The following is a 115,343-nucleotide window of genomic DNA, read 5'->3' as shown; positions in this document are numbered from 1 at the left end:
TCCCTGAATCTTTTTGCCTACTAAAGATTTAATATCATCAGCGAAAGCTGAGGCGGAAAGGACGAATACTGCACCAGCAAGGAAGCCAGCAATATACTTTTTCATTTCGAATCTCCCTTATACCATTTTCCACCAATATAACACAGCTTCCGCAGTAAGATATCCAAATTGCTCCAAATCGTATCATCTATCTTCAAGCGCTTCGATTCTATCAAAGGCTTCTCTCAATTCATCGCCAAGCGTCCGCCCAGGATTGTCAGCATACAACACATCCCAAGAAGAAAACCTCATTTGCGGAGCAAATACATGGATAGTACTCCCAGCTTGTAGCCCTAGAGAGTTTGCTCCTTCTAATATGGGATAGCCTAGGAGGTTATGAAGCCTACCACGATATGTGCCTGTAACCGTAAACGCAACCGCTGGAGAACCTCCATAATTCGGTTCAATTGCGATATGGTTGTTCGCGTTCTGGTATGCCCCGAACACATTCCCCGTAGCGCTCATCTCGCAGCGCGGGTACGCATTACGCCGGGTAGCGATGTAGGAGCCATAGATCTCAATCGATTCGATCAAACCAGCAACGATATGCCCCAGGTTTGCGCTGATCGCGGAGAGCTCACCGACATCGATCTTGTCTGCAACTACTGCACCCGCTTGGATTTTCTCTGTCGTGATTGACCCAGCTTGCAGCTTCTCAGTTGTGATTGCTTCGGCCTTGATGTTACGGGCTTCGATACCATCGACTCGGATATTGTCGAAGGCTACGTTACCGTTCAAGATAAACTCCAGTTCCTTGGCCATCTTGGCTACGGTGTTGGCTAGGTCCTTAATATAGGCTGCCATCACAGAAAGATCTTTCGTATTGGGTGGTGCAGCTATTCGTGGTGCATCACTCCATTGAGACATACATAACACCTCCGTCAAGTAGGAATTTATTTCCTCCTGTCGAATACCGGAGTACAGAAAGGAGGGTGAGATAATATGGAAGGTAGTCGTATAATAGCCGTTAGGGTAGCCTACCCAGGTACCGCAGAACAACACATTACCGATTTCAAAATGGAAACTGGTAATGAAATTAACAAACCAGGAATGGTTCTTTACGTCCAGATGAATCCAAATACATACTATACGTATGAAGCTGGTAAGAAAGCATTCCTTGAAGTAGCTCGGACCCAAGACGGGGTTCCCTACGTAAGAACCAATCCTGATAGTACCATCGCTAATAATTTGCTAAACCTGCCTAGGTTCTAATCAAAGTAGCCGTATGGTAAATATCGTTTCTCAATGATGACATGGTCTACATCTGCCATGTCATCAGCGCCCTGATTTTGCGATGGGTGGAAGTACCATAAAAACTGGATTGCTTCATCTTCAGTCAAATGTGGACTTCCACCCATCGTAATCTGGCGCCCATCCTTCATATGATACACACGATAGAATCGGTGCGGCATTTGCGGCATAGCATCGTATACCTCTTTCATTTTATCCAGGTACACCGGATCGTCTTTGGTTTTAACTTCCATCCTTAATCCCTCCTAATATAACGGCAGCTGACGTGTCTGCCGCGTAAATTCATGTAATCGTACATATCCGGTACCGCTGAATCGAACACGGATCCAGTTCTCCCTCGCGAATTGTCGCACCGGAATGATGATCCTTTGTACTTCCGTTTTGGATGACCCAACGATGTTTTGTACCAGCGTCCAATCCTCGTCACCAGATACCGAGCGTGACAAATGGATCTGCATGATCCCTCTTAACTCCACAACCACCCACAGCTTGTACCAGCGCATCTTCTTGGAGATAGAACCATTGTTAAACGGCTTTGTTGTAGCAGACCAAGTAATAGGAGTCCCGTTATCTTCTGTGCCTGTTAGCTGGAGCACCTGTCCGGATGAGTCCCCTATATAGAGCTGGCTATTCATTTCAGCAAACTGCACAGCATTAATACCGCGCCATTCACACCAGGACTCGATGCCAGAGCGCGGATCGTAAACTAACATTTGATCCGAATGTATATTAAAGAACAACTTCCGGCCGTCTGTTCCTGCAACTGGGTCGATCCCGATGTCGTTCAGTCGCTTTCCAATACGGTCGCTAAACGACTTGGTTGGTAACGTTCCGCCACCGTATTCATATATTCCAGTTGGATGGATGAAGCGCATGAATCCTTCTTGTGTCATGGCACTCTTGTTATTGGAAAGTCCCATGTCCTCCGTAATCAGCCGGGTGTTGAAGTCTGCAGGCATGCCGCCATATAGCTCATGTAAACTACCTGGCATGCCGATCGTTAGCTTGGTCAGACTACCAGACAGCATATTGATGTCCTCACCTCGTGTAGACTCCATCTGTCTGCGGTAGCTATCCTGCTGATTGCCGACAAACTGATTCCAGTTCTCTGGTTGATCCAGTGCAGAAGCCCATAGCTCATTGCCTACGGCGCACCACAGGCGATTCTGGTACGTGGTGATGTATTTACCGTTCGAAGGTGCACCGCTCAATAACGACACATTAGAACCGTTATACTTCCGCATCGAATCTATTCCGTTAGATCCAATGAGGTTTACTCCGCCTAGATTTCCGTCGAAGTTGGTAAACGTCCATTCAGCCGTTGTGTTCAATCCGCTTACCAGCGTTGTCCAAACCGTTCCATTCAAACGTCGCCATGTCCCATCATTGAACACCGCATGAAGCTCACGCCCTCTCCAGACGCCCATGCCGAGTACCTTCGACCCGTACGACCCAAGTACTCTATACCCTGGACGCATGGATATGGCCGGATAATCATCAAGAGTCATATTCTTCATCTCGGTAAAAAAAGTATCATCTATAGAAAATGCGTCGAACGTATTTAAGCCACGAAACTCCCGAATCGGGATTGGAGACATAACCCCGTCTAGTGGCTGGTTTTGTGACGCCTTATATTGGATTGGTTTCATTATGATGCACCTGCCTGATAGTTCTGCGCTGCCACATTCCAAGCAGCCTTATACTGGTTCTCATAGTTTGACGCCTTAACACTATCATCCTGACTGTTGGCCAACATCGACGCCAGAGCGGGGATAAACGTCCAGTGGTATTCCTCCGGAGCGTCAGGCGAAACCGCCAGAGCCGAAGCCGTAAACGTTGTTGTGGCCATTCTCCGGTACCGCAGGAAACCTTTCAGATTCCCGTATGGTGCAGGGAATAGGGAAAGCGTCTTGGCTGTATCATCATAAGCATAGGCGTTCTGAGCTGGCGTGATAGCGTCACGATCTAGGCTCTTGTACGGGAACATGCCGATCATCACAAGGTCAATATTTTTCTGTCTTACATCCGCCGCCAGAACGTAATCCTCTTGACCAACAACACAATCAAATTTGAGGATCCTCGGGATTTTCACGACGTTGAAGAAGTCCTGGTTCAGTGCATTCAGCCACAACACCTTATCGGCAATCGGCACCTCGTTCGGCACAAGCATGTCTGCTTCGGAAATAATTTCAGATAGATTCATGCAAAATCAATCCCCGTGATTGTTTTATATTCCTCAGGAGTGATCTCACCAAACTTATTCGACTCCGTAACCACTGCACCTTTCAACTGTTCAGCCGTAATCCATTTCCATTGAAACGCCAATTTCCAGAATGTCATGCCGAATCAACTCCTTTAAGGTTGATAATTTCGAGTTTTGCTGCAGCTAGTTCTGCACCAAGACTACTAATCATTTGCTGTTGTTGCATGCCCTGAATTTTCAACTGAGCCAGTTCCGCACCAAGAAGTTCTGTTTCGGATGGTCTCGCTGTCCCTTTGACGATCAGACCTCCGTCCGGTGTTGCCTCGATCTCCCTCTGTTCGATCACAGCCCCTAACGGGAGCGGGTTAGTTACCTGTTCCTCGTATACTGGCGCTTTGATTACTTTTCCTTCATCATCGTATTCCCCTGGTTCAATCTCAATCTTCTTAACCATATAGTCCCATGGACCAATGTTGATGACGTCACCGTTCAATACCACTACTTCTTTTATCATTTCGCCACCCACCCCGTATTTCCAGTACCAGATTGTTTCACATATAACGTTGTACTGGCTCCTCCGTCTGATCGCAAATAGATTGTCCCGACCGGAGATGATACAATTCCTTCGGGACTTCCTGTGCCATACTTAATTTTATCTGACGCTGCTTTAACCGCCGCTATACTAGCAACGGCTCCTCCTGTTAAGTAAACGAGTAAATCTTCATTCTGATATGACAACAAAAATGCCGACGCGGATTGGTTAGTCACATCTAATCTGGATTGATGGGCTTGTATGATTGTTCGCGCTGCATTTTCGTCTCTTACTCGCCCTCCTGATCCCAGGAAAACCCCGCCAGCAGACAACGTCAAAGGTCCTGTTAATGTTCCGCCTGCTAGCGGTAAACTTGAGGATTTTGCGTTGGCTTCTGCCGTATTCGCCTTATTTGTTGCGTCAGATGCAGCAGTCGTAATCGCTGAGTCAACTTCAAGCTTACGTGCTACATCATCTGACGCTACCGGAGCCGCTGACTTAAAGCGGGCGCTGGCATCTCGTTTCACAATAGTGTTAGCTGTAGCTGCTGATGTTGGAGTGCCTAACTGTCCGTCGGTGTAATTCTTAGCGGCCAACTCTGCTGCGTCTGCCTTGGCCTGTGCTCCTGTCTTGCTCTCCCCATCCTGACGGACAAATTTGGCATCCGTACCGCTCATTAGGCCGCTGGCTCCGCCTGTCACCGCATCAGGGATAACGTCTGATCCACCAGTAACGTGGGATGATGCATGAGCGCCAGGAGTGGCGGTCCCTGTGGATGTTACTATCACCCGTTTAGTGGACGGATCAGTTGTAACGGTGATCCCGGTACCGCCTGTCAGTTGTAACGTATCAGTCTTGCTGGACGCTTCCACGTCATTCACCTTGCTAAATGCATTCTGGTTGACCTCAGCTGCGGCCTGGATCCCGTTCAGCTTCTGCTTATCTGTTGGTGACATCAGACCTTTGACGGTCGTAGTCGCTTCAGTAGGCTCCGCTTTTCCGCTCCACCCTGCCTTCTCTGCATCAGAAACAAATCGGTTTTCAGTATCCTGGGCAATGATTGCCGGTGGATGCGTTGCAGGGTGAACATATTTATTCGCCTCTGCCTCCACACCGTTTAGCTTGGTCTTGTCCTCAGCAGACATGAACCCTGGCGTGGTTGGTGTAGCGTTCGGATGCGTGTGAACGCCAGGAGCCTTGCTGTTCCAATTGGTTTTATCAGCTGGCGTAACGTGAATCGTCGTATCCTCGATGTGGGCATTAAAATTCACATTCTGTTCATCGGTATAATCCTTGGACTCTTTCAGTGCTTCATCGGCCTTCACCTGTGCACCCTGGGGCGTCTCCCATTGTGGGGGTTGTCCACCTGCAATATCGGTGCTGGTATCTCTCCACGGGGTTCTGCTCATGCTTTACCACCTTTCATCTACGGCATATCGTTCATAGCCATTGGAAGCTGACTGATACTCTGTATATAGCTGCATGTACTTGTTGTTGTACTCGTCCGCCTCATTACCGTTCGTGATCTCTCGTAGCACTCCGTAAACCAGGAGCATGTCGTAATCTGGATCAAATCCGGTATCTTTGTCCATGTCTTCCAGTCTTAGCGGGTAAAGGACAGGAACATGGAACACTTTAATGCCATAAGCCACATCTGCACCCGGCGTCGGTACAATCCCGATCTGGCCTGCCTGAAAATAATGGTAGGGCTGAATCGATGCGTTGTGGAACTGCCGTAGCGGCAGCCGGACATACACATCGTCACGCAACATGGTCACCTCGGTCACGGCACTCTGGGGGCATGGCAATGTGTATGCCGGCTGATCTTTAACCAGGTCAATCGCCGTGCAAACCGTTTCGGATTGCTGCTGAGCTGAACCTAGGTTACGCAACAGGCGATCCCGCACCTGTGTAATCTTGCGCAGGATCGATGCCGGTGACAGCGTATGCGGCGACTTCTCGATAATCTCTTCTACTACATCGCTCACCTTCATGTCTGAACCCCCTATGAAATGACGCCAGCGGTGCGAAGCTTGGCCAGTAGTGCATTGAAATCAGCAACAAGGCCAGCAACGTCGGTCGCTGTACTGTTAGCCTGCGCTGCTGCCTTCGTCCCGGTCAGCTTGGCATCCAGCGCAGTCTGCAGACCCGTAATGGCCGCCACAGCGTGTGCGTGGTTCCCTGCTGCTGCAGTTGTGCCTGTCGTGCCAATTGCCAGATTAGACGTTCCTGCTCCAATCGCTGTTCGTGCTGCAGCTGCATCTGTCGCCTTCAGAACAGATTTACCTGTGCTGGAGGCATCCGTGATATTGTCCGAGGTAATTGGTCCTGATCCACCGCCACTTCCGCCCAGATCAATAGGCGTACCGGTTTCATCTACAAATACAACGTAATCAGCTTCCCGCTTTTCGGGAAGTCTTGGTGCTTCGGCTGCGGGAATTACCTTCTGGTAGTTCGGCTGCCGTGTGTGATTGATTGGCATCATTAATCCCTCCAATTAGTTTTTCAATTAACCTGTTCATCTGCAAATCCTGTCCACTTGAACGGAATCGTCTACTTCTGGCAGTCTGTCTCCCCCGAACCCGACGACTGACCGAGGATCGCTCCAGTAGTTTATTAGTTCGCTTCTGCTCCGCATGAATTGCATTCAGTGCCTGTAGCTCGTCACGATACATGGTACACCTCCAAAATAGAAAAAGAGGGGCCGAAGCACCCTCTAGTCTTGTACGTTATGGCCATAGATGAACGAATAGTTCGTGAAGCCGTAAGCCCAGCGGCCGATGGCTTTAAACTTGGAAGCCTCAGTATCGAAATCTGTAAGCGTACCATTCTCAATCTTCCGTCTCCACTGCCAGATGTTGAACTGCTTCAGGCGAGCTGAGTCAGCTGCGTACCAGTTCTTCCGTTTTTTCGGATCGATGAACGGATTGACAATGACCTTGATTGTGCCCTGGTACATGTTCACGTCAAAGTGATTGCTGCCTGGCTCATACTTCGGCAGATCAGAGTCCGGCAAGCCAGCGATTTTAAATGCAGGGCGTGCGTTGTACGGGGAAACGATCAACGTATCCGGAATTACGGCCAACGTATCCCCCCGGTCATCAACCCATTCCTGCATGGCCACCGCTGTATCATCCCAAGAGTCAATGGTCAAAGCGCTGTTGCCCAGGTTCGATTGCACATCCGTGCTATTTGTTGGGCTGTAAGGGTGATCTGCAGCGAACAAAGCCTTGCCATCAGGTCCTACATACTTGTCCATACGGCCACGCCAGTTCGGCCCCATGGTATCGAACCCATTATTCAGGAACTCGACCGCCTGCAGCTGCTGTGTTTTGTACACGGATCCAGACAACGATTTAATCCTACGTGCAATCTCCGACAGCTTCAGATCATCAATGAAATCGCGATCGATAATACGACCATCCGAGAACTTCCGGTTTCTCAGGATTTTCTCCCAAAGCGCTTCAATGTCCTCATACTTCACCTGGTTGTTCGAGTGGCCCCACTCTTCCATCGTGCCCTCGCTACCGATACCTGCGTAAGACTCCATTGCCTTGTTGGATGTCGTTACGTTATAGAGCAGTGGAATAAAATCCTTTTTACCTTTCATCTCCAATGCGTAGAGCTCCTTGTAAATCGGCTCTAATACTTTTGGATCCCAGCTTAATGCAGTTTGCATAGTATAATCCCCTCTCTAATCTTTCTAATTAGGACAGTTGGCGGCTCTTCACTTTGAACCGAGCTGTCTTTTTATTGGTGTTAATTTCAAATACGGCAAGAGGTCCACCTGTTACCGTAGCGGCATTGGCAGACAGGCCATCAGCAGCCAGAGCAACAGCATTTGCCCCTGTGACGAAACCAGCTGCAGCTGTGCCCGTGTAGGGCCCCTCATACCAATCGCCCTCACGAGCCAGGATGAATTCCGTCTCCTGATCGGTACCTGATTTAACGTTGGATGTGAGGAAGCCAGCAATGGGATCTGTGGCTCCTGCCTTGGTCACTCTACCTGCAACAATCTTGATCGCTTCGCCGGCAAGACCTGCCTCTCCATCCGTCATCAACTGGGACGTGATCCGTGTCGGATCCTTACCATAGTCGTTGTATACGTACTTAAATCCTTGTGCCATCGTGCACAACCTCCCTATTTTTCAAAGTTTTTAGCGTACTTCTCTGCCGTCTTAGGATCCAGGCCGAACGCAGCAAACGCAGAACGTAGCTCCTGCGGTGCCTGGGGCTCCAGACTGCCTGGTGGGTTGGTCTCCACCTGTGATCGCTTGTTCAGGCGCTGATTCTTGATGAAGGTCTGCTCAGCCTGCTTCCTGGTCTGCGCGGAAAGCTTATCCCGGTGAACCAACTCATACGCGTCAACGGGGTCATAGCCTCGCTGAATGCGTGCCTGCATGTCCTGCGTGAGCCAAGGAGCTGAGGTACCATCATCAGAGACCTCTTTAGCCAAATCCGGATACTTCCGGAAGAAAGACTCCCACGCCTCCACTTGCTGTTGTTGCTCGGCTTGTTGCTGACGATTCGTTTGGGATTGCTCGGATTGCTGAATCAGCTCCTGGGCCCGCTGCAGAAGTGGGTGCTGCTTCAAATATTGATCCAGTACATCCGGATCAATACCGGCACTCACTGCATCTTCTCGCAGGCTCTGCTGCAGGCCGTCGAAGTCTTCCTTCCGCTTCTGAACCGCAGCCTGTTCGATCTGATCCAGGTTATCCAGTAACTCGGCATGATCCTTATACCCCTGCTGTTGTGCAAGGCGATCCAGGGCAGACTCATACTGTTGATTACGCCCCTTGATCTTGTCGTAATTCATGCCCTTCTCCACATAGCCCCGAACCTCTTCATCCGGAACCAGTGTCTCCTGGCCGTTGTACTTCACCTGAAGCCCTTTAATATCTGCAGGGTTAGCTGGATCTATGGCAGGATCCTCGTCTCCTGAATCGATATCTGGGTCTTCATCCTGATCCTCGTGCTCATCTTCGGAACCCTCGGTACTCGGATAATCAATACCGAACGCCTTGTAATATGCGCGGATCTCTTCCTCACTTTGACGCTCTTGCTCTTGTCCCTCTTCGCTTTGGCTGGCGCTTGAGTTGATATTCATTACTTGCATCCTCCTAATCCGCTATGGCTGGCGGCATGATAAATAGGCCAAAGGACTACTCACCCTCGGCCTGGTTGCTGCGGCTGCATTAGCTGGCTGGCTACCTTCGCCGCATCCAAATTCATCTTCTGTTGCTTGAGTCCCTGTTCAAAATCGCGGTCACGCTGTTCACGCTGAGCCTGCTCTCCGGTTACTTGCTGGAGTGACTGCTGCATGGTCTGGTTCTCCTGGCTGAGCTGCTGCACCTGAGCTTGCGCCTCCTGTGCCTGCTGCTGAGCCTGTACCAGCTGTTGCTGCATCCCTGACGCTTCTTCGATCCGGCGCTTGATCACGTCCATGGGCTCCATGCGTCCCGTCTGAATAACGAAACGGACAGCCTCAGCATCCACCATCGGAAGCTGTGTCACCGGATCCCGCAGGTTCATCAAGTTGAATACGAGCTGCAGCCAGTATTCCCGATCCTGGGGCTTATCAACGCTGATATTCACCAGGATGTCAAACTCAGGAACAAACTCCTCATCCACCGGAATCGCCTCTGGCTGCTCTTCTCCGGTCTCCGGATCGATCAGGGTATTTCCGGTCTCATATTGTGTTGGAACGCGAGAAATGACGGCATTCCGGCTGATAGAGACGTTACGGCCAGTGACCCGTGCAATCCGTTCCGTCGTGTAGAACTGAGCGATCAGCTCCACATACTGAGCAAACACCTCTTCCAGCGCTTCCTGGATCATGTCGGATGCGGTATTGAGGCGGGTACCTGCTGCAGCCATGAGAGCCTTTGCCTGCTCACCACTCGTTACCTTACTGTTCGCTTGGCCATTGGAACTGTCAAACTGGCCGGGGATCTTCTGCAACATCTCGTCATAATAGTTTAAGCCGTTGTACACGGTTGCCGGAACATTGACGCCCTGCAGCTCCTTCACGTCGTTTAAACGGCCAGGTGCTACGGGAAGCATAGCTGCCGGCTGCCCTCGTTGTTCCTGCCAGGTACGTGGCTTCGTAATGGCCCCCTCTTCATAGGCAATAGCGGGACCTCCCATCTTGGCCGACGTCTCGATGGCAATCTCAGCAAACTTATTCTTCATGATTTGCGGCTTGATCATGTCTCTGGCAAACCCTTTACCCCAGACTGAGCCTTCCTCCGGATAGAGCGTACGAGCTACAAACGGGTACTGCCCATGGTCATACACATATGACTTATGCTCCAGCATGACGCCTGACGTGGAGACGTAGATACAATGAACGCCATCCATATCGCCTTTAGCCTTCGCCAGCAGCTCAGATGGATCGTTGCCAAGGGTCAGAGCCTCCTCCGCCAGATCGTTGAACAGCTCCTTGTCCTCCGGTGTCATGCTCTTCGGCAATCCGCGGTACCAGTATTCAATCAGTCCAGACGTCTTGTCAGTGCGGTGGTTATGGCTTTCTGTTGTATCGTCCCATAGGTCGATATCTGATGAACCATTATCCGGCTGCACCTTTGTGCCCTGCTTTTTCCAGCGCTTACGAAAATACTCCAGCGGCTGCCGGGTGTGGATGATGATCGCAGACATCTCCTGCAGGAATATGAAATCATCAATGCGAGGATCCGGGAAAAAGGTAGCCAGATTCACAGGCAGGATATCATTACGGCCCGTGTACTTGTTCGAACCTCGGCCACCTTCCACCGTTGGGTCAAAGATCGTCTTGTAGATCAGCGGACCATGAATGACCATCCGGCGCACAGCACGCATATGTTTATGCCGGAATTTGATTTTACGCAGCTCATAGGGCATGAAGTCGTTCAGATCCCTTGCCTTAGTCTCGTCACCTGGCTCTGGAGCGCTGAAATCCGGGTAGGGCATCCACCCTGCCAACTTGCCGACAATGGACTCTAATTGGCTGAACACGATGTTATCTACGGAATCCGGTCTGCGCTTGGAGGCAGCCTCTGATCGTAAGCCGTGCCAGTGATCCCCCATGTAGAAACGCTGTTCCTTACTCCAGTGCTCCTCCACCGGTTGCCGGGCTGCCTTAAACGCTTGGTAATCCTCATTCACCACATCCCATATCCGCTGCTGTTCTGGCGTATTGGGATTCGTGGAGTCGGCGGTGTCTTCTCCGCTGAAGACCCCTTTTACCTTGTCGAGTATACTCATTCCTTATCACCATCCATCGGGTCGTCATACCAGCTCAATCGTTCAGGCGGATTATCATCTGGAGGCCGTCTAGGCTGAATACGCGTAGACAAGTACTCACTGTGATTACGGACCACTAGTCGATTCGTCAGATCCTTGATGGCTTTGTCCTGTTCGCGCAGCTGCAGCACCAAGAAGCCGATCACCACAACATTAATAACGGCGAATACAATTTCCATTTTTTTTCACTCCTGTCTGCATAATCACTGTATAAAATCGCTACTGGATCAAAATGTTAAATCCCACAACCATGCGGGTTTAAGGCGTGTTGCATAAACGATGCATAAACGTTTTGTACTGAACACCCTATAGCCCCTTATGTACCAAGGGTTTAGGGTTCCAGACTATTGCACAAAAGCCCGGGTTTTGAACACAAGTACTGCATAAATATTGCATACGGAATTACCAAAAGCCTTCAACCTCTGGCTGATCGTCATCCTCATCATCGTCGAAGTCCTCCCGCTTGCCTGGCAGCGACTCCGGATTAGCTCCCCACGGTTTCTCTCCCTTGGCTGCTGTCGGCTGACTCATGACCCAATAGCGCAACGCATCTGGAATATGATCAAGCGCATGAGCTGCCACATCCTCCACCTTGTGGGGATCATGCATCATGGCCGGAATGGCTTCTATGGCTTTTACGCACGTACTGAATATCTTCAGCTTGGATGCCTTGTAGAAATTGCCGGTTACCCAATCCACTTCATCCGTCACATGCAGCCACTCACGAAGCCGCTTCCAGCCATTAACGCGTTCCTTCTTGGCTTGGATCAGTGGAACATCCTTCTGCGCGAAGATCTCGGCAGGCGTGATATTCTCCGTCTTGGACTTGTTCCAGAATGAGGTATCGGCCACGTTGTACTCGTACCGCTCTCTTACAGGACTGTTCAGCCTGGTAATCTCCACCTGCTCACTGGTTAATAGCTTGGTCTGAGCCAGCTCTCGATATAGGTATCCGGTACCGTCCGGCGCCAATGCGATCCAGAGACAAACGAACGGATCGGTGTAACCCTCATCCAGAGCCCGGTACTTCTTCCATTCCCGTGGGATCTCAAACGGTTCGACCACATGCACCGCACGGCTGAACTCACCAAAGTACTGGCCAGCGAAGACGTCCCAATCCCCTTCAAGCAGCTGCTTACGTTCAATGTCGGGCAGGGCTAATAAACGCGCCAAATATCCCGGATCCGATTGGACCAGAGCTTGGTTGTCATGAACGTTTGCAGGAATGAAGATGCGGCTACGTATGATAGGCTGTCCAGCTTGAGGGGTTCCCTCAGGCCAGTATAGCGTGTTTCCCTCGTCATCCGTTTCCGTGACCTGATACACCACCTCTGCAGGACCCAATGAAACAAACCGCTTCTTAACCCATGTATGACCAACGCCACCAGGGTTAGTGGTACTCTTTACGCTGCGAGGATAGGGTTTGCTGCCCCGTAGCCGCGAGAACATGTATGTGTACCACTTCTCTTCAAATTGCGTTAGCTCCTCCCAGCGAATTACGTCATACTCCGCACCCTGGTAGTTCGTATAGTTGGAGTCATTGTCCCAATAGGCCAGCTCAATAACGGAGCCGTTGACAAACGTCCATTCATACTTGGATTGGTTGTACTTCCCAAGATCCTTCGGAAACACCTGCAGCGTCCTGGCAATGATGGAACGCTTCAGATCGGGGAAGGTTCGACGGAATATGATCTGGCGGCTGCCTGCATACTGCATCGCGTATTTCAAGGCATCCCAGATCGTCGCCTCCGACTTACCACCACCAGCAGCTCCACCGTATAGGATCTCGTCTGCTTCGGTCTGGTGGTAGACCTGCTGACGGGGTTGCGGCTTGTAAGGGATGATGACTTTACTCATCTTTGGTCATCCCCGCATCAAAGATCACCTGCAGAGCCCCGCCATCCTGGCCAGTGAGTTCCACCTTATCCTTGAACATACCGAGGTGCCGTGCGACGTTCTCCAGCGCCTTCGCCTGATCATGCATCACAATTTCAAGCCCTGCCTTCGTCTGCTTAATGCCTGAGTACAACAGCTTAGCGCTGCCCTGAAGCTTACGGGTGTCCTCAATGTGCAGATCCGGGCGACCCTCGCCGCGGCACTGAGGACAGTCTGGATGCGGATCAGCCAGGCGATCAAAGCCATAACCTCCGACCTCGCTTGGCAGAATCTCTTGAACCGGCTTGTCCAACTCTTCTGCTTTAGCCTCAGCGTCGTTAATCGCATCCTCTACCGCCTGGGCATATTCAGCCTCATCGATCCATTGATACTGGTGGCCGATCCCATGGCAGTGCCGGCAAGCCAAACGCCTCAAATGAATGAGCTCGTTCGGATCCGCAGTAGCCAAATCCCACCAGCGCCTTAGCACCATATCGGCTGTGACCTCAACCTTGGCCGCTCTCTTGTCCATGGCTTTCTGAATCGCTGCCTGAACCTTAACATTACTTAACAATCTACTGGCTTGCTGTTCAGCCGTTTTGGGGCTATATCCTGCTCTGATCGCTGCCTGTGTGGCATTGAGGTCAATCAGGTATTCTTTTACAAAGTGTTGTTGCTTGGCCGTCAATGCCATCGCGATCAGCTCCTTTATGTATTTTAGGCACCACATTGGGTGCCGTTGTATCTAATCCTGATTAATCAATATCGTTGCTGGACCTGTTCGGTCGTGCCGGATCTGTCCGATAACGATTGAATAATCTTTGTGTGGTGGTACCTTGAAAACCTCTACTCCTGTGCGCTTCTCAAACTCTTGGGACAAGTTCTTTGTTGTGAAAGAAGCCAAGCTCGACACACCTTCTGCATACGTCAATGCGTCAGTTGTGTGGACATTTCCCATAGAACCGCTCTCATACTTCACCTGGTTAGGCAAACTATCACCGATATAAACCTTATGACCTTTAAGGGGATCATTCCACAGCGGAACCGATGGCACCTCAACATAATCCACATACTTCACTTGGATCCATGGAATAAATGTCTGCTTGCCATACTGATTTGAGATTACGATCCCGAACTCGTCCACCGTGTGCAGCTGCCGGTTCTCAGCCGCGTTACCGTCTTTGGTGAACACAGTAACCTTGCTGCCAATGTGGTCCACAATGTTTGCATGTGCCATTAAACAAATACCTCCCAGTCTTCTGCAAGACAGTCATTGACTGATGGTACCCAAGTGCTTACGGATCCATCAACGTTCTTGATGGCGAGATACGGGTTATAGGACACCCTCTCACCTATGGTTTTTGCAGCATCCGTACGTGCAGGATAGACACCGGCAGGTACAAGGTACACAAACATTCCTTTACCGTTCCAGCCTGATCGGGAAACTCGCTTTCCTGATTTTAGCGCCGTTAGCGCTTGGCCAAAATCCATGACTACTCGTTTCGTGCAACTGTTTTAGCTGCTTGCTCTTTCTGGAACGGCATCCAATCCCCTTGACCGCCTTCACTACCCTGCTTCACGTTCGTGTTGAAGAACATGCCTGTTGGGTTCAGTACGCACAAATGCACCGTATTTTCGTCCACCACACCTGTCACGACCGCAGCCCGATCCTCGGGTTTAAACTCTCCGTTAGGGGTGCCATAACTCTTGTAATACACGATTCTGCCAACTGTTGGTTGCATAAAATCGACCTCCTGAATAGTTTTGTGGAACGCAAAAAAGAGCCCTCCGCAATGGAGAGCCCTGTTATAGACATACGTATAGTGGGTCTTATTACTACACGATTTACTACAAGATTACTACAAAGGCTACGAAATATTGACACGCAATTTATCTTTGGCCCGTGTAACATACTGGTAAACCGTGCTTGATGCTAGATTTAGTTTAGACGAAATCTCTTGACACGTCAACCCATGCGCGACATAAAGCAGAAAACATGTTCGCTCTCTGTCAGAAAGCAACAGCAGTGCATCTACGATACGCAGCTTCTCTTCACTACTCATTTCCTGTCCTGCAAGCTTGATCAACATTTCCCGCTGCCGATACACGTCGGTAATCTCAGCTCCACGGCGGCTACCTGGCCGTCTGCCGCGCTTTAACCACGTAAGGGCGTACCGCATGTCGGACAGAATTTCAGAGACTGTATCAGCCTCCTCAGCCTCCTGAGGATCGTCCAGATCCAAACTCTTCCGGTACTTGTGCAAGGCTCGGGAATCTGTTGCATATTGACTGATCAGTGTCTCAATCCACGTTGCTTTGGTTGTGGTTGTCATAGGCTATTCCCCCGATGCAGACAGTCGGTTCAGAATCCACCGCGCACGGGTCAGATCCTGAATGGCTGAATCCAAACGCTGAACCTCGCTGTCTGGGACCGCATTGACAGGCTCCTGGTGACTTATCTGCTCCTGCAGCTCCTTCAGCTCCTCGATACGATCCATCAAGCGGTTATTCTCTTGAATCAAATCGTCTCGCTCTTTGATCAACTCCATGTTCTTCTCAGTCCGATTTTCGATTTGCTCTCTCCATTGTCGGTCAGATTCATCTTGCTTATCTCGTAGCCGTTCAACCTCAGCCCAAGCTTTCGTCGCTTCGTTCTGCGCTGACACCATTCTTTGGTCAAGTCGTTGATTCTCTGTCGTCAGCCGCTCGATCTCCTTCTCAGCCTTGTCCAGCAGCTCCGCTTTCGGATCCGCTGCAGGTGACACATCCTTCTCCCGCAAAAGCTTCTCCTGTCTTGGCTTCCGCGCTTCCGTCCACTTGCTGATGTGGTTATAGATCGTTGCCTCAGAAACGCCTTGTTCCTCTGCAATTCGTCCGATCGTCTTTCCAGATGCACGTTCAGCGTTGAACTGTTTTTCAGTCAGGTCAAATTTGGCTTTGGCCATATCGTTATCCCCCTTGGTTCTGGTTTTTATCTCAACAGGCTTCTTGAAAGCCTTATCTCGCTTTGTCGCTGGGTACTTCCTCCGGATCTCTTCCAGTTCTTCAGGTGTCAGCTGCGTGGTGGTGACTGGTGATGGCGGAGATCCTTTCAACTCGTTTTCCCTCCGCTTTATGCCATAATGCCAGTTGCTCAAAGGGCTCACCCTCTCTATTTGATCCGCTCAATCCGGGCTTTCAGTGCATCCAAAAGCTTGTCCTGTGTGGCAGCCTTACCTTCCAAAGCTTTCATCACGTCTTCGTCAGCTCCACCTTGCACCACCAGGTGATGCAGGATAACCTTCTGCTTCTGGCCCTGCCTATGCAAACGGCCGTTAGCTTGCTGGTAAAGCTCAAGGCTCCAGTTCAGGCCAAACCACACGACATGGTTACCGCCATCCTGCAAATTAAGTCCATAGGCGGCACTGGCGGGATGGGCAAGCAGGATATCCACCTTGCCGGCATTCCAATCCAGTTGGTCCTGCGGCGTCTTCAGCTCACGGATCCGTAAGGACGTTTTCTCCAAAGCCTTCTTGATCCGGGTCAGGTCATGCTGGAAGCTGTAGAACACCAAAGCCGATTTACCGTTAAGCTGCTCTACCAGCTCCATGAAGGCTTCCACCTTGTTATCGTGGATCTCGAAGACCTGCCGGTTCTCATCGTACAAGGCTCCGTTACACAGCTGCAGCAACTTGCCTGATAGCGCCGCTGCGCTGGTGACGGATATCTCCGTTCCGTCCTCGATCTCCAGAAGCAACTGCTTCTCCAGCTGGTTATATTGCTTCTGGGCTTTCGCATCCAGGACAACAGGAATGACGTTCATGATACTATCAGGCAGCTCCAGATAATCCTCCGCCTTCATGCTGATACATAGATCGGCAATCTGTCGCTGTATCACATCATCCGCACCAGGCTTTGCCGTGTAGCCGTGGCCGTTATAGTTCTTCTCGAAATACTTAACGCGGTACCCGGTGATGTTCTTCTCCAGACGCTTGCCCTGATCCAGTAGGTTCACCTGGGCCCACAGGTCAAGCAGCCCGTTAGGTGCCGGGGTGCCGGTTAGGCCAACAATCCGTTTAATATGGGGCCGTACCCATGTCAGCACCTTGAAACGCTGCGCCTTGTGATTCTTGAAGCTGGACAGCTCGTCCAGCACCACCATGTCAAACGGCCAGGCATTCCGGTAATACTCCACGAGCCATGCCACATTATCCCGGTTAATTACCCATACGTCTCCTGGCGTGTTCAACGCCTTGATCCGCTGCTGTGCGGTACCCAAAACGGTGATGATCCGCATATGCTTCAGGTGCTGCCACTTGGCTGCCTCGTTTCCCCAGGTAGCCTCTGCCACCTTCTTCGGGGCAATGACTAAGGTCCGGCTGACCGCGAATCGGTTGTACTTCAGGTCGTTAACGGCGGTCAAGGTGATCACGGTTTTCCCTAGACCCAGATCCAGAAACAGGCCAAGGGCATCATCTGTCAAAAGCCGGTTAATGCAATACCGCTGATAATCATGCGGGACAAACTTCTTCCGTTCGACGCTCAAAGCTCCTGCAGCCACGCATCCACCTGCTCTCTGCTGTCGATCACTCGCACCTCATGACCCAATGCCTGCATTCGTTTATGCTGAACCAGCTGCAGCTTGGTGGGTTTCTTACCGGGTGCCTTCAGTTCCACGAATACAGTTCGGCCTTCAGGAAGCAGTACCATCCTGTCAGGCACACCTGAGTTACCAGGCGATACGAATTTATAGGCGATACCGCCAAGGGCTTTTATCTTTTCTCGCAAATATGATTCGATTTGGCTCTCTTTCACTTGACATCCCTCCTCAGGGTGTGTTACGCATGCACTCACTACGCACGCGGGACTTTTTTATAATTAGGCGTATTAGGCGGTATATGATTTCTATAATCTCTCTAATCTCTTTACTATTTACCTTTAACTATTTAAGTGTCCAAAGTGTCCAATAAAGTAATAATATATTGATATATAGCGGTTTTTTTCTTGGACACTTACTTGGACACTCGCTTGGACACTTCAAAATCTGTCCAAAATGAAAGTTGGACACTTGGCAGACTGTCCAAGATGGTTTGTCCAATCTGTCCAAGTCATTTTTTCCGGAAACCTCGCTGCCAGTTGTATGGGCCGAACCAACCTTTGTACTCTTCCCAACCTGGGATGCAAGACAATATACCGTTAATTTCTCGTGTATCTGATTGTTTAATATACTTGATGTCCGAATTGAAGCATTCGCACCAAATCTCAGCGGCACATATCCGGTCCCGGGGGCCTCCCTCGCCTTCCTGGGGCTTCCCAAACTCACCGGACCAGTACATTCGTCTTGTCGGTAAATCACGCTTCTGCCAATCAGCAGGTACATCTCGACTCACGAATGCTTGTATGATGCCTTCCTTTGCGCTACTCTCCCTGTGGGCCTCCTGGCGCTCTTTGGCCATATCCTCGACTTCACCTGAAAGATACAGAGGCTCACTCAGCTGCCACCGTACAAAAGCTTCCGCATATATCTGATCGACTTCACCCTTCAGATCCTGAAACACACTCTTTGATGGCTTCACGATGCCAACATCGATTGGCCAAAACCGCCGATTGCCTGTACGGTCCCGTAGGAACTCGCTATCATTGGTGGTCCCGAAGAACACGCAGCGCCGTGGATAAGGCATTGTACGCTTGCCATAAGCTTCACGATAGATATCCTCCGTCCGACTCAAAAACTGCTTAACGGCGTTGCTCTCTGACTTACTCATCCCCGTCAGCTCCCCCACCTCATTGAGCCAAACACCCTGGATCAGCTCCATGGCGTCCTTGCCCTCAAAGGTGGTCAAGCTGTCTGAATACCAGTCCTTGCCCATGTACCGCAGAAATGTCGATTTACCAAGCCCCTGGGGCCCCGCCAGAATCGGCATATAGTCCCATTTGACGCCGGGCTCCATCGCTCTGGCCACGGCAGCCGTGAAGGACTTCCGGGACACCGCCCGGGTATACAGGCTGTCCTCTGCGCCCAGGTAATCGGTGAACAGCGTATCCAGTCTCGGCACACCGTCCCACGTCAGCCCCTCCAGGTACCGCCGCACATCGTTGAACCGCTTCTTATGCGTGATCAGGGTTAAGGCGTTGTTGATCTTGGCATCTACCGCGATGCCGTACACCTTTTCGATATAATGGTAGATCCCTGCATCATCCGAACTGGCCCATGGCCGCCGTTCTTCTCTGGCATCCCACGGAAGCGACCCAAGTACCAGACCTCGATTAGCAAATTCATCAAACGCGATCTTATCCTTTAGAGCCGGGTCATACTCCAGTACGATCAGCACATTATCTACTGTCTTCAGGTATACCCCGTTACTGTTGAACTCCAGCCGCCGCATCCAGTCCATATCCTCTGGCTCTGCCGGCAACACAGGAGAATCAGCAAATGCCGCTGTAGCCTTCTGGTGTCGTTCTTGCATTAACAGACCAGCAACTGGCTCCTGGCGCATAGCGAAGTCCATCATGGCTGTATAAGACGGGAGCTTGTTTGTAGGTGTCCCAGGCTTCGCTTCATCGTCTTGATCGCCGAACTTGTGAAGCCGCACCAGGTCAAAACTGTTTACCAGCCGTCCACCTGTCGGATCCGTAGCATGATGGGAGAATAGAAACTGACCATCGTCATAAACGATCGCACCGCCTGTGGTTGAACCGCCTACGTACGTAAGTCTGCCGCTGCCATCATCCGTGTTCAGATAGACACCAGGTAAGAATGCCTCAATGGCTGCCGGCACGTCGTAGACCTTACAGAACGCCCCGACCATGCCTTGCTTCTCGGTAGGATCTCCTTGCTTTGCTGCCATCCGGACGTGAGTCTGTCCGGTACCAGGCACTTGTGGCCACGAAGCCACATTGCGCCAATCCGGATACATGCCCAGTAGGCCGTCTACGGAGAGGAAAGGCTTGTCTCCAAAGGTGAATACATACTGACTGTCCACGCTGCAGCTTGGCCAGTACATGAGCCTTGAAGCTTCGAACGTGGTCGGGTCGCACAGCCCAATGCCGATGATCTCCCCGAGCTTCCGGGCAATCGGTTCATACTCATCCGCTGTGGCCATCCGATCCAGCGGCGCCACGACCCGAAGCCTAGGCCGGTTCTCTTCATGTTTCCGTGTACTATAAACGGCATAGCCGCAGCCCAAGGCTTCCAGACGGCGAAGGATATCCATCGTCCCGCCTGCTGGGATATTATCAAGATCAAGCGTAACCAGATCACGGCCAATGACCGCGTTGGCTTTCCGGCGACCGCCTGACAGACTGCCACCGACAAAGCCGCCAACGTCCTTCAGGTCATCCTGTTTGCTCTTAGGCAGCTGCAAGTATTCCGCCAGCGTCTCCGCACCCCGTACAGCAGTCCGTAAACGCTCGACGATCTCCGACCAATAGGCCGTTTGCGTCTGCCAGTTTGTGCTGTGTCTGGTCCCGGCGCTTGATATAGTTAGTTGTCTGTCAAATTGCATGACGCCTGCCTCCTGGTTTTAATCAATCTCTATAACAGGTAAATCCGTTAGTGCATACTGCTGCCAAGGTGGTATCTCGTAAAGCTCAAGCTCACCGTGATTGCGGCTATTGGATGGGTCTTCATGGTGTATCATCAGTACACCGCCAGGTTCAATTCGGATATCCACACGGCGATGCTTCAGTGAACGGATCAATCTGCGGAACAGTTGATAATCAATGACCATAGAACGCTCTTTGTCCTCAATGACCGCTGGATAGCCCTTGATCGGAGAAAGAGCGTCAAACTGCCGGAGCAGTTCTTTCTTTCGACGCATCTGAGCTGGAGCAGTGCATGCTCTGATCTGCGCTCCCAGCAAGATTCGTTTCTTGGATATCGTGGTATTTGCCCGTTTCTTCACTTCGGCAATTTGCTTCTTTTCCTGAGCGGTTAAGGCTCTCATGCCTGATCACCTTCCTGACTCTGAGGCTTATTGTCATTCAGCCACTGGTATATCACTTTCAACGCCGCACTGGCTCGATCTGGCGTCCTGCCCATGCTCAAAATGTCAGTCACTTGCACAAGCAGCCTCATGACTTTGGTACAGCGCTCAGATTCCTGTTTGAGCTCCAATTCGAGACGATTAGCTTCCTCCTTATGCTTGTGTAGAGCTGCACAGGCTGCGTCATACGCATCTGGTGTTGGATACTTCCGAAAAGCTTCTTTACGCCACTTCTCTTTTTCTGACACTGTGTGATCCAGCAAGGCAAGTACGTCATCTATGATTTCATCACCACTGGTCTCGATTGTGAGAATAGATGCATGATGCGACACACTGAGACCTTCATCGTCTACGAGCAGGGTATATCCGTTGAGTAATTTGTATCTTCGTTCACTCATGTCTGATCACCGTCCTCTTCCTCATACCAGGTGAATTCATCGTTAACCTGCTCCCACACCCAATCTACATATGCAATCCGGATATCCTCCTCTGTTGCGACATCATCAAACTCAATGACTTCCGTTTGAGCTCTATGTCCTATCCCTTTATTGCGGCTAAATACGATTCGTTTCACACCCTAACCTCACTTCCCAAAAATCTGTGCTGCCCAATCTCCTTCGCGGTCCCTAAGTCGCTTTGAACCAAGAACACCCGACTGTTGTCGTGACCATAAAGGTTCCGTGGCGGCACGTTCATAATCCCATCCTATATATTTAATCCGGTGAACAAATGTGGCATAAGCTATTCCGTTTTGTGCCGCGAGATCCACATATTCTTTGGGATAAATGCGGATAGCCTCTGTAGCTCTTGCCGTCTGCGCCTTTGCCTGTTCCGGAGTCTGTAGCGGTTCGGTTGCTGCCCGTTCCATCGTCCAGCCACGATTGACCCGAGACATGAACGTGTCGTAACTAATTCCGTTGTTCTCCGCTTCGGCTTTCCAGCGCCTACGATCCGTAACTGGTCGTGGAGGCGTAGTCATCGCACGCTGCTTTGGCCAGCCCTGTGCACGAATACGCCGATCCAACATTGCCGGCTTTATTCCGAGTTTGGCCGCTTCTGCGTACTCCCCAGGAGTGATGTAGAAATAATGCCCCATTTAGCTTGTCGCCTCCTTGGCGGTGGATCCGGAAGAGGCTTGTACACCTCACCGACCACCTTGCCGCTATCGTCTGTGACAATATCCCAAGGGATATCTGATTTATAAAGATCAGTGAACATCTGATCAGAGCACCTTGCCGCCGTGACGCTGCGGACGCGTTGCATTGTAAGCCATTTTTTCCTGAATGGCCTTCTCCAGATCTATTCCATAGTGACCGCACGCATCCATGACACGGATAACGATGTCAGCCAGTTCCGATGGAATACCGCAGGGCTTACAGTTGGGAGTAATTGGATCTTTAAACCTGGTTTTCAGGTCCTTGTTTTCGTACCAGATATCAGTTACCTCGCGGCCGTTTCGGTAGTCCTCCAGCGCCTCCGATGCCTCAGAATGAATCAGGGCAATAGTCTCACCAAAGCTTGGATTTTTGTCCCACCAGCCTTTACTCACTGCATTCTCGTGTGCAGCATCTACCAGCTCTGAGATTGATTTGGTAGATCTCCCACTAACCGTGGAATCCCAATGGCCATTACGCTTCATTATCTCAATGACGTCACCCACATAAGGCTCGTCCAGATTTACTACAATATAATGGTTATCGGGCTTGCCAATTGCGTTCCGTTCATCGCTGATCCGGTTCAACAACCCGTAAAACTTCTGCATGCTCTCTTCATCAAGTAACGTATCGATGTCTGAAATTTTAGCTACTGCAAATTTATAATCCATGGCCTAAGCCCTCCCATTAATTAGGTTTTTGATTAATGCCGATTAGATCCAGCGCGAAGATTCGAGCCTGGGCCTCTTTAATCATCCGATGCAAAATATCGACCTCAGTCACCTTTACACCCTCCACCGAATGAACCAGGTCAACGGCTGTGAGCGTGGCCAGATCCTTGCGAGTAGGATTCTGCATCTGCGAAACTCGCATAGACTGCCTCCGGATGGAGCGTTCCACCTGGTTACGTACCGTCCGAGCATTACCGAAATTCGGCTTCCCCTTCTCGATCCACAGCACACTGGCCAGTGCGTCCAGGTAACTGTTATCCGGCTGATACTCCTGATCGATGCACATTTGGAATCCGATCTGCACAAGCTCCTGTACCGGGTAATCCGGAAAATGAATGGTAGTCGGGAACCGAGAAGCGAGTCCTGGATTAGTCTTGATGAACTTGGCCATATCTTTGGGGTAACCGGCAGCGATGACTACAACCTCGTCCCTCATGTCCTCAATGCACTGCACCATGGTTGCGATTACGGTATCTGCTTGATTGTGCGAAGACTTTTCACTCGGTGTGAAGGCATAGGCTTCATCAATGAACAAAACACCGCCGCGAGCCTCTTTGAATTTAGCGACTAATGCCCGTTCAGCTTCTCCCACATGTGGGGCAGCAATTGCAGATTGGTGGATCTCAACAAAAGGGATTTCCTTTTTATCCGCTCGTTTAAGTAGGCCGATCTCTGCGAACGCCTCTCCGATCAGGCGAGCTGCTGTGGTTTTGCCTGTGCCTGGATTACCCGTGAAAATCATGTGATTGGATTGCATAGTCGTTTTAAGGTTGTTCTTCTTCCGGAGCGCAGCAACCCGAGAGAAATGGACCATTTCATCCACCTGTTCCTTGATAGCATGCATTCCTGGCAAGCTGGTCAGCCGGTTTAATGCCGCTTTTGCCTTGTCGTTAATTGCATAATTTGTCACGTCCGATCCTCCTTCTTCGTTCGGGTCAACCAGTGTTGCGCTTTGCCAGAAACCTTTCGTGCCCCGTCCTTCTAATTCACGTTGTGCCATCAGCAAGCGATAATGCTCCTCGCCTTGCTTGTTCTTCAGCAGCTGCCGTTCCTTCACGACATCCTGGAGTAGATTTCTCAAGGCCGTCTCCGGGTAATACCAGCGCTGCCAACCCTCGGGCGTTTTATGCCGGTTAATTTGTTTCCGACCAATATCCACGTTATAGCGGTACTTATACTGCTTCTTACCTTTGTGGTCTCCGATCCGAACGCTGTTGCACACGCCATAGTCCAGCTTCAGGTAAATGCTACTGGTCGTCACACTGTCATAGCGCTGTATCGTGAACCCTTCTCGTTGTAAAAGCTTGATCAGGTCAGCTGCCACTCGTGCTGTCTCCTTCAAAGCCAGCACCTCCTAATCCTTCATGTAAAAGTCTGTGGAGAATCCCGCAGCTTTCAGCGGCAGCCCGGGTGCCCACGATACCGGCTCAGCCATCAGATCCAAAACCTTCTCTAGATCCTCCGGATGAGTCGATTCGATGCCGATCTCATCATGAACGTGCAGCACGGTGTCATAACCGGCTTGCTCCACTCGCATCAATGACACGGCTAGACAATCCCGCGCAATCGCCTGGACAATGTTCTCGACCAGTTTCCCGCCATACGTGCTAATCAGCGACCACTTGCCTGTCTTCTGATCAGGACCCATGTAGTGCAGCGCCTGTTTGCCAAAATCGTTCTGCGCCAGGCGAGGCTCTACGTAATACAACTTTCGTCCCGAGGGAAGTTGTACCGTGAAGAAGTCCAGGCCGTTTCCGTGATGGCTCTCCCGAGCAAAGATGATGCCCCGAACACCCACAGGCTGACCCGTCTCCATAACACTCAGCGCTGCCTTCTCGAAACCAAACCACAGATCCACGATGCGCCGGTTAGCGTTTCGCCAGCGTGTGACGATCTCGGGCAGCTCATCCTCTTCTAGGCCCATATCCAAGGCACCCATGGCGATCAGTGCACCGGATGCCCCTTGATATCCCAAAGCTAGTTCAGAAACCTTGCCCCGTTGACGCAGATCCTTGTCCACCTGTTCGAGAGGTATCCCGAACATGGCCGACGCAGAAGCTTCATAAATCTTGCCGTGGGTAGCGAATACATCCAGCCGCCATTGCTCTCCAGCAAGCCAGGCAATCACCCGGGCCTCAATAGCGGAGAAGTCGGCTATATGAAGCTTCATCCCGATCGGAGCCACAAACGCTGTCCGGATCAATTGACTGAGCGTATCAGGAACATTTCCGTACATCAGTTTCAACAGATTGACCTGCTCGCCGTGAACCAGCTTCCTCGCATATTCGAGCGTGTCTATCTTGTTCTTGGGAAGGTTGTGGACCTGGACCAATCGACCTGCCCAACGTCCTGTTCGGTTCGCACCATAGAACTGCAACAGCCCCCGAACGCGTCCGTCTTCACAAGCTACCGTCTTCATGGCCACATACTTCTTGGTACTGGTCTTGGACAACTCCCTGCGGATCTCCAGGACACGTTTGGCTTTGCCATCTTCCACGTTGTCGATCAGACCAGATACTGTATCCTTTCTCAGATCCTCGATCTCTTCCCCAATTTCCTTGGACAGCCACTTTTTGAGCTGAGCTACGGACTTCGGATTGTCTAGGCCACTGAGCTGAACGGCTTCCTGCATAAGCTCTGCTGTGATCTGTTGATCCACGGCCAGTGCACCGTCCACGAGATCCAAGTCACAAGCGATACCTCGGGCATTGATCCGCTGATCCAGGAACCAAAGCTCCCATTCCATTTCCGGAACCGGGAACACCGATAGCCGGTTTAGGATCTCCATCTCTGCTACAACGTCACCCACACAGTACTGCTTGAACAGCTCCCACTTCTCAGGTTCATGATGTGGCAGGGTGCGCTTACGAAAGCCAGTTGACTTGGCAGGCTTTTTGATCGGTACACAGAACGTCCGAATCAGTGCACCACCGACGCCCATTTTCTTCTTGTCCTGGGGAATGCCGAGTGCTTCGCCTACCTTGCCAAGTCCTGCAGGGTATCCACAGTACAATCCGTGAATCTGTGTGCAGCGCCAGTGTTCTACAGGTGAAGGCCAGAATTTGTTTAGACAGTACCATTCAAAAGCCGCGTTATAAGCGTGTTTGATGACTTCTTTATCATTTAAAGCGCGGATAACTTCTTCCGGAATGACTTCACCCTGAGCTAGATCAACAATTCGCGTCGGGCCGCTATCCCAGGAGTAAGCGAACAAAAGGATTTCAAAATCAGGACTTTGAACGTAGCGGTACAACCCTGCTTTCTTAATGTCGATGCTGCTGTAGGTCTCAATATCGATTGAAAGGTGCCATGACATGCAATTGGCTGCCTCCTTTCTGGTAAAGTGAAGGGGTTCCGAAGAACCCCTTTAGCTAAATGTCTATGAATTAGATCCCGTAAATCCCGCCACCAAGGGGCTTGCCGGTGATCGGATCAATCTGCTGTTGCGGAGGTTGCTGCTGTCCGTAGCCTTGTTGCGGAGCTTGGCCATATTGTGGTTGTTGAGGAGCTTGTCCATAGCCCGGCTGTGCTGGCGGCTGTTGGCCGTATTGCGGTTGTTGCGGTGCTTGGCCATACCCACCTTGAACTGGAGGCTGTTGACCATACTGCGGCTGCTGTGGTGGTTGTTGGCCGTACTGCTGTGGCGGGATCTGATCATAGCCCTGCGGAGCTGGTGCCGGCGCAAAACCTACACCGCCTCCATTGCCACCAAAAGCTTGTTCAGCCGAGATCCGCCCACCCAAGGCTTCACCATCACGAAGGATCTGCACCGGACCCAGGCCTGCGCCAATTCCTTTGTTGCCGCTGTTGCTGTAAGCGAAGAAATTAATATTCACTCGGCCATATACGCCGGAGTAAACACGGGTTTGGTCAATGATTGGCCCCATGTCTGGACCCACAACCGCTTGTTGTTGCTTGCTGCTGGCCGTCAGAACCCAATGCCCTTTGCACTCCGGACCAAAAGCCTCTCCGTTCGGACGCACGCCATCCCCATCGTGAATAGGGTTACGCGGTTGCGCTGGACGGGCGCCTCCCCATGCACCAGCTACACCTTTTTGTGACGCAGCTTCGATGGCGGCATTGATACGTTGCATGGTGGCAAAGTCGGATTTAGGAATCAGAATCGTCGTGCTGTATTTCGGCTCCTGCCCTGGTTGATTAGCTCGCGGTGTGAACAAGTTTACAAAGCTCAGTCTTACTTCACCTGTTGTAATTGCTGTTTCTGTTGTCATATGGAATTATCCCCTTATCAATTATTAGTTTTGTGGTTGTTCTGGTGCAGGCCCAAATACGTCTTCAGGCTTAACCTGATTGGTGATACCTGGACGCTTATCATCATCTGCTACTAGTGTTGGTGCCCCGGAACGGCTGACGACCAGGCCAGGCACCTCCAGTAGCTCGCGGTATTCCTTTTTGCCCAGCGCCTTCTCCAGCTGTGGCGGTGTTAACGGTTTACGGTCATACAGGATCGCTTCCTCAATACCTTTTTCCTGCAGGTGCTTAAATGCGGCATCCAGATTCGTATAATCACGGCTGCCCCGACCCTCTACGGCTTTCCAGCCGGGAACGATCCCCCCTTTCAGAGCTTCAGCCAAAGCCAGCTTCTTCAGATCGGAATACCAGCTGACGATACCCTCAGCTCGCTTCAGTACGTCTGCTGCCTCATCCCAACTAAGCAGAGGTGGCTTCAGTGGTGCTTTGGTGCCTGCTTCCATGATCTGCGACACTCTTGCCCTGCAGGTCGCACTCGCACGGCAGAATTTGCAGTGATCGCCTGGAACATACTCTCCCTGGCCATCAAAGGCTGCCTGAGCAATCGGCTTGATCGACTCACCCCAGGACAACAGCTCGGCAGAGGACAACGACCATTCAGAAGGCTCGTTCCACACTTTTGGTTGAACGATGGCCACATGAACAGACTCAATGGGAAACAGGAGACTGAAAGCCTTGTAAGCGCCCAGCGCATACAGCTTCATTTGTGAATTGTTTTCAGCAGATACCGGTACACCTTGTCCATTCTTATAATCGATGACATGGAGCCTTCCGCTACCAATGATGATGCAGTCCGAGGTTCCGAAACTTTCCGGAACAAAGTCGGTCAGATCCACTCGGCGCTCGATGGCCACAAATGGCGGCGAAGGGAATTGGTGAACAATGGACTGGATGTAATCCAGGTACGCATTGGTGTGGTCTTCCATGATTGGCTCATACAGCTCATCCGCTTTGTACTTCTTCAGTGCAGCGTTATACTTGCGAGTCGTCAGACCCGAGAACAGTTTCTGCAGCTTCAGTTCAGCGATCTCATGGGCGAGTGTGCCGCGCTTGGCGGCCTCACTCTCACTATCCGGTAACGTGGCTTCAAGCCTGGCACTCGGCGTGCACTGCAACCAGCGGGATGCCCCACTGGCCGACAGCAAAGCGTGTGCCCGCTCTGCATGTGCAATTTCCGCCATTAGATACGGCCCCCAAGGCTACGAAGGAACGTTGCAAACTCACCGTACTTACTTGGATCCAGTTGAGTCAGACCGCCTACTCCCTGCTGCTGCAGCCATCCCAGCAGCTCCTGACCCTTGCCTGCATCCATCACCGGCTGAGCAGCTACACCAAGTTGGTCAAGCGTATATGCCGGAGCAGTAGTTGGAACGCTCCCTTGTTGTGGTGGCTGCGGTTGGCCATACTGCTGCTGATCCGGTTGACCGAACTGAGGTTGCTGCTGCACAGGCTGGCCTTGTACTGGCGGCTGCTGCCCGTATTGCGGTTGTTGTGGGACTTGTGCATATCCGCCTTTCGTTAGAGGTTGCATATCATGCTGTGGCTGTTGTCCATAACCTGGTTGCTGGCCATATTGCGGCTGCTGTGGAGGTTGTTGCACAGGTGCCTGGGTGGACGTCTGAGTAGGTGCTGGTTGTGTAGGAACAGTGGAGACTGTGGTTTGTGCTGGCACATCTGCATTAGGCATACTGCCCAACGTACCTGCCAGGTCGTGCACCAGGTTTTTAATGTCAGTTGCGTTTACAGCTTGGAATGTGATTTGGATCGGAACGATATTTTGCATGGATAATTCCTCCTAATAGGTTTTAGTTTGATTTAGTAAGCTCTGAAGCTTTAGAAATGCATTGTGTACAGATCTGTTTACCATGAAATAAGTGCAGACTTTCATTATTCCCGCAGAGAATGCAGCCCGGTTGATACTTGCGAATGATGATCTTGTCACCTTCCACGAAGTACTCCAGCGGATCCCCTTCCTCAATAAAATGAGTGCGGCGAAGCTCTTTCGGGATAACGACACGACCTAGATCATCTATGCGGCGGACAATACCCGTAGCTTTCATACTCATTGCAATTTCCTTTCTGCCAGTGTAGACTGGCGGTAGAATAGTTTTATTTATTGAGCAGCTGTTTCGGGGTAGGAGCCGAGCGGCTGCTTTTTGCTTTCCAGACGATTACGATAAGTGCGATACTGCTTGTCCGCATGATTAGCGACTTTGATGTGGCCACTGCGGCGCATTTGGCTAGCTAACGCCAGATAAAAGGCACAGGCTGCTGTGAAATGCTGTTCGGTCATTAATATCAAGATTCTCACCTCCTATCGGGGATTTTGATGTCATATAAGTCCAGATCAGCCAAGATGCGCCGCCGTTGATTTCCGGTCAGTTTGTCGAGGTTTGCGGTCAGCCAATCCACTTGTTCCGGAGTCGGCTCGTCCCACATGAAGCAGTGGCACGCTGAGTCGCCTTCTGGACTAGCCCATGTACTACAGCCAAACTTGATGAAGTTGGGAACCTTGTTGCTGTCTCCATCAAAGAAAACTTTATACTGGGCAACCAGTTCAGTAGCCAGTTCACGATGCTTGCCATAATTACAGGCATAGAATTTGCCATCTGGAGCGAGAAACCCCGATACACCATGTTTCATGATTAGTCCCCCGCTGAGATCGTCACAGCGCCGATGGACTTTGCCTTGCAACTCAACTTGCAATACAGATCCTTACCATGACGTACAGCGATCTGCCCTTCGATGATCTCAGCGACACATTCCGGATTAGCGCAGTGATCCATTACCTCCGGCGATACCAGGCTGGTTGATTTGTTCAATTCGATCTCTCCTTTCCTTCTAGCCATTTATCTAAAGCGATCTGGCGGAAGTGGATTAATGCCCGATTTCTAATGAAAGGGATCTCTCCGTTTTTAACCATGCGCCGTAATGTAGAGTCTGAAACCTTCAGATACCTGCACGCCTCAGCAAAATCAAACACATTGGCGTATAAGAGTTGTTCGATAGTCGGTTTAAGCTCGGCCAAGATCTCGTCTCTTAGCTCCTGTTTAATCTCCACACGGAGTGCTTCAATAAAGCCTGCTGTCGAAGTCATTAAATCACTTTCTTTCATTGTTAAATGAAATGTTTGAATATCAAGTTCTGTCAGAGGTACACTTGGCTAGGGCTTAGCAAACCTCACTCTCCATGCCTAACAGCCTGGCAATCATCGGCTTTTGCTTCTTGCCTTCACGTGTCCCTTTAAGAATCTCGGATACGTAAGTAACTGAGACACCCAGTTCTCCAGCAAGATCCTTCATTTTAATGTTACGTTGGAACATGATCTTTCTCGCTTCAGCTCCAAACTCCGTATAATGTGGCATCTAACATCCCTCCTTTGTAAGAGTTTGTAAAATAAACAGCTTAATTATTGACAACCAACCGAAAATAATCTATTATCATGAAGAAGGCATAACCAAATAAACTCGTTGGGGAACGATTTTTAATGTGGGGTCAGTTGACCTCTGGTTTTTTATTGCCTTTTTTGCTATTAATTAAGCTGTTGAAATCAATATAACCGAATATTTTAGTTAAGTCAACATAAAACCGAATATTTTAGTTAGAATATTTTCTGTTAGGAGAGTTGGTATGAATATTGTCGATAATATCCGAGAACTTTGTAAGGAATCTAGCACTTCTATCCCAAAGCTTGAGAAAGAGTTAGGTTTTGGGAACGGGGCTATATATAACTGGAATAAGAACTCCCCTTCTATTGATAAATTACAAAAGGTAGCCGATCTATTTAATGTATCTGTAGAGCGAGTACTATACGGGTTTGAACTATCGAGATTTGAGCAAATGCTTCGAATCATTGTAGGAAATAAACCAATTGAAGAGGTATCCAAATTAAGTGGAGTTGACCCCGAAACACTAGATAATTATTTAGTGGGTATTTGTACGGTAAAACCAGAGCTCGAGTTTGTAGAACGGTTAGCCGTATTCAATCCCTACGAAGTCTTAGTCCGTCGAGAAGACTTTATGGAAGCAGCAGGGTATAGAACATCCGACTCAAAACCCTTGAGTGACAATACTCCGATTTCATCTGAAATCGAGACCATTGCAGCCCACCATGATGGTGAAGACTGGACAGAGGAAGAGCTTCAGGATATTGAGGAATTCAAAGAGCTAGTAAAGCTAAGAAGGCAGCTTAGAAAGAACAAGGAGTGACGCAATGGCAGCCTACAACTATGAAACGCTATCTGCCGAAGCTAGTATGTCAAACATCGATATTTTCGAAAAGCCATTACGTGGACGGAATAAAGGATTCTACTCCGATGGTTTGATTATCATCGACAAACGAATGGCAACCATCATTGAAAAAACCTGCGTCCTTGCAGAAGAGCTTGGGCACCACTATACAAGCTTCGGCGATATTCTGGATCAAAATATCATACATAAACGAAAGCAAGAACTACGCGCCAGACAATGGGCCTATGAGTGCATGATCCCGCTTGAAGGCATTGTCCAGGCTCACCATGCCCGGATTTCAGGTCGGTATGATCTTGCCGAATACCTAGGGGTAACAGAACAATTTCTCCAGTCAGCCATTGACCGCTACACTGAGAAATTTGGTCTATCTGTCCGAGCGGATGAACGACATATCATTTTGTTTGATCCACTGGGAGTAATTGAATCTACTGCGTAGTGTTCGTGTTTGCCTATTAACAAGGGCTCCTCATACCTAAAAAAAGAACATACGTTCCTATAAGGAGGTGGTTTATCATGTAATTGGAAATGCAACTTTCCTATATCAAAGCTCAGAAAGGAAGAATGACATGGCTTGGAGTGAACATCTAGGAGGCAACAAGTATAAGATTGTTGACCGAGATCCTTCGAAGGCATCCAGACCGAAAAGGTCTGTTACTGTCTACATGCCGGAAGAGATTGCACGTTCAAAATCAGACAAGAAAAAAGAATCCTGGCTTGCGCTTGAAGAAGCAAAATGGAGTGAACAAGTAATAGCCGGGAAGGCGGCCAAACAGGAAGATATCACCTTTAAGGACTTCATTCCCAAGTGGGAAAAAGGCTACGCTAAGGGGAATATGGGCGAATACACGCAGAACGTAAACTTGTATAATCTCAACAAATATGTAGTTCCAGAGTTTGGCCATCTTAAAATCAGTAAAATAACAACCCTGCAGCTTGTTACCTTCTTTGGGGAGCTGAAGCGCGAGAACGGGAAAGAGTTCGCTACTAATTCGAAATTGAATATCTACAAAGCGGCCAAATCTGTTTTTGACGCTGCCCATGAGTGGGAGCTGATCACAAAGAATCCCATGGATGGTGTGCAGCGCCCACGGACCAGCAAGAAAGAAAAGAAAGCTATGCGCGGTGTTAAAAAAGCATTCAATACCTCAGAGACAGAAACCGTCCTGCTGGCTCTCTATGACCTTCCAGATAGATGGAGACTCTACTACACTGGTTCGCTCCTTGGCGGCTTCAGACGGGGCGAGTACTTGGCCGTGGAATGGACAGACGTGGATTATGATCAGGATGCCATCTGGATCGATAAGCAAATCACATTTGATAAGGAAGGTAAAAAAATCGAAGGCGAAGTTAAGACGGAAGAATCCGAGGGCTGGGTGGCTATGCCTAAATGGTACATGGCGCAGCTCAAAGAGTACGAACGAAAATGGAGAAAGGAAAAGTTACAGTGTAAAGATTGGGCTGGAGAGAACAAATCATATGTATTCCATGGCGGTAAGGGTGTCATGTACTTCCCTACGACCCCCACAAGCACTTGGAGGAAGTTTTTGCAGAAGAAGGGCATTCCACATGTCAAACTACATGGGTTGCGCCACACGGCTGCCATGCTGCTCAGAGAAAGCGGCGCGGATCTTAAGACCATGCAGGAACGATTGCGGCATACCAAGATCGGAACAACAGCCGATATCTACACGCATCAGTCTGAGATAATCTCAAGAGAAGCCGCAGACCGTTTAGAGGGGTTTGATCCTAAAAAGTTGAGAATTGCCCCATGACCTGCCCCATGAACAAAAATAGTCTAGTCGTATGTCGAATTTTGGGTAAACAAAAAACCCTTGGTGGGCAAGGGTTTAAGGTATTACAAATTGCAAAGCGGGTGATGGGAATCGAACCCACGCTATTAGCTTGGAAGGCTAAAGTTCTACCATTGAACTACACCCGCATGTAAAAATCGGGATGACACGATTTGAACATGCGACCCCCTGGTCCCAAACCAGGTGCTCTACCAAGCTGAGCTACATCCCGTTATGTTATACCGGCGAGAGGACTCGAACCTCCACGGTTTCCCACTCGATTTTGAGTCGAGCGCGTCTGCCATTCCGCCACGCCGGCATAAATATGAAGTTAAAATGGCGCGCCCTGAGAGATTCGAACTCCCGGCCTTTTGATTCGTAGTCAAACGCTCTATCCAGCTGAGCTAAGGGCGCAAAATATTGGAGCGGAAGACGGGAATCGAACCCGCGACCCTCGCCTTGGCAAGGCGATGCTCTACCGCTGAGCCACTTCCGCTTATAAGGGATGCGCGTGGAGGGACTTGAACCCCCACGTCAAAGACGCTAGATCCTAAGTCTAGTGCGTCTGCCAATTCCGCCACACGCGCATATAATGGTGAGTCATGAAGGGCTCGAACCTTCGACACCCTGATTAAAAGTCAGGTGCTCTACCAACTGAGCTAATGACTCATAAAAACTGGTGGAGGATGATGGATTCGAACCACCGAACCCGTACGGGAGCAGATTTACAGTCTGATGCGTTTGGCCGCTTCGCTAATCCTCCAGGATTACATGGTGGCTCGGGACGGAATCGAACCGCCGACACGAGGATTTTCAGTCCTCTGCTCTACCGACTGAGCTACCGAGCCTTATTTGATTTTGGTATTAATGGCGGAACCGACGGGATACTCTCACTTCGTTCGAGACTGCGAAGCTGACGCTCTCGAAGTGAATGCTCCGACGAACCCAAAAACGGATTCTCATCCCTGAAGCAAAATCAAGATGGCGGAACCGACGGGATTCGAACCCGCGATCTCCTGCGTGACAGGCAGGCATGTTAGGCCAACTACACCACGGTTCCAGGCATTAATGGTGCCGGCGAGAGGACTTGAACCCCCAACCTACTGATTACAAGTCAGTTGCTCTACCAGTTGAGCTACACCGGCGTATATGGTGGAGGCTGAGGGGATCGAACCCCCGACCCTCTGCTTGTAAGGCAGATGCTCTCCCAGCTGAGCTAAGCCTCCATATATGATCCGTAGGGAATACTCTCACTTCGTTCGAGACTGCGAAGCCATTGCTAACGAAGCTTATCCTTCGACGAACCTTTGGGATTCTCATCCCCTAAAAAATAAAACAATGACCCGTAGGGGATTCGAACCCCTGTTACCTCCGTGAAAGGGAGGTGTCTTAACCCCTTGACCAACGGGCCTTACTGGCTCCCCGAACAGGGCTCGAACCTGTGACAACTCGATTAACAGTCGAGTGCTCTACCAACTGAGCTATCAGGGAATGGTGGAGCCAAGCGGGATCGAACCGCTGACCTCCTGCTTGCAAGGCAGGCGCTCTCCCAGCTGAGCTATGGCCCCATATACTTTTAGTATATCTGGTATTACTATGGGCCCTGGTGGACTCGAACCACCGGCCTCACCCTTATCAGAGGTGCGCTCTAACCAACTGAGCTAAGGGCCCATATCGAAAAAAAATACCCCAAAGGGGTTTCGCTTGGCGGCGTCCTACTCTCCCAGGACCCTGCGGTCCAAGTACCATCGGCGCTAGAGGGCTTAACGGTCGTGTTCGGGATGGGTACGTGTGGAACCCCTCCGCCATCGCCACCAAACGCGATTTGTCGAAGCATAGCTTCTTGAAATCAAAGTTGGAACTGAAAATCATATACACTTTCTGTGATGTACCGATTTTCATTTTATTTCAGAGTTTATTCTCTGAAAACTAGATCCGAAACGAAATGTGCGACTTACAACTTGCATATTTGGATAAGCCCTCGACCGATTAGTACTGGTCAGCTCCATGCATTGCTGCACTTCCACCCCCAGCCTATCTACCTCGTCGTCTTCAAGGGGTCTTACATACTGGGAAATCTCATCTTGAGGGGGGCTTCACGCTTAGATGCTTTCAGCGCTTATCCCGTCCGTACATAGCTACCCAGCGGTGCTCCTGGCGGAACAACTGGTACACCAGCGGTACGTCCATCCCGGTCCTCTCGTACTAAGGACAGCTCCTCTCAAATTTCCTACGCCCACGACAGATAGGGACCGAACTGTCTCACGACGTTCTGAACCCAGCTCGCGTACCGCTTTAATGGGCGAACAGCCCAACCCTTGGGACCTACTTCAGCCCCAGGATGCGATGAGCCGACATCGAGGTGCCAAACCTCCCCGTCGATGTGGACTCTTGGGGGAGATAAGCCTGTTATCCCCAGGGTAGCTTTTATCCGTTGAGCGATGGCCCTTCCATGCGGTACCACCGGATCACTAAGCCCGACTTTCGTCCCTGCTCGACTTGTAGGTCTCGCAGTCAAGCTCCCTTATGCCTTTGCACTCTTCGAATGATTTCCAACCATTCTGAGGGAACCTTTGGGCGCCTCCGTTACTCTTTAGGAGGCGACCGCCCCAGTCAAACTGCCCACCTGACACTGTCCCCGCACCGGATTACGGTACCAGGTTAGAACCTAGATACGATCAGGGTGGTATCCCAACGGTGCCTCCACCGAAGCTGGCGCTCCGGCTTCAAAGGCTCCCACCTATCCTGTACAGATCGTACCCAAATTCAATATCAAGCTGCAGTAAAGCTCCATGGGGTCTTTCCGTCTTGTCGCGGGTAACCTGCATCTTCACAGGTATTAAAATTTCACCGGATCTCTCGTTGAGACAGCGCCCAAGTCGTTACGCCATTCGTGCGGGTCAGAATTTACCTGACAAGGAATTTCGCTACCTTAGGACCGTTATAGTTACGGCCGCCGTTTACTGGGGCTTCGGTTCACAGCTTCGGGATTACTCCCTAACCGCTCCCCTTAACCTTCCAGCACCGGGCAGGCGTCAGCCCGTATACTTCGCCTTACGGCTTCGCACAGACCTGTGTTTTTGCTAAACAGTCGCTTGGGCCTTTTCACTGCGGCCCCCTCGTGCTATTCACACTACCGGGGCACCCCTTCTCCCGAAGTTACGGGGTCATTTTGCCGAGTTCCTTAACGAGAGTTCTTCCGCGCGCCTTAGAATTCTCTTCTCGCCTACCTGTGTCGGTTTGCGGTACGGGCACCATCACCTGGCTAGAGGCTTTTCTTGGCAGTGTGAGATCATGACCTTCGCTACTGTAATTTTCGCTCCCCATTACAGCCCAGCCTTAACGATGTGCGGATTTGCCTACACATCAGCCTCACTGCTTAGACGGACATCCATCAGTCCGCGTCACTACCCTGCTGCGTCCCCCCATTGCTCATAACGGCTTACGGTGGTACAGGAATTTCGACCTGTTGTCCTTCGACTACGCCTTTCGGCCTCGCCTTAGGTCCCGACTTACCCTGAGCGGACGAGCCTTCCTCAGGAACCCTTAGGCTTTCGGCGGATCAGATTCTCACTGATCTTTTCGTTACTCATACCGGCATTCTCACTTGTATAATGTCCAGCGCTCCTTACGGTACACCTTCAACCCTTATACAACGCTCCCCTACCCCTGATGCAAAGCATCAAGCCATAGCTTCGGTGGTGTGTTTAGCCCCGTTACATTTTCGGCGCAGAGTCACTCGACCAGTGAGCTATTACGCACTCTTTCAATGGTGGCTGCTTCTAAGCCAACATCCTGGTTGTCTGTGCAACTCCACATCCTTTCCCACTTAACACACACTTGGGGACCTTAGCTGATGGTCTGGGCTGTTTCCCTTTTGACAATGGATCTTAGCACTCACTGTCTGACTCCCGGAAGTAAGTCTATGGCATTCGGAGTTTGACTGAGCTTGGTAACCCTTGCGGGCCCCGCACCCAATCAGTGCTCTACCTCCACGACTCTGTTTTCCGAGGCTAGCCCTAAAGCTATTTCGGGGAGAACCAGCTATCTCCGAGTTCGATTGGAATTTCTCCGCTACCCCCACCTCATCCCCGCACTTTTCAACGTGCGTGGGTTCGGGCCTCCAGTGCGTGTTACCGCACCTTCACCCTGGACAGGGGTAGATCACCCGGTTTCGGGTCTACGTCCACGTACTCATTCGCCCTATTCAGACTCGCTTTCGCTGCGGCTCCGGCTCTTCACCTTAACCTTGCACGGGAACGTAACTCGCCGGTTCATTCTACAAAAGGCACGCCATCACCCCTAAAACGGGCTCTGACTTTTTGTAAGCACACGGTTTCAGGTTCTATTTCACTCCCCTTCCGGGGTGCTTTTCACCTTTCCCTCACGGTACTGCTTCACTATCGGTCGCTAGGAAGTATTTAGCCTTGGCAGATGGTCCTGCCGGATTCATACGGGGTTTCACGTGCCCCGCACTACTCGGGATCCGTCTCGGAGAGAGCAGACTTTCAACTACAGGGCTTTTACCTTCTTTGGCGGGCCTTTCCAGACCTCTTCGTTTAACCGGCTCCTTTGTAACTCCATGTGAGACGTCCCACAACCCCAGAGAGCAAGCTCTCTGGTTTGGGCTTCTCCGCGTTCGCTCGCCGCTACTGACGGAATCACTATTGTTTTCTCTTCCTCAGGGTACTTAGATGTTTCAGTTCCCCTGGTATGCCTCTACGTAACCTATGTATTCAGTTACGAGTAACTGGAAATTACCCCAGCTGGGTTTCCCCATTCGGACACCCCCGGATCAAAGCTTGCTTACAGCTCCCCGAGGCAGTTTCGTTGTTCGCCACGTCCTTCATCGGCTCCTAGCGCCTAGGCATCCTCCGTGTGCTCTTAGTAGCTTAACCATATTGCTCCGGTTTTGACTGCTCGCTTCCCTTGTTTTGCTTGCGCAAAGCCAAAAGTCGCTCCCATTCAATACCATCGCAAAAGCAATTAAGTACCAATTTATTGGAACTTGTTTAACACAAGTTCAGCTAAAAAGGAATGTTCTAATTCGCATATTTCGTTTCGATATCTAGTTTTCAAAGAACAAGCTCCATGCAAAAGCAAGCTGTTTGAGAGTTTGAGCTCTCAAAACTGAGCAACGAGTGAGCAACTAGCCGACCTGGCTAGATTTGATATTTGAATGTTTCCGCTACGGGAAACGATTCTCCATAGAAAGGAGGTGATCCAGCCGCACCTTCCGATACGGCTACCTTGTTACGACTTCACCCCAATCATCTATCCCACCTTCGGCGGCTGGCTCCTTGCGGTTACCCCACCGACTTCGGGTGTTATAAACTCTCGTGGTGTGACGGGCGGTGTGTACAAGACCCGGGAACGTATTCACCGCGGCATGCTGATCCGCGATTACTAGCAATTCCGACTTCATGCAGGCGAGTTGCAGCCTGCAATCCGAACTGAGACCGGCTTTTTAGGATTAGCTCCACCTCGCGGCTTCGCGGCCCGTTGTACCGGCCATTGTAGTACGTGTGTAGCCCAGGTCATAAGGGGCATGATGATTTGACGTCATCCCCACCTTCCTCCGGTTTGTCACCGGCAGTCACCTTAGAGTGCCCATCCGAAATGCTGGCAACTAAGATCAAGGGTTGCGCTCGTTGCGGGACTTAACCCAACATCTCACGACACGAGCTGACGACAACCATGCACCACCTGTCTCCTCTGTCCCGAAGGAAAGGTACATCTCTGTACCGGTCAGAGGGATGTCAAGACCTGGTAAGGTTCTTCGCGTTGCTTCGAATTAAACCACATACTCCACTGCTTGTGCGGGTCCCCGTCAATTCCTTTGAGTTTCAGTCTTGCGACCGTACTCCCCAGGCGGAGTGCTTAATGTGTTAACTTCGGCACCAAGGGTATCGAAACCCCTAACACCTAGCACTCATCGTTTACGGCGTGGACTACCAGGGTATCTAATCCTGTTTGCTCCCCACGCTTTCGCGCCTCAGCGTCAGTTACAGCCCAGAGAGTCGCCTTCGCCACTGGTGTTCCTCCACATATCTACGCATTTCACCGCTACACGTGGAATTCCACTCTCCTCTTCTGCACTCAAGTCACCCAGTTTCCAGTGCGATCCGGGGTTGAGCCCCGGGATTAAACACCAGACTTAAATGACCGCCTGCGCGCGCTTTACGCCCAATAATTCCGGACAACGCTTGCCCCCTACGTATTACCGCGGCTGCTGGCACGTAGTTAGCCGGGGCTTTCTTCTCAGGTACCGTCACCTTGAGAGCAGTTACTCTCTCAAGCGTTCTTCCCTGGCAACAGAGCTTTACGATCCGAAAACCTTCATCACTCACGCGGCATTGCTCCGTCAGGCTTTCGCCCATTGCGGAAGATTCCCTACTGCTGCCTCCCGTAGGAGTCTGGGCCGTGTCTCAGTCCCAGTGTGGCCGATCACCCTCTCAGGTCGGCTACGCATCGTCGCCTTGGTGAGCCGTTACCCCACCAACTAGCTAATGCGCCGCAGGCCCATCCCCAAGTGACAGATTGCTCCGTCTTTCCAGTTTCCTTCAGGCGAAGAAAACAACTATTCGGTATTAGCTACCGTTTCCGGTAGTTGTCCCAAACTTGAGGGCAGGTTGCCTACGTGTTACTCACCCGTCCGCCGCTAACCATCAGAGAAGCAAGCTTCTCTTCAAGTCCGCTCGACTTGCATGTATTAGGCATGCCGCCAGCGTTCGTCCTGAGCCAGGATCAAACTCTCCAATAAAGTATTGAAAAGAGCGATAAGCTCATTTTGAATCTGACGAGATTAAAAATCTCAATTTATCGATCTTGCAAGCAAGATCGTTACTCACTCGTTGTTCAGTTTTCAAAGATCAAACTTGTTTCGCTGCTCAGCGTTGTTCACCGCAGCAACTTTTATATCTTATCACATCCGAACCAACTTTGCAAGCTCTTTTTTTTAGTTTCTTTCGAAGCTTATTAGATTTGCTTGCCGCACCGTGTTTCTCGTGTTTTCTTGGCCGGAATTAGAATATACCATGCAGGAAAATAAATTGCAACCTTAAATTAATATTTTTCAATCTCCGTTTTATGAGAACAACTAGAATCGTTAATTTCTCCTCTATTCATACTCCATTATTGTCATGCAATCAGTACCCAATCTGCAACACTCCATAGATATGACAATATTAAGCATCATTAGTCTATAGAGAAAGGGTAGTTACTACTGTTCATAGCAAGCTGAGTGACTAAGCTTTTTGAAGAAACACGCTCTAGCGGTTCAAGGGATAATTACTTTTGCATCGCACATATCAATAGCTTCTCTTGCTAAATTAAGAACCCTGCATCTATTAGACACTAAATCTTCTCCATATAAGAGAATAGATACTCTTGTATCTTCTTTCATATAATAGAATAGTTATCGATACCATAAACAGGATTTCAGCCAACAGTCCCACGACTAGTTCCTCCCCTCATCCCCTGAACCTTCCCATCATCACTGTATCGTAATACCGACCGTCCGCATGTCGTCGATCATTTTTCAATGTCCCCTCTATCTCGAAGCCCATTCTTTTGTAAATTTCCATCGCTTTATCGTTCGTCCCCACCACGTTCAAGGTCATCTTCTCAATTCCAATTGTATCTGCCCAATCTATCGAGAGTTCAAGCAGTTTCTTGCCAATCCCGTAACCCCAAAACTCTTTCGCTACGCAAACGCCAAATTCGACCTTATGAAAAAAACGGGTTAAGTCGTTCCCCTCGCATCTGGAATACCCGACGATTTGTTCATTTACAATAGTAACGAGAAACAGATTTCTCTCTTTCTCCGTATCCCATCGGATTATTTGTTCAAATCCTGCTGGATCAATGAACCCTTCACCTTGTTCACGATCCATATAATCGGTTTCTCCATCCATCTGCACACGAAGTGAAGACAATGCTCCAGCATCCTTTTCCATTGCGGACCTAATCGAATAGGTCAATCCTTTTACGTTAAACTCCTGTTGATCGATGATCATAAGATATTATCCACCCAATCCACTCTATTTTTTGCTTAATCCTATTCATAGCTCTACCCCACTTCAGACGGACTCTTACCCGTAAGCATCTTGAACACCTGACTGAAATACGTTGCGTTACGGAACCCGGTCATCTCACTAACCTCGTAGACCATGTAATGCCCTGACTGTAACAGTTCCATCGCTCTTTGAATCCGGTACCCGTTCACATAACTCACGAAGTTCTCTCCGGTTACCCTCTTGAACAGTTGACTCAAATATTTGGGATGTACAAACAACCCCTTGGCAATGGCCTCAAAGCTTATTTCTTCAGCATAATGCATCTCAACGTACTGTTTCACCTGCTCTACTAATTTATTGCTCTTTTTCTCGCCCATTTCTTTCCGTATCTGTTCCATCCAGTTCCGAATAATACCGTCCATCCAGCATATCAGATCCTGCAGCCCATATTTCATTTGAATTTCCCGCAAAAAATTACTCATCGCTAGCGGCGGTGCCAGCATGGGATAATGCCGGTTCCAGCTATGAATTAACGTGTCGAACAGGCTCACGGCCACAACTTGAACGTCCTGAATACTATTACCACTCCCTTTGTCCAGCAATTGACGGAGCTGAATCCATATTTCCTCTGCCAGATCGACTCTCATATCTGCCCATGACTCGCTCCATTGTCGCAGCAATTGCGAGTAATCCGTTGTGCTCGGCGTTAAAACATTGGATGAATCATATCGATATACGCGGCTCCCGCCCTGAAACTCTGCTTTCTCCAGCGCCTCTCTGCTCTCCAGATAGGAGTCCATCACTTCGCATAAGTGCCCTTTGGATGTTCCAATGCCTGCGCTCATTTCGATCTTGAGGTACGTAAAAATCTGATCAATCATCCGTTCAACAATTGATTCCAATTGTTCTAGCCGGTCCTTTTCGTCAAATAGAAGCAGCACAAACACCTGATCCGAGTAATCCACGATCTCCACCTGACAGTCGTTTAATTGCGAAGTCTGCTCTTTGACGGTCTCCTGAATAATGTCTGCTGCCCCATACCTTAATAGCTGCCAGTCACGCTCTTTCATCCTTGTCAGAAATGCAGGCCGATACAACTGCAGACTGACAGCGCGCACTTGAGAGGGAATCCGAACACCCACATAATCCATGCGCTCCGCAGGCAACTCCTCTTCCCGATAGCGCGTGGTTAACAGCTCCTGGAGAAACAGTTTGCGAAGATAAGGAACCACCCGCCCAATCTCCTGTTTGTACGTCTGCTCTAGCTGCTCACGACGCTCACGCACATCCTGTTCCAGTAACACCTCACGCAGAACAGACTCAATCTCCTCCACTTCTGCAGGCTTCAACAAAAAATGATTCACGCCCCAGCGCATGGCCGCCCGGGCATTCTCGAATTCGTCATATCCGCTAAGAATGATGATCGGCAGATGGGGATGATCACGTCGCAGCGTCTGCGTAACCTCAAGTCCTGTCAGCCCTGGCATATAGACGTCTGTCATCACCAGATCGGGCCGCAGCTGCTGGAACAGCTCCAGTGCGTCCAAACCATTGGAAGCCGTTCCAGCAATACGGAGGCCAATGGATGACCAATCGATATGGTCGGTCAGTGCTTTTACAATATGAGGGTCATCGTCTACAAGCATAATGGTTTTCATTCATTTTCACCGCCCAGCCATAAATTTAATTGTTCTTCCGTCTCTATACGCGGCAGCGTAATGGTCACTTCCACTCCGCCCAATTCACCTGCGCATATATCAACCCCATACCCAGTGCCACAATACAGTTGAATGCGCTGATGTACATTGCGTATACCAATGCCCGTTGTCTCCTCCAGCTTCCAACCCTCGGGCAAGCCCTGTCCGTTATCCTTTATGCGAATGATGATTTTGGGTCGTGATTCGATGCTCTCCATTTCCCGCATATCCACCTGTATGCGAAGTTTTTCTTCCTTTGGCTGCCCATGCATGACCGCATTCTCGATAAAGGGCTGCAAAATGATTTTGGGAATGTAACAGCCCCGCACTCTCGGATCAATATGCTCCTGATAATCAATGGAGAATGGCAACCGCTCGGACTGAATGCTGACATAACAACGAGCATGCTCCAGCTCATCCCGCACCCGGATGAATAGTCTGCCACCGCTTAATCCGATACGCAGCAGTTTGCTAAGTTGTACAATCATGCGGCTAATGTCCTTGGCCTCATAATCGAGAGCTCGCCAGTGGATCATGTCGAGTGTGTTGTACAAAAAATGTGGTTTGATCTGTGCCTCAAGCAGCCCGGTCTGGGCTTCACGCTTCGCACGGCTCTCTTCCTTCACCTGATCCATCAACTCCGTCAGTTGTGAAGCCATGTGGTTGAACCCATACGCCAAATGGGCATATTCCTGGGTAAACGAAAGTTGAACCCGGGTGTTGAAGTCCCCTTTTTCCAGCTGCCTCATTCGTTTAATGAGCTGACGCAAAGGCCGAACAATTCGACGCACAAACAGATACGCTAGTACCGCCGAACATAATAAGCCCAGCACAGCTATTCCAAGGACCTGCCATCCAGCCTGCCTTACAGGAGATAATAGTGTGTGAACAGGGATGGTCTGTACCAGCCTCCACTGAAGCATGGCAGGTCTTGAATACAGAACAAGCTGCGCTCCACCAGGCTTGCCGGAAACCACTTCAAATCCGTCCTCCCCATGTTCAACATGCTCCTGAATCCATGCACGATCGACGACTGGTTCGCTTTCCTCAGCAGCAGCTAAATTAGCAGATACATTTATAGAAGAAAAAAGTTTTGAGGCTTTATTCATCGAACTTAAACCCTCACCAGAATTCACCTCTAAATTATCATCACCCATCTGCATGACGACGTTACCTGCGGTATCCACCAACAGAACCTGTCCATCCAGCACCATCGGCATATCCGCAAATCTGCGTACAATATCCGCTCGACTCAGGCGGATGAGTACGTAGGCTACTGTCCCACCCCGACTGTCAAAGATTCGCTGGGCGTATCCAATTAGCGATTGTCCTGATTCGTTTTCCCGCAGAGGTACCCAGGCCGCATCCGCCTGCTCCAATGCAGCAAACCACGAATCACCAGCAATCGTATCCACTGGATAGATGCGATCGGCCATCGTGACAGTGACACCGTTAAAGGCATCCGTATACAGCTCCACCGAGGTAATACCTTCGCTGACGACCAGCGTATGATCCAGTATTTTGGATACCTCGCGCCGTTGGTGGATCTGTGTCAGCCTTCCCGTCCCCTTCGTTTCCAGCAGATTGGACAACTCACGGTTGCTCGCCAAAGAATAAGCCGTGCCCGTCACACCTGTAATAAAATCAAACCCTCGGCGTGTACTCTCGTTCAAGAGAGCAAGTCGTGCTTTGCTGATCTCGGTAAACGTGGCGGCAGAGAACGACTGGTATGCCAGCCAGACAATTACCGAGACAAGAAGCAGGTTAAACGCAATAAAGCAAGTCACCATCAACGTGGAGAGCTTGCTTTGTTGCAGCTTATGATTAAGGAATAACGATAATCTTCGTTTCCGCATGGAATCAACTCGTTTCGTCTTGGAATTACCCTTTGAGCCCAGAGGTTGCGATTCCTTCCACGAAATACTTTTGACACACGATAAATACGATAAAACAAGGCACCAGTGACAGTACTGACATCGCAAACATTGGGCCCCAATCGGACTGGGAGCTGGAATCGAGGAAAAGGCGCAAGCCCAGCGGTACCGTGTATTTGCTGACATCACTCAGATAGATCAACTGGCTGAAGAAATCGTCCCATGTCCACAAAAAGGTAAAGATCATTGTCGTGACTAACGCCGGAAAAGCCAGCGGAATGATAATTTTGGTGTAAATTCGTACAGGACCGCAGCCATCAATTGTCGCCGCTTCATCCAGCTCTTTGGGCAATCCCCGGAAGAACTGGACCATCAGGAAAATAAAGAAGGCATCGGTCGCCAGCCATTTCGGCACCACCAGCGGCAGATACGTATTCACCCATTCCAGATGGTTAAACAGAATATATTGAGGAATCAGCGTCACATGATGTGGCAGCATGATCGTCATCAGCATCAAGCCAAAGCAGATCGCTTTGAACCTAAAATTTAATCTGGCAAAGGCGTACGCCGCCATCGAGCAAGAGATGACATTGCCTAGCACAGCGCCCAGAGACAAAACGACCGAGTTGGTTAGAAAACGAGAGAACGGATTGCCCTGGATTCCCGTCCAGCCATTGATGTAATTTTGCCAATTCCATTCTTGTGGCCAGAACCAGGTCTCGGTGAAAATCATATGTCCCGGTTTGAATGAACTGCCCAGCATCCAAAGTACCGGGTACAGCATGACAAAAGCAATGCCCGAGATCAGTACATGTTTGGCGACTACCCACGCAGCAGAGTTTCGTTGTCCAATCATGATTTCCCACCATCCTCATAGTGCACCCACAGCTTGCTGCTGCGGAATACCAGCAATGTAAAAACCCCGATCAGGATCACCAGCACCCAGGCCATTGCGGACGCATAACCCATCTGGAAGAACGAGAAACCTTTTTTGTACAGGTATAGAGAGTACATTAATGTTGAATTGACAGGCCCTCCGCTGCCGTTACTGATAACGAAAGCCTGAGTAAATGACTGGAAAGATGTAATTAGCTGCATCACGAGATTGAAAAAGATAACCGGTGACAGAATCGGCAGTGTGATATAAAAGAATCTCCGGACTGGGCCTGCTCCATCTACGGCGGAAGCTTCGTCATACTCAGGCGGAATCTGCTTCAAGCCTGCCAGGAAAATAATCATCGACGATCCGAACTGCCATACGGACAGCAATACGATTGAATACAGCGCATATTTCGGATTGGCGACCCAATCGGGCGCCTTAATGCCGACCATAGCGAGTACCCCATTGAGCAGTCCATCACCGCCCAGCATTTTGCGCCACAGCATCGCGATCGCGACACTGCCCCCAAGCAGGGTTGGGATGTAATACACCGTACGGTAAATGCCAAGCCCACGAATGCCTTTGTTCAACAGCATCGCCACCAGCAGGGCAAAAATCAGCTTAACGGGTACGGATACGGCGACATACGTAAATGTGACTTTGAGAGATTGGATAAACAGTTTATCCGATGTAAACATCGTGGTGTAGTTATCCAGACCGACCCAGGAAGGGGCGGCCAGGATACTATAGTCAGTGAACGAAATGTATAAGGAAACGAGCATCGGTCCAAGTGTCAGAAACAATAAACCAACCAGCCATGGGGCCAGAAAAAGAAGTGCTGCTCCATTATGAGCATATCTCCGTTTCACCCGTCGGGCTGTCACACGTTCGGTACGAGCCTGACTGACCTGTGTTGTACTCATCTTCGCAACCTCCCCGCAGAATATGAAGTATGGAGCCATTCAAGAGTTATTGACTTGAGGCAAGTGTTGCCTTGGCACCTTCAATGAACTGGGCAATTACATCGGGTGTGCTGCCTTGACCGAAGGCGATCTGCTCGCTTGCACTCTTGAAGCTGGTATCCACTTCGGAAAATCCTTGCGGGTATGGCGGATCAATCTCACTGGAGTTCTTGGATACCACATCAATAAATTGGAAGATGGCTTGCTCCGCTTCCGGCAGCGTAGGCTGCATCTTCTCACGAATGCTGGCATTCACGGGTACTCCGCGCTCCGAACCCAGAATGGCGGTAGCTTCCGGATCATTCACCATGAAGTCGATAAACATCGCGACTTCCTTTGGATGTTTTGTTTTGGCATAACCGGACAGGAATTGACCTGCTTTCAGGTATTCACCGATTTGCTTTTCACCTACACCGTGCGGAAGCACTTGTATTGCAAGCTTATGATCCTGGTTTTTGTTCACCTGCTGGAACGTCAGCAATTGGTTAGACCAGGCAAAGTCCATGGCTGCTGTACCAAGTGAGATCGGGCGTGTCTCCAGTGCATTCGTAGTCGATGCCGTCACTTCTGCAGAGGTAGCACCCCCGTTCTCACGAAGCGCACCCCACATGTCAAACCATTGCTGAAGCTCCTCGCTGGTCGCTGTCAACGTCCCGCCATCAAATAACCCCTTGCCTGTTTGCCGGATAAATACCTCAAACATGTTGGTGGTTCCCGATACATCCGCCGAACCGTAGAAACCGTCCCCTTTCTCTGCTGCAATCTTGGCCGCTACGTCGCTAAAATCCTTCCACGTCCAGCTTTCCTGCGGCTCCTCGATCCCAAGCTCCTGAAATACGGTCGCATCATAGATAACACCTGGCGCATTGACACCCAATGTAATCGCATATAATTTATCGTCAATTGATCCGGCTTTGAGCATGCTCTTGTCATGATCCTCTGTGCGCAGCTCTTTGCTCTCTGCGTACGGGGTCAGGTCAAGCAAAGCACCACGCCGGGCAAAGTCAGTTAGAAAAGCGTAATCCATCTGTATGATATCCGGTGCATTTGAACCGGCTACCTGTGTAGTCAGCTTGTCAAAGTATCCGTCCCAACCGGAATATTCCGGCTTGATGGTAATGCCAGGGTGCTTCTCTTCAAACAGCTTAATCACTTTGGTCGTGAGATCGTGGCGAGTCTGTGATCCCCACCAGGTCATACGAAGTTCAATTTTGCCGGAAGTATTCCCTTCTTCTCCTTCATTGGATGAAGCCGACGGTGATGATGATCCTCCGGAACAGGCTGTAGCGAACATTAACAGGGATAGGCAGAACAGGGTTACCCACTTTTTGGTATTCAACATGTATGAAATTCCTCCCCTTTTGCTTTTATGGAATCGCTTACAAAAACTATTGTAACGGCCTATGGCTGCTCATGACATAAAGAAAAGTAAGCTTTCCTGTCAAAAAAGTAAGGGGTTGGGACAAACGTCCATTCAAATATCATCAATACTCCAGTGATTAAATAACCACCAGGAATAATGCTCCCGGTGGTTATTCATATATACAGCATTCTTCGTGCGGCGTACTGTACCTCGCTCCATCAGTTGTACTCGCAATTTCAGGATTGCGTCACAGCAGTTGATGACACCTTAGGCTGGGCCAGATGTTTCTTCATCTTCGCTACTTCGGTTCCCGCCAGCATCATTATGCCTATCCCGTGATTGTCATTCGTCACTGTGAGCAGATCCTTATTGTAGTACTCTGCGGTAAAGGCATATCTCGATCCACTGCATACACCATGTACATTGCCCTGACGGTCAATCGCTTTACGGGTTAATCCGTTCCATGCCCGTTCAGCCGCTTCAATGTAACGCGCGGGTTGACTTAACCAGCCAAAACGTACTCCCCGTGAAAAACCATAAGCAAACATTGCTGTACAGGAGGCTTCCTGGTATGTTTCTGAATCATTCAGTACCTGATGCCACAATCCGCCCTCTCCTTGCAGAGCTGCATATCCTTCACATAATTCATTAAAGAAGGAAATTAAAGCCGGGCGATCCGGGTGCTCTGCCGGCAAAGCTTCCAACACCTCAGACAGTGAAAAGAGCGTCCATCCATTTCCCCGTCCCCACGGAATCTGTGTCGCCTGTCCATATTTGAAATCATATACGTGGGACATGATCTTAAATTCAGGCATGAATAGATACTCCCGATACAATAAAAATTGTCTGGCGGCTTCGTCCAATGCTGAATTATTCCCCGTCAGTCGGGCATATCGCACGAGGAATGGAGTGCTCATGTAGAGGTCGTCTGCCCACATCGTATTCTCTGCAAATTCTCCGATACACTCGCGGTAAAATGCACCGTCTTCCTGTCGTTCCAACCGGGTCAGCATAAAATCTGCAATTCGTTCGGCAATCGGCAAGAACGTCGACTCCTGACATTCCGAATATGCTTACAGCATCGCAGACCCAAATGAACCACAGTTATCCAGCATTTTCAGCATAACGAGCTGCTGGTTAACCGCTGGGAAACCGTACTGCTCCCGATCCCATAAGGAGTACTCATCCATACGAGTGCACGCCTGCACATGATCCGCGGCATAACGCGTAATATCAGGTCGCTGCAAATAACGTCCGGTCTGCAACAGACCATACACAGTGACACCCAATGGATAATCCCAGCGACCATAGTTGGTCACACTGCCTACTGTCCATTTGTTACTGAGCATTGCATTTTCATAATAAGGACGTATCCACGCATCTGGTCTGTCCAGTCGCCAATATATGCGTTCCTTACGTGCCTGTTGGCTTCCCGTTTCTTCCGGGTTATCGTTCAATACATTTCTTTTAAACACCCGATCAGTGCGCATTAGATCCTGCAAATCAGGTTCTGTGTCCTCCGATTCAAAAGGTCCTAGATATAACCATGATTCTCCAGAAGCTCCATGGACACGCTGGGGAAGCTCCAGTTCCAGTTGCTCTCCATTCACCGTTGCGTTTATTACAAAATTCCATGGCTCAGCCGTATCGCTACATTCACTGCGGACCAACAGGTCATTCCGTCCAAAAGATGCGGGTATGTTTACCTCGAACGGACCCGCTTCCTTCAATTGTACCGCCGATACGCTGTTCAGCCATATATTCAGTGGCCCAGAAGATCGACCAGACAAACGGATCGGGCATTCGCTTGAATCTCTGTTCATCAACCTTGTCCACGCATAGGCTTGCTGACCAGGAAGATGTCCGTATATTCTCTCCAGGGACGGTTGCGTCTGTTTTTCCTCTGACCATTGCGCGTCAGGCAGCCACTCCAGTCTGTGATCCTCTTCTGACCCGAGCAGATTCCATTCCGGATGACTGTCCTCCGCCAATCCGGCTATATGGTCTGAGTTAAACGTGAGCAATTCCTCCGAGCTTACCGGTTTGGAGTACACCCATCCGGCCTGTCCCTGTCTCTCCTGGAAAGGAGCGAGCACATTCAGAATGCGCACTTTCCCCTCGTCCGAGCCAAACTGGCATCCAAAGCCCGCAGGTGTATACTTCATCTCCAGCAGCAGCGTATTCCATCCCGGCTTAATGTCGATTCCCAGTTTCACAGTCGCGTCCAGGTTGATCTCATCCATGACCGTGGAGCGATATACCAATTGCTCGTTAAAATAGAAACGAATCGGTCCATAACAGCGGATCAGCACATCCAGATTTCGGTCTTCATCCCCCCAAACGAGCGCTGCGGCATAGGAAACCTGGCCTTTATGTGCATCAGGGAAGCGCTTCTTCAGATTCAGGTCATACAGACCCTTCTCATTTTGTAAAATACCAGACTTCTGAAATACGCGATATACAAAATCAGCCTGCGCGTTGGCCCCTATATACCTCTCTGCCAGCACCTTCAGCACCTGATCCTGATCTTCTCCGAATCGGTAATACATACTCTGCGGTTCACTGAAATACGTTGTCATCGAATGCTCACATTCCTCTCCTGCTGGAATACTTAGGTATAGCGCTTAACCTTTGTGAGAAAATCCCTTTTACCGAACGGTGATGATCTCGTTTATCTTTGGAACAGCCGAATAATAAACCAAGTATAACTGACCTGCTTCCCGGTGGCTACAGATTTTTGGTTACGCTTACAAATAAATAATTGTATTGTCAGTCTGATGATAAGACAAAACAAAGGACTACATAGTTGTAGTCCTTCTCATGTAGATTAAGCTCTGAACCGATTCTGAACAAATCGCCTTATTTCAACAAAGTATTGAGCATTGGTTTAAAAATTGAAAAATGTTTCCGATATAGGTAGTAGGCTGAAAATTCCACTTTTTGTATGAGAAAGGACGATGTACCTTGAGTATTCTGGACTCTCTGGTTAATGCTATGCCTTTTGTAAGACAGATGTTTCGTGATGATGTATCCATATCTATTAATGATCATGAGAAAGTATTGTATTTTGCCGAAGCCAATAGTCTGGAGATTGGTGTAAAAGTTGGGGATGAACTGCATGAGGATTATAAGGATTTTAAAATGCTTATTAACAAGGACACACGTACCGTGGCCCGCATGCCCGGTGATCTGCAAGGTAGACCCTTTGATTCCATCCTGATTCCAATTAAGGAAAACGATCAGGTTGTGGGCATACTCGGTGTAAACTACTGATTAGCGAAAATGAAGCGACCATTCATGCACTGGTTGGTGGAATTCAGCAGATTGCGGCTCATTCAGAGGAACTGTCGGCGACATCGGAAGAAATCCTGCGCAACTCCAAAAAAGCCTCCGAGAACTCGGTCAATGTGACCAAAGTGACAAACGTCATCCGTGAAGTATCCGAACAAACCAACCTGCTTGGCTTAAATGCTATGATTGAAGCGGCTCGTGTCGGAGATCTGGGAAGCGGCTTCGGTGTTGTTGCCAGTGAGGTTCGCAAGCTGTCCGATCACACCAAACAAGCAGCAGCCGATATCGAGTCATCCCTTGGCAGCGTCCAGGATTCCATTAAACATATGGAACAGGAGATCGGTCAGATTACAACAGCAACGGTGGATCAGGCTGGGCTGGTAAACGAGTTTATGGAGAGTATTGAACAGCTTAGTGAAACCAGTGCGAATCTGAAAACGTTTGTGCAAAAGATGCTGGCTCTGGAATAAGGAATGTGTTGCAGTTTAATGGATAGAACAATCAATATTGACATGTACATAGTTTTAAAATGAACTTCTCCTCAACAGATTCATATGTATGACACAGAAAATGAAAAGCCTCCGACTGCACCCTTCTAAGGAGTGAGCGGAGGCTTTCGTTTTATTTTGATAAAGAATCGTGTACAAGACTGTCCCCGTGTTAAATTTCGACAGCTACGCCGTAATGGTCAGAGACCACAGGACCGTTCTTTCCGTTGAGAACTACCGTCGAAGACTTCGCCCGTACCGGACGGTTGGAGAAAATATAATCAATACGCAGATCACGTTTGTTATCCGCCCAGCCGGCAATGGCTTTGACCACGGTTGCACCGTCATCCTTTTGCACAGCTGTCGTGTACAGGTCATTCCAGCCCTTGCTCATCATATAATCATAGCCTTCCCCACGAATCTCTGCGACATTATTGAAATCACCCATAATATACAGCGGCTGGTCCATATATGGAGCAAGCTTGCTTTCGGTCAGTTCCCACTGCCCCTTGAAAGGTTCTTGTTCATCATCCCACCAATTATAATGTCCATTCACAAACCAGGTCGCTTCACCTTGTACTTCAGTCTGAACACCTACAATTTTGCGTGTCCGGTAGTTGTCATAATCCCGCATGTGAGATACATATTCACCAAAAGCCTGTGTGATCGGCGTCCGGCTCAAGATGGCCAGCCCTTCATCGTATTTTTGGAAACCGATATGCGCCGGAATCCATGTCCAGTAATAGGTCTCGGTCAGTTGCGTAAGCAGAACGTAGGCATAGTTATCTTTTTTGATCACAGCATCCGATTCCGTGGCAAAGTAATGTTTCAATTCCTCTGCAGACAGCACTGCTTCTTGCATGGATTGATTAACCTCTTGCATAGAGATCACATCAAATTGATGTGTATTGATAAAATCAGCCAGCTGACTGATCTTGTTCAGTTGGTCTTCTTCTGCCCAAGCGTGTGTATTTAACGTAAGTATTTTCATATGCTCTCTCCTGTTGTTTGAAATTAAGCCGAGTCCCGGCCTGCATCGTTCCTGAAAGGAATACATACGCTAAGCATACACAAGACGAGCTTGTTATGCATGGTTTATGGTAAAAAATAGAGATCGGTATCATTGGATTTTGACGATTAAAAGTATCTTCCAAGTTCCCGGAACCGATGCACGGATCACACGATAACTGATATGATGGATACATGAAATGCACACCATTACGTCAAGACGTGGTGATTACTGAACCTATGATTTCCCCAGGAGATGGAATGATGAACATACCTAATGACATGAAGATGGATGATGCGCAGTGGCAGCAGCTAATCAGGCAGGTCGCCGAACACTTTAACAACCTGACGATTATGCGCGGATTCCAATATTATAAACAGAAACGCGTCGGACCATTAACCTACACCGAACAAAACGGAATTTTGGCTGAAGTCCAAGGCACCGGAGAGTATAGGGTAACCCTGAGCTTGCAATCGCTCACCACCAGTCACTGTACCTGTCCGGTTGGTTCTCATTGCAAACATATGATAGCCGTTCTAATGAGTTATGCGGAGCAACTGGGGCGACCCGTACACGGCATTGTGAACGCCCACTCCAGTACGGCACTAAAACAGGCTGCAAAACCTGCTGCTATAGCGATTTCTGGACGTTCGGATTACGCAGCGCATGAAGAGGATCTCACCATCCCTGATAACCAGTATAGCCAGATCAAGGAACGTGCAATGGAGCTTGCAGATCTTGAGATCACGGAATGGCATGAGCTGTTTCGGGCATGCCTGAAACGACTGGGAACAGGTACGCCGAGTACATCTTATGTGCAGGCTGCAGCGGACGAGCTCTATTCCATCAAACCTAAGTTGCACTCTGGCATGGACCAGTTATTTGAGCTGCATGTTCAGTTGTACCTGATTCGCTTCTGTGTGCCTGGCCGCAATTCAATTACACATACACCTGTGTATCTGAGCTATCCCGCTCAACTTGCCGTGGATGCGCTCCAGAAAGGGTTGGAACAGACCTTTAGTCGGCCGTTGGATTTCTCCGGTCTAAAGGGCACAAAGCTTGAACACCAATGGGAAAGGCTTGAGGAAACCTCGGCTTACCTGCGTACGCAGATGATATCAGAGTCAGCCAGCATGATGTTCTTCGCCCCGATTTACCGACAATTATGGTTAAGCTGGATCGTGCCTCATCTTCAGGAACACGGGAAAACGCTGGAGTCAGAGCTGGCGTTCCTACAGGAAATGGAGAACAGACTGACTGCTGCCTCCACCCCCACCAAACCTGGGGAGAGTGTGCTGAGCGTAGCGAATCTGACGGAAAAAGGGAGCGGTGCCCCGATTAAATCTGTCACTTTGCCCTTACCGCTGGTGTTGGCACAGAGCTGGATCTATTTCCATATGGGACAAGATGAACAGGCTTGGCAGCGATTAATCAGCGGAAGCTCGGCATATGGCATCCCGCCGGAGCATCTGCTTCATTTTCTTCATGTGCTTGCAGATGCTTCGAACTGGAAACGGCTCGGCGAGTGGTTAGTGCAGCTCGGACCTTTGCTCGCGAACCGACGGAACTCCCCTCTGAATGATTACATGCAGTTGTGGGACACAGCCATTCATCATCTGCCTGATGTAGAAAACCGCATGTGGGACACACTGGTCAGCATGCTGCCCCATTCACGACCTGCTTATGAAGAAGCGATGCATTCCCGGGGACAGTGGCGTCGATGGATTGATTTTCAACTGAGCACAGAAACGGAGCCGCTTGAATTCCGGGTAGCTGTGCTGCAGCCGATTGAAAAGGATGCACCTGAGTTGCTGCTTCCTTTCTACCATCAGGCTGTGGATCGTTATATCGGACACAAAAACAGGGACGGATACAAAGCAGCCGTGAAACTGTTGAAACGTCTGTCCAAAATTTATAAAAAATTGAAGCAGGAAGAACACTGGGAGCAGTTTATCACCACTTTGGCTGTTCGCAACAGCCGACTGCGCGCCCTGCAGGAAGAGCTTCGGAAAGGTAAGTTGATCTCATGAGCCTAATGCACCCTTACACCGAAACGATTGAAGTCCATGTTGCATTGACGGGATATGGGGATGCCTTGTTCTATGGAGCGCTGAACACCCATCACTTTGTATCGGGACAATCGCTCAAGCAACGATTATTTGCTTGGCATGCCCCTTCCTTCTACGGAACAGAACTGGAAACAAGACAGATCGAAGAAATTGAACTGGTCGTCCTGCCTGCGGAAGAAGTGATTCCTTTCTTCAGCGAAATGAACACCCTTCTGCACATTGAATGGAAATGGGACGAGCAGGCAGAGCATTTAATCCGGCTGGCCCCGGTACTTGCAGCATCGATTGAGAATCGTAAATACATCCCCAGCTTTACCGCATTTCGTTCGGGACAACTGCAATGGACCTGGGATCCGGACAGCTTGAAAAAGCAGGATCGAATGGCTCTTGGCAAAGCTCTGGAGCAAACGGATGAAAGCTACGCCGAAGGGTTGAGTGCTGCCTATTCAGCCTCCGTATTTCAGCGATGGTACAGCACGGAAGAAGCAGCCACCGATCTGCGACGCGAGTTCCCCCAGTTGTTTCCACAAAGCGGAACAGCTCCGCAAACGGCCGGCATGGATGCCCAGTCCTGGCTCGTGTCCATCGGCTGGAAAGCAGACGCAGCCCCATTCCGTCCGCTCCTGCAATTGCTGGAGCCGGAAGATGATGAACCAGCATGGCGACTACGGCTGGTATTGCAGAACAAACTGGATGCAGCCATACTCGTTCCCGTTCGACTGGATTCACGTGGCCGGTTGGAAGGTGAATGGCCGGACGTGTGGACGCCGTTCATCCTTGATCGTTCGGCAGGATGGCTGGAGCAGCTGCGTGCACATCTGCCCCGAATTCGCCGCGCTATCAGCGGCAGCCGAGATGTACTCAGTGATCCATTGGGAGATCAGGATGCTTGGCTGTTCCTGACGCAAGACAGCGGGCGACTGCTCGAAGCCGGGTGGCAAGTGCTGCTTCCGGGTTGGTGGGAAGCTGCACGCAAGAAGAAACCCAAGCTGCGTGCCAAGGTGAAACCGGAGGAAGGCAGTGAACGGGGACAGTCGTTCTTTGGACTGGACTCGATCATTCATTTTGACTGGCGTATTGCGATTGGGGATACGGATCTCAGCGAGGAAGAATTTGCTGATCTCGTGGCCCGTAATGAACGGCTGGTCCGCTTCCGTGGAGAATGGGTTCCACTTGATCCAGCCTTGCTTGAGCAGATTCGCCGGGCCATGGGCGGTGTGGATCAGGAACAGGGGCTGTCTTTTCAGGATATTCTGCACCTACATCTACTTCATAATGAGCAGCGGGAATATCGCAACCAGAAACGCAAGGAAGGACAGGAAGAGAAAGAAGAACAACCACAATCCAACGAGAACATTCGACTTGAGGTGGAATTGAACGAACACCTGAACCGGGTCATTGCACAGCTAGGCGGCGGACAAGGTGGAGCTCCTTCTCTCCCGATTCCGGAAGGACTTCATGCTGAGCTGCGTTCCTATCAAAAGGAAGGATTCGCTTGGCTCGGATTTTTGCGCCGTTTCGGTCTCGGAGCCTGTCTCGCGGATGACATGGGTCTGGGCAAAACCATTCAATTCATCACATATCTGCTGCATCTCAAGGAGAATCAGCCGCGCTTGCATGGAGAAGCCCCTGCCCTGCTCGTCTGCCCTACTTCCGTACTCGGAAACTGGCAAAAAGAGATTAGCCGCTTCGCTCCCTCTATTAATGTCAGTCTGCATTATGGTGCTCGTAGACTGAGCGGGGAAGAGTTCCGGGAACAGACCGAACGGGTGGATATCATCATTACCTCGTATGCAACGGCCACGCTGGATCAGGAAATGCTGCAGTCATATACGTGGGCATCCATCTGTCTGGATGAGGCTCAAAATATTAAAAACGCCCAAACGAAGCAATCCATGGCAGTACGCAGCTTCCCGGCCAAACACCGTATTGCACTGACTGGTACGCCGATTGAAAATCGGTTGTCCGAGCTGTGGTCCATCTATGATTTTATCAACCCGGGATATCTGGGCAGTGCACGTGCATTCCAAACTCGCTTTATCAGTGCGATTGAGAAGGATAAGGACGAGCAGCGCATGCAGGATCTGCAGCAGCTGGTGAAGCCATTCATGCTGCGCCGCAAGAAGAAAGATCCGAATATTCAACTCGATCTGCCGGACAAAAATGAGATGAAAACCTACATTCACCTTACGGGTGAACAAAGTGCACTATATGACCAGTCCGTTCAGGAACTGATGGACAAAATGAAAGAGTTGGAAGGCATCAAGCGCAAAGGTGCGATTCTCTCTGCATTAACCCAGCTCAAGCAGTTGTGTGATCACCCCCTACTGCTGACCAAAGAAGCCTTGCCGGAAACGATCTCCTCTGAAGGATCTGTAACAGAGTATGACCTGTACAGTCCTCAGGACATGGCCATGCTGATCAACCGCTCCGCGAAGCTGGAACGACTGATGGAACTGGTCCGCGAACTGCGGGACGAGGGCGAACGGTGCCTGATTTTCACACAGTACATCGGCATGGGACAGATGCTGCAACAGGTATTAAGACAGGAGCTGCAGGAACCTGTACTGTATCTGCATGGGGGTACGTCCAAAACAGCCAGGGATCGTATGATTGACGAGTTCCAGTCCCGGACGTTGCCTGCGGCAGAGCAGCCATCGGTCTTTATTCTGTCCATCAAAGCAGGCGGCGTGGGCTTGAACCTGACCGCAGCGAATCATGTATTCCACTTTGACCGCTGGTGGAACCCTGCCGTGGAAAATCAGGCCACTGACCGCGCCTATCGGATGGGACAGACGAAGGATGTTCAGGTACACAAGTTCATCTCGCTGGGCACACTTGAAGAACGCATTGACGAGATGCTGGAGAGTAAGCAGCAGCTCAGTGACAATATCATCACCAGCTCTGAGAACTGGATTACCGAACTGTCGACGGATGAGCTGAAGGATCTGTTCACCCGGCGCCGCGACTGGTCGGGTTAACTCCAGACTCGATTGTTGCAACATACGTAACCTTGTAACTAGTAGAATACAAAAAGAGCGAAGTGTCGGAATTTGGTTTCCGTCTTCGCTCTTTTTTACATTCCTAGCGCATGTTTCCGATGATGGACGATCTTGAATCCTGCATTTTCTTGATGAAGTTAGTCATCACATCAAAAGCTTCATTGCGTTTGTTAGTCATAGATTGCAAACGCAGCATATCCATTTGTTGTGAGTTGCTCAACGCATCGATTTGGCCTTTCAGTTTTTGAGCTTGGGCAGTATCCCCATTCTGATTAGCTACCTGCAATTGTTCGTTCAGCTCTGCAATCGCTTGATTGCGATTTTGAACTGCTTGAATTTGTGCCTGCAATTGGCTATCCAGCAATTTCGTGCGTTCTTGCTGAACCATCATCAAAGCTGTTTCGATGTCCATGCTGCTCAGATCAATAGCTGAGAGGGAAGACCCCACCGGATTTACCGCAGATGCACTTGCTGCAGAAGCAGAAGTTACAACGGATACAGCTGCGATGGCAGCAATAGCTGTGGAAGAAATGACTTTGCTTGATTTCTTCATAACGTAGACCTCCTTTTATATATGTAGATACCCCATTAACTGGCATCTTTCGACATCATATATCGAAGGTCCTAGATCCTACAACCCAAACTAGCGAAGTTGAGACTAAATTGATACAAATTGAGTCCCAGAACCAATAGATATACATAATTCAAAACCAGCACGCTGTTCCATTCAAAATGGCAAACGTGCTGGTCGTTTTGTTTTATTTTCCAGAATCCATGGCAGTATCAGGTTGAGCCAACCTTCTAACGATATACGGAACCAGAATGGAGGTCAGAATAACCGCAAAAGCAATCTGGGCAATCGCCGTCTCCACATAAGGTTCATATGCCGGGTTAAATCCGGCGGCCATCGAGGGTACTACCATTGACAGACCAGCAACCGAACAAGTCGCTGCCGCTGCATAACCCGGACGTTTGAGCAGCGCACGATCAATTCCGATGAGAGGCAGCATACAGATGATTAGAAACAGCACAGTCACCAGCAAACCGGATAGACTCGACTGAAACGCAATGCCCAAATTAATATTGGACCCGAAGCTTGTACCCAGAAAAGGCAGCAGAATCAATGTTCCTGGAGCGAACATCTTACAAATATTGCTGTCCAGATTACCCAACAGAATACCAATCAGAAAAGGCACCAGCGTAGCAATAACACTGAGATAATCAATACCGACACCACTTGCCGAATTCAATATCATGACCGGAATGACGGGAACAGCAATGAGATTCAAAATACCAAATGCAGCTCGATCCACATCATCGCCATAGGAGTTCATTAACGCCAGATATAGTCCCGGATTGCAGCTGGTCAGAATGGCAATGAATGCTACCGCAGAGACACCACCAATCCCGCCTATACCAAAAAAATGTACGAACGCCCAGCCGAATACACAGCTGATGATTATACGGGAAATACAGAGCACACCTGCTCTCTTCAAAGTCGTCAGGAGTTGGGACAGGTTCAACTGTGTTCCGGACACCAGCAGAATCATGCCAATGAGCACCATCGTTCCTTTTGAAGTGAACAGCGCCGTCGTTGGATCTCCAATCTGAAAGAAAGACGGAAACAGAGTGTTAATGACAGCGGCGAGCAGCATGGGGACAATGAGCAAACCGCCGGGAATTTTTTTGACACGCCCCAGAATATTCATCTTGGCTTACAGCTGCTCTCCGTTCGTTTTGATCACATTCTGATACCAGAAGAACGAATCTTTACGATATCTTTTCAGCGTACCATTGCCATAATCGTCCTGATCGACATAGATGAACCCGTAACGTTTGCTCATCTCGGAAGTACCCGAACTGATCATGTCGATCGGTCCCCACATCGTGTACCCCAGAACCTCCACACCATCGGCAATGGCCAGCCCCATCTGTTCAATGTGTTTGCTCAGGAAGTCGATTCGATAAGGATCGTTGATACTTCCGTCTTCATTCAGCTTGTCGTAGAAACCTGAGCTGTTCTCCAGAATGAACACAGGTTTTTGATACCGATCATAGACGAGATTAAGCGTATACCGCAGGCCAATCGGATCAATCTGCCAACCCCACTCGTTTGCAGGCAAATGCGGGTTTTTGTAGACGCTGTGTACGTTCCCGGCTGTTAATTCAAGCTGTTCGGTATCACTGCTGGAGATCATGGAATTGTAATACGACATGCCAACGAAGTCCGCCGTATGTGCGCGAATGCTATCCAGATCGCCATCCTCGATGTTAAGCTGAATTTCCTTGTTTTTAAAATACGTTTTACTGTAGTAAGGGTACTCGCCTTTATTGAGCACATCCAAATAGAATTGATTTTTCATCTGATCATCCTGCTGCATCTGAAGTGCATCCTCCGGCTTGCATGTGTAAGGATATGTTGTAAAATATGCCACCATACTTCCGATCTGGTTATTCGGATCAATCTCATGGGCCAGCTTGGTTGCTCTGGACGCAGCTACAAATTGATGATGCAGCCCCTGAAACAGCATTTCCTCATAATTTGGAGCATCATAATCAATAATTCCAAGCGTCTTGGCCGATGCTTTCACACTCATGTTGATTTCGTTGAACGTTACCCAATACTTCACTTTGCCCTTGTAACGATTGAACAGCACATCACAATAGCTTATATACAGATCGATCAACTTGCGGTTGTACCATCCGCCAAATTTGTCCATCAGTACAATTGGTGTATCAAAGTGGCTAATGGTGATCAGGGGCTCCATGCCATATTTTAGACATTCATCAATGACCTGATCATAGAACGCTAATGCCTTTTCGTTCGGAGCGGCATCATCGCCACCTGGAAATACTCTGGCCCATGAAATGGAGTAACGAAATACTTTGAAGCCCATCTCGGCAAACAAAGCGATGTCCTCACGGAACGTATGGTAGAAATCGATCCCCCGGCGCTTGGGATATTTCACGGTATCCGGGTCATTCTTGGCTTCTTCAATCATCTCCCGATTGACCCTGATCTGTTTAGTCACCTTGCGATCGTTCTTCTCGTTAAACTTCATCACTTCCGGTATGGTCAGGCTCTTGCCATCTACATCATATGCGCCTTCTGCCTGACAGGCAGACAAGGCACCGCCCCATAAGAAATCTTTTGGAAAGTTGGAATTGGTCATTTTGCTTCCTCCTGTTATTACGTATTATTAAGGTCTTATTAAGACCATCCAGCTTGCTGCTCGTTGTTCGCCAAGTGAAAAGGTTAACTGTCCTTACGGAATTAGCTTGATTAAAGCCTCGCTCTCACGGATCGGGCCGCTGGTAGCTGTGGTCAAGACGTCTCCATACTGCTGCATATTGGTTACCACAATGGATGTAATCGTGTTATATCCCGCTGAAGTGATGCCTTCCGGATCAAACTCTACCAATAAATCCCCTGCCTTGATACTCTGTCCTTGTTCTATATGGGCGTTAAAATATTCCCCTTTCAGACTGACGGTGTCCACGCCAATATGAATCAGAATTTCCACACCGTTTGCTGCCTTGAGCCCAATGGCATGTTTGGTACGATATAACGCTTCAACTATCCCGTCAAAAGGAGCGTACACTTTGCCTTCTGTTGGAACAATGGCAATGCCTTTACCCATCAGCTCCTGGGCGAATGCCTGATCCTCAACCTCTGAGATCGGTCTGATCTCCCCGGTCATTGGACTGACAATTAGCATATCGGAGGAAGATGCAGATGTCTGAGGTGAGTCTTGTTCTGCTGTCACTCCTGTGGCAGCAGCAGTCTGAATGCTGTCTACCGCACCCGCTGCCTGCTGCTTCGGTTTTGCTCCATCTGCATCTTCCTTGATACCCGCCATCAGGGTAAATACAAAGCCGAGTACGATTGCAGCAACAGAACCAATCACGACATAGATGTAACGGTCAGCAGTATACGTCCCCAAAGCGAGGATGCCGGGCAATGAAATTGCTGTAGCACTGGCGTGAACCAGACTGTAAAATCCTCCGACCAGTCCGGCTGCTGCACAGCCCGCAAAGAATGGCCGCTTATATCGCAGCGTAACCCCGTAGATAGCAGGTTCAGTGATTCCGAACAATGCCGTGAAGCCGCTTGATCCGGCGGCAGATTTCATCGTTTTACTCTTCGTCAGTACAAATACACCGAATGCCGCTCCCGCTTGGGCCAGGTTCGCCGCCAGTGCAGCTGGCAGCAGCACGGTTGAACCCAGGCTCGCCACTTGTTGTACCTGAATGGGCATGAGTGCATAGTGCATACCGAACATAACCATGATCGGTTTGAAAAATCCGAGAATCAGACCAGCAAGAACGCCTGCTGTGGTGAACAGATAATTAATTCCCTGGGTAAGCCAGTCACCGACATAGGAACCGATAGGTCCAAGTACGATGAGTTCGAGCGGAATCATGATAAATAAAACCACCATCGGGGTAAGCAGCACCCGCAGAAACTTCGGTATGAACTGATCGACAAATCTGTACACATAGCTCATAATCCAAACGGCCAGTATGATGGGAATGACCGAGGATGAATACTTCATCAGCAGGATCGGCATTCCAAGAAAATCAATGGTATTGACGCCTGTATCGGCGATCTGGGCAGCTGCATTCAAAATGGTTGGATGCATCAGTCCGGCTGCAAGTGCCACTGCCAGATACGGATTGGTTTTGAACTTGTAAGCTGCGCTCACGGCCAGGAAGAAAGGCAGGAAATAGAAGATCAGATCGCCAATCATGTTGACGATGACCAAGAATCCCGAGCCTTCGAGCCATCCCAATGCAGCGATTACTGTAGCCACACATTTGATCATCCCGCAGCCAACGAGGGCTGGAAGTACAGGCGTGAATATGCCTGCAATCGTCTCCAGCACTACATTGACCGGGTTACGTTTCTTCTTCGGTCCGCTGCGATCTGCGGATTCGTCCACTCCACCAAATTGGTCTGAAGTCAGACTTTTCACTTCACCGTATACTGCATCTACCTTGGCACCAATAACGACCTGGATCTGTCCCCCGGAATTCTGTGCCTTGAGTACGCCCTCCAGCTGATCCAGCGTCTTCAAATCTGCCTTGGCATCATCTTTTAATACAAATCTCAACCGGGTTGCACAGTGTGTCAGACCCGAAATATTTTGCTCGCCGCCAACAAGTTCAAGTATGTTTTTAGCCAAGTCTTTGTTGTTCATGACCCTTCTCCTTTATACAGAAAGATAAAATGGTTTGATTTTTATATAAAAAATGACCAAGCCGGGGAATCGTCATTCCCTACGCTTGGTCATGCCTGATCGAATCAGTAACAGTCCATTGTGTAATATTTAATTGTTTAGTTGGATATGAGTCGTTGGATATGAAGAATCAGGTATAATTTTTCATCATCGGAACAGGTCCAGCCATAATTGTTTTTCAGGAAATCCGCAATCTTCTCCACACACGCCAGTTCCTTCGGAAACTTCTCCTTCACCATCAGGAACAGGGACTCGTTCTCGTCCTTGAGCGATTTGCCGCTCATTTGCCGCATAATGAAGTACCGTATATGTGTCGCAAACCTCATAAAATGAATGGAATCTTCCTGAAAATCGATTTTGAGCGCATACTTGATCACCGATAGAATCTCACCCGTTACTGTGGTCACCTTGGTCGTGTCCGTCATTTCTCCCGAACCGACCTGTGCGTTAACAAAGTGAAGTGCCATGAGTGTCGTTTCTGCTGCTGGCAAGGTTATACCCGTTTGTTCATGGATCAGCTTGAGTGCTGCCTCCCCCACCCGGGTCTCCTCCGGATAGAGTGTCCGTACTTCCCATTCCAGTGGATTTTTGATACTGATTCCTTCTCTGGTTCGGGTTAACGCAAAACTGATATGGTCAGACAGGGTGAGAAGCAGATTCGGGTTAAACGTTTTATTCAGGATCTGACTGCCCAGCTTGATGACTTCCTCCGCGAGATAAATATCCTCAATCGGAATGCTGTTCAGCAGATCATACATCCGGATGTTCTTCGGAGCTACGAATATTTTCTCCACCAAATCGGTCTCCGTCAGCTCATAAGGGGTCTTCAGAAATCCCACACCCTTGCCTACGACAAATACCTCTTCGTTATGTTCATTGATAGCGATGGCCACGTTATTGTTTACTTTCTTGATAACCTTCAATGTTCTCACCCCCTGACAAAAATAAAAAAGACCGAAAGCGATTACAGTAAAGCAATCGAATTCGGTCATGCCTGGTTTCCCCAGTAACAGTCCGTGTTATGAATATACGTTTATTATAGTGCTGTTTTCGTAAAAGTCAATCATCCAATGTCAGGAAAAAATTAACCTCTCTTTCATTGAAGGATATATACACCCGAATCGAAGGGACCGTGCACACCCAATACGTCATATATAACGAGCACTTTTTATGAACTAAAAATAAATGTGACCCTATGCCCTGTACGGCAGTCTAATTCATATAAAAACCAGCCCAGTGCTGTATTCATTCCTCCCATACGAAAGGAGCTGTCAACCATGGATTCACCCGATCTCATCAAACTAGCCATTCAGGGAGATCGCGATGCCTTCATCAGGCTAATCCGAGAGATTGAAAATTCCCTATACAATACCGCAATATCCATGCTGCGAAAAGAGGAGGATGTGGCGGATGCCATTCAGGAGACCATTCTGAAAGCCTACAAATCCATGCACACCCTCCGGGAACCCCAGTACTTCAAAACATGGATGTTCCGCATTCTTATTAATGAATGCAATACCCTACTATCCCGTCGTTCCCGCTCCACTTCCTATGCAGAAGTACCACCGTCAAGACAGCTGGAGCCTTCCAGTCCCTATGATGAGGTGGACATGAGAGAAGCGGTCGATCAATTGGAAGAGTCCAAGCGAATTGTCATTGTGCTGCACTATTTTGAAGATTTGAGTCTGCGTCAAGTCGCAGATGCGCTGGGGCTATCTGAAAGCGCAGTGAAAATGAGGCTGACACGGGCAAGAAAAGAACTGTACCACAAATTCAGAAACTTTCGGGAGGTAAAATTCCATGTCGAACCCGTTTAATATCGATCAGAAGTTAAAAGAACAAGCAAAGGAGCGTCCAATTATGTCTGAAATCGTACGTAACCGCATTGATGCTACACTGGGGTCTCTGCCAGAATCACCAAACACCATGAACATCGAACAGGGCGCAGGGCGCGGGCTGCGCAAAGGATTACGCCGCACGGCAGCCGCAACAATTGCAGCCGGTGTACTGGGCGTGACCGTATTTGCATCAGGCTTTGTCTCTCCGGTCATGGCTGACTCCTTGCGCCAAATACCGCTTGTAGGCAGTCTCTTCAGCTCCATCGAAGCAGATATGGGGCTTAGAACAGCGGGTAACGAAGGTTTAACTACCCCTGTGAACCGCTCCTTTGCTTATCAGGATGTGAAGCTCGAAGTAATGGAAACGGTATATGACGGTACACGCGCAGCGTTTCTGGTTCACGTCACTGCACCCAATCTGAATCAGGGCATGTATGACAACGGCAAGGACATTGTGAAGCTGAGCAGTGGCATTGAGAATGTCTTTTTCCAAGCCAACGGGTCCCGACCGGACAGCGGTCTGTTCTACAGTTCCACCGGGGCGAACGAGCCAGACACCCTGCTCTTTGAACAGGTCATTCCCTCCGATCAGAAAGACGCCTTCCCGGATCAGTTTGACGCTAAAGTCAAGTTGACGCTTCAAGGGATTGATCACGAGTTTGAGTTGACGGTTCCTTTTGCCAAATCAACAGACAACATCCAACACGTTCAGCCTGATACCGTCATGACCCATGATCTGTATACAGCTGCTGTTACGAAAGCCGACGTTACACCTGTCACCACCCGCTTAACTACCGTTATCGGTTTGAACGATAAGAGTACACTTACAGCAAAAGAGGAAGAACAGCTGCGTCACATCGGATTTGCCGTCTATGATGATCAGGGGCGGCAGCTGACTGCACTCAGTGGCGAGGGCATATACGAGGGCAACCAGCTGAAATCGGAACGCATCTATGCTACAACAGCCAAGGATGTAAAATACCTGATGGTGAAACCTTTCGAGATCAAGGATGACTTCGCCGAAGAGGTGAAAGACACGCAATTCATCAAGGGAATGGAAATGAAGATTCAGCTTCAATAGCCTGAAACTCATTTCTTTGTAAAGGGGTCATTCCATGTCATTCCAATATTCAATCTCATCTCCCATCGTACTTGGTCCGCTATTCGTTTTGGTCCTGCTTATCCTGGTGCTTCATGCCAGGTTGAGCAGAACCAGGTATACGGTCAGACAGTATGTGTTAGTGCTCGCATTAGCCATATATATGTTGGGTATTATGCACTTTGTATTCTTCCCTATCGACGTGAACATCGGGATCTATGCCAATCAGACCCCCTGGTATCAAAGCATTCAATGGATTCCCCTTCTGACCGCAGATGCATCAAGTTTTCTCCTAAACATCCTGCTGTTTATGCCACTGGGGTTTATGCTTCCTTTGGCAAGGCCTTGGATTCACTCGATACGAACAGCAGCAGCATCAGGATTGGCCTTGAGTTTTCTCATCGAAATAACACAACTCCTGCTCCGAGTAACCTTGGGCAACGGTCGCAGCACCGATCTGAACGATCTAATAGCCAATACAGCAGGAAGTGTAATTGGCTTTGTCATCCTGAATATGTTCTCAAAAAGTTCCATCGGACAGCGCCTAATAGCCGTATGGGAGTTACCTCATGGTGCATCCTCCAAAGATATGCAGTAATTGATAAGCAGCAAACATAACTTGCCCTGGAAGGCAAAACATGGTCCATCCGCCAATGATGAAAAAAGCCGTCTGCTATGTTACAATGATGGAATTGTGTATTCACAGACAGACATGTGGATAAAGGCATGAACGAAGGAATTCTGGTTCGCCTTTATTCATTCATCATGCTGCCATTCTAGGGAGGTTTATGGAACAATCATGCTCATTATTGGTATCGCCGGAGGAACCGGCTCCGGTAAAACGACGGTAGCTCGCTCCGTCATAGACCGTCTTGGATCGGGCAAAGTGACTTTCATATCCCAAGACAACTATTACAAAGATCAGTCGCAGCTCACCCCTGAGCAACGTCGACTCACCAATTACGATCATCCGTTTGCATTCGATAATGATCTGCTAATTGAGCATCTTACCCTGTTAAAACAAGGACAAACGGCATATGCTCCCGTATATGACTTCACCATAGATAACCGTGCCGCCGATGAAACGATGGAACTGGCACCGAACCATATCGTGATTGTGGAAGGACTGCATGTCCTGATCGATGAACATCTGCGCGCCCTTCTGGATATCAAGGTATTTGTTGATACGGATTCCGATGTGCGTATTCTGCGCAGAGTACTGCGGGATATGGAAGAACGCGGCCGTACGATTCAATCCGTATACAAACAATATCTCGAAACCGTTAAACCGATGCATGATGCTTTTATCGAGCCTTCCAAAAAGTATGCAGACATCATCATTCCCGAAGGTGGACATAATGAAGTTGGCATTCAGATGTTATCCATTCTGACTGAGAAATATCTGACCGGTGAAAAGTGGAATGGCGCTTAATGTAATATGATTTTGCTGCATTAAACGCTCTGCCCTGCTCACATCCGAGTGGAACAAAAACGGGCATCGCTCATACCATATCAACACTAAAATCCAGGTTGCAATTAGCGCAATCTGGATTTTTTGGTTATTTCTATTTTATAATGGACTCCATAGCTGAAAGGAGACATCACAATATGGCTACTTTTGAAGAGTTTATCCAGCATGATATCCGCGTTGGCACAGTGGTGGAAGCCGAACCTTTTCCAAAGGCACGCATCCCCGCCATTAAAATGACCATCGATTTCGGCCCACTTGGCCTTAAACGTTCGAGCGCCCAAATTACGAAACGTTATACCCCCGACATGATGATCGGCAAGCAGGTTATTGCTGTAGTCAATTTCCCACCACGCCGAATTGCCGGTTTTGTATCAGAAGTACTGGTGCTGGGCGGTGTGCCCGGTGAAGGTGACGTTGTATTGTTAAAGCCGGACCAGGCTTTACCGAACGGAACTTCGATTGCCTGATTTTTCGTCATATCGCTGATCCTGTCTTTCCACCCTAAAATATAAGGCTATGAATCCTCAGATTCGTGGCCTTTTTTTGCATGGTAGAGTGCTGATAATTATGGACAAATTGGGTTCTATTATTGTGAAGCAGTGGCAACTATTCTCCCTGCTCCATGCTTCTCGACCCTTTCGGAGACACACCCGTCACTCGCTTGAACATCTTGGAAAACAGCAATGGATCTGTGTACCCCACAGAGTGGGCCACTTCACTAACCGATAGGGCCGAATGCTGCAGCAGTTCAGCTGCACGATTCATCCGGTATTCGAGAAAGAAAGCCTGTAATGACTTGCCGTACCTCTCCTTGAAAAGCCCTGACAAATATGTGCGATCCAAACCTACCGCTCGGGCAATATCTAGAATTGAAGTTCTCTGACTATACCTGTTCTCTATAAATTGAACGGCCTGCCTGATGTATTCCTCTTTAGTGGACAGAGGCCGTTGCAGCTGCTCTCCTGCGGGAGAAGATGCAATCAGCTCGGCGATCAGCCTGTACAGCAGGCTCTGGTTGAACACATCTCCCCCGGTACGTGTTGATGCTTGAACCATCTCTGCATAGAGACGAGCGAATGTGTCTGGATCACTGGCATCAAATACAGGATGTTCCGGACTGATGTGAGCCCGCTGCATGAATGCCTTGGCATGAACACCCTTGAACCCGAACCAGGAATAAGTCCATGGCTGCTTCGCATCCGCTTCATAATGAATAAGCGTATCCGGAAGAATCACAAATCCCTGACCCTGTGTAAGCTCATATTGCTGATCTGCCATGTATACAGTGCCTCGTCCTTCATGAATGTAATGAACAATATAAGCATCACGAACACCCGGCCCCCAATAATGTGACGGATCACATACCTGCCAACCAAAAAACAACAGTACCAATTCCATCTGCGTCAAATCCATAGGAACCACGTTCGTTTCGATCAGTTCCAACATTCTCACTCCCTCTATTCACCCCAACCGCAATCTCTTCACTAAAATTATAACAGGTAAATAGATGAATTATTAGCTGTAAGCGAATCCAAAAATGGGATTATGACATGTTTCAGAGAGGTTGAGCCATAGTTATATGAACCCGATCCGCCTATATTTGAGGTACACCATTTATTCAGGGAGGCTGAACTTGAGATGAACAAAATTACGTTCCTCGGTGCAGGAAGCACCGTTTTTGTCAAAAATGTATTGGGTGATGTCATGATGACCGAAGCACTGCAGGATTTTGAGCTGGCGTTGTTCGATATTGATGCCGAGCGACTAAGCGACTCAGAGCGTTTGCTTACCAGTATGGCCAGTTCGCTCGGAAGCGGTTGTGCCATCAAAGCCTATACCGACCGTAAGGAAGCATTGCGCGGAGCCAAATATGTAATCAATGCTATTCAAGTGGGCGGGTATGATCCATGTACCATTACGGATTTTGAAATTCCGAAGAAATATGGATTGCGTCAGACGATTGCCGATACGCTCGGGATTGGCGGAATCTTCCGTAATTTGCGGACAATTCCGGTGATGCTCGACTTTGCACGGGATATGCAGGAGGTGTGTCCGGATGCGTGGTTCCTGAACTACACCAACCCGATGGCAGTACTGACCAATGTCATGAACGTGCATGGCGGAATCAAGACCGTAGGTCTGTGTCACAGTGTACAGGTGTGTGTGCCGCATCTGTTTGATGCACTGGGGATCGATCAGACGGGTGTAGTCGCGAAGGTTGCGGGTATCAACCATATGGCCTGGCTGCTGGAAGTCACACGAGATGGTCAGGATCTGTATCCGGAGATTAAACGTCTGGCGAAGGAAAAGCAGAAGGAACAGCATGACGACATGGTACGTTATGAGCTGATGCAGCGCTTTGGATACTATGTTACCGAGTCCTCCGAGCATAATGCCGAGTACCATCCTTATTTTATCAAACGAAACTACCCGGAGCTGATCGAACGCTTCAACATTCCGCTGGATGAGTATCCGCGCCGCTGCGTGAACCAGATTGAAGGCTGGAAGGAAATGCGTGAGAAGCTGTTATCCAGCGAAAATATTGAACATACGCGCAGCCGGGAATACGCCTCGCATATTATGGAGGCCATGGAGACCGATCGCCCTTACAAGATTGGCGGTAATGTCATGAATAACGGACTGATCACCAACCTGCCTCGTGAAGCTTGTGTTGAGGTACCTTGTCTTGTTGATGGATCAGGCATTAGCCCGACGTATATCGGGGACCTGCCTCCACAACTTGCGGCATTAAACCGTACGAACATTAACACCCAACTGTTAACCATTGAAGCGGCAATCACGGGCAAAAGAGAGCACATCTATCATGCCGCGATGCTTGACCCGCATACCGCTGCCGAGCTGTCCATTGATGATATCGTCTCCATGTGTGATGAACTGATCGAAGCTCATGGCGACTGGCTGCCGAAGTACACGTCATAAGAAGTTCAATTGTTCGCCATTCAAAGCGCTGGTTTTCTCTCAACAGAGAAGGCTGGTGCTTCTTTTCATCTTTCCTCTTGTTCCCAGCCTAATCCTGAAGCAGAAAACGATAGCCGATTCCCGGCTCGGTCTGAATAAAACGGGGACGCGTGGGATCTTCCTGCAATTTTTTGCGCAGATGTCCGACATATACCCGCAAGTAATGGCTGTCCGACTCATGATGATGCCCTCCCCACACTTGCTGCAGCAGCTGGCGTTGGGTAATAATTTTGCCTGCATGGGTTGCGAGCACTTTCAGCATTTCATACTCGGTTGGTGTTAACTTTACGGGTGACCCGTCCAAATCGACCTGTCTCTGGGCCAAATCAATGGTGAGTGGTCCAAAACGCAGTATCGGCTCATCCGTAGTTTTGGCCACATGGCGAAGGGCAACCCGAATACGGGCAACGAGCTCTCCCATGCCAAACGGTTTGGTGACATAATCATCCGCCCCGCCATCAAGTGCAGCAATTTTATCCTCTTCGCGATCCTTTGCAGTCAGTACAATGACTGGTACCTGCGACCATTCCCGAATCCGCTGAAGCACATCCATTCCGGACATTCCAGGCAAGCCCAGATCAAGCACAATCAGATCAGGATGCACAATGCTCGCCTGAATGACTGCTTCTTCGCCGTCGGCGCATTCGTGAATCTCAAATTGGTGCGCCTGAAGCGTAACCTTCAGCAGTTTACGGATTTGCGGTTCATCATCCACAATTAATATGCGCGCGCCTTGCGGTGCCGTCATGTCATTCTTCCTCTCCTTGTCCCATATACGGGAATGATGCTTCGGGTTCCTCCGTGGGCAAACAGATGCATACCCGCGTCCCGCCTCCCGGATTCGGTTCTGCGGTGATTGTACCTCCGTGAACTTCGACGATTCCTCTACAGATGGCAAGCCCAAGTCCCGTACCTGTCACATGCCGTGACGATTCAGATCGATAAAATTTCTCAAACACCCGCTCGCGGTCTGCTTCCGGAATCCCGACACCCGAATCAGCTACCACAATGGTCATTCGTCCATTCCGCTCATCTACCTTCACCGTAATGACGATTTCACTGTCCTCTGGTGAATACTTGATGGCATTGCTGATCACATTGACCAGAACCTGCTCCAGCAAAACCTCATCCCCTGATACAAACGGTGGCTGATCCGGCAATTCCACTCGAATGCGACGTTGCTGGATGAATTGCTGAACCTGGCTTAGCACAATGCCGATCATGTCGCCCACGTCGCACCATTTTCTGCGCAGCTGAAGCATGCCACTCTCCAGCTTCACCATGCCCAGCAAATTCGTTACCAGCCTGTTCATGCGCAGAGCCCCATCCCGAATATTGCCTGTCAGTTCTTTACGATCCTCCGGGGTAAAAAGGGAGTCATTCTCCAGCAGCCCTGTCGCTGAGCCAATGATGGCCGTAAGGGGTGTGCGCAGCTCATGGGACACCGAGTCCAGCAAAGCGGTGCGAATTCGCTCCGATTCAGCCGTCACCTGCGCGAGTCTCGCTTCTTCGGCCAGCTTAACACGGGCAATGGCGCTTGCTGCCAACCCGCCACACGCTTCCAGCAAGCGCAGCTCTTCCCGCTGCTCTTGTAGATCGCTGGATTCCAGATTCACGGCCAGCACCCCATGAATCTGATCCTCCGTACGCAGCGGCACATACAGACCAGACGATTCCCGCAGACTGGAGGACCCGCGTCCGGCGATTTCGCCATGTTTATACACCCATTTTGCAATAGCGACTTCAGCTTCACCTTTACCCCAGGCTATTACATCCAAATCCTCCGAGGAGGAGGTAACCTGAAGTTCGCCTTGTGCATTCGGGAGATATATTGCCGCCGGAGTTCCAAGTGTCAGTGACACTTGTCTCGCAATGTTGCCGAGTAGAGTATGCAAATCTGTAACAGCCGTCATCTGACGACTTAACGCATACAGCGAATTCGTCGTAATCTCGCGTTGTTTTACCACCTCCAGCTGCTGCCGCAGGCGCCCCGCCAGACTCGCAGTTAATACCGCCACTGCCAAATACACAATAAAGGAAAATATATATCGCAAATCTTCAACCGTAAAACTGAGATACGGAGGAACAAAAAAGAAGTCAAAGGCAACGACGCTAAGACTTGCTGCATATATGGCCGGCCCCATTCCCCAGTACACAGCGCTGACCAATACCGGAAAAAGATAAATTAACCCCACGTTAACCAGGTCATCGCCAATACCTATCGCTTGAAGCAGAATGGTTAGCAATGTTATTCCAAGGGTTACCCATATATATTTGGGAACACGGTTCAACTTTAGCCAGACGTCTTCCCCTTTATTTCGTTCAGACACAGCACATCTCACATCCCGCTCAGATCATAATCGTAGTCCGCAACGATCAATACGTCCATATGTCTGGATAACCGCACCAGCCTGCTGACCACCGTGCCCTTTCCCCGATAGCCGTTCAGCCACCAGACCCGTTTCGCTTGACCAACCACCAACTGCGTTGCTTTTTCCTCAGAAGCTTTACCCGCCAAAATACCAGGTACATCTCGCAGCCTCTGGCTATGATGAATATGAAATTTGCCGCCCAGTCGAACGGTCAGCTGTTCCAGCTCCTCCAACTGGCATTTCACTTCATCATTCATGGCTATGCCTACATGAACATGGTGTACATGCCAGACCGCCTTTAACCGGTAGGCTGTGCGGAACCCGCGGCGGATCAGCCGCTCCGCATGCTCATCACTGCTTACGCAGACAAAGACCGCCTCCTGTCTGCGCCAGGGACCGCGAAGCGCACTCTTGCGCTCCTGTGACTCAAGGCGTTCATCCACATCATCGGCCAATTCCCGCAGGGCAAGTTCCCGTAAGGCAATCAGATTGCCAATGCGAAAAAAATGACCAAGCGCTTGTTCCACCTTGGCTGCTGCATAGATTTTACCCTCCCGCATGCGTTGCCGCAAGGCTTGGGGGGCTACATCGATAAGCTGGACCTCATCTGCCATCTGCAAAACCTGATCCGGCACTGTCTCTCTGACCCTGATTCCCGTAATATGCTCCACCGCATCGTTCAGACTTTCCAGATGCTGTACATTCACGGTGGTGATGACGGAGATGCCCGCATCCAGCAGGATCTGCACATCTTCGTAACGCTTTTGCCGTGTGCTGCCTGGGACATTCGTATGCGCAAGCTCATCCACCAATACCACCTCAGGACATAGACGAAGAATCGCTTCGGTATCCATTTCCTCGAGCTGTACCCCCTGGTATACCCGCTGCTCGCGTGGAATGATGGATAGTTGGCCGATCTGTTCCATCGTCTCTGACCGATTATGTGTCTCCAGCAGACCAATCCGTACGTCGATGCCTTTGCGGAGCAGATCATTGCCTTCCCGGAGCATCATATAGGTTTTTCCCACACCTGGCGCAGCACCGATGTATACCTTGAACTTGCCACGCCGAATCTGACCAATCTGTGCTTTCATCTCCTGCTCACTTAACCTGCGATATGTTGGCGTCTCTGTATCTGGCAATCGGGTTGGAAGCACCCGCTCGCCCTCATGCTGTGCCCGATCCGCAAGCAGAAACAGATCGACACCCCGAACCCTGCGCAGCAAGGAGTTAACAAATGATCCCCGCCACAGCTCCTGCCAGCGACTGTGCCGTGAGTGTCCCATAACAATGCGAGTAATCTGATGCTGAACTGCGTAGCGTGCAAGCGTAGATGGAATGTTACGGCGGTGCAACACAGGCAATTCCTCAAACTCCCCCCCGAATTTCTCCACCAGTTTGATCATGTTGCGACGAAAAACAGCAGCTTCCTTGGAAAGCGGCTGCTTCATATTGCGAAAGGTTACGGCATGCAGATCTCCGTTTAATCTCTTCGCAATCTGCTGTCCCCGCCGAATATAGATAGACCCGTTCCAGTGATATTGGGTGGATACCAAAATGCGTTCCATGATACCTGTCGTGACCGTAATTCCCATCTCTTCCCGGTGCTCACGCAGTGATTCGTTAACCCCTTCTGCGACAAGTCGAAGTGCCAGTTCACGCAAAATACCCAAATTGCCATGCCGAAATACCGCTTCACCCTCATATCCCCGAAGATGTCCCTCCGCAAGGCGGCTTAATACAGTCTCCGGGGTTACATCGATCAGCTTCACTTCATCGGCCAGTTCAAGGGTATCGGCAGGCACAGTATGCTCTGCCGCAATTCCCGTTAGCTGGCGTGCAAGCTCCGTATATCCCTCCAGCTCATACACATTCACCGTTGTAATGACACTGATGTTGTGTCGCAGCAAATACTGAATGTCTTCCAATCGGGTTGCATGACGTGCTCCTTTTCGGTTTCTATGAGCAAGCCCATCAACGAGCACAACCTCCGGATTACGTGCCAGCAAGGCATCCAGATTCAGATCCTTCATCTCCATGCCATCCTTCCAGCGAGACCAGTGAATGCTTGGAATCCGCTCCAACTCGCCGAGCTGCTCCACGGTCTCCGGTCTTTGCATGGTCGACACAGCGCAGATGACCACATCGATCCCCTGGTGGCGCAATGTGTTTCCTTCCCTAAGCATATGATACGTTTTGCCTGAACCGCTGACCGGACCGATATATATTTTCAAGGTGCCCTGCTGCAGCTTCGTAATCATCTTCAAGATGTCTTCCGGGGACTTCCGCTTGAAGCTGTCTTCCATTCTTCACCGCTCCTTTCCATAACTGTTAAACAACATGGAGAAAGCCCCTTCCGAAGCTCGGAAGAAGGCCTGATACGGATTACACAACGTAGAGTACATCTTATTTGTGATTAACACATTTTCATGTAAATTGATACTGAATAACGCCTCACTCGGTTAGCGTCCCGTAAAATAACACCTCTATCGAACAAGCCGCCACGCTATTCCAGCTCAGCCGTTAACGCCAGATTCAAAGCGGTCACATTCACACGCGGCTCACCGAATATGCCCAGCTGTCGCCCTTGTGTATGCTCCTCCACGATCTTGGCAAGCTCTTGCTCACCAAGGCCCGTTGCCTGGCTAATCCGCGGAATCTGTGCTTTTGCCGCTTCCGGTGACAGATCCGGGTCAAGACCGGAACCGGAGCCCGTCACGAGATCCGCAGGAATGTGCTGCAAGCCCGGATTCTCTTGCTTGAGCTGAGCCACCTTTTCCTTCATTTCAACTATATACGCCTCCGAGGCCACGGCGCGATTAGAACCTGCCGAAGCAGTTCCATCATAATTGGCATTCGATGCCCGGGGCTGGAACAGCCCCGGCGATTTCACTTCCTGCGCCAGCAGCGACGAACCGATGGTTTTCCCGTCTTGTATGATCAGACTGCCGTTGGCCTGATTCGAGAAGAGCAGCTGTGCCACTCCGGTTGTAGCCAGCGGATAGATGACGCCGCAAATCAGCATAAGCACGACAGACAACCGAATGGCGGGCAGTACCTGTTTCATATGAATCACATCCTGAATTTATTATTGGTTGTACCATTACACCAAATGAAGCCCCGACAGCACCAGATCAATCAGCTTAATTCCGATAAACGGTACGATTACACCGCCCACACCATAGATGAACACATTCCGTCCAAGCAGCCGCTCCGCGGACATGGCCCGATATTTCACACCCCGCATGGCAATTGGGATGAGCAGCGGAATAATGATGGCGTTGAAGATCAGCGCTGACAGAATTGCGGACTGCGGTGAAGCGAGATTCATAATATTCAGTGCCTGAAGCTGCGGCATGGCTAGAATAAACATGGCCGGGATGATGGCGAAATATTTGGCAATATCATTGGAAATTGAAAAGGTCGTCAGCGCACCGCGGGTAATGAGCAGCTGCTTGCCAATGGAGACCACCGACAACAGCTTGGTCGGGTCGGAATCCAGATCAATCATATTGGCCGCTTCCTTGGCCGCCATGGTGCCCGAATTCATCGCCAGGCCGACATCGGCCTGCGCCAGAGCAGGAGCATCGTTCGTGCCGTCGCCGGTCATGGCGACGAGCTTGCCCTCCTGCTGCTCTTTTTTGATGGCGGTAATCTTGTCTTCCGGCTTGGCTTCGGCAATAAAATCATCCACACCCGCTTCCAGCGCAATGGTCGCCGCTGTCAGGGGGTTATCCCCTGTACACATGATCGTCTTGATGCCCATGGCTCGCATCTCCGCAAACTTCTCTTTCAGTCCCGGCTTCACTGTATCTTTCAGATAGATCACACCATAAATCTGGTCATCAATGGCAACAGCAAGCGGTGTACCCCCAGCCTTTGCAATTCGGTTCGCAATATCGTCCAAATCGCCGGGTATCCGTCCCCCACGGGAGGAAATATGGCGTTTGATCGCATCTACCGCACCTTTGCGGATCTGCTTCCCACCGCTTAGATTCAGACCCGACATCCGGGTCTCTGCGGTGAAGTTCACATGTTCTGCATCTGCATATTCCGTCTCCGACCAGTTCTCGCCCTGCTTGCCAGCCAATTCAACGACCGAGCGCCCCTCTGGTGTCTCATCCACTACGGAAGCTTGCAGCGCAGCACGGGTCATCTCTTGTGCAGATACGCCCTGAACGGGAATAAACTCCGAAGCCATGCGGTTACCGTACGTAATTGTTCCGGTTTTGTCCAGGATTAGCGTGTCAATATCGCCTGCCGCTTCCACCGCTTTACCCGACATCGCGAGTACGTTGAACTGCGTGACACGGTCCATGCCCGCAATACCGATCGCGGATAACAGTCCGCCAATCGTCGTCGGAATCAGACAGACAAGCAATGCGATCAGGGTAGCCAGATCGAGCCGGATGCCCAAATAATTCGCCATCGGCACCATGGTCATGATGACAATCAGGAATATCAGTGTCAACACGGCGAGCAGTGTTGTCAGCGCAATTTCATTCGGCGTTTTCTGACGCTGTGCGCCTTCAACGAGTGAGATCATCCGGTCGAGGAACGACTCCCCCGGATCAGTCTGCACACGCATCACGATATAGTCGGAAGTAACCCGCGTGCCTCCCGTAACGGAGGAGAAGTCACCGCCCGCCTCCTTGATCACGGGAGCCGATTCCCCGGTAATGGCGGACTCGTCGATAGAGGCCAGCCCTTCAATAATCTCACCGTCCGTAGGAATCAGTTCGCCTGCTTCTACACGGACGATATCTCCTTTTTTCAACTGGGTCGAAGACACTTGCTTGATGGTTCCGTCTTTCTGTACCAGCTTCGCCGTGGTGTCGGATTTCGTCTTACGCAGCGTATCTGCCTGAGCTTTGCCTCGTCCCTCTGCCAGCGCTTCAGCAAAGTTGGCAAACAGCAACGTGAACAACAGGATGAGAAACACCGCGATGTTGTACCCTCGCCCTGCCTCGGATGCAACAAACAGATCCGGATTGATACATAACAGCAATGTGATGAGTGTGCCGACTTCGACGATAAACATCACCGGATTTTTGATCATGACGACCGGGTTTAGCTTCTTGAAGGCATCCAGAGATGCCTGGAGCAGAATGTCCCGACTTAAAGTTTTGCTTCTTTTGGGCGTACCGGGATCGGTACCCGTACCTCTCGTTCCTTTACCCTGGGTTCTGATCGTGCCTCTGTCTAATCCTTCCACCGTCTGCTCCTTCTTTCGTTCCACAACATTCATTGTGATAATCCACCTCCGCACTTTACGTCCTTGCTCCTATTCCCATATCCGATCACCGTACCATTCATCATTGGACCTTCCATCACCGGATCATCGCCAAATGTTCCGCAATCGGTCCAAGCGCCAGTGAGGGGAAGAATGTGAGCGCCCCAACTACCACAATCATCATCACCAGAATTCCTGCAAAAAGAGGCGTGTGCGTACGCAGTGTACCCGTTGTTACAGGAACAACCCGTTTGGTGGCCAGTGATCCGGCAATGGCCAGCATCGCAATCATGGAAATGTATCTTCCCAGCAGCATCACTACACCAATGGCAATGTTGTAAAAGTCCGTGTTGGCATTCAGCCCGGCAAACGCCGATCCATTATTGGCAGCCCCGGATGCAAAGGCATATAACACCTCGGTCAGACCATGCATGCCTGAATTCGAAATTGAAGCAACAGACTCAGGACGCATAAGCGCCAGCGCGGTCGGAGCCAGAATAATCAAAGGATGAATCAGCAGCGCGATGGATGCGAGCTTCACTTCCTTGCCCTCAATTTTTTTGCCCAGAAATTCAGGGGTCCGCCCAACCATCAGCCCACAGATAAACACGGCCAGAATCACATAGAGCAATCCGTTGAGCAAACCTACCCCTTTGCCGCCGAATACGTTGTTGAGCATCATCTCGGCCAGTGCAACCATGCCGCCAAGCGGGGTGAGCGACTCATGCATATTGTTCACCGACCCGGTTGTGGCTGCTGTAGTCACCGCTGTGAAAAGTGCGGATTCGGATACCCCGAACCTGACCTCCTTGCCTTCCATATTGCCTTGGATTCCCACCGCATCCAGCGCTGGCACACCGCGATATTCCGAAACAAATACCGTGGTCAGCATCACGAGGAAAAGTAAACTCATAGCCGCAAACAGCGTCCAGCCCTGCTTCCGGTTGTTCACCATGATGCCGAAGGCGTAAACCAGCGCCGTAGGCAGCAGCATCATGCAGACAATATGCACCAGGTTCGACAGCGCCGTAGGGTTCTCAAATGGATGTGCGGCATTGGTTCCGAACCAGCCTCCACCATTGGTACCCAAGTGCTTGATCGACTCGAGTGAAGCGACCAGCCCGCGGCTAATCGTCTGCTGTGCCCCGTCCAGTGTGGTTGCGTTCACCGCTCCCGCCAGTGTCTGCGGCACACCCTGGAATACGAGGAACAACGCCACAATGAAGCTCAGCGGCAAAAAGATTCTCGTAATCGACCGTACCACGTCGACGTAAAAGTTCCCCAGTTCATCCCGTCGGCCCACCAGGCCACGAATGAAGGCAATAGCGACCGCGAAGCCGGTCGCGGCTGAGGTGAACATTGGAAACGTCACTGCCAGCATCTGTGACAAATAGGACAGGGCGTTCTCGCCCGTGTAAGACTGCCAGTTCGTGTTGGTCATGAACGATGCAGCTGTATTAAAGGCCTGTGCCGCAGGCATGTTGCCTATGCCATCCGGGTTGAGCGGCAGATACTTTTGCAACCGCAGCACCAGAAACATCAATAACAGCATGACGAAGTTCGAAATGAGCACGGCTGACAGGTATTTTTTCCAACCCATCGACTCGTTCTCCTTCACTCCCATCAATCGATACAGCAATCGCTCCGGCCTGCCAAATATCCGATCCAGTCCGGTTCGTTTGCCGTCAAACACCTTCACCAGATAACTCCCCACCGGCTTCACCAGCAGTATGATGATCAGCAGCGTCACCGCCACTTGTAATAAACCGCTACTCATATCCGCATTTCCTCCCTAAAATCGACGATCCGAATGCTTCTGGTTTCGTGCCCCAAACGACTATCAGAATTTCTCCGGCCTCACCAGCACGTAACCTAGATAAACTACCAGTGCGAGTACAATCATGCCGATGACGATCATACGGCTTCTCCCCTTTCATCGCTAAGCATTCATGCTTTCTCGCAGAATTTAACAAACCCCCAGAACACCACAAACAACAGCACAACCAGCCCAATGATCGTGGCATCATTCACCATGTGCTCCCCTCCCTCTCTCTACCGTTCTTGCAACCTTCTACATATGAAATCGTAATACGAAACGCTGTAAAAAGGGGGTAAAGAAATACCCGCCAGGGTGTAAAAATAGCGTAAAAAAGACCCGCCCCCCTCAGCGATCAGCTGAAAGAAACGGGTCTAGGTATATTGGTTGCCCCTCATCCAAACGGATTTTGGGCCCATTGCAGCAGTCTCTTTCGGGTAATTTTCCCGTGTGACGTATGTTGAATAACTTGGCCGCCGTCCAGCAGCAGCACTTGAGGCGATTCATGGTGAACCTCGGTGTCTTCCGCAATGCGGCGGGACAGCGAGCGGCTTTCGATGACTTTGACGATTCGGTACTCCATCTTCTGTCTGGGATCTGATGCATTCGAACCCACAAACGCCATAAACTCCCTGTACGCCCTCGCACTTGTTGGACAGGTTGTACTATGTTTCAGCAGCAGCACCGGATGATCCTGCGACCGCTCAAGCATCTCTTCCCATTCCTCCTGCTTATGCAATTCCTTGACATGTTCACTCAGCATATCATCCAGTCCCGAGCCTGCACGTTTACTAACGACAGATCCAACCACGACGCCCAATGCCGCACCAAAGGCTATCCCCAGAGCGATCTGGTTCGTTGCCACACCAATACTCGTTCCAATGACAATACCCAGGACAAGCCAAAGGGCTTGGGGATTTGTTTTTTTATCCATGAAGATCGTCCTCTCTGGAGATTAGATTTATATATGTATAATAAATAGTTAATTTTAATGCAGGTTACTCATTGGTTTATCTGTATAACCGTGGGCGTTGAACCTGGTCAACGTCTTGCTTTAATCTTTGTGCAAAATTATAACATAGGCGTCTTCAAAGGCGCTTTTATATTCTTCTATGGGTACACTTTTGTGATACACTGAATGTAATTTGGCAACGATGAATATGAAGAAAAAGATTGGAAAGGCGGAAACTCGTTATGGCATATGCTTTTATGATTGAACCGCAGAATTATACCGCTTTGGAGAACGAGGACGAGCTGATTGAAAAGTGTCAGGAGTGGGGCCTGCTTTCAGAGAAAGCCACTAAGGTCAAAACCTTCTATTATAAAGGAAATGGGCTGAATGTGCCTTGCACCATCATTGGCTTTGTCGACCATATGGCCGCAGTCATTCAACTGGACAATGATCAAAAACATTGTATCCATCCTTCTTACCTAAAGGAAATGCAGGCGTCCAGCTATAGTATTAAAAATCCAATTGCAGCTGGAACAGGGACAGACAAGTCTAGCGAACCAGTCACTGCAAGCAATTCAGAGAATCTCACTCGTTCTGGTGCTGTAAAAGATGCTGAACCTGTGGCTAATTTGGATGAGATTACATCCGGTATGTATGGCTTGGATTCAGAATTGGATGTGGACACGGATGAAGACGATTCCTCATCTGCTCTAAAAGGCGACCCGGACGGTCTGGTGGAAGAGTACATCGGACCCGCAAACGGGGCGACCAGTACAGCCAAACCGAAAGCAAAAACCGCAGGCAAGGCCAAATCGATCAAGATTGATCTGCCGGAAGGTAAAGTGAAAATGTCCGCTGTTGTAAAGGAATTTACGACTGTGCCGAACCACTTCTCCGACAATGATGACGAAGTCATCATCTATGAAGCCGTTACGATCACCGAGCCCGACGTTGTTGACGTGGGCGAGGCCTGGTCCAGCCACAGTGCCACGATCAAGAAGCAAGAACTCGAGGTTGGCGATGTGCTTACTTTTGAAGCAAAGATTATCAAGAAAAAGCTGGCCAAGAATCCTGTTCCCTACAAAATCAACAACCCTTCCAAGATCCAGAAAGAAGTCTAATTTTCGGACCAGCATGTATATCACCTTTTGCAGGAAATACACAAAAACCTCCAGACACGTTACTCATGTCATGGAGGTTTTGTAATTTATTTTATATAGTAGAGAAACTGATTCGCACTTTTACTGATGGTTGGCTGCAACACAGCTAATCTGGAAATGGACTCCAAATTTATCCGTAACCATACCATAGGCTGGGCTCCAGAATGTTTCCTGAATCGGCATTTTTACTTCGCCGCCATCCTGCAGCTGATTAAAGATTTCTTTGGCTTCTTCCGGAGTATCCGTATTCACCGTAACATTTACATGGTTACCCACGATATGCGGCATGCCAGGGAATGTATCGGACAGCATCAGCACAGAACCGCCAATTTGCAAAGAAGCATGCATGATGCGGTCTTTCGCTTCGGGTGGTACCGGGTGGTCTGGGTTGGAAGGACCATCACCAAATGTCTGGAGTGCCAGCACTTCCGCTCCAAATGCCTTTTTATAAAATTCCACTGCTTCACGTCCGTTACCATCCGTTACAAGATACACATTCAAGCTAATCGCCATTCGTGCTTCATCTCCTTGATATCATGTAATTAAACCATTCCTGCCACTTGCGACATGAGTATAAACGAACAGGTTGTCCTTTGACAAGCACGTATTTCTGTAAGCCTCGCCAAGAACAATTCTTCCCTCTCAAAAGGAGCTATAACCACTTCTTGCTCATCTTTCCAGTAGTGCTGGGTCACCAAGATCATCCATTGGTAGGATTGTCCTGTAATCCTTATTTTATCCTCGCTGTCTTCACAAAAAAAAACCACTCTCCCGAATCCTGTCGGTAAAATGGCGTGGTCGATCCTATGAGGTTAGCGCGTTTTTACGATGCTATCTATTTCACTTTTCAACAAGAGGTATCGGTGAACACTTCTCATGATCGGGACCTTAGTTAGTTTATTCTTGTCTACATAAAGTTTCATCTGATCTTTGGTCAGACCGAGCAAACTCCCTGCTTCAGATACCGTCAATACAACCTCGGGATTCGTAGCATTAAACGTTTTCTTTACTTTCTGGTTCCAGTCCTCAAATACCTGCATAGATCAGTGATCTCCCCTATCCATAGCCAGTCATTTTCCAGGCTGAATAGATCCATTATACCATACTTGTGATGATCGTAACTTAATCCTTATGTAGAACCAATTAATGTTATTAAATTAGGCTTCGCGAACCAACACCTCGAACTGCCTTAATGCCGGGAATGGAGAGGCATCTGACCACTTAATCAGTTCGCTTAACGTTACCCATTCCACGTGTATATACCTTAACATAAGAAGTGCATAAAGAGCCACTTCCTTAGAGTGGCCCCACGATATAAAACTAAATGATTGCCTTAAGCCTCTTCCCAGAATCGGCGCAGGTTGTTCATGGCAATTTTGGATGCTGACTTGCATTCCTCCATGCCTTCGAACTCTACTGTAATGTTGCCATCATAACCGGAGTCTTTAATCAGTTTCACAATTTTGCGAATAGGAATATCCCCTTGCCCAACAATGGCGCCACGTAAGAAGTTGCCGTAAGCAGTTGTGAACCATTCCCCTTCACCGGGATGTTCATCATAAGGGCGGAAATAGAAGTCCTTGAAGTGGACCAGAGAAGCGTACGGCAGGTTTTTCATCACCCCGATAATCGGATTTTCATCCACACACATGAAGTTACCAATATCGAGAGTCGTTTTGAAGTTGGGACGATCTACGGCATGAAGCACACGCTGCACACGGTCACTGGCCTGCACACTGAAGCCGTGATTCTCAATGGTTGTTGTAATACCAAACTGCGCAGCATAATCAGCAATGATCTGGCTTCCCTTCACCATCAGCGGCAGATTTTCCTCGAACCAGGCAATGGTCATTTTCTCCTTGGGCAAAGTAAACGCCGTTACGTCATGACGCATGTGCTTTACACCCATCCGGTGAACAACATCGACATGCCTTTTGACCCGTGCCATCTCTTCTTCAAAAGCCTCTTCCGTCTCCTGCACGAAATTCGCAGGCATCGAATAGTTGGACAGCTCAATGCCCGCAGAAGCAGCTCGCTCCCGAATGGCGTCAGCGAGATCAGGATTGTCCTCCACGGTGTAGCCATAGGGAACCATCTCCATATGCTCGCCACCATTTGCAGCTATCCAGTCGATAATATCCAGCACCGTCATTTCACCCGAATTCAAATCGTTTAACAAGCTATACGTACTCAGGCCCACTTTCATCTGCTCAGCTCCCTATCGGTATTGTTGGATAAATTTAACCGCTTTGCGAATGTCCTGTTCCGGCTGGTCGCCTACCTCGCGTTCAATCGTCAGATAACCTTTGTAGCCAATATCCCGAAGGGCTGCAAAGTAGGCGTCAAAATCCACACTGCCCTCGCCCAGCGGTACCTCACGGAAGAATGTTCCGGAAGAGACCATTTCGGCAATTTTCTCATGATCCATAGGGGCATATCCTACTGCACCGTATACGTCCCTCGGGTCTACTTCCTTCAGGCGCACACCGTCTTTCACATGGGTATGCACAATATAATCCTTGAGCAGATGAACACCTCGTGCAGGGTCATCTCCGGTAACCATCACCATGTTTGCCGGGTCAAAATTCACCGAAACACCGTTGGTCGACAGGGTATCCAGAAACCCTTTCAGGTCTGCTGCCGTTTCCGGCCCCGTCTCAATCGCGAAGTAGGCTCCTGCGCTTTTGGCGTATTGGCCCAGTTCCTCACATGCGGCATGCAGTGTGGCATACACTTCGGAGGAAGGATCATGCGGAACAATACCGATATGGGTTGTAACGATATTTGTACCCAGATCCAGAGCAAGATCCACGATGCGCTTGGACTTCTCTACTTTCCACGGATTATCTTCCTTGACCTGGAACCCGTGACCGCCCAAATCGCCAACCAGGGCAGAAATTTCAAGACCAAGAGAATCGATATAACTTCTTAACTCCTTGCGGGCCGCTGGAGAGAGGTTTTCGGGGTCCATCTCTCCATGGACTGCATAGATCTGTACGCCTTCTGCACCTACATCCTTCGCTTTGCTTAATCCTTCACGTACACCTACACCGAAGCTATCCACGATAACGCCAATCTTGTTTGTTAATTTCATGCCATACCCTCCCGTTAAATCGGTATTTGATTTTCCATTCCTGGTGAGCCTTCATGACGGACGGAATGCTCTATACAATTTTCGACCCCTACCCGGTCACTCCTTTTTCTCCGATCATTTCTTATCCGGTTTCCTGAGACTAATCTGTTGAAACCAGCTTCACGGTTTGAATTTCATATGGCTTGAACGTCAGCTCAAACTTCCCATCATGACAAGCTAGTGGTCTAATTTCATCCTCCAACAGATTGACTACAGACGCCTGTATACACGCGTCAGCCCATTGAACCTGAACCGTTTCTCTTCCACCAGATGACTCATAGAAACGAAGTATCGTTCCCGTGCCATCTTCGGAAGCCTTGATTGTATCCAGAATGACATGTTCACTACGGAAATGAACCCAGCTATGTTCTGCCGGCAATGTGCCAGAGTGTCGTTCACTCGCAACAACCCGAACCGGGTGGTTTAGTTCCATCGCACGTCGTACCACACCCGCTTCCCGCCAATCTCCCTGATGCGGCAGCAGGGAATAGATAAATTCATGCTCACCCTGGTCAGCATGTTCATCCGGCCATTTTGGAGCACGAAGCAGGGAAAGACGGATCGTCTGATCCTTGATGTCATATCCATATTTACAATCGTTCAGCAGGCTTACACCACTGTTGCCCTCGGAGATATCCGCCCAGCGGTGACCACACACTTCAAACTGGGCCTGCTCCCAGCTGGTGTTGTTATGGGTTGGCCGCTCCAGCGCACCAAACGGAATTTCATAGGCTGCCTTGGCTGATATCAGATCAACGGGAAAAGCCACTTTGAGCAGCTTATGGCTCTCCGCCCAGTTTACCTTTGTCTTGAAATCAACACGTCGCTGATGACGATACAGGATCATATCCTGGTGAATCTCCGACTCGTTTAACTTCCAGTGAAACCGAAGGACATCCTGCGTTACTCCACGCTGTACTACTTCTCTGGAGATCAGCTCTGCCACTCCTGCACGCTGCGATTCAAACCGCGGATCAATATCCCAAGCATCCCAATACGTTGGCCTGTCATGGAAAAACTGTAACTCGTTCGCTTTATCGCCCGGCTTCAGCCACTCCCGTTGGTTGGATTTGTCATACCATCTGGTGATGTCTCCTACATCGTTAAATTCAAGCGTGTAAAAGTCCGTTTCCCAGACAGAAGGGAAGGATTCATCCTGCTTCAAAGTATGAAGATTGGCATCCAGTGCCTGGCGTAGCCATAACGTTGTATACCCAAAGGCCGGAATGGACGGGACATAGACTGACAAGGTGAGCATGTCTCCATTTTGCTCCAAGTCATTTTCCAGACGATTACCCTGATGGTCGAACGCTGCTAAACCGCTAAGTTTCTCGTCGCCTGTAATCGTGATGACTTCTCCCCGCTCCCACCCCAGACTATTAAATACAATATAGGGCAGGCCCTCGAAGCCGTCTGTCGTAATGCGGTCCTTTATACTGCCAAGGGTACCTTCCATAGCCGATGTCCCCAGAGCGAATACCTTCGTATACTCTTCCATAGATGTTACGTATACTTCGGGAATAGACGTCCCCGGGATAATATCATGGAATTGATTCAGCATAATCAGCTTCCAGCCTTCATCCAGATCACTTTTCGCCTGTGCTGCTTCAACTCCGGCAAACTGCCCCCAGATTTCCGCATCCCGATACAGCACTTCTGCCTTACGATTGCATCGTTTGTTGCGTGCATGAGTTGTATAGGTTCCACGATGCAGTTCCAGATATAAGTCACCATGCCATTTGGGCAGCTTAGGATTGTTGTTCGAAATTTCTTCGAAAAACGCGCCTGCTGTACTGAAATTGCTAATGGGCTGCCCAACCATGAAATGGGACCTTTCTGCGAACGCAACCATTTCGTTTGTTACCCCACCTCCACCATCGCCATGCCCATAAAGCAGCATTTGCTCGGGATGTACATCCTTCTGCTTGTAGGATTGCCAGTGCTCATCGACATCTTTGGGCCTGGTATGCTCATTCACACCATGGTTGAGATACGCAAGAACCGAGGTGCCGTCAATACCCACCCAATGGAACAGATCATACGGGAAAACGTTGGTATCATTCCAATTGAGCTTGGTGGTCATAAAATAAGGGATGTCCGCCAGCTTGAGCAGCTGTGGCAGCGAGGCACAGTAGCCAAACGTGTCAGGAAGCCACTCGATGCTCGAACGCTTGCCGAACTCCTCCTGATAGAAGTTCTGCCCGTACAAGATCTGTCGCACAAGCGATTCGCCACTCGGAATGTTCAGATCCGGCTCTACCCACATGCCGCCCACCAGCTCCCAGCGGCCTTCGGCAATTCGGGCTTTGACCCGCTCATATAGTTCCGGGTAATGTTCCTTCACAAACGCATACAGCTGCGGCTGGCTCTGTGAATACACGAACTCCGGATACTCGTCCATCAAGGTACACATCGTGGAGAAGGTACGACTGGATTTGCGGACGGTCTCACGCACAGGCCATAGCCAGGCAATATCGATATGGGATTGTCCAACCAAATGCATGAATCCGTCCCGGTGCTCTTCCGGGTCCTCCTCCTGCACCGACTGTGCAAGCCAATCTTCCCAGTGCTGTATCCAAGCCGCTTCACTCCAGCGATCCGGCTCGTTGTACATCTTATCCATTACCTGATGAATATCCCGGACAAGACGGGGGCGCTTCAAGTCTTTCTCCGGCAATGCTCGAAGTGATTCTGCAAGTACCGTAATGCTGTACATCAGACTCTGTAGAGGCAAATTAACACGAACCAGAGCGGCTCGTATGCCCTGAATTGGCGGCTGGATCACCGCCTGTCGGTTCAGGGGGTCATGCGGTTCCGGTATGGGATCATACAGCTCGATCTCCAACAAAGGCGCACTTCCCACACGGCTCTTGGGCAACGGTACATACCCATGATTGCGGTCCAGTCCGTGATAAGGGGCGCCATTCACTTTCAGCAGCCCTTCACCCCCTGCCTCGAAGATCATTCCAATTCCCTGGTCCTCCCAATCCGCAGGAATCTCTACGATTTGACTCAGGAAATATGTCGTTCCGTGTATGCTATGGAGCGGATTCAAGCTTTGAACAGTCACAGCCTCCTGATCATACTCATATTCCCCAGGCCGAATATACTTGGCTTTCTGCATCTGCCACTGAGGAAGCTCAATGGTATCAAGCCATTGCTTCTGAGCCAGATCCTGAATGAATCTCTGAATTCGAATCATACCTCCACCCCCACCTTCTGGATGTGTAAACTGCAAGCAGTCCAGTCTCTGGAGCTGCTGCCCACCATCAGTCTGAATTCACCCGGTTCCACAACAGACTGAAGGCGGGAGTCGATCAGCTCCAGATGTTCTTTTTGCACAGGGAAGGTCACTGTCTTGGTCTGTCCCGGCTCCAAATGGATTTTATGAAAACCCTTCAGTGAAATTTCGGCCCGGGTGACTGAAGCCGATACGTCCGTAATATACAGCTGCACAACCTCATGTCCCGCAACTGCTCCCGTATTCATGACCTCCACCTGCACCTCTGCAGCACCATCCGGTCCAATTACTTCCGGCACAACTCTTACATTCTCGTACTTGAATTCCGAATAACTTAGCCCGAAGCCGAATGGATATTGTGGTGCCAGATCGGTCTCCAGATATCGCTTGCCCCGAGTGCGTTTGGCGTTGTAGCTGACTGGAAGCTGCCCTACATGCTTGGGAATGGAGATGGTAAGACGGCCAGATGGATTCACATCACCAAACAGAATATCTGCAATGGCATTGCCTCCCTCCTGCCCCGGGTACCATGCTTCCACAATGGCATGGGCATGCTCATCAATCCAGGGTTCGGCAATGGGCCGTCCGTTAATATATACGACAATAACCGGTTTCCCCAGCTTATGTACTTCCTGCACCAGTTCCAATTGAACACCCATGAGGTTTAGAGAAGAACGATCAATGCCCTCGCCGCACTCCATATCGTTCCATGGATCATCCGTAACAACGGATGCCCCCGTCCGCAAGTCAATGGTCCCTTCGCCAAAATCACGGCTGCTTGATCCACCCATCACCATAACGATGATGTCGGCTTGTTCAGCACAGGCGAGCGCTTGCGCAAAGCCCTCCCTGGAGTCACCTTTGATCCGGCAGCCCGGCGCGTATAACACCTGGTTCGTATCTACCCCAAGCTTACGGCGAATCCCGTCCAGTACCGTAACAATCTGTCCTCTCGGTTGCGGCGAGGTATAGTCGCCAAGCTGGTTATAGACATGGTTCGCATTTGGCCCAATGACAGCCAGCTTGGTACCTGTTTTGCTTAGCGGAAGGATGTTGTCTTCATTTTTGAGCAAAACGACTCCCTCTTGCGCGACTTGCCTCGCTAAACGAATATGATCTTCACATCCAATGACCTGCTCTGCAAAGTCAGGATCGACGAAAGGCTGTTCGAACAAACCCAGTCTGAACTTCATCTCCAGAACTCTCCTTACCGCTGTATCCAGATCCCGTTCTTCAATGAGTCCTTGCTCCAGCGCCTGCCCCAGATGCTTCCGGTACATGTACCCGGACATTTCCATGTCCACTCCTGCCTTAAGCGACTGCGCAGCGGCCTGTTCCCCGTTCTCCGCCGTGTTATGCCCATTGACGAGCATCTGTATTGCACCAAAGTCAGTGATGACAAATCCGTCAAACCCCCACTGCTCGCGCAATAGATCATTCAGCAGATACGAGCTCGACGTACAAGGCACACCATCAATTTCGTTATACGCCGTCATGACAGAGCAGGCCCCCACTTCCACGGCTTTCTTGAACGGCAGCAGATCCACCTCGTGGAGCTCCCGTAATCCCATGTGAACAGGAGCAGCATTGCGTCCACCTTCCGAGCTGCCATAGGCCGCAAAATGTTTAAGCGTCGCCACAATGGTCCGATTGGAATCGAGCCGGTCACCCTGCAGGCCTTTCATTGCTTCAACCGCCAATTCACCGATCAGATATGGATCTTCGGCAAAACATTCCTCTGTCCGTCCCCATCTCGGGTCCCGCACGACATCCAGCACAGGTGAATACGTTGCCGCTCCACCTTGGCTGCGGGTCTCCACGGCGATCGCTTCGCACATCTTGCGGTACAACTCCATGTTCCATGTACTTCCGACAGCAAGTGGCACCGGAAATACAGTCGCCCCGATGGCCATATGCCCATGAGAACACTCCTCCCCGAACAAAACGGGAATGCCCAGCCGAGAGTTCTCCATGGCATACCGCTGAATTTCATTGGTGGCAACAGCTCCCTGTCTGGGGGTTAAACCCGTCTCCAGCGTCACTTCCGTCCATGGATCAGCACGAAGTGTTCCATACAATGACCCAATCCCACCCTGTGCAATGTCGTCTTTAAACTCATCCGTAACCTGTACCGTGCCATCTGTTTTCTTAACATACGTCTTCCACCCCATCGGCTGGATCAGCTGCCCGATCTTTTCCTCAATTGTCATGCGCTCGAGCAGGTCTCGGGTCCGCTCCTGAATGGGAAGTGAGGCATTTTTATAGTCCATATGCACATTCTCCTTATGAGTTAGGCTTGATTTGGTGTATGGGCTCAAATGGCTTTCCGGTAATCGCTAGGCGCTACACCCACCACGTTCTTGAACGCCCGATTGAAGGAATTGTAATTCGTATATCCGACTTCCTCGCTGATCTCCTGAATGGCTTTATCTGTTTCGAGCATGAGCTGCTTGGCCTTCTCTATACGGTGACTAATCAGAAGATCCACGAACTTCTCGCCAATTTCGTCCTTGAACAACTTGCTTAAATATTTCGGATTAATATCAAATAAATCACTTAGATAATTCAGCGACAGCTCGGGATTGTTGTAGTTCTGTTCAATATACTTGCGAATTTCAAGAATATGCGATCTGTGTTTTCTGGAGCAACGCAGTATCTGCATCTGCTCAGCCAATTCACGGAAACCTTCCCAACATAACGCACGCAAATCATCCAACGTCTCCCAACCTTCCAATCGGGGGAGAAGTGGCGTAAATATTAAAGCCCATCGCTCCTGATACTCCTGTGGAAGTTCAGCGAACTCCCGGTTATAATGCTGGAACAGCAACTGGATCGTATTCATAATCTCCTGGCGAGAAAGTACCGACTCACGGATTTGTTCAAACAAGCGGTCAAAATGCTTTTCCCAGACATCGTCCGACAATCGCATCGCCTGCACCAGCAAAGAGATCGTCTTCAGAAATTCATACACATCATTAGTTGAATTCGGTACCTCCCCGCATGGGATGATTCGGTTCATGCCGAGCACCGCCTTGTACTCCAGGGCATGTACAGCCTCCTTCAACGAAGCTCTCAGACCGCGAACATCCACTGCCACTCTCCCAATACCAAGGGTTACGGTGAAGTTCAAATATTGCCCAACCCTATCCAGATAACCGGAAAGTAGTCTCTGCTCGATTTCCTCACCCTTCTCCATTTCGGGAATCCAGACAATCGCATACAGACGCTGATCCGATATCCACTCTGCCCATACTTCAGTCCCCTCATGTCTAGCACTTTCCTGCAAGATGCTGGATAGCACAAATTTCAGAAGGGATTGATCCTGACTGTGATACTCCTCTATAAACCGGGAATACTGATCAATCTCCACCACAATTACAGCCCATCGATCCTCTAACTGCGGCAGCTTGAACCTGTTCATCTCCGCTGTCAGCTCACTGCCAGTGAAGTCACGCGTGCCCTCCAACAGTTCCTGGAAGAAATATTTCTTCTGCAAAATCAGGTTCTCTTCATGCTCTTCCTGATACTGCTTGGTTTGATCAATCATTCGCTCCAGCGTGGTCTGGATAAAACGGAACTCGTTATCCTTCGTATAACCCACGCCCGGCTGTTTCTGCGAAGCGACCGTCTCAATTAACGTAACAATCTGCTGGATGGGCTTATAATTTCTCCTTGTCACATAGATCACCCACACCACACCAATCAGGACCACTGCAACAGCAAAAACAAACCAGATATTATAAAATTTCAGGGCGAATTTGACGATCTTGCCATTACTCAGTCCCGTCTGCACCTTCCAGCCACTATAACTGGATGTAAATTCAGAGAACACTTCACCTGAGGCCGTTTTTGGGGGAATCGCTGTAGTCTGAGCCTGCATATCTCCATCCCACAGAACGCCGCCCGAGCGATTAAAAATATTAACGAAGGTGAACTCAGGGTCATACATCTGCATAATGGACTTCTGTAAGGTTGCCAGATTAACGTTAACCACCACGAGACCCGTGCCGTTTCCGACACCACGAATGAGTGTTATCACCTGTTTTCCTTCCTCTGTCGGGAATGCCTTAAAGGATCTTGCCCCCACCCACTTTTGCGTTGACGCAGCACGACTGTCTTTAATAAACGCTGCATCCGGGAATTCCTCGATCGGGACCGCCTTGCCGTTGCTGAATACCGTATCATCGCCGTATCTCACCAGATATATGGAATCAATCAGGGGATACTCTATTTTCAATTCATCAATAACCTGGACCGCTTGGATTCCGGCATACACATCCTCGCTTCCGGTTATCGAATAATAATTTTTCAGGTTGGAATTCGTCAAAATATCACGCAGCACCTTGAAGTCAATGGACCGCAGTGAATTGTCCAGATATTGCGTTACCTGTGACGCTAAAAATTCATTGGCCTTGAGTGCTTCTCTCCGATTTTGTTCATTAAATACCTGAAAGAAGATAATAAACAGAATGGTGGTTACGATAAAAAAAACAGGTAAATATGATAACAGCAAACGTCTAAACCAACTATTATTCATCTTCGAGGCCCCCCACCAATGTTTATGAGCATGACGACAACCACGCCAATCTGGTCGCTAATTTCCATAAATATTCAGTAAATTATATCGGATGAAGTGGGGTTGTCAAAAGGAGAAGACCGTCCCGATTCCTGTGTTGACATCGGGACAGCCTCATTCATGAATCCGTCAACCTTTATTGATTCTTCTCAATCGCACGCTGGTAGATTTCAAGGTAATTGCTGAGTCCCAGACCATCAAAGCCTTTCACGTACGCGTCCCATTCCTTGTCAATGTTCTTGCTGCCAATAATGAACTGAGCCATATTGGTCATGACGTAATCCTTGACGGCAGTTGTGAGCTGCGCAGCGGTTTCTGTATCTTCAGGACGGATAAATACGTTCGCAGGATAGACTTCTTTTGGCGCATAAGGTTCATATACATTGGTTGCTTGCGCCAGACGGGTACCGTAACCTTCTGCTTCCAGCGGGTTCTGACCTTCTGCAAACAGATTACGGAACGTATTGGACAAGTCATGTGCTCCAATCTGTGACCAGCTCTCGTTAACTACAACATTTGGGTCACGCTCCGGCAGGTTATAATAACTATACTTCGCAGGCTCGCCATTGATGTTTTTCTCATTTGCATCTGCTTTCTTCCAGCCCTTACCTTCTGTCGGTCCATATTCTGCATACAGCGCACCTTCTTCGCTGAACATGTAATCTACAATTTTGATGGCGGCAATCTGTTGTGCTTCGGTCGCTTTGTTGGTGATGGCGAATTCGAACTCCCCAACACTTTGCGTGGCGCCTGTCGTCTGAACGCCATCTGGCCCTTTCAGCGGAGGCACGATGTCCCAGTGTTGATGGCGGGTAATATCTTTGTCATATGTGTTCACAAGGTAACTGACCAACGCTGTCGTAATGGAACCGACCACTTCATCGCCTTCCTTGTTACCCAGCTGCCCGATCGCCTGATCGTTCTGTGTGAAGGAAGCTGGATCAATCAGACCCTCTGCGTACAGCTTGTGCATGTACTCCAGTCCCTTTTTCCATTCTTCCTTGTTCGCTGAAAAGTCAACCTTCCCATCATTCAGGATCAGATATTTATCATTATCATTATAGATAAAACTGTTCATCAGATAGGCATCAATGTTCCCGTTCCACACATACTTGTTGGGTGCGCCCGTGAGCGGAATCTCATCGGCTTTGCCATTGCCATTCGGATCCTGTTCCTTGAACGCCTTCAGAACCGTATAGAGCTCATCGGTCGTCGTTGGCATTTTCAGACCCAGATTATCGAGCCACTCGGTATTAATCCAATATTTCTGCGCATACGTGCAGTGATAACATTCATTGAAAATAGGCAGTGCATAAATGTTGCCATCCGGTGCAGTAATAGCCTCCTTGAAATACGGCTTCTCTTCCATGATTTTGGTCAAGTTCGGACCATACTCCTTGATCAGATCATTCAACGGAAGGAATACGCCCTGTTTGCCATATGTCTGGAGATCGGAGGTGGTGAACTTGCCATGAAGGAACACTTCGGGATAATCGCCACTTGCCAGCAGCAGCTGTCTTCGATCCTGCAAGGCATCCGTCGGAGCCAGATCCCATTTGAGAGTAACATCGAACTTGTCCTCGATGAATTTGGTGAACTCATTTTCTTCCATGGACGCTTTACCTTGCGGGGCAAAGAAGGTCATCGTTACCGGGCCACCGCTCTCCCCGCTACCGTCGCTCCCTGTCCCCGTCTCCTCGGATGAACCGCAGGCGGACAACAAAGCCATCGAAGCAAAAACCAGAAACAACACTGAAATCCAAGATTTTCTCAATCTGACTCCTCCTTTTTGTTGTAAACGGCATAACAATCTAGTCACTGCGCTCGTGTTAAACCCGATCCCGGAAGCCGGAGTGTTCCCCCACCCCCTTTCAAGCGGCTTAGCGGGTGTAAATTGCGAGGATTATCCTTTGAGCGAGCCAACCATGACCCCTTTAACAAAATGCTTCTGTACAAACGGATACATAATGAGAATGGGAATGCTGGCGACTACGATCAGCGCATATTTCAGTACCTGCTCGAACCCCTGATCCCGCAGTTGCTGACTCGTATTGACCAACATCGCCGGGTCTGCGGCATTTAGAATCAGCAGATTACGCAGTACATATTGCAGCGGGAACAACTTCTCGGAACGAAGATAGATCAGGGCATCAAAATACGCATTCCAGTGGCCCACGGCATACATCAGGGTCATGACCGCCAGAATCGGCTTCGATAACGGAAGAACCACACTGATCAAATACCGGATATCCCGGCATCCGTCCATTTCTGCCGCCTCGCCCAGCTCTTCCGGAATGGAAGACTGGAAGAAGGTTCTCGCCACAATGACCTGGAACACCGCGAGCGCCCCTGGCAGCCACATCGCCCAGCGTGTATCGAGCAGATGAAGGTCTTTCATCAAGAGATAGGTTGGAATCAGACCGCCATCAAAGAACATCGTGATCATCATGAAAATAATGATGGCCCCCCGCCCATAAAACGACTTTCGCGATAACGGATACGCAAGCATGACCGTGAGCGCCACATTGATAAATGTGCCTACAACGGTATAGATAATCGTGTTGTAGAACCCGAGCATAAGCTGCTGGCTTTTGAAAATGGAGATATAGGCCTTGATGTTAAAGTCTACTGGGAACAGCCACACCTGACCGGATGTAACGGCACGGGAGGAGCTGAACGAAGAACTGATGATATACAAGAGCGGGTAAAACACCGTTAACAGTATGGCGAACAGAAAGATATAGTTGATTGTCATGAAAATGCGATCACCGAGCGGGTCCTTGATCCGGTTACGATTCATCAGATTGAACATGGATGAGCTCCTCCTTTACCACAAGCTGTTCTGGGATACTTTGCGGGAAATGCCGTTGACGATAACCAGCAGGATCAGGTTGATAACGGAGTTGAACAATCCTACCGCCGAGGAGAAGCTGAAGTTGGCCCCGATCAGACCGACCTTGTACACATACGTGGAGATGACGTCTGAAGCGCTCGTGTTCAGCGGATTTTGCATCAGATATATTTTTTCAAAGCCCACGCCCATAATGCTGCCCAAACTTAGAATCAGCATGATCACCGTGACCGGAACGAGCGTTGGCAAATCGATATGCCAGATTTTTCGAAGCCTTGAAGCCCCGTCCATCTTGGCTGCCTCATAGAGGGATGGATCAACGCCAGCGAGTGCTGCGATATAGATGATCGATGAATAGCCCATACCTTGCCAGACGCCCGACCACACATAGATGGATTTGAAGTATTCGGGAATGCCCATAAAGTTGGTCATCGGGAAACCCAGGAAGGTAAATAGCTTGTCTACAACCCCCACATGCGGTGACAGCATCAGAATGATAATAGATACCATGACAACTGTGGAGATAAAATGTGGAGCGTACGTGACCATCTGGACGGTCTTTTTAAAGTAACCCGTTCGAATTTCATTCAGCGCCAGCGCAAGCAGGATCGGAATGGGAAATCCGGCGAGTAACGAGTAGAAACTAATGCCAATCGTATTTTTGATCAGCAGCCAGAAGTTCGGGGATTCGAAAAAGGCTTCAAAGTGTTTCAGTCCAACCCATGGGCTGCCCCATATTCCTTTGACAACACTGAAGTCTTTGAAGGCAATCTGTACACCAACCATTGGAATGTACTTAAAGATCAACAGATACAATAAGGGAGGAAGCACGAGCAGATAAAGCTCCCAGTGTTTCTTGAAGCTTTTGATGAACGGATGCTGCCGCTTGGGTTCTGCCTGATTCCTTCCTTGCTGGAGCTCCATCGGTGCAGGTATGCTTCCTGTAGCTCGACTCATTCACGTCACTCCTTCTACACCTTAAGTGTAATAATACATTACATTTACATCCCTTAAACATCCTTTTCTTTCACTCTTTTTTCTGTATTAGCGCCATCGGTGTGAAGAATAATGTCAGGTAACGCTTTCTTGAATTGATAGTACCTTGAGCAGTGTTCTTTTATCAATTTGCAATTTTCTCCCACCTCTCCTTATTCCCAAAAGCCTTGCCAGACAAGGGAAAATTGCCCTTTAGCACAGGTTTTTCGCAAAAATCACCAACCCAAAAAATCCCGAAGGACTGTAAAAGTCCCCCGGGATTCGAAGTGTAGATTTATTGGTTTGTGAACAATCTGAACGTAAGTGTGATAGGTGCTGCTTCGGTAACAGCTGCTTGTGGCAACTCTACAACAAGTCCATCTTCTGTCCGCTGGAATGTCAATACATCATCTGTGCCGACGAGTTCGATTCGCTCTACCTTTTCTACGTATGGAATGATTACATGGGGCCGAATCGCTTCGTTCTCATTTCTGTACAGACGGAAGGCATACGATACGTTGAGATCTTCCTTACGTGTAAAGGCCCACTCCCCTGTGAAGTAGGGTCCGCAAATCCGTGTGCCATAGATTCCCTCTCCGTGAGTGCTGATCCATTCTCCGAGGGCTTTAATGCTTCGGACTGCCCCTTTTGGGAGACGTCCGTCCGGTTGGGGCCCTACATTCAGTGCCAAATTACCACCCTTGGACACTACCTCAAGCAGAATATGCGCCAGTTGTCTTGCTGATTTATACTGATCATCAAAACCAAACGCAAAGGAATTGCCCACCGTAATACAGCTCTCCCAAGGAATATTCATTGGATGCTCCGGGATGGTCTGCTCTGGAGTTACGATATTCTCATACGGTCCACCTACCGTGCGATCTGCTGCAAGAAGCCATGGCTGCGTTGTCTGACGTGCCCGCTCCACCACTTCGCCCAATCGGATATCCTGACCGTGACGGCCTTCACGTACCCAACCTGCATCCAGCCACAGACATTCAATTCGTCCGTAGTTGGTCAGCAGCTCCATAATTTGCTCATGCGTGAACTCCACGAATTTCTCCCACAGCCATGGATACTCTTTCGGATCATAGGATGGTCCACGCCACATATGGCTCCCCCGCTCCATGCCAGGTGTCCAGTAATAGGGCGTATGCCAGTCCGCTTTGGAGAAGTAAGCCGAGATGCCAAGTCCCTTGGCACGAAAGGCGTCAAAAAGCGCCCGGCAAATATCCGCATACTTATGGGTATGAAAAGGAGTATCCTTGCCCGTGATGCGATAATCAGTGGTATGTGTATCCCACATGCAGAAACCATCATGATGTTTGGTGGTGAAGAGGAAATATTTGAACCCGTTATCCGCGGCCATCTGTGCCCATTCCTCAGGTTGAAAGCGAATCGGATTGAAGGTTTTGTTGAGATCAAAGTATTCCTGCTTGAAATGCTCCATGTCGTCAGTCCAGTCGATATCATTGCGTGACCAATCGCCATCTTCGTCACTTAGCGCCCAGGACTCCACAAGGCCGAGCTGGGAATAGGGACCCCAATGCATCATCAGCCCCAGCTTCTGATCCTTGAACCACTCCAGGCGTTCATTCAGCAACGGATCTTCAGGCTTCACCCATTCCTCTTCTTTGCTAAAGTTGTGCACTCCGGCTTCGACGACCTGTTCTTCCTGTTCCAGCACCGTATCATTGGTTTCGCTCATCCCGTTCATCTCCTTCGGATCAAATGTCACACGCTGAAAAAGTAGCTTTACACTGATCACTGCGCGGTCAAAACAATCTTTCGATCGCTGTTATCCCCGGATTTTCTTTAATTTCACTTATAATGGTGGTAATCCGGGGATAAAGGCGAGCGCTCCGCTTCTCCAGATTTGTTTTGCCCTCTCCGTTTTCGTGTAAATGTTTCGTTCAACTAAGAAAGACATACTAAACCCAGTCATTTCAATTGTAGTGCAGTCTCCAGATTGGTTCTGCACTCTCCGTTTTGGCGAAATGTTTGGTCAACAAGTATAGACTTGTTAGACCTCACTACTTCGAGTGGTGTTGTCATTTTCGGATCGCAACACCATATCTATAGTGATATTTCGCGTCCTTCACGTGCGGACTCGTAGATGGCACAGAGGATTTTCATGATTTCAACGCCATCCTCAACGGGACTAAGCGTCTCTTTGCGCCCCTGGGTACTGTCGATAAAATGATTGACTTCATTACGGAAAGAACCTGCAAAATCAAGGGATTTGAAATCCACCTGTGGTGTCATGTTCAAAATGGTATCGAATTTCTCACCAATCAGTGAGATTTCCGGTTCCAATTCGGCTCCGCCCTTATCGCCATAGAGTCTGACGGAGGTTTCGTCCTGCTTTGCGTGCAGTGTGAAGCTTACATCCACCAGCAGGCTTGCCCCGTTCTCGAAACGGATCAACGCATTGGCCATATCCTCCACGGTGTTTTTGTTCGCATCATAGTCTGCAGCCTGGTAGAACGACAAATTACGGATATTGGCGCGGTTACCCAATCGATTGGAGACATTCGCGGAGACGGTTTTCACCTTCGGTTTGCCCATCAGGTACCAGGAGATATCAATAATGTGTACGCCAATATCGATCAACGGCCCCCCACCAGAACGATCAACATCTGCAAACCAGCCTCCCGGATTGCCCAGGCGCCGCAGACAGGATGCCTTGGCATAATAAATCTCTCCCAGTTCACCTTCATCAATGAACTTCTTCAGGATCTGTGCATTGTCGCTATAACGGCGTACAAAGCCAACTTGAAGCAGCTTTCCACTGCGGTGTACAGCCTTTTCCACTTCAAGTGCATCTTCTACCGTCTGACAGAGCGGCTTCTCGCAAAGCACGTTTTTACCCGCATCCAGCGCAGCAATGCTGATCTCGGCATGTGTGTCATTCCAGGTACAGATGCTAACCGAATGAATTTCAGGCAGTGCCAAGAGCTCCTTGTAATCCGTGAATACATGAGTAGCGTTATATTTTTTCGCCGCTTCCTGGGCACGCGCTTCATTCAGGTCGCATATGGCGTATATTTCAACTTCGGGATTGCTGTCATACGCTTGTAAATGAAAGTCGGAAATGGATCCTGCACCGATAACGGCAATTTTAAGTTTGGACATGGATTTTCCCCTCCATAATCTGTTGAATGATGGTCATATCAGATGATTCAAAACATATGATAATCGGCTTAACGTAACTGCGGTGAATGTTTGGACTTTCGGCCGCTGTTGTCTACAGATTTCTTGTATAACCGCCCTCAACGGTTGAAATCCGCAGACAAAGGCGGGCGCTACTGCTCCTACAGTTCCAAACTTCACCTCTGTTACTTCAGCCTTACATATAAAAATTGATTTCACTTATATAGCAGTACAATCGCTGCTTATGCTTCCTCCCAGAAACGGCGGACGTTATCCATCGCGATTCGGGATGCGGTTTTGCAATTTTCCATACCTTCGAATTCAACAGAGATGTATCCGTCATAACCAGATTGCTTCAACACACGGAATACTTCCGGCATGTCGATATCCCCGTGCCCCACAATCGCACCGCGCAGGTAATTGCCGTGTGCGGTCTGGAACCATCCCTCGCCGGGATTACGGTAGGAAGGTCTCTGATAGAAATCTTTGGCGTGCACCATGGATGCATACGGAATGTTGTTTTTCACAGCGCTAACCGGATCTTCATCCACACACAGGAAGTTGCCGATATCCAGCGTTGTCTTAAAGTTTTCTCGTCCCGTCTCATGTACCAGCCGCCGAACTCGCTCACTGGACTGCACATAATAACCATGGTTCTCCACACTTGTGGTTATACCATAACTCGCTGCGTAGTCAGCAATTCGCTGGCAAGCCTTCACGAGAACAGGCAGGTCCGACTCAAACTGAGCGACCGTCCCTTCCTGTGCAGGGCGAAATGCAACATCATGGCGCATTCTCGTAACGCCGAGTGCGGCAGCGACATCCACATGCTTCATCACAGCAGCAATCTCATTTTCCAGTGCATCCTGGTCTGCTCCTGCGACAAAATTGGCACCTATTGCGTAATTGGAAATATCAATTCCCACGTCTTGTGCAGCCTCTCGAATCTGGTCAATTAATTCCGGCTGGTCAATCAGGCTGTACCCGATCGGAACAATCTCCACATGCTCTCCGCCCTGTTCGGCGATGTAACGGATGGCGTCGGGTACAGTCATTTCCTTGGCATCCAGTGCCTGCTGCAGACTGTACGTGCTGAGTCCTACTTTCATATCCTCTCATCCTCTCCTGCTGGTGTGTGGCTCTACCTTACCTATACCTTTTTGCATAAGATCATACAATTGCCAATAATCGCCTGCTACTCTATTTTCCATGGGATATATCCAAAATCGGCTTATCTACAAATGTTACGGCTTGATCAGTCGTTCCATGCAACTCAAATACAACGATCTCATTCTCTCCTTCGCGAAGAAGCGGTGCAGGTACATACAACGTACCCTGAGGGCCCTTACTCCAATATCGGCCAATATTAAAACCGTTCACGAAGGCAACCCCCTTCGTCCATCCATCGAGCTGCAGGAAGGTATCCTTCACCTCCTTTACATATAACGTACCACGATAGAATGCAGGCACTTCCCGCCCAGTCTGAATCCCAGTCTCGAATTGTAACGAGGACAGGTCCTCCAGCGGCAGACAATGAATGGTCCAATCGAATAGGAATTGAAATCCGTGCCGAACGCCCTCTGTTATCCCCTTCGGGTCCCGCAAATACGGCCCGTAGTTGATCCGTCCCATATTTTCAACGAGAATGCATATTTCAGCGCCTCCCGCAGGCACTTCAAATGTTACAGACAACGCGGTATTGCCACGTTCGAGTACCCCCTGACATTCGCCATCCACATATACAAGCGCACGATCTCTTACGTCCTGCACGACAAGCTCCTGCATTTCTCGTGGTCCGGTAATGTGAGTACGGTATAAAATAAAGCCATAATCCTGACCAAGCTTCTCCATCGGTTCCGGTTCAGTTCGTTGTACAGGCCCAGAAAGTCTGCCCGCCTGTGGCAGCAATGCCGCATGCTCAGTCAGCTCCACCCGACCATACGCGAATCGGCTTATGGGTTCGGGCAGTACAAGTTCACCGATATCCCTATATCGAGCGATTACGTCTCGCACCATATGGAATTTGGCAGTTGGCTCCCCTGATTCACTGAGAAGAGAGTCATAATCATAACTGGTGATCGTCGGTTCGTATTGATCCTTCTGTTGGCAGTTGGCCCCGTTATAGAAACCAAAATTCGTACCCCCATGGAACATATAAAAGTTTACAGAGGCTTGTTCCTCCAGCATTTCCTCAAATACTTGTGCCACATCAGCGGCATCCCTCGTATGATGCGATTCTCCCCAATGGTCAAACCAGCCATTCCAGTACTCCATACACATCAGTGGTCGATTCTGCTGATATTGCCGCAATTTCGAGAAGGCTTCCCGTGTTCCCGATCCGAAATTCACTGTTGCCAGCTGCCCGGGCACTGACCCGGCCTGAAGCATAGGGTCTGTCGGTCCGTCCGAAGTGAACAGCATGACATCGATACCGCGACGCACCATGCCTTCACGCAGATATTCCAGGTACCTCGCATCATTCCCGAAGCTACCATATTCGTTCTCGATCTGCATGGCTATGATTGGCCCGCCACTGGTGCTAAGGAGCGATTGGAGCTTTGGTAAAAGAATGTCATAGTAACGATCTACCCGATCCAGAAACTTCCCGTCATAACAACGAAGCCCGATTTCATCATCGGCAAGCAACCATGAAGGCAAACCGCCAAATTCCCACTCGGCGCAAATGTAAGGGCTTGGACGAACGATTACATACAGTCCGAGTTCCCCAGCAAGCTGAATGAAGCGCTCCACATCTGCCATTCCTTCAAAACGAAACTGTCCCGGTTTCGGCTCATGAAAATTCCAGGGCACATAGGTTTCCACTGTATTGAAACCACAAGCCTTTAATTTCAGTAATCGATCTGTCCAGTACTCGGGGACAACCCTGAAGTAGTGTATCGCACCCGATAGAAGCTGGACAGGCTTACCTTCGTAGAAAAATTGGGATTCTTCATATGTCAGAACTGCCATTAAGCCCAACCTCCTGTTTGCTCAGATGTACACCCAACCAGGACAGCGTAGGGCACCATCTGGATTCATGAATAGTCAGACGAATGGTTTTGGCGGTGGTAGCATCAAAACTGCAGATTCGTTTGTGACCAACAACCGTGCCGTAATACAGCTCTTGCCAATCACCACTCTCACCCTTTGCCTCCAATGTAAAACGCTCAATTCGTTGACCTGAACGGATATGTTCCATAAGAACTACACGGTCGAACCGCTTTTCCTCCGGCAGCTCCACCACCAGCCAAGCTTGTTCCGTTCCCTCAGATGGGTACCAGAACGTATCCGGTTCCTCACGCAGTATTTGGATAGCTGCATGCTCTTCATCCATGGTCTGTGATGCGCTAATCTGCGCTCCAACAGCCAGACTTTGCTGGTATGTGCCTCGCACAAAATCTCCAAGCTGTTGCAGACGCTCAGCATCCTGTTCATGAATGAGACCGCGTCGATCTGGCGGAAGATTAAGCAAGAAGTTTGCGTTGCCCCCAACGGCTCCTTCGTAAATATCCAGCAGTTCATCCAGTGATTTGACTTGATCGTCCTCACTTGCATGATAGAACCAGCCCGGGCGAATGGACGTGTTCACTTCTGCCGGATACCAGATAAGCCTGTCCTCATGTTGGCGGATCACTTCCCGGCTGCCGAGATCTGCATCCTGCGTATTAATTCTGCTGGCAAACTCGCCATCATCGACCTGCTGGGACTGCTCCTGGATCTTCTCGTTATCTTGCAAATAGGCAGGCACAACACTCCATTCCGAGGCCCGGGTATGCCCTGCCTCATTGCCACACCAGCGAACATCCGGACCACATACCGAGATCACAGCCTCTGGCTGCAGCTCCCGAATGAGTGCATAATAGGCCTCCCAATCGTAAACCTGCCTTTTCCCATTCGGCCCCTCTCCGCATGCCCCATCGAACCATACACAGAACACATCGCCATAATGGGTTAGCAGTTCACGGAGCTGATTTTTGAAAAACTCGTTGTATCGCTCCGAATCCCCGTAGGATGCTTCATGACGGTCCCAGGGCGAGAGGTAGACACCGAATTTCAGACCGCCTTCCCTGCATGCGTCAGCAACCTCTTTCACCAGATCGCCTGTACCATTACGCCAAGGGCTGGCAGCAACCGTATGATCCGTGTACTGGCTTGGCCATAAACAGAATCCGTCATGGTGCTTGCACGTAAGAATCAGTCCTGTCATACCGGCAGACTTGCATGCCCGAACCCATTGACGGGCACTCAAATCGGAAGGGTTGAAAACCGCTGGATCTTCATTGCCCATTCCCCATTCCTGATCTGTAAACGTATTCACTGTAAAATGAATAAATGCATAGAACTCCATCTGCTGCCACTTCAACTGGCGCTCTGATGGCACAACCTGCGCTGCCGCCTTCAACCAATCGGTAGTATCCATTGAATTCTTCTCCCCTCATGCCGTTTATCTACCCACTATCAGCTATATGCCATAAAGGACCGACAGAGCACAGCGTCTCCAACGGTCCTTGATTGGCTATCTGTCGTGGACAGTCAGCTTCCAGAATGCAATTCGATCCCTTTTCCACGTATACGTTATATACAGATCATGGGCTTGCGAGAAGATGGCTGGATATGAGTATTCTCCCGGTTCATTCTCAAGCACATATTCGTCCCCCCAGGACAAACCATTATCTGCCGAAAAAGCAATGACCAGCGGGGTACGGGGACTTTCCGTGTCATAACCACTTACCGGATTACAAATCAACGCAAGCAGCCCGTTCTCCATGCAGGTTACATCAATCCCGCTGTTGTTGTTTGGGAGGATCGTAGGATATGCTTCGCACCAGGTTCGTCCGTCATCATCTGAATCACTTCGATAAATAAACCCTTCCGTACTACGCAGGAGCATATGAACATGCCCCGCTCCGGAAGACCATAATGCAGGCTGAATAAGCCCCTTGGCAAACCAATGCTCCGCACCCACATAGGTGGACAGATCCATCGGTACATATGCGCTCTTCGTCCAGGTTTCTCCCTGGTCTGTTGATATGTCGACGAAGGCCTCCCAGATTTGTTTGCCCTCTGCATCGGGGTCCAACCGTTCAATGGAAGCAGGAGCCAGAATCGTTCCATCCTCCAGGGCAATCGGCTTGTTCCGAACCGGTCCGCGACCGCCAACATCTCCATGTACCAACTCTTGAGGAGTAGTCCATGTGGACCCGCCATCCTCGGAACGCATCAGTCGGGTATGCCAATCCTTGATTTCATGGCCTACCTTGTAAAAAAGCATCAGCGAATGACCCTGTGCGAACAACACGGGGTTCCAGTGGGCAATGCCTTCTTCATCTGCTACTTTCAGTGGAACGGTCCAAGCACCGTTCTGTTGTCGCGACATCCAGATCGCCACATCACTAGCCTTTTCATGTTTGCCTGCAAACCACGCCACCAAAACCTCACCATTAGGCAAAACAGTAACCGTAGATGCATGACTGCTCTGAAACGACTGACCTTCCTGAAAGACGTATTGTTTGTCCGCCATAATCTTCATGAGTGGGTCTCCTTTCGGAAAATGATTAGCAATGAGTCGCATTTTTGTTATTTTTGTTATTTTCGTTATTGTAATACTGTTATTCTTTTATTCATAAACAGTCTAAGTCGTCGGGAATGAAACGTCAATACACAAAAAAGACACCCCTAAGGGTGCCTCTCTCTTGATCCCTATCGAATATTATAAGTTCATTTGCGCTTTGCCTTCGTCATTCGATTAAACATAATCAGTGCAGCAATCAACATGGCAACAATTGCGATATTACTTGCTGCATCATGCGACATGCCGAACAGAACGCCCAGATTGGTAACCAGGCCCCTGACAATCAGCGCAACCGCAATCAGCAGAATGGGGCTCCAAAAATTATACCTTCTCATCCTTCGCAACACTCCTGACCAGATTGTTCAGAAACTCCGGATCTCATAACATAATCATAACAGTCGTCATGTTCAGTTACAACAGATTAGACGATCCTGCGTTACACTTGTTTGAATTCAATCCAGTCAATCTGCAGACCCGGTTTGGTGAAGTCCAGCTTCAATTCGTATAAGCCTGCTTCCAGCTCCACTTTAACAAGCTTCTGTCTGATCCATTTCCCTTCGGTACCGTTGGTTTGAATGGTCGTCATCAATTGATCATTCAGAATGACATTACATGCACTTTGCGCCAGTTCAGGCTCAGGAGACATGATCTGTACAATAATTCGGTATTGTCCTGCTTCATCCACTTTCATGTAGACAGGTTCGCCCACAGCTGGTTTGACCTGTGCATTGTCAGCCAGCACTTGTGCCTGCTCTGAGGAAAGTGAAGTATTCGCTTGGAATGAAACCACATTCTCGACAATCTCATGTTTTCTGGAGAAGACAGGTGCATTCATGATGAATTCACAAATATTCATGGCGGAGCGCTGAAGCTCTCCACGTGTTAACGTACCATTTTCCAGAGACTCGATCGTGTTGTCATCCCAACCGTTGATTTCTGCACCATAGTTAGGCACAACCATGTACAGATCGTTTTGAGCGCGAACCATCCAATTGGTGTTTTTCCGGTCTGCTGGTCCACCTTCAACGCCGTCGTTCATAATCGCCCACCAGTCGGTCATCACGATACCCTGAAAACCCCACTCCCCACGAAGAATGGTCGTGTTCAGATCGTAGTTGGAAGCCGCCCAATGTCCATTAATCGGATTGTAGGAAGTCATGATTGAATTCGCACCGCCTTCTTTCACGGCAATTTCGAACCCTTTCAGATAGATCTCACGCAGTGCCCGTTCAGATACTACGGCATCCACTTTGCTGCGATGTTTCTCCTGGTTGTTGCAGGCGAAATGTTTCAGCGTGGCATTAGAACCACCCTTCATGATTCCTTTCGTGCAAGCTGCAGCAAATACACCAGAAATCAGTGGATCTTCGGAGAAATACTCAAAGTTACGTCCGTTCATCGGACTACGGCGAATATTCAATCCAGGCCCGAGCAGTGTGTCCACCTGATTTCTCAGCAACTCCTGCCCTTCCATAACATACAGCTCTTCAACGAGCTCTGCATTCCATGTTGCTGCCAGCAACGTTCCGATGGAAACTTGCGTCGCTTTCTCTCCGCTATCCATACGAATACCGGATGGGCCATCTGCAGTACATGCAACAGGGATTCCGTAATTAAACAGACTGTCGCTCACGCCGCCAAATGCGGAAGCTGTACCCGATGTAACAAGTGGGCTGCTCATGCCCTCGCCTCTCACGATAGCAGCCAGATCCTGATCACTCAATTGAGCGATAAAAGCTTCCAGGCTGACTTTGCCATCCTTCACATCTCTCAGCTTGTAGCCCTGATTGCCGGTTTGCTCCAGCGTTTGCGGCAGGCATTGTTCAATTCGTTCAGCCATGGATACTTGGCGTGTCGGCACATCTGCAAAGATCAGCTCGTAAGACCCATCATCTTTGCGCGCTCCCGGCTTCATTCTCGTAAAGCTTTCAGTCGGTGCCATTGCCTCCTGGAGCTGTTCCACGAGTTGAATCGTTTCTACGACATACCCATCTTGGCCATCAATGCTGACATGCTCCACATTTTTGACACTGGTTCCCACATACAAACGATAGGTTCCTTCCTCAAGTACATACGCCGAAGCATATCCTGTTACGCCAGCATCATCATAGGAAGCCATGGAATCCACAGGGAAGCTCACGGTCATGCGCTGAGACTCACCTGGCTGGAGCAGATTGGTTTTGCCGAATGCCACCAAGGCTTTCGCAGGTTTCCCCAATTGACCTTGTGGGGCTTCATAGTAGATCTGCACCACTTCTTTACCGGCATAGGTTGTGCCCGTATTGGTTACGGTTACATTCACCTTAATACTGTTTTCTCCGTCTTGGGAGATCCATTTTGCGTCTTCAGCCTTGGTTGTGAACGTGGTATAGGACAAGCCATATCCGAATTCAAATTGTACTTTTTCAGGTCGAAACGTTTCGAAATAACGATAGCCTACGTAGATATCTTCTTGATAAAGGTTCTTAAACTCATTCCCGTAATTGCTTGTGGATGGATAATCTTCAATGGAATAAGCAATTGTATCCGTTAATTTACCGCTTGGTGTAACGTCCCCTGCCAGTACATCAGCAATTGCATTACCACCTTCCATACCGCCATGCCACGAGTAGATGACACTTTGGATCGGATGAACGTAACTTTCATCATTCAACCAGCTCATGTCGATAATGTTCGATACATTCAGCACCACGATCGTTTGTTCAAAATGGTTCGTGACCTGCTTCAGCATCGCTTTCTCATCTTCCGTTAACTGGTAGCTGCCCGGCGCATCGGCGTTATCCTGATCTTCCCCTGCTGTACGTCCAATGACCACGATTGCTTTGCTGGATTTCGTTCTGGCCTGGGATACCAATTCATCCGTTAAAGGCATTTCCTTCTGGTTCCAAGGCTCTGCTGCCCATACTTTTCCACCATCATCAAATGGATTTTCCTCAATCCACTTTTCATAGACAGCTGCCAATTCTTCATTGACCGTAAGTCCCTTTTTGCTGCGCAGACCATCCAGCAAGTTGGTTGTATACGCCACATGTACGCTGCCGCCTGAGCCTGTACCACTGCGATAATAGTTGACTTGAATCCGTCCGAACACTGAAACGTTTTCGTCTTTTCGAATCGGAAGCGCTTGTCCTTCGTTCTTCAAAAGCACTGCGCCTTCTGCGGCAACCGTGCGGCTAAACTCTGCAAACCCTTCCAATGGAACTCCGATTTGATGTGTGCTCAAAGCTTTCCCTCCTGATTGTCATCTCCATCCCCACGAATCGCTATGTATATTCGTTCATCTGGTAGATTCACTTGTATCTAGTCTCATATTAACAGATTCTATAGTAGAAAATAAATCAGGTTAAACGTTTTTTCTCACAGTAGACATGATTTTGTAATTATCCAACTTAAAAAGCCACGAACGTTATCCGTCCGTGACTTTTATTCTTGTGTGACCGATGCATTAGGTCGTTAATTTGGCGTAGACAAGGAAGAACACCATGTTCTCTCCCACAATGGCATAATTAGGCACCTGGTAGATGAGATCCACAAGAACGAACGCAGCCAGTAATCCCAGCATAATCGCCAAGTGAAGCGGACGGAGTCGCATATGGGCATGTCTGTATCGATGGAATACAAGTGAGGTCGACAAGAAATACAGCAGCACTGATCCAAACATAAACCCGATCATGAACACATAGTTCAGTTGATTCTGATACAACAACTGAATCGAAGCGGCGATCATGCTCATGGAAATGTAGATAAACAGATGACCATATATAATCGCTTGCCCGGCAGTTTGAATCTCTTTGCTTACCTTTTTCTCTACATTCTCGAAATACTGCCACCACATAGCAATGACAAATATAGAAGTGAAAACGGCAAACAGGATTGACTTCATATCCCAATGGTCTGCTTGCAGCACAGCGATAATACTAATTACCGATTCACCCAGCAGGATGAGTGTAAAGAGTGCAAAACGCTCCAGCAAGTGATGTGTCTGAACGGGCACTTTCACCAGATTCTTGCGTCCAATCAACGGAAGTACGATATCCACGGCGATCCCCGCATACAAAATCACGTAGCGCAGCCAGGAATCGAAAAACAGAGAACCCGATGAAATCAATATACCAATGATGAAACTGGTGCCCAGGTAACGGGCTGCTTGTTGTTGATGTGTGCTTTTGGATTTATGAACGGTCAGGTACTGAATGGCCGTAAACGCCCTCGATCCGATATACCCGATGAAGAATGACAGGTAGTATTGATCAAAATGAGTCGAAAGGCTTGCTGTCATCACCAGAATAGACAGGAGTTGAAGGATGAGGAATATGCGATGGCTCAGGATATCCTGACCATAACGGTTAATAAATAGGGTCTGACCGACCCATGCCCACCAAACAGGAATGAAAATCAACACAAATTTCATCAGATATTCAAACGAAATCACACCGTGTTCGGCATGCAGCAGAACATGCCCCGCTTTGGATACTGCGGCTACAAAAAGCAAATCATAGAACAGCTCCAGCCAGGTAACCTTTTTCTCCATCATCCTTCAATGCTCCTTTATTTTCCTCATAATGCGACACCTATTGTTGGTACGTTTACCTACCCGTTGGCTTGATGACGCGCCCAGAGCAGAAGCTCTGAGCGCTATCCACCTTACTCCATCACTGCTGTTGCAGGTACAAGCGTTCTTACCCGGATCGGTTGCAGATTCCCCTCAATTTGAGGGCGATATTTCTCAAACCACTCAGGCAGCATCAATTTTTGTCCAAGCGACTCAGCAGGCTCATCTTTCGCGAATCCAGGAGGATCGGTAGCAATTTCGAACAGGATTCCGCCAGCTTCTCTGAAATAGATTGCGTTAAAATACTGTCGATCCCGAACTGGAGTCGGTTGGTAACCATACTGGCGTACAGCTTCGCTCCACTGTGCATGTTCCTCATCATCTTTGGCGCGCCACGCGATATGGTGGACCGTCCCTGCTCCTCCAACACCCAGAGCCACACGGGTCATCGGAACATCCACTACATTACCGATATCCCCGTTGGACCGAAAACGTACATATTCCTCGTCTTGATCTACTTGGGTGAATCCCAATATTTTATCCAGCGCATCCATCGTTCTTTGCGGATTGACGCTGAACAGCACGGCTCCTCCGAATCCTTTGATGGCTTTGTCCGCCGGAATGCCTTCATGCACCCAGGTGCTGGCCGCCCCCTCTTCACGTTCAACAAGCTCAAGTCGCAGGCCTTCGCTATCTTCGAATTGAAGCAGCTCTTCGTTAAAGCGACTTGTTTTGGTTACCTCAATGTTATACTGTTCCAACCGATCCTGCCAGAAGCCAATAGTCCCAGGTGGAATCACATATGAGGTAATACCGACCTGACCGCCACCAATTTTGCCTCGCGGTGATCCGGCCGATGGAAAGAACGTAATAATCGTGCCTGGGCTTCCTTTTTCATCTCCAAAGTACAAATGGTACACATCAGGTGCATCAAAGTTAATTGTTTTTTTCACCAGACGGAGTCCCAGGACCCCGGCATAAAAGTCGACATTGGCCTGCGGATCTCCCGCGAAAGCCGTAATATGGTGGATACCTGCAGTTTGGATTGTCATTATAATTTCCTCCTTGGTTTATAGATCATTTTGTGTAATTCGTACTTGGGTGATAGTCTGATAAGTGCAATGATATTTATATAGTTATATTTGTATTGATTTATATTATCTTAATATCAAGATATTTATGCTGGCTAAAAACTAGATGTTGTTATGTTGAGATTGCTCCTGTTTGAGTCTGTCTGGAGTGACGTCGTCGCCGTTCGGATCATAGATGGTCACATTCAGCAGAATATCATTGATCGAACCGCGAAAGGTTTGCAGATATTCCTGACGCAAACGAATTTGTTCCGCTTTCTCCATCTCCGTCAACCCTGCAGCTTTGGCTTTTCTTGAAAGTTCATTTATTCTGGTCAATGTTGGGATCATCATCTTGATCTCTCCTCATAAATCGGATTTAAGATATTTGTTTTTGATACAATTTATCTTTATGTTTAATATCTTAATTTAAAGATAAATGATTTGTGATCAGTTGTCAACCTTTTTTCTAATATAAAAATGAAATCAAAAAAGGCTCACTCAAAAGTAGTGCACCTCTGAGCAAGCCCTCCTGTATTTTAATGCATTAAGCCAGTTTTTGACCACAGTTTGGACAGAAGTTGGCTCCTTCATTCTTCGCGCCGCAGTTCGGACAGAAGTTCGGCTTTTTGGTATTTCCTGAGGAAGAAGACGAACCTGGATCACCGTTTTGGTTTGCCGCAGGCTTTTGATCGGAATTCTGGTTCTGACTGTTCTGGTTCTGATTCATGTTCTTCATCATTTCATTTGCCATGTTCATCCCCATCATCATGCCCGCCATATCTGAAGCAGCGCCGCCACCCTTAACTTTACCGGATGAGATGCCGTCCGTCATGCTGATCTGCTGATACTTTTGCAAATTGCCGATCATCTCATGTGAAGCCGTCTTCGTAATCATATCCTGGATTTCCTGCGGATAATTGAAGCTCATCACCTGGAACCCCGTGATTCCGATGCCGATGTCCATCATCTGCATATCCAGATCTTCCTGAATACCTTTCGCAATATCCGAAGCATTTGCCTGCAGGTTGAACATGTCCTTACCCTCACGGCTAATCCATTTCATCAGCAGCTGATCCAGCACAGACGTAATCCGGATTTTGACATCCTCAACCAGATAGCTCTGCTTGATACCCGCGATTTTATCGATCAATGTAACATAGTCACTTACTTTAAAATTAAACGTACCATTCGCACGAATCGGCATTCCGCCTGGGAGCTGAGGCGTCGGAATCAGTATCGGACTCTGCGTTCCCCACCGAACCGTAAATTCCTTCGTATTCACAAACAGCACTTCGACCCGCATGCCGCTGTTGAATCCGAATTTGAACCCTTTTAAGGTAGACAGAAACGGAATGATCTCGGAATCGATATTAAATGAACCCTCATCCTCAAAAATCCCTTCCACCTTGCCGTTATTCAGGAAGATCGCATCCTGCCCCGAACGGATAATCAGTTTGCTTCCCTTCTTGATCTCACGGTTACTCCACTTCCAGAAAATCATATCATCTCTGAACTCTTCCCATTCCACTACATTCGAAAATTGATTTTTGAAAAATCCCATACTCGTTCCCATCCCTTCTATAGTAAGCATTTTGCATCTTCATGACATATATTGAATCATTGCTTATCCTGCTAAAAGGATCCTCTGCTACCACTATGCGAATGACCGCCTCGGCTGGTGCCTCCACCCCCGCCCCCTCCGCCACCATTGTTATTGTTTTTCTCAATTTTCCGTTTGGTTACGGTGGTGCGAATATACCGATCCTGACGATCGATTACACTGGAAGTACTTGAATCCTCGTAGGTCGCCCGGTTCACTGTCACACGTCCACCAGAGCGGTAAGCCATTACACCAACCACGACACCACCTATAACAAGCGACGCAATAAGTTGGAACCAGATATTAAACAAAATATTGTCAGGATTCACACCCGGCTTATATCCCATATATTTGTAGGAGAGATTAATATATTTTTCAAAAGCAAGCTTGTAATTCCCCTCTGTCAGATTGGGAGTAATTTTGTTTCTGATTTTATCCAACCTTCCACTGTCCAGATAATCTTTCGCTTTATAGAATCCAGCCAGATAAATGTCCCGATTGTACATATCCAACGTCAGAATGACCGCATTTCCATGCGCTTTGTCATACCCAAGAGCATGCTCATCATAGAAATCTTCGGTCAGCAGCTGCACATCCTGATTCTCTGTATTATTCGTTGTTAGAATAACGAGGTCCGTCTGCCTCTCAGCCCCATACTCATTCGCCAGTGCATTCAGTTCACTTTTCTCCTGCTCGTTCAGCAGATTAGCCTCATCGTAAATCAGGTTCTTGCTGCCCGCTGCCGATGCCACTGATATAGGAATCAATGGAGAAACGAGGGTAATCGCCATTAAAATGAGCGCTGCCATCCATGCCAGATATTTTCTTTTTCTCACAAGAATCCGCCTCCCATCATCCAGGAGACCAGTTTCAATGACAACAAGGAAACGGCTGAAATACCTGCGAACCATCCTGCAACTTTAGCTTTGCTAATCGGCGGTTTACCCACCACTTTACCCGTCTGACCATTCATGGCAAAGGTATACTGCGAACGATTGTAGTCATAGTAAACCATCCATACCGGCAGCAGCACATAGTCTGCATTTTTTAACGTAGTATCAATCTGTTTGTCCGTGTAGCTAACACTGTTATAGCCTGAAACCGTTGATGCAATATAAGAATCAATATAAGAGCTCGTTTTTTCCTTGGCGCGCGGGTATAGTTCCTCATCGGTATAACTATATTTTTCCGCAATGTACCCGGCGAGATACGGGGTTTTAAAAAGCTTTAACTGGTTATACGGAAATGGCTCCAGTTTATCCATCAGTTCATCTTTCATTTTCTCCGAAGCATCGATGGGCAGATTCACATAGTTCAGCCGAATTCTCCGGTAAATATCAAAATGCTGCGTTTCGGTGTAATGATAATCACCCTGCGTGTAGGTTCTGATTTTTGTGCCACGGCCATGAACTTCAATTTTATTATGTAACTCATATAACCAGAAGGGCACGTATATCCCGGTAATACTCTGGACCCGGTCAGCCGTCATAAATCCGCTAGGCGTTAGCAGACCGTTTCTGCACCACTTTTTGAACGCCTGCTTGGCCTCATCCTTACTGATTGAAAAGGGGAGGACCATGGCCGGTGCCAAATCTCCCGTCAATCGATCACTCAGAACAACGGCAGCTCCACAGAAGCTGCATGTCGTTGCACTTGTCTCCGGCTCAGTCACAATATCCGCGCCGCAGCTGTTACAGTGATACTCCTTGACCTCATTCTCCGTGAACACCTGTTTCTTCAGCGGATCGGGGATCTGTTCGATATTATCCTGTCGTCCGCAGCTGGGGCAGGATAACGCGCCAGTTGCGCTATCAAAAAGCATTCCACTGCCGCAGTTGGGACACTTGTACTCGATTACCGGCATTTGCTCACCTCAATGTTTAACGAAATGTACTACATACTACATGATATATATCGTTATTTATCTTCCAATTTCTTCTGAATTGCTGCAAGCTCTTCCTCTGGAGTCGGCGTCACCTGTGCATTATTACCCGCTTCGGCATTCATTTGCTGCTCCAACTGTGCAATTAGCACATCCAGATCATCTTCCTGTGCCCCAGCACGCAGTTCAGCCAAAGCCTCAGCTTCGTTAAGTGCCTGATTTGCCTTGTCCTCCATTGCCTTCAAAGCAGCACTTGCGTTAGCAGCCGAAGCGTTCCGTTCATTGGCCTGTTGTTGCGCATTGGCAGCCGCCATTCTGCCTTTCAGCTCTGCATGCCGTGATTCCAATTGCCCCATATCCGCAACCAGCTTCTCGTGCATATGCTTCATCATTTGGGCTTTGGCAGAAGCCCGATCATAGGCAGCTTGTAATTCATTCCGTTTCTCAGTCTGCGCTGCCTTCTTTTCAAGAAAACCACGTGCTTTGTCTTCATCACCGGACTCCGCTGATTTCTCTGCGTACCGCTGTAATTTCTTAATCTCTGCGCTGCATTCGTCCAGAGCTCTCTTCGCCCTG

104 protein-coding genes, 16 tRNA genes, 3 rRNA genes and 1 pseudogene (2 of these 124 cut by a window edge) are annotated in these 115,343 nt (G+C 49.3%); 15 read left to right on the top strand and 109 right to left on the bottom strand.

The window, feature by feature from the left end; all coding sequences use genetic code 11:
* Window positions 1-105, bottom strand: the 5' portion of a protein-coding gene (locus MHB49_RS01680) for a hypothetical protein (protein ID WP_405154787.1). 405 nt of this gene lie to the left of the window's left edge; 105 of the gene's 510 nt are visible here — the first part of the coding sequence; its start codon is at window positions 103-105; its stop codon lies off the left edge, out of view.
* Between the two features lie 78 nt (window positions 106-183).
* The gene (locus MHB49_RS01675; RefSeq protein ID WP_405154786.1) at window positions 184-906 is read right to left on the bottom strand and encodes a hypothetical protein; all 723 of its coding nucleotides are present in this window, start codon (window positions 904-906) and stop codon (window positions 184-186) included.
* A 75-nt stretch (window positions 907-981) separates the two neighbouring features.
* Between MHB49_RS01675 and MHB49_RS01670 the strand changes: the two genes are divergently transcribed.
* Window positions 982-1,251 (top strand): DUF3892 domain-containing protein, encoded by a 270-nt coding sequence (locus tag MHB49_RS01670; protein ID WP_405154785.1) that lies wholly within the window; start codon window positions 982-984, stop codon window positions 1,249-1,251.
* Here the strand turns inward: MHB49_RS01670 and MHB49_RS01665 are convergent.
* The 39 genes from MHB49_RS01665 to MHB49_RS01475 all read right to left on the bottom strand — a co-directional run bounded on the left by MHB49_RS01665 (window position 1,248) and on the right by MHB49_RS01475 (window position 30,670).
* Window positions 1,248-1,523, bottom strand: coding sequence for a hypothetical protein (locus MHB49_RS01665; protein ID WP_405154784.1), 276 nt, complete (start codon window positions 1,521-1,523; stop codon window positions 1,248-1,250). The two genes, MHB49_RS01670 and MHB49_RS01665, sit on opposite strands and share 4 nt — an antisense overlap.
* Window positions 1,524-1,535: 12 nt before the next feature.
* Window positions 1,536-2,939, bottom strand: a complete 1,404-nt coding sequence (locus MHB49_RS01660) for a hypothetical protein (RefSeq protein ID WP_405154783.1) — start codon at window positions 2,937-2,939, stop codon at window positions 1,536-1,538.
* Window positions 2,939-3,493, bottom strand: a complete 555-nt coding sequence (locus MHB49_RS01655; protein ID WP_405154782.1) for a hypothetical protein — start codon at window positions 3,491-3,493, stop codon at window positions 2,939-2,941. The genes MHB49_RS01660 and MHB49_RS01655 overlap by 1 nt, the downstream gene beginning before the upstream one ends.
* The gene (locus MHB49_RS01650) at window positions 3,490-3,630 is read right to left on the bottom strand and encodes an XkdX family protein (protein WP_405154781.1); all 141 of its coding nucleotides are present in this window, start codon (window positions 3,628-3,630) and stop codon (window positions 3,490-3,492) included. The genes MHB49_RS01655 and MHB49_RS01650 overlap by 4 nt, the downstream gene beginning before the upstream one ends.
* Window positions 3,627-4,007: a hypothetical protein gene (locus MHB49_RS01645; protein ID WP_405154780.1), complete on the bottom strand. Its 381-nt coding sequence runs from the start codon at window positions 4,005-4,007 to the stop codon at window positions 3,627-3,629. Before MHB49_RS01645 ends, MHB49_RS01650 begins: the two co-directional genes overlap by 4 nt.
* Window positions 4,004-5,434 carry a hypothetical protein gene (locus MHB49_RS01640; RefSeq protein ID WP_405154779.1) on the bottom strand — a complete coding sequence of 477 codons (1,431 nt, stop codon included), beginning with the start codon at window positions 5,432-5,434 and terminating at the stop codon, window positions 4,004-4,006. Before MHB49_RS01640 ends, MHB49_RS01645 begins: the two co-directional genes overlap by 4 nt.
* A 3-nt stretch (window positions 5,435-5,437) precedes the next feature.
* A complete protein-coding gene (locus tag MHB49_RS01635) occupies window positions 5,438-6,019 on the bottom strand; it encodes a hypothetical protein (protein WP_405154778.1) in 582 nt (193 codons plus the stop codon).
* Window positions 6,020-6,030: 11 nt separating this feature from the next.
* Window positions 6,031-6,510, bottom strand: coding sequence for a head fiber protein (locus MHB49_RS01630; protein WP_405154777.1), 480 nt, complete (start codon window positions 6,508-6,510; stop codon window positions 6,031-6,033).
* Complete coding sequence (locus tag MHB49_RS01625) at window positions 6,419-6,700, bottom strand: hypothetical protein (RefSeq protein ID WP_405154776.1); 282 nt, start codon at window positions 6,698-6,700, stop codon at window positions 6,419-6,421. The genes MHB49_RS01630 and MHB49_RS01625 overlap by 92 nt, the downstream gene beginning before the upstream one ends.
* A 41-nt stretch (window positions 6,701-6,741) precedes the next feature.
* Window positions 6,742-7,704 (bottom strand): Mu-like prophage major head subunit gpT family protein, encoded by a 963-nt coding sequence (locus tag MHB49_RS01620; RefSeq protein WP_405154775.1) that lies wholly within the window; start codon window positions 7,702-7,704, stop codon window positions 6,742-6,744.
* A 28-nt stretch (window positions 7,705-7,732) separates the two neighbouring features.
* The gene (locus tag MHB49_RS01615; protein ID WP_405154774.1) at window positions 7,733-8,152 is read right to left on the bottom strand and encodes a hypothetical protein; all 420 of its coding nucleotides are present in this window, start codon (window positions 8,150-8,152) and stop codon (window positions 7,733-7,735) included.
* 14 nt (window positions 8,153-8,166) lie between these two features.
* Entirely contained in the window at window positions 8,167-9,135 is a 969-nt protein-coding gene (locus MHB49_RS01610; protein ID WP_405154773.1) for a hypothetical protein, read from the bottom strand.
* A 59-nt stretch (window positions 9,136-9,194) separates the two neighbouring features.
* Window positions 9,195-11,270, bottom strand: coding sequence for a hypothetical protein (locus MHB49_RS01605; RefSeq protein WP_405154772.1), 2,076 nt, complete (start codon window positions 11,268-11,270; stop codon window positions 9,195-9,197).
* A complete protein-coding gene (locus tag MHB49_RS01600; protein WP_405154771.1) occupies window positions 11,267-11,488 on the bottom strand; it encodes a hypothetical protein in 222 nt (73 codons plus the stop codon). The genes MHB49_RS01605 and MHB49_RS01600 overlap by 4 nt, the downstream gene beginning before the upstream one ends.
* Before the next feature lie 223 nt (window positions 11,489-11,711).
* Window positions 11,712-13,166: a phage terminase large subunit gene (locus MHB49_RS01595; RefSeq protein ID WP_405154770.1), complete on the bottom strand. Its 1,455-nt coding sequence runs from the start codon at window positions 13,164-13,166 to the stop codon at window positions 11,712-11,714.
* Window positions 13,159-13,878: a terminase small subunit gene (locus tag MHB49_RS01590; RefSeq protein WP_405154769.1), complete on the bottom strand. Its 720-nt coding sequence runs from the start codon at window positions 13,876-13,878 to the stop codon at window positions 13,159-13,161. The genes MHB49_RS01595 and MHB49_RS01590 overlap by 8 nt, the downstream gene beginning before the upstream one ends.
* A 51-nt stretch (window positions 13,879-13,929) precedes the next feature.
* A complete protein-coding gene (locus tag MHB49_RS01585) occupies window positions 13,930-14,421 on the bottom strand; it encodes a BC1881 family protein (protein ID WP_405154768.1) in 492 nt (163 codons plus the stop codon).
* The gene (locus MHB49_RS01580; RefSeq protein WP_405154767.1) at window positions 14,421-14,675 is read right to left on the bottom strand and encodes a DUF2829 domain-containing protein; all 255 of its coding nucleotides are present in this window, start codon (window positions 14,673-14,675) and stop codon (window positions 14,421-14,423) included. The genes MHB49_RS01585 and MHB49_RS01580 overlap by 1 nt, the downstream gene beginning before the upstream one ends.
* Before the next feature lie 2 nt (window positions 14,676-14,677).
* A complete protein-coding gene (locus MHB49_RS01575) occupies window positions 14,678-14,926 on the bottom strand; it encodes a hypothetical protein (protein ID WP_405154766.1) in 249 nt (82 codons plus the stop codon).
* A gap of 126 nt (window positions 14,927-15,052) precedes the next feature.
* Complete coding sequence (locus MHB49_RS01570) at window positions 15,053-15,517, bottom strand: sigma-70 family RNA polymerase sigma factor (RefSeq protein WP_405154765.1); 465 nt, start codon at window positions 15,515-15,517, stop codon at window positions 15,053-15,055.
* Between the two features lie 3 nt (window positions 15,518-15,520).
* Complete coding sequence (locus tag MHB49_RS01565) at window positions 15,521-16,279, bottom strand: hypothetical protein (RefSeq protein ID WP_405154764.1); 759 nt, start codon at window positions 16,277-16,279, stop codon at window positions 15,521-15,523.
* 56 nt (window positions 16,280-16,335) lie between these two features.
* Window positions 16,336-17,724 carry an SNF2-related protein gene (locus MHB49_RS01560; protein ID WP_405154763.1) on the bottom strand — a complete coding sequence of 463 codons (1,389 nt, stop codon included), beginning with the start codon at window positions 17,722-17,724 and terminating at the stop codon, window positions 16,336-16,338.
* Window positions 17,706-17,978, bottom strand: coding sequence for a VRR-NUC domain-containing protein (locus tag MHB49_RS01555; protein ID WP_405154762.1), 273 nt, complete (start codon window positions 17,976-17,978; stop codon window positions 17,706-17,708). Before MHB49_RS01555 ends, MHB49_RS01560 begins: the two co-directional genes overlap by 19 nt.
* A 293-nt stretch (window positions 17,979-18,271) precedes the next feature.
* Window positions 18,272-20,668, bottom strand: a complete 2,397-nt coding sequence (locus MHB49_RS01550; protein ID WP_405154761.1) for a VapE domain-containing protein — start codon at window positions 20,666-20,668, stop codon at window positions 18,272-18,274.
* A gap of 18 nt (window positions 20,669-20,686) precedes the next feature.
* Window positions 20,687-21,109 (bottom strand): hypothetical protein, encoded by a 423-nt coding sequence (locus tag MHB49_RS01545; protein WP_405154760.1) that lies wholly within the window; start codon window positions 21,107-21,109, stop codon window positions 20,687-20,689.
* Window positions 21,106-21,546, bottom strand: coding sequence for a hypothetical protein (locus MHB49_RS01540; RefSeq protein ID WP_405154759.1), 441 nt, complete (start codon window positions 21,544-21,546; stop codon window positions 21,106-21,108). Before MHB49_RS01540 ends, MHB49_RS01545 begins: the two co-directional genes overlap by 4 nt.
* Window positions 21,543-21,722, bottom strand: a complete 180-nt coding sequence (locus MHB49_RS01535; protein WP_405154758.1) for a hypothetical protein — start codon at window positions 21,720-21,722, stop codon at window positions 21,543-21,545. Before MHB49_RS01535 ends, MHB49_RS01540 begins: the two co-directional genes overlap by 4 nt.
* Window positions 21,723-21,731: 9 nt before the next feature.
* Window positions 21,732-22,244, bottom strand: coding sequence for a hypothetical protein (locus MHB49_RS01530; protein WP_405154757.1), 513 nt, complete (start codon window positions 22,242-22,244; stop codon window positions 21,732-21,734).
* Between the two features lie 126 nt (window positions 22,245-22,370).
* On the bottom strand, window positions 22,371-22,787 hold the full coding sequence (locus MHB49_RS01525) for a hypothetical protein (protein ID WP_405157019.1): 417 nt from the start codon (window positions 22,785-22,787) through the stop codon (window positions 22,371-22,373).
* Window positions 22,788-22,989: 202 nt separating this feature from the next.
* A complete protein-coding gene (locus MHB49_RS01520) occupies window positions 22,990-24,375 on the bottom strand; it encodes an AAA family ATPase (RefSeq protein ID WP_405154756.1) in 1,386 nt (461 codons plus the stop codon).
* A gap of 12 nt (window positions 24,376-24,387) precedes the next feature.
* Window positions 24,388-26,349, bottom strand: coding sequence for a DNA polymerase (locus tag MHB49_RS01515; protein ID WP_405154755.1), 1,962 nt, complete (start codon window positions 26,347-26,349; stop codon window positions 24,388-24,390).
* Window positions 26,350-26,419: 70 nt separating this feature from the next.
* Window positions 26,420-27,265: a DUF2815 family protein gene (locus MHB49_RS01510; protein ID WP_405154754.1), complete on the bottom strand. Its 846-nt coding sequence runs from the start codon at window positions 27,263-27,265 to the stop codon at window positions 26,420-26,422.
* A 24-nt stretch (window positions 27,266-27,289) separates the two neighbouring features.
* On the bottom strand, window positions 27,290-28,486 hold the full coding sequence (locus MHB49_RS01505) for a DUF2800 domain-containing protein (RefSeq protein WP_405154753.1): 1,197 nt from the start codon (window positions 28,484-28,486) through the stop codon (window positions 27,290-27,292).
* Window positions 28,486-29,088, bottom strand: a complete 603-nt coding sequence (locus tag MHB49_RS01500; protein WP_405154752.1) for a hypothetical protein — start codon at window positions 29,086-29,088, stop codon at window positions 28,486-28,488. The genes MHB49_RS01505 and MHB49_RS01500 overlap by 1 nt, the downstream gene beginning before the upstream one ends.
* A 22-nt stretch (window positions 29,089-29,110) precedes the next feature.
* Window positions 29,111-29,365 carry an AbrB/MazE/SpoVT family DNA-binding domain-containing protein gene (locus tag MHB49_RS01495; RefSeq protein ID WP_405154751.1) on the bottom strand — a complete coding sequence of 85 codons (255 nt, stop codon included), beginning with the start codon at window positions 29,363-29,365 and terminating at the stop codon, window positions 29,111-29,113.
* A gap of 53 nt (window positions 29,366-29,418) precedes the next feature.
* Window positions 29,419-29,607, bottom strand: coding sequence for a hypothetical protein (locus MHB49_RS01490; protein ID WP_405154750.1), 189 nt, complete (start codon window positions 29,605-29,607; stop codon window positions 29,419-29,421).
* Between the two features lie 5 nt (window positions 29,608-29,612).
* Window positions 29,613-30,011: a hypothetical protein gene (locus tag MHB49_RS01485; RefSeq protein ID WP_405154749.1), complete on the bottom strand. Its 399-nt coding sequence runs from the start codon at window positions 30,009-30,011 to the stop codon at window positions 29,613-29,615.
* A gap of 112 nt (window positions 30,012-30,123) precedes the next feature.
* A complete protein-coding gene (locus MHB49_RS01480; RefSeq protein WP_405154748.1) occupies window positions 30,124-30,420 on the bottom strand; it encodes a helix-turn-helix domain-containing protein in 297 nt (98 codons plus the stop codon).
* Window positions 30,421-30,475: 55 nt separating this feature from the next.
* Window positions 30,476-30,670, bottom strand: coding sequence for a helix-turn-helix domain-containing protein (locus MHB49_RS01475; protein WP_405154747.1), 195 nt, complete (start codon window positions 30,668-30,670; stop codon window positions 30,476-30,478).
* Window positions 30,671-30,935: 265 nt separating this feature from the next.
* Between MHB49_RS01475 and MHB49_RS01470 the strand changes: the two genes are divergently transcribed.
* The 3 genes from MHB49_RS01470 (at window position 30,936) to MHB49_RS01460 (ending at window position 33,328) form a co-directional block, all read left to right on the top strand.
* The gene (locus MHB49_RS01470; RefSeq protein ID WP_405154746.1) at window positions 30,936-31,514 is read left to right on the top strand and encodes a helix-turn-helix domain-containing protein; all 579 of its coding nucleotides are present in this window, start codon (window positions 30,936-30,938) and stop codon (window positions 31,512-31,514) included.
* 4 nt (window positions 31,515-31,518) lie between these two features.
* Entirely contained in the window at window positions 31,519-31,992 is a 474-nt protein-coding gene (locus MHB49_RS01465; protein ID WP_405154745.1) for an ImmA/IrrE family metallo-endopeptidase, read from the top strand.
* Between the two features lie 226 nt (window positions 31,993-32,218).
* Window positions 32,219-33,328, top strand: coding sequence for a tyrosine-type recombinase/integrase (locus MHB49_RS01460; protein WP_405154744.1), 1,110 nt, complete (start codon window positions 32,219-32,221; stop codon window positions 33,326-33,328).
* A gap of 96 nt (window positions 33,329-33,424) precedes the next feature.
* Here MHB49_RS01460 and MHB49_RS01455 read toward each other — a convergent pair.
* From MHB49_RS01455 to MHB49_RS01320, 28 genes and pseudogenes are all read right to left on the bottom strand, one after another.
* A tRNA-Gly gene (locus tag MHB49_RS01455) sits at window positions 33,425-33,495 on the bottom strand.
* 9 nt (window positions 33,496-33,504) lie between these two features.
* A tRNA-Pro gene (locus tag MHB49_RS01450) sits at window positions 33,505-33,578 on the bottom strand.
* A gap of 8 nt (window positions 33,579-33,586) precedes the next feature.
* Window positions 33,587-33,665 (bottom strand) — tRNA-Leu (locus MHB49_RS01445).
* An 18-nt stretch (window positions 33,666-33,683) separates the two neighbouring features.
* Window positions 33,684-33,760 (bottom strand) — tRNA-Arg (locus MHB49_RS01440).
* Between the two features lie 7 nt (window positions 33,761-33,767).
* Window positions 33,768-33,842: transfer RNA gene (locus tag MHB49_RS01435), tRNA-Gly, on the bottom strand.
* Between the two features lie 10 nt (window positions 33,843-33,852).
* Window positions 33,853-33,933 (bottom strand) — tRNA-Leu (locus tag MHB49_RS01430).
* Between the two features lie 6 nt (window positions 33,934-33,939).
* Window positions 33,940-34,015, bottom strand: a tRNA-Lys gene (locus tag MHB49_RS01425).
* A gap of 8 nt (window positions 34,016-34,023) precedes the next feature.
* Window positions 34,024-34,109, bottom strand: a tRNA-Tyr gene (locus MHB49_RS01420).
* A gap of 9 nt (window positions 34,110-34,118) precedes the next feature.
* Window positions 34,119-34,194: transfer RNA gene (locus tag MHB49_RS01415), tRNA-Phe, on the bottom strand.
* Between the two features lie 134 nt (window positions 34,195-34,328).
* A tRNA-Asp gene (locus MHB49_RS01410) sits at window positions 34,329-34,406 on the bottom strand.
* Between the two features lie 9 nt (window positions 34,407-34,415).
* Window positions 34,416-34,491: transfer RNA gene (locus tag MHB49_RS01405), tRNA-Thr, on the bottom strand.
* Window positions 34,492-34,496: 5 nt separating this feature from the next.
* Window positions 34,497-34,572 (bottom strand) — tRNA-Val (locus tag MHB49_RS01400).
* A 113-nt stretch (window positions 34,573-34,685) separates the two neighbouring features.
* Window positions 34,686-34,757 (bottom strand) — tRNA-Glu (locus tag MHB49_RS01395).
* Between the two features lie 4 nt (window positions 34,758-34,761).
* Window positions 34,762-34,837: transfer RNA gene (locus tag MHB49_RS01390), tRNA-Asn, on the bottom strand.
* A 1-nt stretch (window position 34,838) separates the two neighbouring features.
* A tRNA-Ala gene (locus tag MHB49_RS01385) sits at window positions 34,839-34,914 on the bottom strand.
* A gap of 29 nt (window positions 34,915-34,943) precedes the next feature.
* A tRNA-Ile gene (locus MHB49_RS01380) sits at window positions 34,944-35,017 on the bottom strand.
* A gap of 31 nt (window positions 35,018-35,048) precedes the next feature.
* Window positions 35,049-35,165, bottom strand: a 5S ribosomal RNA gene (gene rrf, locus MHB49_RS01375).
* Between the two features lie 150 nt (window positions 35,166-35,315).
* Window positions 35,316-38,244 (bottom strand): 23S ribosomal RNA (locus MHB49_RS01370).
* A gap of 313 nt (window positions 38,245-38,557) precedes the next feature.
* A 16S ribosomal RNA gene (locus tag MHB49_RS01365) occupies window positions 38,558-40,109 on the bottom strand.
* Together the 16S, 23S and 5S rRNA genes with 16 tRNA genes alongside form the textbook arrangement of a ribosomal RNA operon.
* 516 nt (window positions 40,110-40,625) lie before the next feature.
* A complete protein-coding gene (locus MHB49_RS01360) occupies window positions 40,626-40,751 on the bottom strand; it encodes a hypothetical protein (protein ID WP_405154743.1) in 126 nt (41 codons plus the stop codon).
* Window positions 40,752-40,818: 67 nt separating this feature from the next.
* Entirely contained in the window at window positions 40,819-41,364 is a 546-nt protein-coding gene (locus MHB49_RS01355; RefSeq protein ID WP_405154742.1) for a GNAT family N-acetyltransferase, read from the bottom strand.
* Window positions 41,365-41,417: 53 nt separating this feature from the next.
* Window positions 41,418-43,022, bottom strand: coding sequence for a response regulator (locus tag MHB49_RS01350; RefSeq protein ID WP_405154741.1), 1,605 nt, complete (start codon window positions 43,020-43,022; stop codon window positions 41,418-41,420).
* On the bottom strand, window positions 43,019-44,917 hold the full coding sequence (locus tag MHB49_RS01345) for a sensor histidine kinase (protein WP_405154740.1): 1,899 nt from the start codon (window positions 44,915-44,917) through the stop codon (window positions 43,019-43,021). Before MHB49_RS01345 ends, MHB49_RS01350 begins: the two co-directional genes overlap by 4 nt.
* 25 nt (window positions 44,918-44,942) lie before the next feature.
* On the bottom strand, window positions 44,943-45,791 hold the full coding sequence (locus MHB49_RS01340) for a carbohydrate ABC transporter permease (RefSeq protein WP_024629431.1): 849 nt from the start codon (window positions 45,789-45,791) through the stop codon (window positions 44,943-44,945).
* The gene (locus MHB49_RS01335) at window positions 45,788-46,738 is read right to left on the bottom strand and encodes a carbohydrate ABC transporter permease (protein ID WP_405154739.1); all 951 of its coding nucleotides are present in this window, start codon (window positions 46,736-46,738) and stop codon (window positions 45,788-45,790) included. Before MHB49_RS01335 ends, MHB49_RS01340 begins: the two co-directional genes overlap by 4 nt.
* Before the next feature lie 46 nt (window positions 46,739-46,784).
* A complete protein-coding gene (locus tag MHB49_RS01330) occupies window positions 46,785-48,119 on the bottom strand; it encodes an ABC transporter substrate-binding protein (protein WP_247900311.1) in 1,335 nt (444 codons plus the stop codon).
* Window positions 48,120-48,376: 257 nt separating this feature from the next.
* Window positions 48,377-49,198: pseudogene (locus MHB49_RS01325) on the bottom strand (glycoside hydrolase family 105 protein); the annotation flags it as partial.
* A 15-nt stretch (window positions 49,199-49,213) separates the two neighbouring features.
* Entirely contained in the window at window positions 49,214-50,719 is a 1,506-nt protein-coding gene (locus MHB49_RS01320) for a hypothetical protein (protein WP_405154738.1), read from the bottom strand.
* 385 nt (window positions 50,720-51,104) lie between these two features.
* Here MHB49_RS01320 and MHB49_RS01315 point away from each other — a divergent pair, with 385 nt between their 5' ends.
* Window positions 51,105-51,413 (top strand): hypothetical protein, encoded by a 309-nt coding sequence (locus tag MHB49_RS01315; protein ID WP_405154737.1) that lies wholly within the window; start codon window positions 51,105-51,107, stop codon window positions 51,411-51,413.
* Window positions 51,414-51,547: 134 nt separating this feature from the next.
* Window positions 51,548-51,901, top strand: a complete 354-nt coding sequence (locus tag MHB49_RS01310) for a methyl-accepting chemotaxis protein (protein WP_405154736.1) — start codon at window positions 51,548-51,550, stop codon at window positions 51,899-51,901.
* Between the two features lie 190 nt (window positions 51,902-52,091).
* Here MHB49_RS01310 and MHB49_RS01305 read toward each other — a convergent pair whose 3' ends face one another.
* The gene (locus MHB49_RS01305) at window positions 52,092-52,910 is read right to left on the bottom strand and encodes an endonuclease/exonuclease/phosphatase family protein (protein ID WP_405154735.1); all 819 of its coding nucleotides are present in this window, start codon (window positions 52,908-52,910) and stop codon (window positions 52,092-52,094) included.
* Between the two features lie 278 nt (window positions 52,911-53,188).
* Here MHB49_RS01305 and MHB49_RS01300 point away from each other — a divergent pair, with 278 nt between their 5' ends.
* Together MHB49_RS01300 and MHB49_RS01295 are read left to right on the top strand one after the other, a co-directional pair.
* The gene (locus MHB49_RS01300) at window positions 53,189-54,958 is read left to right on the top strand and encodes an SWIM zinc finger domain-containing protein (protein ID WP_405154734.1); all 1,770 of its coding nucleotides are present in this window, start codon (window positions 53,189-53,191) and stop codon (window positions 54,956-54,958) included.
* Between the two features lie 5 nt (window positions 54,959-54,963).
* Entirely contained in the window at window positions 54,964-57,978 is a 3,015-nt protein-coding gene (locus MHB49_RS01295; protein ID WP_405157018.1) for a DEAD/DEAH box helicase, read from the top strand.
* A 103-nt stretch (window positions 57,979-58,081) separates the two neighbouring features.
* Here the strand turns inward: MHB49_RS01295 and MHB49_RS01290 are convergent, their stop codons facing one another.
* The 5 genes from MHB49_RS01290 to MHB49_RS01270 form a co-directional block, all read right to left on the bottom strand.
* Window positions 58,082-58,552, bottom strand: a complete 471-nt coding sequence (locus tag MHB49_RS01290; RefSeq protein ID WP_405154733.1) for a hypothetical protein — start codon at window positions 58,550-58,552, stop codon at window positions 58,082-58,084.
* 205 nt (window positions 58,553-58,757) lie between these two features.
* Window positions 58,758-59,708 carry a 2-keto-3-deoxygluconate permease gene (locus MHB49_RS01285; protein ID WP_405154732.1) on the bottom strand — a complete coding sequence of 317 codons (951 nt, stop codon included), beginning with the start codon at window positions 59,706-59,708 and terminating at the stop codon, window positions 58,758-58,760.
* Window positions 59,709-59,714: 6 nt separating this feature from the next.
* Window positions 59,715-61,172, bottom strand: a complete 1,458-nt coding sequence (locus MHB49_RS01280) for a glycoside hydrolase family 1 protein (RefSeq protein WP_405154731.1) — start codon at window positions 61,170-61,172, stop codon at window positions 59,715-59,717.
* Window positions 61,173-61,265: 93 nt separating this feature from the next.
* On the bottom strand, window positions 61,266-63,200 hold the full coding sequence (locus MHB49_RS01275; RefSeq protein ID WP_405154730.1) for a beta-glucoside-specific PTS transporter subunit IIABC: 1,935 nt from the start codon (window positions 63,198-63,200) through the stop codon (window positions 61,266-61,268).
* Between the two features lie 137 nt (window positions 63,201-63,337).
* Entirely contained in the window at window positions 63,338-64,171 is an 834-nt protein-coding gene (locus MHB49_RS01270) for a PRD domain-containing protein (protein WP_405154729.1), read from the bottom strand.
* A gap of 345 nt (window positions 64,172-64,516) precedes the next feature.
* On the opposite strand from MHB49_RS01270, the gene MHB49_RS01265 reads away from it, so the two are divergent.
* From MHB49_RS01265 to csaA, 5 genes are all read left to right on the top strand, one after another.
* Complete coding sequence (locus MHB49_RS01265; protein WP_405154728.1) at window positions 64,517-65,056, top strand: sigma-70 family RNA polymerase sigma factor; 540 nt, start codon at window positions 64,517-64,519, stop codon at window positions 65,054-65,056.
* A complete protein-coding gene (locus MHB49_RS01260; protein ID WP_405154727.1) occupies window positions 65,040-66,158 on the top strand; it encodes a DUF4179 domain-containing protein in 1,119 nt (372 codons plus the stop codon). Before MHB49_RS01265 ends, MHB49_RS01260 begins: the two co-directional genes overlap by 17 nt.
* Window positions 66,159-66,192: 34 nt before the next feature.
* A complete protein-coding gene (locus MHB49_RS01255; RefSeq protein WP_405154726.1) occupies window positions 66,193-66,774 on the top strand; it encodes a VanZ family protein in 582 nt (193 codons plus the stop codon).
* A 201-nt stretch (window positions 66,775-66,975) separates the two neighbouring features.
* Entirely contained in the window at window positions 66,976-67,608 is a 633-nt protein-coding gene (gene udk / locus MHB49_RS01250) for a uridine kinase (RefSeq protein WP_247900298.1), read from the top strand.
* A gap of 176 nt (window positions 67,609-67,784) precedes the next feature.
* Window positions 67,785-68,114, top strand: coding sequence for a chaperone CsaA (gene csaA, locus MHB49_RS01245; RefSeq protein WP_405154725.1), 330 nt, complete (start codon window positions 67,785-67,787; stop codon window positions 68,112-68,114).
* A gap of 139 nt (window positions 68,115-68,253) precedes the next feature.
* On the opposite strand, the gene MHB49_RS01240 is transcribed toward csaA, so the two are convergent.
* Window positions 68,254-69,093 (bottom strand): AraC family transcriptional regulator, encoded by an 840-nt coding sequence (locus tag MHB49_RS01240; protein WP_405157017.1) that lies wholly within the window; start codon window positions 69,091-69,093, stop codon window positions 68,254-68,256.
* 192 nt (window positions 69,094-69,285) lie between these two features.
* Here MHB49_RS01240 and MHB49_RS01235 point away from each other — a divergent pair, with 192 nt between their 5' ends.
* Window positions 69,286-70,587, top strand: coding sequence for an alpha-glucosidase/alpha-galactosidase (locus MHB49_RS01235; RefSeq protein WP_405154724.1), 1,302 nt, complete (start codon window positions 69,286-69,288; stop codon window positions 70,585-70,587).
* Window positions 70,588-70,675: 88 nt separating this feature from the next.
* On the opposite strand, the gene MHB49_RS01230 is transcribed toward MHB49_RS01235, so the two are convergent.
* The 8 genes from MHB49_RS01230 to ytxJ form a co-directional block, all read right to left on the bottom strand.
* Window positions 70,676-71,374: a response regulator gene (locus tag MHB49_RS01230; RefSeq protein WP_405154723.1), complete on the bottom strand. Its 699-nt coding sequence runs from the start codon at window positions 71,372-71,374 to the stop codon at window positions 70,676-70,678.
* 1 nt (window position 71,375) lies between these two features.
* Window positions 71,376-72,956 carry an ATP-binding protein gene (locus MHB49_RS01225; RefSeq protein ID WP_405154722.1) on the bottom strand — a complete coding sequence of 527 codons (1,581 nt, stop codon included), beginning with the start codon at window positions 72,954-72,956 and terminating at the stop codon, window positions 71,376-71,378.
* An 8-nt stretch (window positions 72,957-72,964) separates the two neighbouring features.
* The gene (locus MHB49_RS01220) at window positions 72,965-75,304 is read right to left on the bottom strand and encodes a histidine kinase (RefSeq protein WP_405154721.1); all 2,340 of its coding nucleotides are present in this window, start codon (window positions 75,302-75,304) and stop codon (window positions 72,965-72,967) included.
* A 200-nt stretch (window positions 75,305-75,504) separates the two neighbouring features.
* Entirely contained in the window at window positions 75,505-76,065 is a 561-nt protein-coding gene (gene kdpC / locus MHB49_RS01215; protein WP_405154720.1) for a potassium-transporting ATPase subunit KdpC, read from the bottom strand.
* Window positions 76,066-76,101: 36 nt separating this feature from the next.
* Complete coding sequence (gene kdpB / locus MHB49_RS01210; protein WP_405154719.1) at window positions 76,102-78,246, bottom strand: potassium-transporting ATPase subunit KdpB; 2,145 nt, start codon at window positions 78,244-78,246, stop codon at window positions 76,102-76,104.
* A gap of 82 nt (window positions 78,247-78,328) precedes the next feature.
* Window positions 78,329-80,008 (bottom strand): potassium-transporting ATPase subunit KdpA, encoded by a 1,680-nt coding sequence (gene kdpA / locus MHB49_RS01205; protein ID WP_405154718.1) that lies wholly within the window; start codon window positions 80,006-80,008, stop codon window positions 78,329-78,331.
* Window positions 80,009-80,071: 63 nt separating this feature from the next.
* Window positions 80,072-80,134 (bottom strand): potassium-transporting ATPase subunit F, encoded by a 63-nt coding sequence (locus MHB49_RS01200; protein WP_231952816.1) that lies wholly within the window; start codon window positions 80,132-80,134, stop codon window positions 80,072-80,074.
* 307 nt (window positions 80,135-80,441) lie between these two features.
* Window positions 80,442-80,981, bottom strand: a complete 540-nt coding sequence (gene ytxJ / locus MHB49_RS01195; protein WP_405154717.1) for a bacillithiol system redox-active protein YtxJ — start codon at window positions 80,979-80,981, stop codon at window positions 80,442-80,444.
* A gap of 260 nt (window positions 80,982-81,241) precedes the next feature.
* Here ytxJ and MHB49_RS01190 point away from each other — a divergent pair, with 260 nt between their 5' ends.
* Window positions 81,242-82,120: a hypothetical protein gene (locus MHB49_RS01190; protein WP_405154716.1), complete on the top strand. Its 879-nt coding sequence runs from the start codon at window positions 81,242-81,244 to the stop codon at window positions 82,118-82,120.
* A 120-nt stretch (window positions 82,121-82,240) separates the two neighbouring features.
* Here the strand turns inward: MHB49_RS01190 and MHB49_RS01185 are convergent, their stop codons facing one another.
* The 25 genes from MHB49_RS01185 to MHB49_RS01065 form a co-directional block, all read right to left on the bottom strand.
* On the bottom strand, window positions 82,241-82,672 hold the full coding sequence (locus tag MHB49_RS01185; RefSeq protein ID WP_405154715.1) for a VOC family protein: 432 nt from the start codon (window positions 82,670-82,672) through the stop codon (window positions 82,241-82,243).
* A 299-nt stretch (window positions 82,673-82,971) separates the two neighbouring features.
* The gene (locus MHB49_RS01180) at window positions 82,972-83,199 is read right to left on the bottom strand and encodes a hypothetical protein (protein ID WP_053782996.1); all 228 of its coding nucleotides are present in this window, start codon (window positions 83,197-83,199) and stop codon (window positions 82,972-82,974) included.
* A 293-nt stretch (window positions 83,200-83,492) separates the two neighbouring features.
* Window positions 83,493-84,365, bottom strand: coding sequence for a sugar phosphate isomerase/epimerase family protein (locus MHB49_RS01175; RefSeq protein WP_405154714.1), 873 nt, complete (start codon window positions 84,363-84,365; stop codon window positions 83,493-83,495).
* Between the two features lie 12 nt (window positions 84,366-84,377).
* Complete coding sequence (locus MHB49_RS01170) at window positions 84,378-85,253, bottom strand: sugar phosphate isomerase/epimerase (RefSeq protein WP_091001471.1); 876 nt, start codon at window positions 85,251-85,253, stop codon at window positions 84,378-84,380.
* 139 nt (window positions 85,254-85,392) lie between these two features.
* The gene (locus tag MHB49_RS01165; protein ID WP_405154713.1) at window positions 85,393-88,494 is read right to left on the bottom strand and encodes an alpha-mannosidase; all 3,102 of its coding nucleotides are present in this window, start codon (window positions 88,492-88,494) and stop codon (window positions 85,393-85,395) included.
* On the bottom strand, window positions 88,491-90,803 hold the full coding sequence (locus MHB49_RS01160; protein WP_405154712.1) for a glycoside hydrolase family 3 N-terminal domain-containing protein: 2,313 nt from the start codon (window positions 90,801-90,803) through the stop codon (window positions 88,491-88,493). The genes MHB49_RS01165 and MHB49_RS01160 overlap by 4 nt, the downstream gene beginning before the upstream one ends.
* Before the next feature lie 44 nt (window positions 90,804-90,847).
* Entirely contained in the window at window positions 90,848-93,070 is a 2,223-nt protein-coding gene (locus tag MHB49_RS01155; RefSeq protein ID WP_405154711.1) for a helix-turn-helix domain-containing protein, read from the bottom strand.
* A gap of 175 nt (window positions 93,071-93,245) precedes the next feature.
* Window positions 93,246-94,883 (bottom strand): ABC transporter substrate-binding protein, encoded by a 1,638-nt coding sequence (locus MHB49_RS01150; protein WP_405154710.1) that lies wholly within the window; start codon window positions 94,881-94,883, stop codon window positions 93,246-93,248.
* Between the two features lie 129 nt (window positions 94,884-95,012).
* The gene (locus MHB49_RS01145; protein ID WP_405154709.1) at window positions 95,013-95,921 is read right to left on the bottom strand and encodes a carbohydrate ABC transporter permease; all 909 of its coding nucleotides are present in this window, start codon (window positions 95,919-95,921) and stop codon (window positions 95,013-95,015) included.
* A gap of 15 nt (window positions 95,922-95,936) precedes the next feature.
* The gene (locus MHB49_RS01140; RefSeq protein WP_405154708.1) at window positions 95,937-96,917 is read right to left on the bottom strand and encodes an ABC transporter permease; all 981 of its coding nucleotides are present in this window, start codon (window positions 96,915-96,917) and stop codon (window positions 95,937-95,939) included.
* Window positions 96,918-97,230: 313 nt separating this feature from the next.
* The gene (locus tag MHB49_RS01135; protein ID WP_405154707.1) at window positions 97,231-98,643 is read right to left on the bottom strand and encodes an alpha-L-fucosidase; all 1,413 of its coding nucleotides are present in this window, start codon (window positions 98,641-98,643) and stop codon (window positions 97,231-97,233) included.
* 368 nt (window positions 98,644-99,011) lie between these two features.
* Window positions 99,012-100,070: a Gfo/Idh/MocA family protein gene (locus tag MHB49_RS01130; protein ID WP_053782989.1), complete on the bottom strand. Its 1,059-nt coding sequence runs from the start codon at window positions 100,068-100,070 to the stop codon at window positions 99,012-99,014.
* Between the two features lie 260 nt (window positions 100,071-100,330).
* On the bottom strand, window positions 100,331-101,197 hold the full coding sequence (locus MHB49_RS01125; protein ID WP_405154706.1) for a sugar phosphate isomerase/epimerase family protein: 867 nt from the start codon (window positions 101,195-101,197) through the stop codon (window positions 100,331-100,333).
* 91 nt (window positions 101,198-101,288) lie between these two features.
* The gene (locus MHB49_RS01120) at window positions 101,289-103,058 is read right to left on the bottom strand and encodes a glycoside hydrolase family 35 protein (RefSeq protein WP_405154705.1); all 1,770 of its coding nucleotides are present in this window, start codon (window positions 103,056-103,058) and stop codon (window positions 101,289-101,291) included.
* A complete protein-coding gene (locus MHB49_RS01115; protein ID WP_405154704.1) occupies window positions 103,039-104,508 on the bottom strand; it encodes an alpha-L-fucosidase in 1,470 nt (489 codons plus the stop codon). Before MHB49_RS01115 ends, MHB49_RS01120 begins: the two co-directional genes overlap by 20 nt.
* A 96-nt stretch (window positions 104,509-104,604) precedes the next feature.
* A complete protein-coding gene (locus MHB49_RS01110) occupies window positions 104,605-105,618 on the bottom strand; it encodes an exo-alpha-sialidase (protein ID WP_405154703.1) in 1,014 nt (337 codons plus the stop codon).
* 188 nt (window positions 105,619-105,806) lie between these two features.
* The gene (locus tag MHB49_RS01105; RefSeq protein ID WP_024629467.1) at window positions 105,807-105,995 is read right to left on the bottom strand and encodes a hypothetical protein; all 189 of its coding nucleotides are present in this window, start codon (window positions 105,993-105,995) and stop codon (window positions 105,807-105,809) included.
* 101 nt (window positions 105,996-106,096) lie between these two features.
* Window positions 106,097-108,883, bottom strand: a complete 2,787-nt coding sequence (locus tag MHB49_RS01100; protein ID WP_405154702.1) for a glycoside hydrolase family 3 C-terminal domain-containing protein — start codon at window positions 108,881-108,883, stop codon at window positions 106,097-106,099.
* Between the two features lie 222 nt (window positions 108,884-109,105).
* The gene (locus tag MHB49_RS01095; protein WP_405154701.1) at window positions 109,106-110,194 is read right to left on the bottom strand and encodes a low temperature requirement protein A; all 1,089 of its coding nucleotides are present in this window, start codon (window positions 110,192-110,194) and stop codon (window positions 109,106-109,108) included.
* Window positions 110,195-110,304: 110 nt separating this feature from the next.
* Window positions 110,305-111,264, bottom strand: a complete 960-nt coding sequence (locus tag MHB49_RS01090; protein ID WP_405154700.1) for a ring-cleaving dioxygenase — start codon at window positions 111,262-111,264, stop codon at window positions 110,305-110,307.
* A gap of 141 nt (window positions 111,265-111,405) precedes the next feature.
* Window positions 111,406-111,633 carry a DUF896 domain-containing protein gene (locus MHB49_RS01085; RefSeq protein WP_247902987.1) on the bottom strand — a complete coding sequence of 76 codons (228 nt, stop codon included), beginning with the start codon at window positions 111,631-111,633 and terminating at the stop codon, window positions 111,406-111,408.
* 196 nt (window positions 111,634-111,829) lie between these two features.
* Window positions 111,830-112,846 carry an SPFH domain-containing protein gene (locus MHB49_RS01080; protein WP_405154699.1) on the bottom strand — a complete coding sequence of 339 codons (1,017 nt, stop codon included), beginning with the start codon at window positions 112,844-112,846 and terminating at the stop codon, window positions 111,830-111,832.
* Between the two features lie 71 nt (window positions 112,847-112,917).
* Entirely contained in the window at window positions 112,918-113,694 is a 777-nt protein-coding gene (locus tag MHB49_RS01075; RefSeq protein WP_405157016.1) for a TPM domain-containing protein, read from the bottom strand.
* 23 nt (window positions 113,695-113,717) lie between these two features.
* A complete protein-coding gene (locus MHB49_RS01070; RefSeq protein ID WP_247900260.1) occupies window positions 113,718-114,749 on the bottom strand; it encodes a TFIIB-type zinc ribbon-containing protein in 1,032 nt (343 codons plus the stop codon).
* Window positions 114,750-114,802: 53 nt separating this feature from the next.
* Window positions 114,803-115,343 carry the 3' portion of a PspA/IM30 family protein gene (locus MHB49_RS01065; protein WP_405157015.1) on the bottom strand. The gene runs 164 nt beyond the window's last position, so only the last 541 of its 705 coding nucleotides appear in the window; the start codon falls outside the window, past its right edge; its stop codon occupies window positions 114,803-114,805.

This window comes from Paenibacillus sp. FSL K6-0108 (assembly GCF_045040695.1).
In the GTDB taxonomy this organism is placed as follows: domain Bacteria; phylum Bacillota; class Bacilli; order Paenibacillales; family Paenibacillaceae; genus Paenibacillus; species Paenibacillus pabuli_B.
This window is presented reverse-complemented; position numbering and strand designations above follow the sequence as displayed.

Excerpts from the sequence above, each read along its gene's own strand:
- MHB49_RS01530 (WP_405154757.1), bottom strand. The coding sequence starts at position 22,244 with ATGGGGCATTATTTCTACATCACTCCTGGGGAGTACGCAGAAGCGGCC.
- MHB49_RS01460 (WP_405154744.1), top strand. The coding sequence starts at position 32,219 with ATGCCGGAAGAGATTGCACGTTCAAAATCAGACAAGAAAAAAGAATCC.
- MHB49_RS01570 (WP_405154765.1), bottom strand. The coding sequence starts at position 15,517 with ATGACAACCACAACCAAAGCAACGTGGATTGAGACACTGATCAGTCAA.
- MHB49_RS01165 (WP_405154713.1), bottom strand. The coding sequence starts at position 88,494 with ATGATTCGAATTCAGAGATTCATTCAGGATCTGGCTCAGAAGCAATGG.
- MHB49_RS01545 (WP_405154760.1), bottom strand. The coding sequence starts at position 21,109 with ATGAGAGCCTTAACCGCTCAGGAAAAGAAGCAAATTGCCGAAGTGAAG.
- MHB49_RS01350 (WP_405154741.1), bottom strand. The coding sequence starts at position 43,022 with ATGAAAACCATTATGCTTGTAGACGATGACCCTCATATTGTAAAAGCA.
- MHB49_RS01340 (WP_024629431.1), bottom strand. The coding sequence starts at position 45,791 with ATGATTGGACAACGAAACTCTGCTGCGTGGGTAGTCGCCAAACATGTA.
- MHB49_RS01590 (WP_405154769.1), bottom strand. The coding sequence starts at position 13,878 with ATGGCATTGACGGCCAAGCAACAACACTTTGTAAAAGAATACCTGATT.
- MHB49_RS01540 (WP_405154759.1), bottom strand. The coding sequence starts at position 21,546 with ATGAGTGAACGAAGATACAAATTACTCAACGGATATACCCTGCTCGTA.
- MHB49_RS01085 (WP_247902987.1), bottom strand. The coding sequence starts at position 111,633 with ATGATCCCAACATTGACCAGAATAAATGAACTTTCAAGAAAAGCCAAA.
- MHB49_RS01360 (WP_405154743.1), bottom strand. The coding sequence starts at position 40,751 with ATGAAAGAAGATACAAGAGTATCTATTCTCTTATATGGAGAAGATTTA.
- ytxJ (WP_405154717.1), bottom strand. The coding sequence starts at position 80,981 with ATGGATAAAAAAACAAATCCCCAAGCCCTTTGGCTTGTCCTGGGTATT.
- MHB49_RS01625 (WP_405154776.1), bottom strand. The coding sequence starts at position 6,700 with ATGTATCGTGACGAGCTACAGGCACTGAATGCAATTCATGCGGAGCAG.
- MHB49_RS01495 (WP_405154751.1), bottom strand. The coding sequence starts at position 29,365 with ATGAAAGCTACGGGTATTGTCCGCCGCATAGATGATCTAGGTCGTGTC.
- MHB49_RS01610 (WP_405154773.1), bottom strand. The coding sequence starts at position 9,135 with ATGAATATCAACTCAAGCGCCAGCCAAAGCGAAGAGGGACAAGAGCAA.
- MHB49_RS01115 (WP_405154704.1), bottom strand. The coding sequence starts at position 104,508 with ATGGATACTACCGATTGGTTGAAGGCGGCAGCGCAGGTTGTGCCATCA.
- MHB49_RS01345 (WP_405154740.1), bottom strand. The coding sequence starts at position 44,917 with ATGCGGAAACGAAGATTATCGTTATTCCTTAATCATAAGCTGCAACAA.
- MHB49_RS01260 (WP_405154727.1), top strand. The coding sequence starts at position 65,040 with ATGTCGAACCCGTTTAATATCGATCAGAAGTTAAAAGAACAAGCAAAG.
- MHB49_RS01660 (WP_405154783.1), bottom strand. The coding sequence starts at position 2,939 with ATGAAACCAATCCAATATAAGGCGTCACAAAACCAGCCACTAGACGGG.
- MHB49_RS01335 (WP_405154739.1), bottom strand. The coding sequence starts at position 46,738 with ATGAGTACAACACAGGTCAGTCAGGCTCGTACCGAACGTGTGACAGCC.
- MHB49_RS01185 (WP_405154715.1), bottom strand. The coding sequence starts at position 82,672 with ATGGCGATTAGCTTGAATGTGTATCTTGTAACGGATGGTAACGGACGT.
- MHB49_RS01080 (WP_405154699.1), bottom strand. The coding sequence starts at position 112,846 with ATGGGATTTTTCAAAAATCAATTTTCGAATGTAGTGGAATGGGAAGAG.
- MHB49_RS01510 (WP_405154754.1), bottom strand. The coding sequence starts at position 27,265 with ATGACAACAGAAACAGCAATTACAACAGGTGAAGTAAGACTGAGCTTT.
- MHB49_RS01585 (WP_405154768.1), bottom strand. The coding sequence starts at position 14,421 with ATGGCACATGCAAACATTGTGGACCACATTGGCAGCAAGGTTACTGTG.
- MHB49_RS01280 (WP_405154731.1), bottom strand. The coding sequence starts at position 61,172 with ATGACCAATTCCAACTTTCCAAAAGATTTCTTATGGGGCGGTGCCTTG.
- MHB49_RS01475 (WP_405154747.1), bottom strand. The coding sequence starts at position 30,670 with ATGCCACATTATACGGAGTTTGGAGCTGAAGCGAGAAAGATCATGTTC.
- MHB49_RS01505 (WP_405154753.1), bottom strand. The coding sequence starts at position 28,486 with ATGGCGGAAATTGCACATGCAGAGCGGGCACACGCTTTGCTGTCGGCC.
- MHB49_RS01285 (WP_405154732.1), bottom strand. The coding sequence starts at position 59,708 with ATGAATATTCTGGGGCGTGTCAAAAAAATTCCCGGCGGTTTGCTCATT.
- MHB49_RS01640 (WP_405154779.1), bottom strand. The coding sequence starts at position 5,434 with ATGAGCAGAACCCCGTGGAGAGATACCAGCACCGATATTGCAGGTGGA.
- MHB49_RS01120 (WP_405154705.1), bottom strand. The coding sequence starts at position 103,058 with ATGGCAGTTCTGACATATGAAGAATCCCAATTTTTCTACGAAGGTAAG.
- MHB49_RS01650 (WP_405154781.1), bottom strand. The coding sequence starts at position 3,630 with ATGACATTCTGGAAATTGGCGTTTCAATGGAAATGGATTACGGCTGAA.
- MHB49_RS01620 (WP_405154775.1), bottom strand. The coding sequence starts at position 7,704 with ATGCAAACTGCATTAAGCTGGGATCCAAAAGTATTAGAGCCGATTTAC.
- MHB49_RS01480 (WP_405154748.1), bottom strand. The coding sequence starts at position 30,420 with ATGAAAGAAAGTGATTTAATGACTTCGACAGCAGGCTTTATTGAAGCA.
- MHB49_RS01135 (WP_405154707.1), bottom strand. The coding sequence starts at position 98,643 with ATGAGCGAAACCAATGATACGGTGCTGGAACAGGAAGAACAGGTCGTC.
- MHB49_RS01255 (WP_405154726.1), top strand. The coding sequence starts at position 66,193 with ATGTCATTCCAATATTCAATCTCATCTCCCATCGTACTTGGTCCGCTA.
- MHB49_RS01500 (WP_405154752.1), bottom strand. The coding sequence starts at position 29,088 with ATGCAAAATATCGTTCCGATCCAAATCACATTCCAAGCTGTAAACGCA.
- MHB49_RS01515 (WP_405154755.1), bottom strand. The coding sequence starts at position 26,349 with ATGTCATGGCACCTTTCAATCGATATTGAGACCTACAGCAGCATCGAC.
- MHB49_RS01675 (WP_405154786.1), bottom strand. The coding sequence starts at position 906 with ATGTCTCAATGGAGTGATGCACCACGAATAGCTGCACCACCCAATACG.
- MHB49_RS01525 (WP_405157019.1), bottom strand. The coding sequence starts at position 22,787 with ATGAAGCGTAATGGCCATTGGGATTCCACGGTTAGTGGGAGATCTACC.
- kdpB (WP_405154719.1), bottom strand. The coding sequence starts at position 78,246 with ATGAATGTTGTGGAACGAAAGAAGGAGCAGACGGTGGAAGGATTAGAC.
- MHB49_RS01240 (WP_405157017.1), bottom strand. The coding sequence starts at position 69,093 with ATGTTGGAACTGATCGAAACGAACGTGGTTCCTATGGATTTGACGCAG.
- MHB49_RS01180 (WP_053782996.1), bottom strand. The coding sequence starts at position 83,199 with ATGCAGGTATTTGAGGACTGGAACCAGAAAGTAAAGAAAACGTTTAAT.
- MHB49_RS01070 (WP_247900260.1), bottom strand. The coding sequence starts at position 114,749 with ATGCCGGTAATCGAGTACAAGTGTCCCAACTGCGGCAGTGGAATGCTT.
- MHB49_RS01470 (WP_405154746.1), top strand. The coding sequence starts at position 30,936 with ATGAATATTGTCGATAATATCCGAGAACTTTGTAAGGAATCTAGCACT.
- udk (WP_247900298.1), top strand. The coding sequence starts at position 66,976 with ATGCTCATTATTGGTATCGCCGGAGGAACCGGCTCCGGTAAAACGACG.
- MHB49_RS01220 (WP_405154721.1), bottom strand. The coding sequence starts at position 75,304 with ATGGAAGACAGCTTCAAGCGGAAGTCCCCGGAAGACATCTTGAAGATG.
- MHB49_RS01320 (WP_405154738.1), bottom strand. The coding sequence starts at position 50,719 with ATGACAACGTATTTCAGTGAACCGCAGAGTATGTATTACCGATTCGGA.
- MHB49_RS01600 (WP_405154771.1), bottom strand. The coding sequence starts at position 11,488 with ATGGAAATTGTATTCGCCGTTATTAATGTTGTGGTGATCGGCTTCTTG.
- MHB49_RS01580 (WP_405154767.1), bottom strand. The coding sequence starts at position 14,675 with ATGGATTTTGGCCAAGCGCTAACGGCGCTAAAATCAGGAAAGCGAGTT.
- MHB49_RS01110 (WP_405154703.1), bottom strand. The coding sequence starts at position 105,618 with ATGAAGATTATGGCGGACAAACAATACGTCTTTCAGGAAGGTCAGTCG.
- kdpC (WP_405154720.1), bottom strand. The coding sequence starts at position 76,065 with ATGAAACAGGTACTGCCCGCCATTCGGTTGTCTGTCGTGCTTATGCTG.
- MHB49_RS01630 (WP_405154777.1), bottom strand. The coding sequence starts at position 6,510 with ATGATGCCAATCAATCACACACGGCAGCCGAACTACCAGAAGGTAATT.
- MHB49_RS01160 (WP_405154712.1), bottom strand. The coding sequence starts at position 90,803 with ATGGACTATAAAAATGCCTCACTTCCCATTCAGGAGCGGACCCGAGAC.
- MHB49_RS01595 (WP_405154770.1), bottom strand. The coding sequence starts at position 13,166 with ATGAGTAAAGTCATCATCCCTTACAAGCCGCAACCCCGTCAGCAGGTC.
- MHB49_RS01355 (WP_405154742.1), bottom strand. The coding sequence starts at position 41,364 with ATGATCATCGATCAACAGGAGTTTAACGTAAAAGGATTGACCTATTCG.
- MHB49_RS01290 (WP_405154733.1), bottom strand. The coding sequence starts at position 58,552 with ATGAAGAAATCAAGCAAAGTCATTTCTTCCACAGCTATTGCTGCCATC.
- MHB49_RS01645 (WP_405154780.1), bottom strand. The coding sequence starts at position 4,007 with ATGATAAAAGAAGTAGTGGTATTGAACGGTGACGTCATCAACATTGGT.
- MHB49_RS01125 (WP_405154706.1), bottom strand. The coding sequence starts at position 101,197 with ATGAAAGTAGGACTCAGCACGTACAGTCTGCAGCAGGCACTGGATGCC.
- MHB49_RS01635 (WP_405154778.1), bottom strand. The coding sequence starts at position 6,019 with ATGAAGGTGAGCGATGTAGTAGAAGAGATTATCGAGAAGTCGCCGCAT.
- MHB49_RS01230 (WP_405154723.1), bottom strand. The coding sequence starts at position 71,374 with ATGACGGCACCGCAAGGCGCGCGCATATTAATTGTGGATGATGAACCG.
- MHB49_RS01130 (WP_053782989.1), bottom strand. The coding sequence starts at position 100,070 with ATGTCCAAACTTAAAATTGCCGTTATCGGTGCAGGATCCATTTCCGAC.
- MHB49_RS01265 (WP_405154728.1), top strand. The coding sequence starts at position 64,517 with ATGGATTCACCCGATCTCATCAAACTAGCCATTCAGGGAGATCGCGAT.
- MHB49_RS01145 (WP_405154709.1), bottom strand. The coding sequence starts at position 95,921 with ATGTTCAATCTGATGAATCGTAACCGGATCAAGGACCCGCTCGGTGAT.
- MHB49_RS01615 (WP_405154774.1), bottom strand. The coding sequence starts at position 8,152 with ATGGCACAAGGATTTAAGTACGTATACAACGACTATGGTAAGGATCCG.
- MHB49_RS01575 (WP_405154766.1), bottom strand. The coding sequence starts at position 14,926 with ATGCAACCAACAGTTGGCAGAATCGTGTATTACAAGAGTTATGGCACC.
- MHB49_RS01665 (WP_405154784.1), bottom strand. The coding sequence starts at position 1,523 with ATGGAAGTTAAAACCAAAGACGATCCGGTGTACCTGGATAAAATGAAA.
- MHB49_RS01670 (WP_405154785.1), top strand. The coding sequence starts at position 982 with ATGGAAGGTAGTCGTATAATAGCCGTTAGGGTAGCCTACCCAGGTACC.
- MHB49_RS01605 (WP_405154772.1), bottom strand. The coding sequence starts at position 11,270 with ATGAGTATACTCGACAAGGTAAAAGGGGTCTTCAGCGGAGAAGACACC.
- MHB49_RS01075 (WP_405157016.1), bottom strand. The coding sequence starts at position 113,694 with ATGGCAGCGCTCATTTTAATGGCGATTACCCTCGTTTCTCCATTGATT.
- MHB49_RS01465 (WP_405154745.1), top strand. The coding sequence starts at position 31,519 with ATGGCAGCCTACAACTATGAAACGCTATCTGCCGAAGCTAGTATGTCA.
- MHB49_RS01235 (WP_405154724.1), top strand. The coding sequence starts at position 69,286 with ATGAACAAAATTACGTTCCTCGGTGCAGGAAGCACCGTTTTTGTCAAA.
- MHB49_RS01155 (WP_405154711.1), bottom strand. The coding sequence starts at position 93,070 with ATGAATAATAGTTGGTTTAGACGTTTGCTGTTATCATATTTACCTGTT.
- MHB49_RS01655 (WP_405154782.1), bottom strand. The coding sequence starts at position 3,493 with ATGAATCTATCTGAAATTATTTCCGAAGCAGACATGCTTGTGCCGAAC.
- MHB49_RS01550 (WP_405154761.1), bottom strand. The coding sequence starts at position 20,668 with ATGCAATTTGACAGACAACTAACTATATCAAGCGCCGGGACCAGACAC.
- MHB49_RS01175 (WP_405154714.1), bottom strand. The coding sequence starts at position 84,365 with ATGAAAGTGGGCCTGAGTACGTATAGCTTGTTAAACGATTTGAATTCG.
- MHB49_RS01275 (WP_405154730.1), bottom strand. The coding sequence starts at position 63,200 with ATGAACAACAAAGACTTGGCTAAAAACATACTTGAACTTGTTGGCGGC.
- MHB49_RS01095 (WP_405154701.1), bottom strand. The coding sequence starts at position 110,194 with ATGATGGAGAAAAAGGTTACCTGGCTGGAGCTGTTCTATGATTTGCTT.
- MHB49_RS01295 (WP_405157018.1), top strand. The coding sequence starts at position 54,964 with ATGCACCCTTACACCGAAACGATTGAAGTCCATGTTGCATTGACGGGA.
- MHB49_RS01105 (WP_024629467.1), bottom strand. The coding sequence starts at position 105,995 with ATGAGAAGGTATAATTTTTGGAGCCCCATTCTGCTGATTGCGGTTGCG.
- MHB49_RS01300 (WP_405154734.1), top strand. The coding sequence starts at position 53,189 with ATGATGAACATACCTAATGACATGAAGATGGATGATGCGCAGTGGCAG.
- MHB49_RS01305 (WP_405154735.1), bottom strand. The coding sequence starts at position 52,910 with ATGAAAATACTTACGTTAAATACACACGCTTGGGCAGAAGAAGACCAA.
- csaA (WP_405154725.1), top strand. The coding sequence starts at position 67,785 with ATGGCTACTTTTGAAGAGTTTATCCAGCATGATATCCGCGTTGGCACA.
- MHB49_RS01090 (WP_405154700.1), bottom strand. The coding sequence starts at position 111,264 with ATGACAATCCAAACTGCAGGTATCCACCATATTACGGCTTTCGCGGGA.
- kdpA (WP_405154718.1), bottom strand. The coding sequence starts at position 80,008 with ATGAGTAGCGGTTTATTACAAGTGGCGGTGACGCTGCTGATCATCATA.
- MHB49_RS01140 (WP_405154708.1), bottom strand. The coding sequence starts at position 96,917 with ATGAGTCGAGCTACAGGAAGCATACCTGCACCGATGGAGCTCCAGCAA.
- MHB49_RS01170 (WP_091001471.1), bottom strand. The coding sequence starts at position 85,253 with ATGAAATTAACAAACAAGATTGGCGTTATCGTGGATAGCTTCGGTGTA.
- MHB49_RS01190 (WP_405154716.1), top strand. The coding sequence starts at position 81,242 with ATGGCATATGCTTTTATGATTGAACCGCAGAATTATACCGCTTTGGAG.
- MHB49_RS01330 (WP_247900311.1), bottom strand. The coding sequence starts at position 48,119 with ATGTTGAATACCAAAAAGTGGGTAACCCTGTTCTGCCTATCCCTGTTA.